The organism is Zooshikella ganghwensis, from assembly GCF_018263875.1.
GTDB lineage: Bacteria > Pseudomonadota > Gammaproteobacteria > Pseudomonadales > Zooshikellaceae > Zooshikella > Zooshikella ganghwensis.
Window position 1 is genome coordinate 115,344 of sequence record NZ_JAEVHG010000009.1, and the last position, 115,343, is coordinate 230,686.

General features: G+C 40.1%; 92 protein-coding genes and 1 tRNA gene (1 of these 93 only partly in view). 60 read left to right on the top strand and 33 right to left on the bottom strand.

Annotation, left to right across the window (positions count from 1 at the left end; genetic code table 11):
• A protein-coding gene (locus KHS79_RS13960) for a M4 family metallopeptidase (RefSeq protein WP_212719824.1) crosses the window boundary here: on the bottom strand, positions 1–1,898 show its 5' portion. The gene continues 61 nt to the left of window position 1, outside the view; the window shows 1,898 of its 1,959 coding nt (coding positions 1–1,898); it begins with the start codon at positions 1,896–1,898; the stop codon falls past the left edge of the window.
• Here KHS79_RS13960 and KHS79_RS26110 point away from each other — a divergent pair.
• From KHS79_RS26110 to KHS79_RS14050, 19 genes are all read left to right on the top strand, one after another.
• Positions 1,897–2,025 carry a hypothetical protein gene (locus KHS79_RS26110; protein WP_267910721.1) on the top strand — a complete coding sequence of 43 codons (129 nt, stop codon included), beginning with the start codon at positions 1,897–1,899 and terminating at the stop codon, positions 2,023–2,025. The two genes, KHS79_RS13960 and KHS79_RS26110, sit on opposite strands and share 2 nt — an antisense overlap.
• Before the next feature lie 385 nt (positions 2,026–2,410).
• Positions 2,411–3,025, top strand: a complete 615-nt coding sequence (locus tag KHS79_RS13965) for a flavin reductase family protein (RefSeq protein WP_212719825.1) — start codon at positions 2,411–2,413, stop codon at positions 3,023–3,025.
• 292 nt (positions 3,026–3,317) lie between these two features.
• Complete coding sequence (gene mnmG, locus KHS79_RS13970; RefSeq protein WP_212719826.1) at positions 3,318–5,207, top strand: tRNA uridine-5-carboxymethylaminomethyl(34) synthesis enzyme MnmG; 1,890 nt, start codon at positions 3,318–3,320, stop codon at positions 5,205–5,207.
• 145 nt (positions 5,208–5,352) lie between these two features.
• On the top strand, positions 5,353–5,991 hold the full coding sequence (rsmG, locus tag KHS79_RS13975; RefSeq protein ID WP_212719827.1) for a 16S rRNA (guanine(527)-N(7))-methyltransferase RsmG: 639 nt from the start codon (positions 5,353–5,355) through the stop codon (positions 5,989–5,991).
• Between the two features lie 26 nt (positions 5,992–6,017).
• The gene (locus KHS79_RS13980; protein WP_094789225.1) at positions 6,018–6,806 is read left to right on the top strand and encodes a ParA family protein; all 789 of its coding nucleotides are present in this window, start codon (positions 6,018–6,020) and stop codon (positions 6,804–6,806) included.
• A gap of 35 nt (positions 6,807–6,841) precedes the next feature.
• Positions 6,842–7,723 carry a ParB/RepB/Spo0J family partition protein gene (locus KHS79_RS13985; RefSeq protein ID WP_094789226.1) on the top strand — a complete coding sequence of 294 codons (882 nt, stop codon included), beginning with the start codon at positions 6,842–6,844 and terminating at the stop codon, positions 7,721–7,723.
• Positions 7,724–7,978: 255 nt separating this feature from the next.
• A complete protein-coding gene (locus KHS79_RS13990) occupies positions 7,979–8,353 on the top strand; it encodes a F0F1 ATP synthase subunit I (RefSeq protein WP_094789227.1) in 375 nt (124 codons plus the stop codon).
• Between the two features lie 27 nt (positions 8,354–8,380).
• Positions 8,381–9,259 carry a F0F1 ATP synthase subunit A gene (atpB, locus tag KHS79_RS13995; protein WP_027707516.1) on the top strand — a complete coding sequence of 293 codons (879 nt, stop codon included), beginning with the start codon at positions 8,381–8,383 and terminating at the stop codon, positions 9,257–9,259.
• Between the two features lie 61 nt (positions 9,260–9,320).
• The gene (gene atpE / locus KHS79_RS14000; protein ID WP_027707517.1) at positions 9,321–9,575 is read left to right on the top strand and encodes a F0F1 ATP synthase subunit C; all 255 of its coding nucleotides are present in this window, start codon (positions 9,321–9,323) and stop codon (positions 9,573–9,575) included.
• Between the two features lie 78 nt (positions 9,576–9,653).
• Positions 9,654–10,124, top strand: a complete 471-nt coding sequence (locus KHS79_RS14005) for a F0F1 ATP synthase subunit B (RefSeq protein WP_027707518.1) — start codon at positions 9,654–9,656, stop codon at positions 10,122–10,124.
• Between the two features lie 14 nt (positions 10,125–10,138).
• Positions 10,139–10,672 (top strand): F0F1 ATP synthase subunit delta, encoded by a 534-nt coding sequence (locus KHS79_RS14010; RefSeq protein WP_038290423.1) that lies wholly within the window; start codon positions 10,139–10,141, stop codon positions 10,670–10,672.
• 16 nt (positions 10,673–10,688) lie between these two features.
• Positions 10,689–12,233: a F0F1 ATP synthase subunit alpha gene (atpA, locus tag KHS79_RS14015; RefSeq protein ID WP_027707520.1), complete on the top strand. Its 1,545-nt coding sequence runs from the start codon at positions 10,689–10,691 to the stop codon at positions 12,231–12,233.
• Positions 12,234–12,322: 89 nt separating this feature from the next.
• Positions 12,323–13,183 carry a F0F1 ATP synthase subunit gamma gene (gene atpG, locus KHS79_RS14020; protein WP_027707521.1) on the top strand — a complete coding sequence of 287 codons (861 nt, stop codon included), beginning with the start codon at positions 12,323–12,325 and terminating at the stop codon, positions 13,181–13,183.
• Positions 13,184–13,225: 42 nt separating this feature from the next.
• The gene (gene atpD / locus KHS79_RS14025; protein WP_027707522.1) at positions 13,226–14,602 is read left to right on the top strand and encodes a F0F1 ATP synthase subunit beta; all 1,377 of its coding nucleotides are present in this window, start codon (positions 13,226–13,228) and stop codon (positions 14,600–14,602) included.
• 62 nt (positions 14,603–14,664) lie between these two features.
• Positions 14,665–15,084 carry a F0F1 ATP synthase subunit epsilon gene (locus KHS79_RS14030; protein WP_027707523.1) on the top strand — a complete coding sequence of 140 codons (420 nt, stop codon included), beginning with the start codon at positions 14,665–14,667 and terminating at the stop codon, positions 15,082–15,084.
• Between the two features lie 220 nt (positions 15,085–15,304).
• Positions 15,305–16,678, top strand: coding sequence for a bifunctional UDP-N-acetylglucosamine diphosphorylase/glucosamine-1-phosphate N-acetyltransferase GlmU (gene glmU, locus KHS79_RS14035; RefSeq protein ID WP_212719828.1), 1,374 nt, complete (start codon positions 15,305–15,307; stop codon positions 16,676–16,678).
• Positions 16,679–16,748: 70 nt separating this feature from the next.
• Entirely contained in the window at positions 16,749–18,581 is a 1,833-nt protein-coding gene (gene glmS / locus KHS79_RS14040) for a glutamine--fructose-6-phosphate transaminase (isomerizing) (RefSeq protein WP_212719829.1), read from the top strand.
• 424 nt (positions 18,582–19,005) lie between these two features.
• Positions 19,006–19,383, top strand: coding sequence for a PAS domain S-box protein (locus tag KHS79_RS14045; RefSeq protein ID WP_165773551.1), 378 nt, complete (start codon positions 19,006–19,008; stop codon positions 19,381–19,383).
• A gap of 213 nt (positions 19,384–19,596) precedes the next feature.
• Positions 19,597–20,370, top strand: a complete 774-nt coding sequence (locus KHS79_RS14050; protein WP_212719830.1) for a substrate-binding periplasmic protein — start codon at positions 19,597–19,599, stop codon at positions 20,368–20,370.
• A 77-nt stretch (positions 20,371–20,447) separates the two neighbouring features.
• Here the strand turns inward: KHS79_RS14050 and KHS79_RS14055 are convergent, their stop codons facing one another.
• From KHS79_RS14055 to KHS79_RS14075, 5 genes are all read right to left on the bottom strand, one after another.
• On the bottom strand, positions 20,448–21,713 hold the full coding sequence (locus tag KHS79_RS14055) for an MFS transporter (protein WP_094789241.1): 1,266 nt from the start codon (positions 21,711–21,713) through the stop codon (positions 20,448–20,450).
• 105 nt (positions 21,714–21,818) lie between these two features.
• On the bottom strand, positions 21,819–22,559 hold the full coding sequence (locus tag KHS79_RS14060; RefSeq protein WP_212719831.1) for a helix-turn-helix transcriptional regulator: 741 nt from the start codon (positions 22,557–22,559) through the stop codon (positions 21,819–21,821).
• 137 nt (positions 22,560–22,696) lie between these two features.
• On the bottom strand, positions 22,697–23,440 hold the full coding sequence (locus KHS79_RS14065) for an SDR family oxidoreductase (RefSeq protein ID WP_027710220.1): 744 nt from the start codon (positions 23,438–23,440) through the stop codon (positions 22,697–22,699).
• 129 nt (positions 23,441–23,569) lie between these two features.
• Entirely contained in the window at positions 23,570–24,748 is a 1,179-nt protein-coding gene (locus tag KHS79_RS14070; RefSeq protein ID WP_212719832.1) for an SGNH/GDSL hydrolase family protein, read from the bottom strand.
• A gap of 576 nt (positions 24,749–25,324) precedes the next feature.
• Positions 25,325–26,413 (bottom strand): SGNH/GDSL hydrolase family protein, encoded by a 1,089-nt coding sequence (locus KHS79_RS14075; protein ID WP_212719834.1) that lies wholly within the window; start codon positions 26,411–26,413, stop codon positions 25,325–25,327.
• Positions 26,414–27,156: 743 nt separating this feature from the next.
• On the opposite strand from KHS79_RS14075, the gene KHS79_RS14080 reads away from it, so the two are divergent.
• From KHS79_RS14080 to KHS79_RS14110, 7 genes are all read left to right on the top strand, one after another.
• Positions 27,157–27,789 (top strand): PEP-CTERM sorting domain-containing protein, encoded by a 633-nt coding sequence (locus KHS79_RS14080; protein ID WP_212719836.1) that lies wholly within the window; start codon positions 27,157–27,159, stop codon positions 27,787–27,789.
• Positions 27,790–28,364: 575 nt separating this feature from the next.
• Positions 28,365–29,099 (top strand): substrate-binding periplasmic protein, encoded by a 735-nt coding sequence (locus KHS79_RS14085; protein ID WP_094789246.1) that lies wholly within the window; start codon positions 28,365–28,367, stop codon positions 29,097–29,099.
• Positions 29,100–29,419: 320 nt separating this feature from the next.
• Positions 29,420–30,769, top strand: a complete 1,350-nt coding sequence (locus tag KHS79_RS14090; protein ID WP_094789509.1) for a sodium-dependent transporter — start codon at positions 29,420–29,422, stop codon at positions 30,767–30,769.
• A gap of 435 nt (positions 30,770–31,204) precedes the next feature.
• Positions 31,205–31,951, top strand: coding sequence for a tryptophan 2,3-dioxygenase family protein (locus KHS79_RS14095; protein WP_212719838.1), 747 nt, complete (start codon positions 31,205–31,207; stop codon positions 31,949–31,951).
• Positions 31,948–33,084 (top strand): aminotransferase class V-fold PLP-dependent enzyme, encoded by a 1,137-nt coding sequence (locus KHS79_RS14100; protein WP_212719840.1) that lies wholly within the window; start codon positions 31,948–31,950, stop codon positions 33,082–33,084. Before KHS79_RS14095 ends, KHS79_RS14100 begins: the two co-directional genes overlap by 4 nt.
• A gap of 83 nt (positions 33,085–33,167) precedes the next feature.
• Positions 33,168–33,965, top strand: coding sequence for a tRNA cyclic N6-threonylcarbamoyladenosine(37) synthase TcdA (gene tcdA / locus KHS79_RS14105; protein ID WP_212719842.1), 798 nt, complete (start codon positions 33,168–33,170; stop codon positions 33,963–33,965).
• A gap of 195 nt (positions 33,966–34,160) precedes the next feature.
• Complete coding sequence (locus tag KHS79_RS14110) at positions 34,161–34,442, top strand: hypothetical protein (RefSeq protein WP_212719844.1); 282 nt, start codon at positions 34,161–34,163, stop codon at positions 34,440–34,442.
• A gap of 189 nt (positions 34,443–34,631) precedes the next feature.
• Here KHS79_RS14110 and KHS79_RS14115 read toward each other — a convergent pair whose 3' ends face one another.
• The gene (locus KHS79_RS14115; RefSeq protein WP_212719846.1) at positions 34,632–35,357 is read right to left on the bottom strand and encodes a DUF4184 family protein; all 726 of its coding nucleotides are present in this window, start codon (positions 35,355–35,357) and stop codon (positions 34,632–34,634) included.
• 272 nt (positions 35,358–35,629) lie between these two features.
• Complete coding sequence (locus KHS79_RS14120; protein WP_212719848.1) at positions 35,630–37,336, bottom strand: SufS family cysteine desulfurase; 1,707 nt, start codon at positions 37,334–37,336, stop codon at positions 35,630–35,632.
• Between the two features lie 208 nt (positions 37,337–37,544).
• On the opposite strand from KHS79_RS14120, the gene KHS79_RS14125 reads away from it, so the two are divergent.
• Positions 37,545–37,991, top strand: a complete 447-nt coding sequence (locus KHS79_RS14125; RefSeq protein ID WP_212719850.1) for a VanZ family protein — start codon at positions 37,545–37,547, stop codon at positions 37,989–37,991.
• On the opposite strand, the gene ubiT is transcribed toward KHS79_RS14125, so the two are convergent.
• Entirely contained in the window at positions 37,988–38,470 is a 483-nt protein-coding gene (gene ubiT, locus KHS79_RS14130) for a ubiquinone anaerobic biosynthesis accessory factor UbiT (protein ID WP_051310984.1), read from the bottom strand. The two genes, KHS79_RS14125 and ubiT, sit on opposite strands and share 4 nt — an antisense overlap.
• Positions 38,471–38,613: 143 nt before the next feature.
• Between ubiT and ubiU the strand changes: the two genes are divergently transcribed.
• The 3 genes from ubiU to KHS79_RS14145 all read left to right on the top strand — a co-directional run bounded on the left by ubiU (position 38,614) and on the right by KHS79_RS14145 (position 42,011).
• On the top strand, positions 38,614–39,612 hold the full coding sequence (ubiU, locus tag KHS79_RS14135) for a ubiquinone anaerobic biosynthesis protein UbiU (RefSeq protein ID WP_212719852.1): 999 nt from the start codon (positions 38,614–38,616) through the stop codon (positions 39,610–39,612).
• Positions 39,603–40,508 carry a U32 family peptidase gene (locus KHS79_RS14140; protein ID WP_212719853.1) on the top strand — a complete coding sequence of 302 codons (906 nt, stop codon included), beginning with the start codon at positions 39,603–39,605 and terminating at the stop codon, positions 40,506–40,508. Before ubiU ends, KHS79_RS14140 begins: the two co-directional genes overlap by 10 nt.
• A 630-nt stretch (positions 40,509–41,138) precedes the next feature.
• Positions 41,139–42,011: a DUF4123 domain-containing protein gene (locus KHS79_RS14145; RefSeq protein ID WP_027707388.1), complete on the top strand. Its 873-nt coding sequence runs from the start codon at positions 41,139–41,141 to the stop codon at positions 42,009–42,011.
• 78 nt (positions 42,012–42,089) lie between these two features.
• Here the strand turns inward: KHS79_RS14145 and KHS79_RS14150 are convergent, their stop codons facing one another.
• Together KHS79_RS14150 and KHS79_RS14155 are read right to left on the bottom strand one after the other, a co-directional pair.
• Positions 42,090–42,272, bottom strand: coding sequence for a PA3496 family putative envelope integrity protein (locus tag KHS79_RS14150; protein WP_027707387.1), 183 nt, complete (start codon positions 42,270–42,272; stop codon positions 42,090–42,092).
• Positions 42,273–42,418: 146 nt separating this feature from the next.
• Positions 42,419–43,276 carry a MurR/RpiR family transcriptional regulator gene (locus KHS79_RS14155; RefSeq protein ID WP_038290326.1) on the bottom strand — a complete coding sequence of 286 codons (858 nt, stop codon included), beginning with the start codon at positions 43,274–43,276 and terminating at the stop codon, positions 42,419–42,421.
• A gap of 311 nt (positions 43,277–43,587) precedes the next feature.
• Between KHS79_RS14155 and uvrD the strand changes: the two genes are divergently transcribed.
• The 4 genes from uvrD (at position 43,588) to KHS79_RS14175 (ending at position 48,539) form a co-directional block, all read left to right on the top strand.
• Complete coding sequence (gene uvrD, locus KHS79_RS14160; protein ID WP_212719854.1) at positions 43,588–45,762, top strand: DNA helicase II; 2,175 nt, start codon at positions 43,588–43,590, stop codon at positions 45,760–45,762.
• Between the two features lie 492 nt (positions 45,763–46,254).
• The gene (locus KHS79_RS14165) at positions 46,255–47,364 is read left to right on the top strand and encodes a TRAP transporter substrate-binding protein (RefSeq protein ID WP_094789256.1); all 1,110 of its coding nucleotides are present in this window, start codon (positions 46,255–46,257) and stop codon (positions 47,362–47,364) included.
• Between the two features lie 116 nt (positions 47,365–47,480).
• A complete protein-coding gene (locus KHS79_RS14170) occupies positions 47,481–47,762 on the top strand; it encodes a polyhydroxyalkanoic acid system family protein (RefSeq protein ID WP_027707383.1) in 282 nt (93 codons plus the stop codon).
• A gap of 135 nt (positions 47,763–47,897) precedes the next feature.
• A complete protein-coding gene (locus KHS79_RS14175; RefSeq protein ID WP_212719855.1) occupies positions 47,898–48,539 on the top strand; it encodes a TetR/AcrR family transcriptional regulator in 642 nt (213 codons plus the stop codon).
• Between the two features lie 66 nt (positions 48,540–48,605).
• On the opposite strand, the gene KHS79_RS14180 is transcribed toward KHS79_RS14175, so the two are convergent.
• Positions 48,606–49,070: a phasin family protein gene (locus tag KHS79_RS14180; protein ID WP_212719856.1), complete on the bottom strand. Its 465-nt coding sequence runs from the start codon at positions 49,068–49,070 to the stop codon at positions 48,606–48,608.
• 388 nt (positions 49,071–49,458) lie between these two features.
• On the opposite strand from KHS79_RS14180, the gene KHS79_RS14185 reads away from it, so the two are divergent.
• Complete coding sequence (locus tag KHS79_RS14185) at positions 49,459–51,267, top strand: alpha/beta fold hydrolase (RefSeq protein WP_212719857.1); 1,809 nt, start codon at positions 49,459–49,461, stop codon at positions 51,265–51,267.
• A gap of 8 nt (positions 51,268–51,275) precedes the next feature.
• The gene (phaZ, locus tag KHS79_RS14190; RefSeq protein ID WP_212719858.1) at positions 51,276–52,181 is read left to right on the top strand and encodes a poly(3-hydroxyalkanoate) depolymerase; all 906 of its coding nucleotides are present in this window, start codon (positions 51,276–51,278) and stop codon (positions 52,179–52,181) included.
• Positions 52,182–52,239: 58 nt separating this feature from the next.
• Here the strand turns inward: phaZ and KHS79_RS14195 are convergent, their stop codons facing one another.
• Positions 52,240–52,719, bottom strand: a complete 480-nt coding sequence (locus KHS79_RS14195) for a MaoC family dehydratase (protein ID WP_212719860.1) — start codon at positions 52,717–52,719, stop codon at positions 52,240–52,242.
• Between the two features lie 340 nt (positions 52,720–53,059).
• Positions 53,060–53,133: transfer RNA gene (locus KHS79_RS14200), tRNA-Gly, on the bottom strand.
• Positions 53,134–53,274: 141 nt separating this feature from the next.
• On the opposite strand from KHS79_RS14200, the gene KHS79_RS14205 reads away from it, so the two are divergent.
• Entirely contained in the window at positions 53,275–53,799 is a 525-nt protein-coding gene (locus KHS79_RS14205; protein ID WP_212719862.1) for an RDD family protein, read from the top strand.
• A 271-nt stretch (positions 53,800–54,070) separates the two neighbouring features.
• Here the strand turns inward: KHS79_RS14205 and KHS79_RS14210 are convergent, their stop codons facing one another.
• Both KHS79_RS14210 and KHS79_RS14215 read right to left on the bottom strand, forming a co-directional pair.
• A complete protein-coding gene (locus KHS79_RS14210) occupies positions 54,071–56,587 on the bottom strand; it encodes a glycoside hydrolase family 15 protein (protein WP_212719863.1) in 2,517 nt (838 codons plus the stop codon).
• 771 nt (positions 56,588–57,358) lie between these two features.
• Entirely contained in the window at positions 57,359–58,609 is a 1,251-nt protein-coding gene (locus KHS79_RS14215) for an FAD-dependent monooxygenase (protein ID WP_233468437.1), read from the bottom strand.
• Positions 58,610–59,813: 1,204 nt separating this feature from the next.
• Between KHS79_RS14215 and KHS79_RS14220 the strand changes: the two genes are divergently transcribed.
• A complete protein-coding gene (locus KHS79_RS14220; RefSeq protein WP_027707378.1) occupies positions 59,814–60,104 on the top strand; it encodes a MarR family transcriptional regulator in 291 nt (96 codons plus the stop codon).
• 429 nt (positions 60,105–60,533) lie between these two features.
• On the opposite strand, the gene KHS79_RS14225 is transcribed toward KHS79_RS14220, so the two are convergent.
• Positions 60,534–61,490: an RsmB/NOP family class I SAM-dependent RNA methyltransferase gene (locus KHS79_RS14225; RefSeq protein WP_212719865.1), complete on the bottom strand. Its 957-nt coding sequence runs from the start codon at positions 61,488–61,490 to the stop codon at positions 60,534–60,536.
• Positions 61,491–61,806: 316 nt separating this feature from the next.
• Between KHS79_RS14225 and KHS79_RS14230 the strand changes: the two genes are divergently transcribed.
• The 4 genes from KHS79_RS14230 (at position 61,807) to KHS79_RS14245 (ending at position 66,887) form a co-directional block, all read left to right on the top strand.
• Positions 61,807–62,715, top strand: a complete 909-nt coding sequence (locus KHS79_RS14230; RefSeq protein ID WP_038290317.1) for an SdiA-regulated domain-containing protein — start codon at positions 61,807–61,809, stop codon at positions 62,713–62,715.
• A gap of 93 nt (positions 62,716–62,808) precedes the next feature.
• Positions 62,809–64,218: a carotenoid oxygenase family protein gene (locus KHS79_RS14235; protein WP_212719866.1), complete on the top strand. Its 1,410-nt coding sequence runs from the start codon at positions 62,809–62,811 to the stop codon at positions 64,216–64,218.
• Positions 64,219–64,366: 148 nt separating this feature from the next.
• The gene (murI, locus tag KHS79_RS14240; protein ID WP_157365387.1) at positions 64,367–65,215 is read left to right on the top strand and encodes a glutamate racemase; all 849 of its coding nucleotides are present in this window, start codon (positions 64,367–64,369) and stop codon (positions 65,213–65,215) included.
• 172 nt (positions 65,216–65,387) lie between these two features.
• Positions 65,388–66,887 carry an aldehyde dehydrogenase gene (locus KHS79_RS14245; RefSeq protein ID WP_212719867.1) on the top strand — a complete coding sequence of 500 codons (1,500 nt, stop codon included), beginning with the start codon at positions 65,388–65,390 and terminating at the stop codon, positions 66,885–66,887.
• 14 nt (positions 66,888–66,901) lie between these two features.
• Here KHS79_RS14245 and KHS79_RS14250 read toward each other — a convergent pair whose 3' ends face one another.
• The 3 genes from KHS79_RS14250 to alr form a co-directional block, all read right to left on the bottom strand.
• Positions 66,902–67,582, bottom strand: coding sequence for a TIGR00153 family protein (locus KHS79_RS14250; protein WP_027707374.1), 681 nt, complete (start codon positions 67,580–67,582; stop codon positions 66,902–66,904).
• Between the two features lie 151 nt (positions 67,583–67,733).
• Entirely contained in the window at positions 67,734–69,098 is a 1,365-nt protein-coding gene (locus KHS79_RS14255; RefSeq protein WP_212719868.1) for an NAD-dependent succinate-semialdehyde dehydrogenase, read from the bottom strand.
• A gap of 197 nt (positions 69,099–69,295) precedes the next feature.
• Entirely contained in the window at positions 69,296–70,381 is a 1,086-nt protein-coding gene (gene alr / locus KHS79_RS14260; RefSeq protein WP_212719869.1) for an alanine racemase, read from the bottom strand.
• A 299-nt stretch (positions 70,382–70,680) separates the two neighbouring features.
• Here alr and lrp point away from each other — a divergent pair, with 299 nt between their 5' ends.
• Positions 70,681–71,172, top strand: a complete 492-nt coding sequence (gene lrp, locus KHS79_RS14265; RefSeq protein ID WP_027707371.1) for a leucine-responsive transcriptional regulator Lrp — start codon at positions 70,681–70,683, stop codon at positions 71,170–71,172.
• Positions 71,173–71,266: 94 nt separating this feature from the next.
• On the opposite strand, the gene KHS79_RS14270 is transcribed toward lrp, so the two are convergent.
• The gene (locus KHS79_RS14270) at positions 71,267–71,599 is read right to left on the bottom strand and encodes a PilZ domain-containing protein (RefSeq protein WP_027707370.1); all 333 of its coding nucleotides are present in this window, start codon (positions 71,597–71,599) and stop codon (positions 71,267–71,269) included.
• A gap of 469 nt (positions 71,600–72,068) precedes the next feature.
• Between KHS79_RS14270 and pdhA the strand changes: the two genes are divergently transcribed.
• The 8 genes from pdhA to KHS79_RS14310 all read left to right on the top strand — a co-directional run bounded on the left by pdhA (position 72,069) and on the right by KHS79_RS14310 (position 82,513).
• Complete coding sequence (gene pdhA, locus KHS79_RS14275) at positions 72,069–73,172, top strand: pyruvate dehydrogenase (acetyl-transferring) E1 component subunit alpha (RefSeq protein WP_212719871.1); 1,104 nt, start codon at positions 72,069–72,071, stop codon at positions 73,170–73,172.
• A complete protein-coding gene (locus KHS79_RS14280) occupies positions 73,165–74,154 on the top strand; it encodes an alpha-ketoacid dehydrogenase subunit beta (protein WP_212719873.1) in 990 nt (329 codons plus the stop codon). Before pdhA ends, KHS79_RS14280 begins: the two co-directional genes overlap by 8 nt.
• Positions 74,151–75,257 carry a dihydrolipoamide acetyltransferase family protein gene (locus KHS79_RS14285; RefSeq protein WP_212719875.1) on the top strand — a complete coding sequence of 369 codons (1,107 nt, stop codon included), beginning with the start codon at positions 74,151–74,153 and terminating at the stop codon, positions 75,255–75,257. The genes KHS79_RS14280 and KHS79_RS14285 overlap by 4 nt, the downstream gene beginning before the upstream one ends.
• A 114-nt stretch (positions 75,258–75,371) precedes the next feature.
• Positions 75,372–77,294: a PrkA family serine protein kinase gene (locus tag KHS79_RS14290; RefSeq protein ID WP_027707366.1), complete on the top strand. Its 1,923-nt coding sequence runs from the start codon at positions 75,372–75,374 to the stop codon at positions 77,292–77,294.
• A 24-nt stretch (positions 77,295–77,318) separates the two neighbouring features.
• Positions 77,319–78,593 carry a YeaH/YhbH family protein gene (locus tag KHS79_RS14295; RefSeq protein ID WP_027707365.1) on the top strand — a complete coding sequence of 425 codons (1,275 nt, stop codon included), beginning with the start codon at positions 77,319–77,321 and terminating at the stop codon, positions 78,591–78,593.
• Positions 78,590–80,122, top strand: coding sequence for a SpoVR family protein (locus KHS79_RS14300; RefSeq protein WP_027707364.1), 1,533 nt, complete (start codon positions 78,590–78,592; stop codon positions 80,120–80,122). The genes KHS79_RS14295 and KHS79_RS14300 overlap by 4 nt, the downstream gene beginning before the upstream one ends.
• 357 nt (positions 80,123–80,479) lie before the next feature.
• Complete coding sequence (locus tag KHS79_RS14305; RefSeq protein ID WP_212719877.1) at positions 80,480–80,956, top strand: hypothetical protein; 477 nt, start codon at positions 80,480–80,482, stop codon at positions 80,954–80,956.
• A 546-nt stretch (positions 80,957–81,502) separates the two neighbouring features.
• On the top strand, positions 81,503–82,513 hold the full coding sequence (locus KHS79_RS14310; protein ID WP_212719879.1) for a tryptophan--tRNA ligase: 1,011 nt from the start codon (positions 81,503–81,505) through the stop codon (positions 82,511–82,513).
• 70 nt (positions 82,514–82,583) lie between these two features.
• Here the strand turns inward: KHS79_RS14310 and KHS79_RS14315 are convergent, their stop codons facing one another.
• From KHS79_RS14315 to KHS79_RS14330, 4 genes are all read right to left on the bottom strand, one after another.
• A complete protein-coding gene (locus KHS79_RS14315) occupies positions 82,584–84,374 on the bottom strand; it encodes an alkaline phosphatase D family protein (protein ID WP_212719882.1) in 1,791 nt (596 codons plus the stop codon).
• A 196-nt stretch (positions 84,375–84,570) separates the two neighbouring features.
• Positions 84,571–85,695: an ABC transporter permease gene (locus KHS79_RS14320; protein WP_212719884.1), complete on the bottom strand. Its 1,125-nt coding sequence runs from the start codon at positions 85,693–85,695 to the stop codon at positions 84,571–84,573.
• Position 85,696: 1 nt separating this feature from the next.
• Positions 85,697–88,432: a ribosome-associated ATPase/putative transporter RbbA gene (gene rbbA, locus KHS79_RS14325; protein WP_212719886.1), complete on the bottom strand. Its 2,736-nt coding sequence runs from the start codon at positions 88,430–88,432 to the stop codon at positions 85,697–85,699.
• Positions 88,433–88,653: 221 nt separating this feature from the next.
• A complete protein-coding gene (locus KHS79_RS14330) occupies positions 88,654–89,628 on the bottom strand; it encodes an HlyD family secretion protein (RefSeq protein ID WP_212719888.1) in 975 nt (324 codons plus the stop codon).
• A 141-nt stretch (positions 89,629–89,769) separates the two neighbouring features.
• On the opposite strand from KHS79_RS14330, the gene KHS79_RS14335 reads away from it, so the two are divergent.
• The 3 genes from KHS79_RS14335 (at position 89,770) to KHS79_RS14345 (ending at position 94,863) form a co-directional block, all read left to right on the top strand.
• The gene (locus tag KHS79_RS14335) at positions 89,770–90,387 is read left to right on the top strand and encodes a DUF924 family protein (protein WP_212719890.1); all 618 of its coding nucleotides are present in this window, start codon (positions 89,770–89,772) and stop codon (positions 90,385–90,387) included.
• Positions 90,388–90,582: 195 nt separating this feature from the next.
• Positions 90,583–91,620, top strand: coding sequence for an ABC transporter substrate-binding protein (locus KHS79_RS14340; RefSeq protein WP_212719892.1), 1,038 nt, complete (start codon positions 90,583–90,585; stop codon positions 91,618–91,620).
• A gap of 33 nt (positions 91,621–91,653) precedes the next feature.
• Complete coding sequence (locus KHS79_RS14345; protein ID WP_212719893.1) at positions 91,654–94,863, top strand: ATP-binding protein; 3,210 nt, start codon at positions 91,654–91,656, stop codon at positions 94,861–94,863.
• 101 nt (positions 94,864–94,964) lie between these two features.
• Here KHS79_RS14345 and KHS79_RS14350 read toward each other — a convergent pair whose 3' ends face one another.
• The 3 genes from KHS79_RS14350 to KHS79_RS14360 all read right to left on the bottom strand — a co-directional run bounded on the left by KHS79_RS14350 (position 94,965) and on the right by KHS79_RS14360 (position 100,061).
• Positions 94,965–96,605, bottom strand: coding sequence for a Vps62-related protein (locus KHS79_RS14350; RefSeq protein ID WP_212719894.1), 1,641 nt, complete (start codon positions 96,603–96,605; stop codon positions 94,965–94,967).
• Positions 96,606–96,836: 231 nt separating this feature from the next.
• Positions 96,837–98,153, bottom strand: a complete 1,317-nt coding sequence (locus tag KHS79_RS14355; protein ID WP_212719895.1) for a ComEC/Rec2 family competence protein — start codon at positions 98,151–98,153, stop codon at positions 96,837–96,839.
• A 129-nt stretch (positions 98,154–98,282) separates the two neighbouring features.
• Positions 98,283–100,061, bottom strand: a complete 1,779-nt coding sequence (locus KHS79_RS14360) for a choice-of-anchor I family protein (protein ID WP_212719896.1) — start codon at positions 100,059–100,061, stop codon at positions 98,283–98,285.
• A gap of 459 nt (positions 100,062–100,520) precedes the next feature.
• Here KHS79_RS14360 and KHS79_RS14365 point away from each other — a divergent pair, with 459 nt between their 5' ends.
• Positions 100,521–101,333, top strand: a complete 813-nt coding sequence (locus tag KHS79_RS14365; protein ID WP_212719897.1) for an NPP1 family protein — start codon at positions 100,521–100,523, stop codon at positions 101,331–101,333.
• A gap of 354 nt (positions 101,334–101,687) precedes the next feature.
• Here the strand turns inward: KHS79_RS14365 and KHS79_RS14370 are convergent, their stop codons facing one another.
• The 3 genes from KHS79_RS14370 to KHS79_RS14380 are packed head-to-tail and all read right to left on the bottom strand — an operon-like array spanning position 101,688 to position 106,630.
• Positions 101,688–102,599 (bottom strand): nucleotidyltransferase domain-containing protein, encoded by a 912-nt coding sequence (locus KHS79_RS14370; RefSeq protein ID WP_212719898.1) that lies wholly within the window; start codon positions 102,597–102,599, stop codon positions 101,688–101,690.
• A gap of 25 nt (positions 102,600–102,624) precedes the next feature.
• Positions 102,625–104,028 carry a 3' terminal RNA ribose 2'-O-methyltransferase Hen1 gene (locus KHS79_RS14375; RefSeq protein ID WP_212719899.1) on the bottom strand — a complete coding sequence of 468 codons (1,404 nt, stop codon included), beginning with the start codon at positions 104,026–104,028 and terminating at the stop codon, positions 102,625–102,627.
• A 19-nt stretch (positions 104,029–104,047) separates the two neighbouring features.
• Positions 104,048–106,630: a polynucleotide kinase-phosphatase gene (locus tag KHS79_RS14380; protein ID WP_212719900.1), complete on the bottom strand. Its 2,583-nt coding sequence runs from the start codon at positions 106,628–106,630 to the stop codon at positions 104,048–104,050.
• Positions 106,631–106,955: 325 nt separating this feature from the next.
• Here KHS79_RS14380 and KHS79_RS14385 point away from each other — a divergent pair, with 325 nt between their 5' ends.
• The gene (locus tag KHS79_RS14385) at positions 106,956–107,858 is read left to right on the top strand and encodes a TIGR01212 family radical SAM protein (RefSeq protein WP_212719901.1); all 903 of its coding nucleotides are present in this window, start codon (positions 106,956–106,958) and stop codon (positions 107,856–107,858) included.
• A 39-nt stretch (positions 107,859–107,897) separates the two neighbouring features.
• Here KHS79_RS14385 and KHS79_RS14390 read toward each other — a convergent pair whose 3' ends face one another.
• Together KHS79_RS14390 and KHS79_RS14395 are read right to left on the bottom strand one after the other, a co-directional pair.
• Positions 107,898–108,164, bottom strand: a complete 267-nt coding sequence (locus tag KHS79_RS14390; RefSeq protein WP_027708763.1) for a hypothetical protein — start codon at positions 108,162–108,164, stop codon at positions 107,898–107,900.
• Positions 108,165–108,357: 193 nt separating this feature from the next.
• The gene (locus tag KHS79_RS14395) at positions 108,358–108,729 is read right to left on the bottom strand and encodes a Mor transcription activator family protein (protein WP_051311526.1); all 372 of its coding nucleotides are present in this window, start codon (positions 108,727–108,729) and stop codon (positions 108,358–108,360) included.
• 793 nt (positions 108,730–109,522) lie between these two features.
• Between KHS79_RS14395 and KHS79_RS14400 the strand changes: the two genes are divergently transcribed.
• The 4 genes from KHS79_RS14400 to KHS79_RS14415 all read left to right on the top strand — a co-directional run bounded on the left by KHS79_RS14400 (position 109,523) and on the right by KHS79_RS14415 (position 115,160).
• Entirely contained in the window at positions 109,523–110,161 is a 639-nt protein-coding gene (locus KHS79_RS14400) for a LexA family protein (protein WP_212719902.1), read from the top strand.
• A gap of 451 nt (positions 110,162–110,612) precedes the next feature.
• Positions 110,613–112,241 (top strand): M12 family metallopeptidase, encoded by a 1,629-nt coding sequence (locus KHS79_RS14405; RefSeq protein ID WP_212719903.1) that lies wholly within the window; start codon positions 110,613–110,615, stop codon positions 112,239–112,241.
• A 223-nt stretch (positions 112,242–112,464) separates the two neighbouring features.
• Positions 112,465–113,811 carry a glutamine synthetase family protein gene (locus KHS79_RS14410; RefSeq protein ID WP_212719904.1) on the top strand — a complete coding sequence of 449 codons (1,347 nt, stop codon included), beginning with the start codon at positions 112,465–112,467 and terminating at the stop codon, positions 113,809–113,811.
• 233 nt (positions 113,812–114,044) lie between these two features.
• On the top strand, positions 114,045–115,160 hold the full coding sequence (locus tag KHS79_RS14415; RefSeq protein WP_212719906.1) for an extracellular solute-binding protein: 1,116 nt from the start codon (positions 114,045–114,047) through the stop codon (positions 115,158–115,160).
• Positions 115,161–115,343: the final 183 nt, after the last annotated feature.

A 115,343-nucleotide genomic window follows, 5' to 3' on the forward strand; every position in this document is an offset into this window, starting at 1 on the left:
CAATCTCCGTATTTTTCAAAGTGAGTGATAAATAATGTCGGGTAAGCTAAGTTTTTAATTTTTCCTGCAGATAATACCCAGCGTTGGTTGAGCTGTTTTGCATCACAGTTACCAATTTTTGCTTGGTTTTTACCACTATACCAAGAAGGCATTTGCAGGCATTTATCTGGTGCTGTTGAGGGATGAACAAGTCCTTTATCATCAATCAGCCATTTAGCGTTGCTTGAGCTACAGGACGGCGCCTTAACAATTGAGCTGCTTGCATTTAGACATGCACCCATAGCATTTGTAAGTACTTTGTAGTCAGTGCCTGGATTCGGGTTTGGATTCGGATTAGGATTAGGATTAGGGTTTGGGTTCGGATTGCTTGAGTCGTCAGGTTTATTTCCACCATCTGGTACATTACAGTTGCTACCTAAACCAACTATTTTAAAGGCTGCTTTTACATCGCCAACCGACCAGTTTTTATCTTTCGCAGCTCTCATGACATCACATGAGCCTTGCTCAAAGTTGGTGTTTGCTTTCCAGTACATCTTGTTAGCAATTAAAAAGATTTCAAAGGCATGTTTAATTGTCCAGCCTTTGGTTATAGCAAGATTATAAAAAGCTCGGTTATAAACCCCTGATGAGTGGTGAACATCCATACCTTGGCGGTATTCTCTTGCATGGTCAATAGAGCCGCGGTGATCGCTAGGTTTTTTAAAGTTCCTTATACCACGCTTATTTTTTGTGGCTTGGGCACCGATAATCCAATCGACTTTTTTGAAGTTATAAAACTCAGCTGTTTCTCCTGCCATATCGGAGAAGGCCTCATTAATCCCGCCAGACTGATTTCGATAGGCAAGATTTGAGTTATTTGAGGTGAAACCATGGCTTACTTCATGAGCGGAAACATCGAGTGTAGTAAGTGGATAGAATGTGCTCCCTCCATCACCAAATGTCATGGCGCGACCATCCCAGAAGGCGTTATCGTAATTACGTCCATAGTGGGCGCGCATCGTTAATTTGAAAGGTAACGGTTTTGTTTTATACCAATCTTGATACATACGAAATACAACATGTCCAAAGTGATGGGCATCATTCAGAGGAGAGTAACCACCATTTGATTCTCTTGCGGTATTTTCTGGACAGTTGAACTGATGTACACGACCACGACTTTGGCCATTGCCCATATCCTGGGTTTCGACATGCTCTGTACTCATACGACACTGACTATCTACCTCTAAATTTGGGTAGTCAGTACCATAATTGTATTTGCCAGTATTTGGGTTTCCTCCTGGGCCCGTTGCCTTTTGAAAGTTCAGGCCTTCCCACTGCTCAACGACTTCTCCAGTATGTGCGTCAATGATGTAAAAGGGACGTGTTGGTGCACCTGAGTTATGAGTAAAGTAGGAAATCTCATAGACTAAGCGAGGTTGTTCAGGGTTTTCTGCATAAACATACAGCTGGCTATCATGATGCTCAACGCGTGAGTTATCTTGACTAAATCCTTTGGCATTCAGAGCGATTTGTAATGCGTCTGTTGTGGATAAACTAGGTGTCGTATTAAGGTTATCGCTAGCAAGGCTTTGGACAATAAAGCCACTTAAATCACTATAAACTTCCCGCTTGTCTTTGGCTGCAACAAACGACTGTCCATATACTGGTACACCTTGATACAGCTGCTGATACTTGGTTTTAGTGACACCATTAGCCAGCTTCATGGTAGCAACTGATTTGATATCTTTTTCGGACTCAAGGTTTAAAACCTCATGCAGAGGGGCAATTGTACGAAATGCCTGAAACTCTGTTTCTTGTTCCAGATTTACAATTTGCGCAGCAAGAGTAGTCAAGGGAAATGCAGCAAGTGAGCTGATAGCACCAGCACACAACATTATTTTAAGGCTATTTCGGCTCATGTTTACTCCTCAGGTGTTTCAAGTCTATGCCAGCAAGCGCACCGTATTAACGGCTTTAGTTTTAAGAGAGTTTTTATTTCTACTTGAGGAGAAAATCCTATCTTTACTCCATCATTTAGATTTATAACCGCTGTAAGTATGCAAACTATTTGAAACAGCTTGGATAGTTTGCTGGCATAACACACAAATAAATTAAAACGTTATAAAAACCGTTTTCTTCTTTTCCAAACTCGAATGTATTTTTGTGATAAATAGCGAAAACTCGTTGAGGAGCCTCTAAAAATACACTTTTTTAGAGGTACCCTTGAGTCGCTGATTAAAAGTATTCGAGCTTTAATAATGACAAAAAATAAGACAGGAGATATTTACCTCGTCACATATTGGGTTAAGCTAGCGACTAATGTAGATATTTTTGACACCAGTTGTCTTTATGCTTTTTGGTTATTCACGGTTCAAAAGTGATGTAAAACAGTTGACGTAAAGAGAATGGTTTCGTAGAAGAGGGAGGGTACATGCAGATTGACTTTTCAAGCTTAACACCAACTCAAATTTATCATTGGATGACTCAAAGTATTGTGCCAAGACCCATAGCATGGGTTATCTCTGTGAATGAGATGGGGGGTTATAACCTGGCTCCTTTTTCTTACTTTAATGCTGTTTGTAGTGATCCACCACTAGTTATGCTATCCGTAGGTAAAAAGCCTGGTGGTGAATATAAGGATACTAGTGAGAACTTAATTGCCCGCAAAAACTGTGTGATTCACATTGCTAAAAGTAATTTGGCGCAATTGGTTACTGACTCATCCAGAACACTGCCAGCAGAAACCTCTGAAGTCGATGAGCTAGGGTTAGATCTAGTGCCGTTTGATGGGTTTGACGTTCCCAGATTAGCGTGTTGTGACATTGCAATGGCATGCAGTTTTAATCAAGTCCATGAGCTGGGTCGAAATAAACAAAGGGTTATCTATGCTGAAGTTCATCAGCTTTTTGTGAGTGATGAGGTGATTGCAGAAGATACAAAAGGGCGGAGTAAGATTGATGCGCTTCGAGTTGACCCTTTAGCTCGTTTAGGAAGTAGTGAGTATGCGGTGATGGGTAAAGTGATTAGCATTCCTCGACCCAAGTAAGCATTTATACGATGAAGATACTGCAAGCTTGGAAGAAGCTAGCAAAAGCTGATTAAGTCTTTTTAGCTTATAGCAAAAACATCATAGTGGTAGCGATAAAAGGTGTTTTCAGCACCAAATTTATAGTTATTTTTCTACGTTTTCCTTTTATAATTAGCAAATTTTGCAGCAAGCACTAGTTTGACTTTGTCTGTGTGTAAAGTGCCAGCCATATACAGAAGATTGCGAAGGAACTCAGTGCTATAAAGTTTTTGCTAGCAGTTGATGTTGCTAAAAGTCGAGGTTAGAAATAGTGGATTTTCCGACACGCTATGATGTGATTGTAGTGGGTGGTGGTCATGCAGGTACTGAAGCTGCATTGGCTGCGGCACGCATGGGCGTTAAAACATTACTGTTAACACATAATATTGAAACACTTGGACAAATGTCCTGTAACCCTGCTATTGGCGGAATTGGTAAAAGCCACTTGGTAAAAGAGGTTGATGCACTTGGTGGTGCAATGGCCCAAGCAACGGATCGTGCAGGGATTCAATTTCGTATTCTTAACTCTCGTAAAGGACCTGCGGTTCGGGCAACCCGTGCTCAAGCTGATCGGGTGCTTTACAAAGCGGCCATTAGGCATATGCTGGAAAATCAGCCCAATCTTGATATTTTTCAACAAGCAGTTGATGACCTGATTGTTCATCAAGAGAAGGTTGAAGGTGTTGTTACCCAAATGGGGCTGAAGTTTTATGCGCCCAGTGTCGTAATAACTGCAGGCACTTTTTTGGGGGGCGTTATTCACATTGGCTTGGAAAACCATTCTGGTGGTAGAGCAGGTGACCAGCCTTCTATTGCTCTGGCTAAACGTTTAAGAGAGTTACCCTTTCGTGTAGAGCGTCTAAAAACAGGGACGCCTCCTCGCATTGATGCACGTTCAGTCGACTTTTCTGTCATGACACCACAGCCAGGTGATACGCCATTGCCAGTCATGTCATTTTTAGGGTGTGTGGATGAACACCCACAACAGGTTAACTGCTTTATTGCCCATACAAATGAGCAAACCCATGAGATCATTCGTAAAGGTCTAGATCGCTCACCCATGTACACTGGAGCTATAGAGGGAGTTGGACCACGTTACTGTCCTTCGATTGAAGACAAAATAATGCGCTTTGCGGATAAGGCATCTCACCAAGTATTTGTGGAGCCTGAAGGTCTAACTACTCATGAGCTTTACCCTAATGGTATTTCAACCAGCTTACCGTTTGATGTACAGCTGGCCTTGGTTCGGTCTATTAAAGGTTTTGAGAATGCTCATATAATCCGGCCTGGTTACGCCATAGAGTATGACTTTTTTGATCCAAGAGATTTGCACAGCTCTCTGGAGACAAAATTTATCCAAGGACTGTTCTTTGCTGGGCAGATTAACGGTACCACAGGGTATGAAGAGGCGGCGGCTCAAGGTCTTTTAGCCGGCTTGAATGCTGCACGTAGAGCGCAAGAAAAAGAAGCATGGTGCCCGCGTCGGGATGAGGCTTATATTGGGGTGCTTGTGGATGACTTAATCACACATGGTACCCGTGAACCCTATCGAATGTTTACCAGCCGCGCTGAGTATCGACTCATTTTACGAGAAGATAATGCTGATTTACGGTTAACAGAAAAAGGACGTGAGCTAGGACTTGTCGATGATCATCGCTGGGAAGTTTTTTCTGCTAAGCAAGACGCCATTTCGAAAGAGCAGGAGCGACTAAAAACCTCATGGATTCAACCAGCCTCTGTCGAAGCTGAGCAGATCAATAAAGTGATTACCAGCCCAATTACCCATGAGTACAACTTACTTGAGTTGTTACGCCGGCCTGAAGTAGGGTATGAACACATTGCGAATCTTGTCGGTGAGCCTGTCTCCAGTGATGGCCAGGTAGCTGAGCAGGTTGAAATTCAAGTTAAGTATGAAGGGTATATAGCGCGCCAAGAAAACGAGATCATTAAGCTTCGCCGCCATGAAGAGACGCCCTTACCTGCGGACCTGGACTATGACAATATTCCTGGCCTGTCGAATGAAATAAAACAAAAGCTAATTACACATCAGCCCGAAACACTTGGACAGGCATCACGTATCTCTGGTGTTACCCCTGCTGCGGTTTCTCTACTGATTGTCCATCTGAAGAAGCGCTCATTGTTAAATGAGAAGTCAGCTTAATCTTCACTTCTAGCCGTAAGTCGACTTTCGTGAGTGGTTAAGACTGTTATCAATATTTTGGTAACAGTCTTAGTTTTAATTTTAATCCACTCAGTTTTTAGTTGCTGTATTATGTAAAACCCATTTCATGATAAGTAATAAAAGTATGGTGGAATCACAACGTTTACTCCTGGTCAACGGTATAAAACAGATGGGCTTGACGCTGACGACAGGTCAAGTAGATGCGTTGATGACGTATTTGGGCTTACTCGTCAAATGGAATCAGGCTTATAACCTCACAGCCATTAGAGATCCCAATACAATGGTTGAGCGACACTTGCTGGATAGCCTAAGTGTTACACCGTATATCGACAAAGATCACATTCTGGATGTTGGAACAGGTCCTGGTCTACCCGGCATACCGTTAGCCATTTTTTTTCCTGACAGGCATTTCACACTGCTAGATAGCAATGGTAAGAAAACCCGTTTTTTAACCCAGGTAAAAATTCAGTTAGAATTGGATAACGTTACTGTTGTGCAATCTAGAGCAGAAGAGTTTGAGGTGAAGCAGTCATTTGACATAATTGTGTCACGGGCTTTTGCGTCACTATGTGATATGTTACAAAATACGCATCATTTATGTGCTGATGAGGGTTATTTTTTAGCAATGAAAGGACTTTACCCTGAGGCAGAAATAGCACAACTCGATTCAAAAATGACAGAGCAAATTGAAGCTTATCAGTTATCTGTCCCTGGGTGTGATGCGCAGCGTCACCTCATTAAAATTAGTAATAAACCTGTTTAAATTAAGTGAACTGAGGGACATCCAAGGTGGCGAAAATACTTGCAGTGACCAACCAAAAAGGCGGGGTGGGTAAGACTACCACTTGCGTCAATCTGGCTGCATCTTTAGTAGCCACCAAGCGCCGTGTGCTTCTTGTTGATCTTGACCCGCAGGGCAATGCAACCATGGGGAGCGGTGTGAATAAGCAAGCGCTTTCAGCGTCTGTTTATGATGTGCTAACGGGACAAAAAGAGGCGGTGGATGCATTGGTAAAAAGTGAATCCGGTGGATTTGACTTGTTACCAGCCAATGGTGATTTGACTGCAGCTGAAGTACAACTATTGGAGTTACCTAATAAAGAAAAGCGGCTCAGTTATGCACTGGCTAAGACTGCATCTAAATATGACTATATTATTATTGACTGTCCTCCTTCTCTGAATATGTTAACCGTCAATGCACTGGCTGCAGCTAATGGTGTTATTATTCCAATGCAGTGCGAATATTATGCACTGGAGGGGTTAACCGCTTTACTTGATACCATTCAACGAATAAGTCGGGTTTTAAATGCCAACTTAAAAATAGAAGGCTTGTTACGTACTATGTATGACCCGCGCACCAGTTTAGCTAATGAAGTATCATCACAGCTGGTCAATCATTTTGGTGATAAGGTTTATCGGACGGTAATACCTCGAAATATTCGCCTGGCGGAAGCGCCTAGTTTTGGTATGCCTGCTCTGGCGTATGATAAAGCATCTCGTGGAGCGGTTGCTTATCTTGCCTTGGCTGGAGAAATGCTTCGACGCCAGGAAACACCGCTTAAACAAGAGTCTGCATAAGTATTCTAACCCTTGGACAAAGTTGATTATTTCCTATGGCAGCTAAAAAGCGTGGATTGGGCCGAGGCCTAGATGCTCTGCTAGGAGGCTCATCTTATAATGAGCCAGACTCTAATGAAGAGAGTGGCGAGCAAAAAGAGAAAGAGCTTGTACATCTTCCTGTTGAGTTTATTCAGCGGGGACGCTATCAGCCTCGGCGCGATATGCACCCTGATGCTTTAGAAGAGCTGGCTAACTCTATTAAAGCTCAAGGGGTTATGCAGCCCATCGTGGTAAGACCTATTGGTGCTGATCAGTATGAGATTATTGCTGGAGAACGACGCTGGCGTGCCAGTCAACTAGCTGGCTTGGATACCATTCCTGCAGTTGTTCGCGATGTGCCTGATGAAGCAGCTATAGCGATGGCACTGATCGAAAATATTCAGCGAGAGGACCTTAACCCGATTGAGGAAGCCATTGCTCTGCAGCGCCTTCAGCAAGAGTTTGGACTCACTCAGCAACAGGTTGCAGATGCAGTTGGCAAGTCGCGAGTGGCTATTACCAACTTGCTGCGCTTAATGACGTTAAGTGATGATGTCAAAACAATGCTGGAGCATGGTGACCTGGATATGGGACATGCTAAAGCGCTGTTAGGCTTGCCTAAGTCTATACAAACAGAAACAGCCAAAAGTGTTGTCGCGAAAGGGTTATCTGTCAGACAAACTGAGTCTTTAGTACGGCATATTCAGGCAGACAAAAAAGTAAAAGACAATAAAAGTACGCCTATTGATCCTGACATTAAAAAGCTGGAGCAGGACCTGGGTGAAAAGTTGGGAGCACCTGTCGCTATTCAACATACGGCTAAAGGAAAAGGCAAGCTTATCATTAAATACAACAGTCTTGATGAGCTAGACGGTGTATTAGATCATATTAAATAATACAGCTTTTTCAGTGGACTATCTCGACGCTTAGTGTATTTGACTAATGAGCCAGGTTCATTAAGCCCGGTGAGTGTTGAACACTCGAGCCATTCCCAATATACTTCAAGCCCCAAAAATTAACTGAATTATGTTTTGAGGTCTCGAGGGGGCCTTTGGTAAGCTCGAGGGGGCCTTATTGAACAGTTGTAGGCGAGTAGCGCACGTCAGTTGGTTGGAGGTGTTGTGTGTTTTTGCTGCTAAGGCATTAGCTGCATGACCGCACCCCATTTAAGAAAGCCGCCCATATACCGTGTAATAATTATACAACTCTTAATTACGGTATTGGTCGCACTAGCATTATGGCTACATAGCACAGTTGTAGCCTATTCAGCATTGCTGGGTGGGTTAGCCTCTCTGCTGCCCAATGCCTATTTAGTGAGCAAAGCGTTTGCGTACTCAGGTGCTCGTGCTGCACAAAAAATAGCCAGATCGTTTTACAAAGGTGAAGCTGGAAAGTTTATTTTGACCGCAATGATTTTTGCGTTGGTCTTTATTTTCATAAAGCCGCTTAATGTCTTCGCCTTGTTTGGGACCTTTATAGTTGTTCAGATGGTGAACTGGTTTACTGCCTGGATAATAAAGTTTTAGCTTATTGGATTACTGCGAGAGCATACCATGGCGACTGAAAACCAAACATCTGCTGAGTATATTCAGCACCATTTACAGAATTTGACATTTGGCCGACTGCCAGAAGGGTTTGAGCGGGTAGATCATCACGGTAAGGTGGTTGAAACGCTAACTGACTCTGCATGGACGATCGCACATAATGCTGCGGAAGCAAAAGCAATGGGCTTTTGGGCGCTTCATCTTGATACGCTTGGTTGGTCGATTTTTCTAGGGGTATTATTTTTATACCTGTTTCGAAAAGCTGCAATTTATGCAACAAGTGGTGTGCCTGGTGCATTGCAAAATTTCGTCGAGTTGATGGTGGAGTTTGTTGATACCAACGTTAAGGACACTTTCCACGGTCGAAATGCGTTGATTGCGCCGCTTGCATTGACCATTTTTGTCTGGGTCTTTTTAATGAACCTTATGGACTTGGTGCCTGTTGACTGGCTGCCACTCATAGCGACTCAGCTTGGCATTCCCTTCATGAAGGTGGTACCCACTACCGACCCCAATGCCACCATTGCGATGGCGCTGGCAGTGTTTGGGTTGATTATTTACTACAGCATCAAGGTTAAAGGTGTAGGTGGTTTTGTTGGTGAGTTAACACTTCACCCTTTCAACCACTGGTCACTGATTCCTTTTAACTTCTTGTTAGAGTTTGTTGGGTTACTGGCGAAACCAGTTTCTTTAGCCTTACGTCTCTTTGGCAACCTTTATGCTGGCGAGCTTATTTTTATTCTAATTGCGTTGATTCCTGTTTGGTGGGCGCAATGGTTCCTTTCAGTACCTTGGGCAATTTTCCATATTTTGATCATTGTACTGCAGGCGTTTATTTTCATGATGCTTACGATTGTTTACTTAAGTATGGCTCATGAAGACCATTAATCTATCGGTTTTTGTCATCACTTTTCTTTAACTAAAGACGACGACTGTCGGGAGGAAATAAATGGAAACTGTAGTTGGTTTAACAGCGATCGCAGTAGCTCTTTTAATTGGTATGGGTGCTTTAGGTACTGCGATTGGCTTTGGTTTGTTGGGTGGTAAATTTCTTGAAGGCGCTGCTCGTCAACCTGAAATGGTACCAATGCTACAAATTAAAATGTTCATCGTAGCGGGTCTATTGGACGCGGTTACAATGATCGGTGTGGGTATTGCATTGTTCTTCACTTTCGCTAACCCATTTGTTGGTTTAGTTAATTAGGTCATTTATGCAAATAACGGCTAGTGCCAGTCGTTTGTGCATTAGTTGTCCTATAAAAATACAGCGAGAGGTGTTGGCATGAATCTCAATGCGACCCTTATAGGACAGTCTCTGGCCTTCGCGATTTTCGTTATTTTCTGTATGAAGTATGTATGGCCTCCAGTCATGCAAGCACTCAAGCAGAGACAAAAGAAAATTGCCGATGGTTTAGAGGCTGCGGATCGCGCCAAGCGTGATTTAGAGTTGGCTCAAGATAAAGCCGGCAAACAATTACGTGAAGCAAAGCAACAGGCTGCTGAAATTATCGAGCAGGCAAATAAGCGTTCATCTCAGATTATTGAAGAAGCTAAAGAGCAAGCAAGAGTTGAAGGTGAACGGATGAAGGTTGCGGCTCAGGCAGAAATTGAACAAGAAGTTAACCGTGCACGCGAAACGCTTCGTGCTCAGGTAGCAACTTTAGCAATTGCCGGGGCTGAAAAAATTCTTGGTGAAGCGGTTAATGAGAAAGCGCAAAGCAAACTCGTAGACCAGCTTGCCGCTGAGCTATAACAGGGGTTAGCCAAATGGAACTGACCACCTTAGCTCGACCCTATGCAAGAGCAGCGTTTGAGTTTGCTGTGGCTAAAAAAAGCCTGTCAAACTGGTCAGCAATGTTAAATCTTGGTGCTGCAATTTCCATGCAGCCTAAGGTACAACAGTTGCTGTCCTCTCCTGATGTTAATGGAGCAACCCGGGCAGCCGTTTTTTTAGATATGTGTGGTGATGAAATTGATAGCCACGGAGCAAACTTCATTCACGCTTTAGCTAGCAATAAACGTTTAACCTTGCTGCCATACATCGCTGGCCTGTTTGAGCAGTTAAAGGCTGAAGAAGAGAAGAAAGTTGACGTACAAGTAACTTCAGCTTTTGAACTGACAGCTGAACAGCAGGATAAACTGGCAAAATCACTCAGCTCGCGTTTTGGTCGTGAAATTAATGTTGAGAATAAGGTTGATAAGAGCCTGTTAGGTGGTCTTATCATCAAAGCTGGCGATCTGGTAATTGATGGCAGTATCCGTGCCAAGCTTGATCAATTGGCCGACGCGATGAGATCCTGAGTTAAAGGGGCATAGCATGCAGCAACTGAATCCATCTGAAATCAGCGATATTATCAAGCAGCGAATTGAGAAGCTTGATATCGCAACAGAAGCCCGTAATGAGGGCACGATCGTCAGCGTATCTGATGGTATTGTTCGTATCCATGGACTGGCTGACGTAATGTACGGAGAGATGATTGAGTTCTCCGGTGGTGTATTTGGCATGGCACTGAACTTGGAGCGTGACTCAGTCGGTGCTGTTGTTTTGGGCGACTACAAAGGTTTGGCTGAAGGCCAAACAGCAAAATGTACTGGTCGTATTCTTGAAGTACCTGTTGGTGAGAAGCTTTTAGGCCGTGTTGTAGATGCATTGGGTAACCCTATTGATGGCAAGGGACCGATTGATGCTGAATTGACGGCGCCTGTTGAAAAAGTAGCACCAGGGGTAATTGCACGTAAGTCGGTAGATCAGCCAGTGCAGACAGGTTTGAAAGCGATTGACTCGATGATTCCAATTGGCCGTGGTCAGCGTGAGTTGATTATCGGTGACCGTCAGGTTGGTAAGTCTGCAGTAGCGATTGATACTATTATCAACCAGAAAGGTACAGGTATTAAATGTATCTACGTGGCAATTGGTCAAAAGCAGTCTTCGATTGCTAACGTAGTACGTAAGCTAGAAGAGCACGGCGCTATGGAGCACACCGTTGTGGTTGCTGCTGGTGCTGCAGATCCTGCACCCATGCAATTTTTGGCACCTTTCTCAGGTTGCTCAATGGGTGAGTATTTCCGTGATCGTGGTCAAGATGCACTCATCATTTATGATGACTTAACCAAACAGGCATGGGCTTACCGCCAAATTTCATTGTTATTGCGTCGCCCACCAGGCCGTGAGGCTTATCCTGGAGACGTATTCTATCTACACTCTCGTTTGCTAGAGCGTGCTGCTCGAGTAAATGCTGAATATGTAGAAGCGTTTACCAATGGTGAAGTTAAAGGCAAAACAGGCTCTCTGACAGCGTTGCCAATTATCGAGACGCAGGCGGGTGACGTTTCTGCATTCGTACCAACTAACGTAATTTCGATTACGGACGGTCAGATTTTCTTGGAAACAAGCTTGTTTAACTCTGGCATACGTCCAGCGATCAACCCAGGTATTTCGGTATCTCGGGTAGGTGGTGCCGCACAGACGAAAATTATGAAAAAGCTGTCGGGTGGTATCCGTACTGCTTTGGCTCAGTATCGTGAGTTGGCCGCTTTCTCGCAGTTTGCTTCAGATCTTGATGAAGCTACGCGTAAACAGTTGGAGCATGGCCAGCGTGTAACAGAGCTGATGAAACAGAAACAGTACTCGCCGCTGAGTGTGGCTGAAATGTCCGTCAGTATTTACGCAGCAGACAAAGGATATCTGGAAGACGTTGAGCTTAAGAAAATCGTTGATTTTGAAGCTGCACTCATTTCATTCATGAACAGTGAATTCGCTGAATTGATGAATAAAATTAATGAGTCTGGTGACTACAACGACGAAATTGAAGCAGGTATCAAGCAAGGTATTGAGAAGTTTAAAGCGACTCAAACCTGGTAAGTTAGGTATCAGTCAAAGGCGTTAGTCATTGGCTGATCCGCTGCTGCATTACTGGCATCAGTAATGTTTTCAACCTGAAAGGGTGCTACATGGCAGTCGGAAAAGAAATTCGCACGCAGATTGCGAGCATCAAAAACACACAAAAAATCACCAGCGCTATGCAGTTGGTGGCGGCGAGTAAAATGCGTAAGGCACAGGATCGTATGCAACACAGCCGTCCTTACGCCGAGCGCATTCGTGAGGTGGTTGGCCATATTGCCAACTCAACTCCGGAATATCGCCATACCTACATGACGGAAAGAGAAGTCAAGCGGGTTGGTTTTATCGTGGTGTCATCTGATCGCGGTCTGTGCGGCGGCTTGAACATTAACCTGTTCAAAAAAACCATTACTGAAATGAAACAGTGGGCTGACCAAGGTGCAGAGATTGATCTTTGCCTCGTGGGCAGCAAAGCTGGTGCCTTTTTCCGCCACTATGGTGGTAATGCGGTAGCAGCTATCAATGGTTTGGGTGATGAACCTTCCATTGCTGACCTAATTGGTGGCGTTAAGGTAATGCTTGATGCTTACGAAGAAGGTCGAATTGATCGCCTGTACCTGGTGTTTAACCGTTTTGTGAACACCATGACTCAGGAGCCTAACAGTGAGCAGTTGCTTCCTCTACAAGCCAGTGATGACAAAACTTTAAAACATCATTGGGATTACTTGTATGAGCCAGACGCTAAGCAATTATTAGATGGCTTGCTGGTTCGTTATGTTGAGTCTCAGGTTTATCAGGCCGTTGTTGAGAACAATGCCTGTGAGCAGGCTGCCCGAATGGTTGCGATGAAAAGCGCAACAGATAACGCGGGTAATCTGATTGATGAGCTACAGCTGGTTTATAACAAGGCCCGTCAGGCAGCAATCACTCAGGAAATTTCAGAAATCGTTGGCGGCGCTGCCGCTGTTTAATGGTTTGAACAGGTTCAGGTTATTGAATATGAGGAACCATCGATGAGTAGCGGACGTATCGTACAAATTATCGGTGCCGTGGTCGACGTAGAGTTTCCCCGCGATTCTGTACCCAAGGTTTATGATGCTCTGGTAGTTGAGAGCAAAGACTTAACCCTTGAAGTACAGCAACAGCTGGGTGATGGCGTGGTACGGTCAATCGCCATGGGTTCAACTGAAGGTGTGAGCCGTGGTTTAGATGTTAAGAATACCAACAACCCAATTAAAGTACCTGTGGGTAAAGAAACCCTGGGTCGTATCATGGACGTATTGGGTAATCCGATCGATGAAAAAGGGCCAATTGGTGAGCAAGAGCGCTCCTCAATTCACCGTGAAGCACCTTCTTTCGATGAGCAAGCAGCAGCTAACGAGCTGTTGGAAACCGGTATCAAAGTTATTGACTTAGTTTGTCCTTTTGCCAAAGGGGGTAAGGTAGGTCTGTTTGGTGGTGCTGGTGTGGGTAAGACCGTAAACATGATGGAGCTTATCCGTAACATCGCCATCGAGCACAGTGGTTATTCTGTATTTGCCGGTGTAGGTGAGCGGACTCGTGAAGGTAATGACTTTTATCACGAGATGCAGGAATCAAACGTACTAGACAAAGTATCACTAGTATATGGTCAGATGAATGAGCCGCCTGGAAACCGTTTGCGGGTGGCTTTGACTGGCTTGACCATGGCTGAGAAGTTCCGTGATGAAGGCCGTGACGTATTGTTGTTTGTCGACAACATTTATCGTTACACCCTGGCGGGAACTGAGGTGTCTGCGCTGCTAGGTCGTATGCCTTCAGCGGTAGGTTATCAGCCAACACTGGCTGAAGAGATGGGTGTGCTTCAAGAGCGTATTACATCGACGAAGACAGGTTCTATTACCTCGATTCAAGCTGTTTACGTTCCTGCCGATGACTTGACTGACCCATCACCAGCCACCACTTTCTCGCACTTGGATGCGACGGTTGTATTGTCCCGTGATATTGCGGCAAAAGGTATTTACCCTGCGGTAGATCCTCTGGACTCAACATCACGTCAGCTTGATCCACTGGTTATTGGTCAAGAGCATTATGACGTTGCCCGTGGTGTTCAGTCTGTTCTTCAGCGTTATAAAGAGTTGAAAGATATCATTGCCATTTTGGGTATGGATGAGCTTTCTGAGGAAGACAAGCAGGTTGTATCTCGTGCGCGTAAGATTGAGCGCTTCTTGTCACAGCCATTCTTCGTAGCGGAAGTCTTTACTGGCTCTTCAGGAAAATACGTATCACTTAAAGACACTATTAGTGGCTTTAAAGGTATTCTGGAAGGTGAGTACGACGACTTACCTGAGCAGGCCTTCTATATGGTGGGTAGTATTGACGAGGCTGTTGAAAAGGCCAAGAAACTTTAATGCGCCTGCAGCCGGTAGCAAATTAGCAGTTACCGGCTTAGGCCGTAGCGAGGCATACCGCGATGGCAATTACAGTACATTGTGACATCGTCAGCGCTGAGCAGGAGATTTACTCAGGCTTGGTTGAGATGGTTATTGCAACAGGTAATCTGGGTGACCTGGGTATTGCCCCTGGCCATGCTCCCCTGTTGACTGACCTTAAGCCTGGCCCTGTTCGAATCGTAAAACAAGGTGGCAAAGAAGAAATCTTTTATGTTTCTGGTGGCTTCCTTGAAGTCCAACCAAACTCCATCACGGTGCTTGCAGATACAGCACTGCGTGCAGGCGACGTTGATGAGGCTGCAGCAGTTCGTGCTAAGCAAGAGGCTGAGCATGCTTTAGCTAACCAAAGTGGTGAGTTTGACTATTCTCGTGCCGCTAGCCAGCTAGCAGAAGCCGCTGCAAAACTGCGTACTTTGCAACATATTCGGCACAAGCGTTGATCAGATAACCAGCCGGTTTAAAAAAGGGTAGCTATGCTACCCTTTTTTTATGATTGAACTCTCGCTAAAGACGCTTTTTTAATTTTGGCGATGGTGTAGGATTTGCAAAGCATACATTGCCATCTAAATAGTTCGTTTTAATTGTACGGTTTTTCAAAAAATTGGGGCTGTCACAAGCCCCTGTCTGTAAAAATTACCAACAAGTACCTCACGACTAATCATGAATGTTGATATTGTCATCTTGGCTGCGGGCCAAGGCACTCGAATGAAATCTAAGTTGCCAAAGGTCATTCATTCTTTGGCGGGTAAGCCTATGTTAGAGCACGTCATGCTAACGGCTCAACAAGCTATGCAGCAGCAGGATAAACGACAATTACATGTTGTCGTAGGCCATGGAGGAGATACTGTAAAACATCACCTCAATCACTATGCGGTAAATTGGATAACCCAAGCGCAACAGTTAGGTACTGGGCATGCTGTTGCTCAAGCCATTTCCCATATTGATGAATCCGATATTGTGCTGATTTTATATGGCGATGTGCCGCTTATTCAGGCAGATACGCTGCATAACTTATTGACGTCAGCTAAGCAAAGTGGGTTTGCACTACTCACCGTTGAGTTAGCTGATGCGACAGGTTATGGGCGTATTGTACGCAATGCTCAACAACAGGTTACGGCTATTGTTGAGCATAAAGATGCGACACCTGAGCAACTGGCCATCAAAGAAATTAATACCGGTATCATGGCGGTAAAAACAGAAAAACTAAAACACTGGCTGCCTAAGCTGAGCAATGATAATGCACAAGGGGAGTATTACTTAACCGATATTGTGGCAATGGCTGTTGCTGAAGGGTTGACTGTTAATGCAGTTCATCCAAGCTGTGAACAGGAAGTTCAAGGGGTTAACAACCGTGTTCAGCTAGCAGAACTAGAGCGATGGTTTCAGTTTGAGCAGGCAAAAAAATTAATGCTGGCAGGCGCAACTGTTGCTGATCCATACCGCTTGGATGTGCGGGGCGATGTGAATGTTGGGCAAGATGTGTTTATTGATGTCAATGTTGTGTTTGAAGGTGCGGTGACGATTGGCAATAACGTTGTGATAGGCCCTAACTGTGTTATTAGTGATAGTGTTATAGCTGATAATGCCGTTATAAAAGCAAACTCTATATTGGAATCAGCAGAGGTAGGTCAAGAATCTGAAGTGGGACCTTTTGCCCGTCTACGTCCTGCAACAGTGCTGGCCAAAAAAGCTAAAGTGGGTAACTTTGTAGAAACGAAAAAGGTCAATGTTGGTATTGGCAGTAAAATAAACCATCTGACTTATGTAGGCGATGCTGAGATTGGCGCTGATGTAAATATTGGGGCCGGTACCATCACCTGTAACTATGATGGCGTAAATAAACACAAAACAGTCATCGAAGATAATGTATTCATAGGCTCTAACAGCTCACTGGTTGCCCCGCTAACCATTGCTCAAGGTGCTACAGTGGGAGCTGGCTCAACCATTACTCGAGTCGTTTCAGCTGAACAGCTTGCGGTTGCTCGTGGAAAACAGATGAACATTGATGGTTGGCAACGACCAAAAAAGAAATAGCTAGATAATACAGCACGTAAAAATAAGACGTGTTACCTGTAGCTGGTTTTTAAGTATAAGGAACGTGGTTATGTGTGGAATTGTGGGGGCTGTTGCTCAACGGGATGTTGCTGAGATACTGCTGGAAGGGCTTCGTCGTCTAGAATATCGCGGGTATGATTCAGCGGGTATGGCTATTGTCAATCAGGCAAGTGAGCTGAATAGATTACGTCGTTTAGGCAAAGTGGCAGAGTTGGCAGATGCATTAAAGCTTGAGCCTTTGGCAGGTGGTACCGGAATAGCCCATACCCGTTGGGCAACACATGGTGAGCCTAGTGAGCGGAATGCTCACCCACATGTTTCCAATGGCGATATTGCCGTTGTCCATAATGGCATTATTGAAAACCACGAATTTCTAAGGGAAAAACTCAAAAAGCAGGGATACGAGTTTATTTCTGAAACAGATACGGAAGTAATTGTTCACCTGATTCACTCAGTGCGACAGCACACAAGTAGTTTACTGGAAGCCGTTCAACAGACAGTAAAACAGTTGGAAGGAGCATATGGAATGGTTGCGATGGATCGTCGTGATCCAAGCCGACTGATAGGTGCACGTTCTGGCAGTCCATTGGTAATAGGAGTAGGTATTGGTGAACGCTTCTTTGCTTCAGACCAACTGGCTTTATTACCCGTGACACGTCGCTTTATTTACCTTGAAGAAGGTGATGTCGCAGAGATTACCCGTGACAAGATTGATATCTATGATCAATCAGGAAAGCCTGTGCAACGTGAAGAATCAGAAAGCACAGTAACGCATGATGCGAGTGATAAAGGTAAATTCCGTCACTACATGTTGAAGGAAATTTATGAGCAACCCGATGCTATTATCAATACGCTTGAAGGGCGGCTGACGGATAAACAAGTGATCGAAGCCAGCTTTGGCCATGAAGCTCATGATATTTTTAGCAACGTAGAATCAATTCAGATTATTGCCTGTGGTACCAGTTATCATGCAGGGCTTGTTGCCCGCTACTGGTTTGAAAGCATTGCGGGGGTGCAATGTAATGTGGAAATTGCCTCAGAATTTCGCTACCGCAAATCAGTTGTTCCGAAAAACTGTTTGTTCGTGACTATTTCTCAGTCAGGTGAAACAGCAGATACCTTAGCAGCGTTGCGCTTGGCAAAAGAACAGGGTTATATGGCTTCCTTGGCTATTTGTAACGTACCTGGTTCTTCTCTGGTGCGTGAGTCAGATCTGGCTTTTATGACCCGAGCGGGCGCTGAAATTGGGGTTGCTTCAACAAAAGCATTCACTACACAACTAGTATCATTTTTAATGCTGGTAGCAGCAATTGGCCGTTATCAGGGTATGTCTGCTGAAATGGAAGCCGAAATTGTTAAAGCATTAAAAGAGCTACCTAATCACCTTAATCATGTTTTACAGTTGGCTGATGATATTGAGCAGCTTGCTGAAGATTTTTCAGAAAAACACCATAGCTTATTTTTAGGTCGTGGTAATCAGTACCCAATTGCTATGGAAGGTGCGCTGAAACTAAAAGAGATTTCATACATCCATGCTGAAGCTTATGCAGCGGGTGAGTTAAAGCATGGACCTCTGGCATTGATTGATACTGATATGCCAGTTGTTGTTGTTGCGCCTAATAATGATTTATTGGAAAAGCTTAAGTCAAACATGGAAGAAGTACGTGCTCGGGGTGGTCAGCTTTATGTGTTTGCAGATCAGGCAACCCAGCTTAAAGGGGGAGAGGGTGTCAAGGTCATGTATATTGAACATGTACATGAAGTGGTTGCACCGATTATTTTTACCGTCCCACTCCAATTGCTGTCTTATTATGTGGCCATTATTAAGGGAACCGATGTTGATCAGCCACGTAACTTGGCGAAGTCAGTTACGGTTGAATAGGTCGCAGACCAATAGTTGGTAATACAATAAAGTATTATCCTGCTCCAAATAATTCTCTCTTTAGCTACTCGGAGTTATGCCAACAATGTTGGCATAACTTCGTTGTTGTCTAATGAACCCATTTCTGGAGCCTTCCCTAAAGCTCCTAAACCCAATAGGCTGAAGTGGTTTAAAGAATTTTCTGCTGTCAGATGAGGCCCCTATACCCTTCACGAATGATTTCTAGGTTTTGTTATCTTCACTCCTCACCCCAATCACCTATTAATATAGGCTCATGGGGCTTCGTCACTCGATGGCCGCACCTAAAAACCATCCGTATTGGGTATAGATTAAAAAAGGTTTAGTGTAGATCGTTTGTTAGGAAAAGAGTGCTAGTCTAATAGCTGACTAGATTATAAACCTCCCAAAGGAAACCAAGCTAAAATTGGGTATTGACCAGTTAGATTTTTTAATAGAGCAACTGAGTGATCCTGTTGTCGCAGTTGACAGGCAGCTTATTATTGTTTCTTACAATAAAGCAGCCGAAGCCTGTTTCCAATACACAAAAGATGAGGTGATAGGAAAGCATCTTAACATGCTAATGCCTGATAATTTTCATACAAACCATAATCAGCTTGCAGAAAAATATATGAAGGATAACGAGCCTCCTCGTTCAATGAATAACAGAAAAACACTTATTTATGCTAAGCGAAAAGATGGTTATGAGTTTCTTATAAAAGTAGCGATCTCAAACTGGCATATGTCTGGTCAGCAGTATGCTCTTGCTATCATTAATAGTTTTGAAAGTATCGCTAAAAAATAACTAACCTCTTATAGCCTCCCTTTTATTATTAGTTTTTTTATTTTTAAAGAGTACTCATTTCAATCTACCTATTTATTGGTAGTTAATAGGTTAACGAATTTACCTCCTTAAATTGGCTTTATTCTGATATTTATAGTTTGCTGGAAGGGTGTACTGACCAGTGCTAGTGTTAAGTTAGCCTTTTAGTTAAATTACTGTATTGATGAATTGTTCATGGCAACTAAATTAAACAGCACATTATTAATTAAGTTATTTTTTATAATGTTTTGCTCGGTGGCTACATTACCACCTGTGCTATGTAAAGAGCTTAAGTTTGCTGCTACAGAATGGCCACCATATAGTGGCGCGAACTTAAAAGGCAATGGCTTTTCACCTCAACTTATAAGAAAAATTTTCAGTGATAATAATGTTGAAGTTCAGGTCTTTATATTGCCTTGGGCAAGAGCGCTTAAAGGAACAATAGAAGGGAGTTTTGATGGGTTGCTTGATGTTTGGTATTCTGAAGAACGAGCAAAAAATTTACATTTTACTGATCCTTATATGTTTAACCGCATTAAGTTTATTAAGCGAAGTAACAGTAATATCTCGTTTAACGAGCTTGCCGATTTAAAACCGTATAAAATTGGCATTGTTCGTGATTATGCTTATAACGAAGCATTTGATTCTTCTAAGGAAATAGCCAAAATTTCTGAAAGAACCTTTATCATTAATTTTTATAAACTGCTTCATCATCGAATAGATTTAACATTAGAGGATGAGCTTGTAGCTCGGCATGAAATAAAAAAAATATCACCTTTACTACTTAAAGAGGTAGAGTTTTTGCCTAAAGTGTTATCTGAAAATAAATTGCATGTGGCTTTTAGTAAAGATAATGAGTCGCTAACTGAAGTATTTAATAAAAAGCTTGAGAAAATGCAAAAAGATGGCTCCATGTTGCAACTAATGCTAGAGCATGATTTTTTTGTTGAGATTAAACCTTCACAGTAATGATATGAGTAATTGATATAAAGCTTAAAGCCGAACACATGTCGGCTTTTTTTATACTTATAGTCTGCAGTAACATCCTAAGCTCGCTGTAACTGCTGTGTATATGTTTGAGGGCTAAAGCGAGTAATACAGAGCAGTGAAATAAGAGATACTACAGAAACATAAACTCCTGGCATAACAGGGTTATAACTGTTCAGCATAAGATTGATAGTGGGAGTAAATCCTCCAAAGAGTACTAGACATAAATTATAGCTAATGGCTAACACAGTCGTACGGGTACTCACTTCTGTGCTATCAACAAGTGAAATGGGAACACAAGAGAGAATAAGTGCTGCGATCACAGCCCATAACAGCTGTGCGGAGAGTAACGCGACCAAGCTTGGTTGCTGCATAATATAGTAGATTGGGGTTCCTGCAATGATGGCTAAAATAAAGCCACTGCCCATCACTTTTTGCCAGCCTAGACGGTCAATTAATAGACCACAAACTGGCATAAGACCTGTTAGAAGAATGGCGTTGAAGACGGGTAACCATAGTTTAACTTCATCTGAAACGGGTAGCCGTTTAACTAACATTTGTCCTGATATATTGTATGTATAAAAAACAACCGCAGGAGCCATGATCATAATAAAGATAAATAGGATTGTACGATAATGTTGCGTAAAAGCTTCTTTAACAGGGGCTTTTTTAAAGTGAGTTAACTTTTGGCGCGCAGCTTGAAATTCTGGCGTTTCAAGTAATTTAAATCGATAGTAAAGGCATATTAGTAACGTGATAAAGCCAATTCCAAAAGGTAAACGCCAACCCCAGCTAAGAATTTGTTCGCTAGTTAACCAGCTATTTAATCCCATCATCACTAAGGTTGCCAGCAGTACGCCACCTGTAGTTGATATTTGAGCAAAAGTACCATAAAAGCCTCGCTTATTGGCTGGGCTTGACTCAATTAAGTAGGTAACAAGTGCTGGGTACTCGCCACCTATGGCAATGGATTGTATTACACGCACTAAGAGTAAAATAATGGGAGCAGCAACACCCAGTGTTTCATAGGTTGGCATTAATGCTATGGCAATTGAAGTGAATGCTAAAACACCTCCAGATGTATACAGTGCAAGACGTCTTCCATAAGCATCACCTAAATGGCCAAATATGAGTCCACCAATAGGTCGTGCCAAGAATGACATTGAAAAAATGGCTAATGTCATTAGTAGACCTGAGTTGAAATCAGTATTGGGAAAGAAAAGCTTGGTAAGCACACTGGATAGGCTTGCATAGACTACAAAGTCTAGCCATTCAAAAGCATTTCCTGCAACAACCAGAGCTATTTGTTTTTTTGAAATTGACATATACTTCTTATCCTTCCTTGTCCACAGCTTTAAAAGTTAAAACTTATTCATTCGTTAAAACTCAGTATAAACATCAGCCAAATGTAGCTTTTACAATCTTAAAACCTAAGCTTTCATTAAACCAATAGATTGACTTTTTTCCTTAAACTGAAAATAAGCAGGATGGTCTTCTTTTAACTTTGCGTTAATACGATAAATGATTGCTTTAATGCCTATTTCACTTAAGCCCAAAGAGTTTGCCATTTCTTTGGTAGAGCATTTTAAGTTGAGTAGTTCTAAGCACTGTTTTTCGATATGGGTAAGATTTAAGCTGTCAGGTTGTTGCTGAAAGTCGCTGGTAATCGTCAGTTGTTCACGCAATGAAATATCAGGTTCCAAGTAGATTTTAGAGCCTGTTTCATTAATAACACTATGTAGACTGTTGGCAAGAGATTGTAGTTTTTCTTGAAATAAGTTGTAGTTACTCAAGATGTTATCCAATACTACTTGAGCCGGCATAATGCTACCAATACTAAACAATTGGCAATAATCCTCATGTTGGATGACAATATCAAGCTTGTATTTTAGTCCACTTTTATGAGCGAGTCTGGTTTCGGCACGAAGGTGATTATTGAGTGCCCAGCTATGAAATCCAGGTTTTAGCCTGCCAATCACTCTATTTTGTAGTCCACACTCCCAATATGTTCTAAACCAGTCAATATCTGTACCAAAGCTAGCAATACCATGATCATAATGTACATAGTTGTAAACTATTTGATTAATGGGTAACCAGCTAAAATGACGTATTTGCCACTGAGGCATGTATTTCGATGCCTTAATAAGTGGATGGTTGTTTTTAATAATCACAAGTGATCCCTCTTTCCATAGAGTGGATTAATTAGCTCCCTTAAGTATATTGTCTGGCATTTTCAGCTTGTTATCGTATTCACTAATATAGTTATATTGATAATTATTCAGCACAGCTGGCTGCTTAGCTCTTTCAATCACAGGCCCCCTGTTAAGTTCAGGAAACTACCTACACAGTAAGAAGCTTTTTCCGATATAAGCCATAAAATAGCTTCAGCTATTTCTTCTGTATTTCCGCATCTGCCTAGCGGAATGATTTTATCTGCATTGTTAAAGCGTTCTGTGTTACCTGTATCTGCGTGAATGTCTGTACTAATAAAACCAGGACGTACTGCATTGACTCGAATACCTTCCTGGGCAACCTCTTTGGCTAATCCTCTGGTGAAAACATCAAGTGCGCCTTTGCTTGCAGCATAGTCAACATAAACATTGGGACTGCCAGTGATTACTGAACTTGAGCTGACATTGATGATACTACCTCCAGTACCTCCATGACGAGTAGACATTCGTCTTATAGCTTGTTGAGCACATAACATCGCACCAATTACGTTGGTGTTAAATATGCGTTGCAAGCGCTCAGGCTTAACATCAACAAATGAGGTTTGTAAGTCTACAACACCTGCGTTATTCACCAATGCCTTCAGTATACCTAATGAATCAATTTCATTAAACATATGAATAACTTGCTCAGGGCAACTTATATCAGCTTGGATAGTCCATGCATTGCCACCGCAATTACGGATTTGCTCTGTTAAATGGATAGCTTTATCTTTTTGGGATTTATAGTTGACTATTACACTGTAGCCCTGTGAGGCAGCAAGTAATGCCGTTGCTGCTCCTATACCACGACTGGCCCCTGTGATTAAAATGAGCTTATGCATGTTCTTCCTTAGAGTTACTGATGTAAGTGATACTGACTAAAGGAAGCTGCTACTATAGCTTGATTCTGTCGAAGTGACTAACAGTAAAAATCCTTCGTATTGGCTATGGGGTAGCCTATAGTTGTATACTTAATATGAGCTGTAGTAGTCCACATAGCGCTGTTGGATAAACCTAAAAATTTTATCTGCTAATATTTTATGGGCTGCTGATGTTGGGTGGACTTTATCCCAAAATAAATAACCTTCACAATCTTCGGGTTTGTTACCTGCTAATTCAAGGCTTTGTTCTATACGTCTATTGTGAGAATAAGCCTGCTGAGAGGGAAACGCATCTCGCATCATCGGGTTATTTGCTAGAGAGGAGCTCATAAGTACCTGGTACACTTCTTTTGCATTAAGTTCATCAAGTGATCTTGGTTGGTTATTTTCTGAAGGGAACGTTATCTCTTCTGCCATCATTTGTTGCGATGTGTAATGATTTCTTAGAAATGGTCGCCAAATGTAACCTTTTTTATAACAAGCTTGATCTATATGATGAAAACCATAATAGGTGGTTGTTTTCATTATATTTGAAAATTCATAAGCAATATCATACAGTCTGACATGTTTGTAGCTTCTTGTTTTAATAAGCCGACGAAGCTTTTTGTTGTGTTCTTCAGTGATTTCTTTTAGTTCATTAAGCTTTTCTGGTTCATGATGAATGGCAAAGGGTGTTGTACTTAACAAGGGTAGGTTAAAAACTAATACATTATTGGCACCCGCTAATAAGACTTTAGTGATGAGCTGATCGATTGCAAGCATAACGCTACCACTATCACGCCAGCCATTAGTCATATAATCATTTGCGCCAGCCCATATTATTACCAAGTCATTAGACCTGAACTGATTTTCTTTCGTATACTGATTAAACTCAAAATCGAGATTGTTAATAACTTGATAAGTTGGGTTCCATGATTCTTTTTCATAAGCAGCAGCAGTAGCTCCACCTTCAGCCTCATTGATGATTGTTACTTGGCTACTATACTTTTCCTTTATTTTCTCTTTTAAAAAGTCAACCCAGATAGGGCCATCAGAAAATCTACCTTCATGATAGGGTGGACTAGAAGGCAACCAACCTTTCGACTTTTGATACATTTTTCCTGTATCACTTAAACTATCGCCAAATATGATGATACGTTCAATCGATAATCCAGCTTGAGTGGAGTAACTTATCAGGAGTAAAAAACATCCAAGCAGGTATTTAATGAGCTTAATGTTATTTTTAAAAGAACATGTAAAGAGTGTCATGATGCTTTTTTTTATAGTCATGAGTAACGCTTACTTTAAAGAGTTGGTTAAAGCGCTTAACGATGCTTTACTTAAATATACCCATAATGAATCATTTTTAGGTGTCAAAATAAAGTGGTATATACTCACAGTGAAGGGTTATTTAGGCGAGGCCACCGAGCGATGAAGCCCCAGGAGTTTAGATAAACTAAATGACTGGGGTGAAGAGCGATGGTAACAAAGCCTAAAAATCATTCGCGAAGAGTATATCAGCACCGTCTGTTAATGAAGAGTATGAACAGGACGAAAGACTAATTTAATTAACAATAGAAAAGAATAACTAAATTTATTAGAATTTATAAAACTAAATCTACTTCAACAAACGTAAAGTAAATCCTTTATTTAGTCTTGCTGCTTTTTAAATTGATGAAGGGGGTTGTAGAAATATATAAATATACTTGTTACTATTAAAAGTTCAATTTATATAATAAGATTAGTTTTCACTAATTTGGCGCTTCATCTTGAAGCAAACCCATACAGCTAGGTTTGCAAGTGGAGGATAATGCTTGAGGAGTAATATCAGCATCTTTTGAAAGAAACTGCTTTGCCTCATAAATTTTACAGCATGGAGCGCTCAAACAAATAAGTGTAAAACTTACTTGCTAGCTCTTTATGTGTTGCTGTCGTTGGATGAATTTTATCCCAAAACAAATAGCCATCACAACTTTCTGGTGCATCACCTGCAGGTTCAATTCGCTGGGGGCCAGATTTTTTAGTCTGTATCTGTGGTAAAGCATCCTGAAGCATCGGGTTATTTGTGAATGCTGGGTTTTGAAACAGTAGTGCTAGCTCTTCGGCTGACATTTGATCCATTGGTTTCAAGGATAAATAGTCTGAATGATAATCGTCAATATAAGGCATTGTGTTTTTACCTTTAATAAAAGGTCTCCACACATATCCTTTTGTATAACAGGCTTGTGTTGTATTTGTTAATGCATATTGTTCAGGGTTGCTCATCATATGATCTAATAATGACTCAATATCAAATACTTTAACCTTTTCATTGTCATATTTTTTTATGAGTTGAAGTAAGCGGTTATTATGCTCTCTTGTAATCTTGGCAAGTTCACTTAACTTTCCAGGAAGTTTTTTGTGAGCATGTGGTGTAGTATCTAATCGAGGTAGGTTAAATGCTATGACCTGGCTAGCATTACTATTTATGGCGTGATTGAGCAAGTTATCTATAGCGGATAAAACTGTATCGACACTTTCTTGTTTCTGATTTAAGTAGTCATTACCACCTGCCCAAACTATGACCAAATCACCAGTTCTAAAGTAATCTTTGCTAAGAAATTGTGAGAGCTCATTACTGAGTGTATTTATGAAAAGTGTTACAGGACTATCTGTAATGTCATATGTGGCTGCTGTTGCCCCCCCTTCTGCCTCATTGATAATGGATATTGGGATATTATCTTGCATTAATTGACTTTTCAGGTAGTCAACCCAGACTGGTCCATCAGAAAAACGACCATCATAATAGGGTGGGCTAGAAGGTATCCATTTTAAGGATTTTTGATACATTTTCCCGGTATCACTTAAACTGTCACCAAAAACAACAATACGGCTAATTGTTGGTTGTGCTGCAAAAGCGGAGTTCAGAAGTGTAGCTGCGGTAATAATAAGCAGGAAGTGTATTAGTTTTTTCATATTGTTAAATTTATGTAGTTATTGTTAGTTATGAAAATAGGTTAGTTTCTAAGGTACGCTTCTAATTGCGTTTAAAATATAAGCTGCTGGGTAAAAAAGACTCCGTAAGTTATTACCTCCTTTGTAATTGATTAGTAAATGTCTTGTTCTTCCATGACTAAGATGTGGGTTTTTGATATACCCTCATGACAAATTACATTAAATGAGAACTATTAACAAATTATTGATTATTTATGTAAGTGTCTTATAGCGTTATTCTAAGTATTAGAGAATATGCCTGAATAGGATTAAAGAGTGTAATCCTTGTTTAAGATAAATGTTGATATTTTTTACAAGTGAAAAAGCTGCATATTGATTAAAAAACATTCAGAAACATGGTATTTCGTTAATAAAGAAAGCTTTTTGTGATCAATATGGCAAAAATGAACTACTTATATTAGTTTTTATTTGGGTACTGATTTTACAGTTTTAATACATCTAACAGCTATCTATTCAACCCTTAGGCAGTTTGGGTAGCTATTATCTAAATAAGGTAATTAATAAGAGAAAAATTTTTGCTTTAATACCAATGGCTTGTATGCATATCTAAGATTATTCCTTTTAGTTAACTCTTTTTTTAGCCAATGTTCCTGAATGTGGCATCTAGATTGCTTATCAGAAATCGCAATGAAAAATATGCTGATTATTTGGTTAACTAATAAACAGTAGATTAAGTCGTTTTAAGCAGTAAACAAGGAATAATCATGAAAAGAATCGTGAGTGCAGTTGCTTTAGCCGTATGCTGCATTGGAAGTGCACATGCAGGCTTACTTTCTGTTGAAGGTGGGGTGACAACGCGTCTACCAGGTAGTCATAATCCTAATACTGGTGAAACCAGACCTGGAATGTCCGTTATTCAAGGGGCTAATTTAAAAGCAACTGCAGCAGTGAAACTGACTTACACGTACCTAGGCTATGAAGCCTCGTGGCGTAATTTATTTGGCTCTATTGGTGGGCAGTTTGTAAATAAATCTACAGCAAAGGGTACGCAAATTACTGAAGTATTGTCTGATGCTGGGTGGTTGAATTTCAATTTCAGAACACCGAAGGGAACAGTTAAAAATGGTTCCAATAACAGCGCAGGTTCATTTAAACCATCTTTCTTTGTTGCCTATGCAGGGCAGAATAGCTACTACATAGGTTTGAATGATGATGGTGGCAGTATTGATCGTGACTATGATGACATGATTCTGAAGGTAACAGCTGTTGCCTATAATACGCCCAAACCGCCAAAGCCTCCTAAACCACCCAAGCCACCTAAACCTGTACCAGCGCCTGCACCTATAGTGCTTTTAGGACTAGGATTACTAGGCCTTACCCTTAGGAAAAAGAAGTAATTCCTGAGGCGCTGTATATACCGCAGAGATGATGTTGCATAAAAAACCCGCTTAACGGCGGGTTTTTTTGTTATAGAGACAGTGAGTCATAATAGAATTAAGGTGGGATAATTTTTTCGCTAAGTATACAAGTGGTATTAGCAAAGGCTTGGTGCACTAAAGTTATTGATATCGTCTTTATTGCCAATTGCTATATAAAATCAAATATAGTTGTGATGTTTGTCACATTTATTGGTTTTCCTGCGTGGTTAACCATTTTCATTTCGGAAATTACATAATTAAATCACGGGCCTTGCTCATTTAAATGTGAACTGTTTCCGGTAAAAATAGGCGCCAGCAAAATGAGTAGCAAATTTCATCAGCTTTGCTGGTTTAAAAGTATAGATGTCGGTGAAGCTCTCTACCCTTAAATAAAGGGTATCCACCTTATTAATTGTCATTTGAACATAAGATGCTTACGTGGTAATTGCGGTTAATGAGTATCTTATGGGCAATGATGAATGGGTTTTAAGTTTTGATAAGCAGGTACTTATCAAATTTAAGGTTGTTAGTACGCTAGCATGTGGGACTAAGATATGCGATCTAAAGTAATAGCACTGAGTTTTCTGTTTTTATTGAGTGGGATAGCTAATGCCCAGACTATTCAATTGGTGACAGAACCATTTCCTCCACTCAATATGACAGTTACCTACAGTACGTTTGGTAAGAACGATAAAGTAACAGGCTTTGCCACTGAGATTGTTCGTGAAATGTTCAATCGTGCCAATGTAGATATGGAGCTGACTTTATATTCAAGCTGGGATCGTGGTTATCAAAAAGCAGTCAAGAAAACAAACTATGGAATTTATTCTGCTTTTCGTACCCCAGAAAGGGAAAAAGATTTTAAATGGGTTGGTCCTTTATTTAAAGAAGAATGGATCTTATTAGCCCCTAAAGGATCTAGTATCAAAGTAACTAGCTTACAGGATATGAAAAAATACCGTATTGGTAGCTATGAAAATGATGCTATTTCTGAATTTTTAGAAAAGAAAGGCATTAAAGTAGAAAAGGCTCAAAATGATGTAGTCAATGCTACTAAAATTAAGCTGAACAAGATTGATGCTTGGGCAACCAGTTCATTGTCAGGTCCATTTATTGCGAAGCGCCATAAATTAGAAGATTTGGTTGTTGTTTATACATTTAATAGTAGTGGTCTTTGGTTAGCCATGAATAAATTTACTGACGATGACACAATTAATCAATTAAATACTTCCTTAAAGCGCATGGAGCAAAATGGAAGCATCGAAAAAATAATCAACAGCTACTTATAACTGTTATTCCTTCCTAAAAAAGTAGCAATGATTCTCCCTCTTATAGTTTTAAGGATGTAAGAGGGAGCGTTTTTTCCTTCTCGTAAAATGTATATTCACTTGATATTGAGAGACCCTTTGTTGAGGGGGGGCTTATATCGTGCTGTGGATAACCTGTATAAAAAGCTGTGAATAACTTCGCTCACCTGATGCTTTGCTCATACCTTTAAGCTGACATCTATAAACGTATGTCATTGCATTTTGTTTGTTACATGGTAACTTGCCACGTCTTTAGTGGTTAATTGTTAGCAAATGCTTTCATTGCAAATAGGGTTGAAGTTGTGGGTGAAGTGCGCGAACAGTTTAAAAGCCGGTTCGGGTTTGTCATGTCTGCAGCAGGCGCAGCAGTCGGCTTAGGTAATATCTGGGGATTTCCAACTCGGGCTGCTGAAAATGGTGGAGCCGCTTTTTTATTAGCGTATATCGTACTGATAGCGTTACTTGCCTATCCCATGCTGGTTGTAGAAATTACGATTGGGCGTTTTGGCCGTTCCAACCCGTGGGATAGCTTACGCATGTTAGACCGCCGTCGTGTCAGCTTATGGCTATCAAGTATAGCGGGTTTAGGCACTATTCTTGTGCCAACCTTGGTTATGACATTTTACTGCATCGTGGCGGGCTGGTTTTTATGTTATATGCTGGCACCCATCGCGAACATACTGCAGCTAACCTCACTTGCTGAGTGGCTTACCGACTTTAGCACTTCACGTAACCTTACAGCGGCGGCCGTCTTTTATATTTTGACCATTGCCATTGTGCAAAGTGGTGTACGTGACGGTGTTGAAAAGTGGTCTCAACGGCTGATGCCAGCATTATTTATACTGTTTGCTGCGCTTATTGCATATTTGCTGACATTACCGGGAGCCTCTCAAGGGCTGGCTATGTATCTCATTCCTGATATGGATAAACTTTGGGATTCTGAGCTGTTAATCAGTGCCATGGGTCAGGCTTTTTTCTCGCTCACCATAGGGGGTGGCTCCATGATGGTTTATGGCTCTTACCTTGCCAAAAAAGAGCATATTCCGAAAATGGCTATGCAAGTCACTGCTATTGATACTTCTGTAGCCTTTATTGCTGGTTTATTGATTCTGCCAGCGATGTTTGTAGCCATGAATCATGGTGTTCAGATTTATGGCGAAAACGGTGAGTTATTGAGCTCAGATACACTGGTTTTTGCCGTACTTCCTTCATTGTTTGAAACAATGGGCAGCATAGGCAGTATATTAGCAGTAGCGTTCTTCTTGCTAATGACCCTAGCGGCGTTAACCTCATCGATATCAATGCTTGAAGTACCCGTTGCCCTGCTTCAAGAGAAAACAAAGCAAAAGCGGAGCCTTATCACCTGGGGACTGGGCTTGTTGGCGCTATTGATCAGCACCCTTATCATTTTTAACTTTCAGCAGTTATTTGGTTTGGTGATTGCTGTATCAACGGAGTATATGCAGCCACTGACGGCTTTGGTGACCTGTATTTTGGGCGCTTGGCTGTGGAATAGACAACAAGTGATTGCAGAGTTGAAGCAGGGGTATCCGGAATTAATGACAGGAGTATTCTGGAAAATATGGCCATGGTATGTCCGTGTAGTATGTCCACTACTCATTATTCTGGTAATCGTAAATACCTTATTTTAATTGAAAGGTAAGGATATCCTGCAGCCTGCTCATCTAAGCTTTTGATAGGTCTTCTCAGTTTGTGTTACTGCGGAGTTGGAAAGGTTGGGCAGGCCCCACTCATCAATAATAAAACATGACTTTTGCTACTGTCTTATTTGCATGCCCGGGGCTTTTTATCTAAAGTGTTTTCCTGACTGAAGATAATAATAAAAAGCATCTCATGATGAGTCCCTTATGATCGTAACACACGGTTATATACATGCTGAGGCAAGTAACCAAAGCCTTTTGCCTAATACATCCTCGCTATGGGTGACCATTGATCCTGCGTTAGTGCTTTTTTTTCCTTAATTTCCCTCCTGATCTTTTGTGACACCCTCTACCACTGGGTAATCACTTACTTACCTAAATCGCAACTGATAAATATTTCAAAACAAAGGATTTGGAGGTTTGCGTATGGATCGTCAGCATTACTACCAATTAATGCAAGGGGAAGGAGAACTAGATTATGAGGTCTACTTACAGACCCAGCGTCTACTGACATGCCAAAAGCCCTATGATGAGTTTTGTAACCGAGATGAGTTGATGTTTCAGGTTGTACATCAGGTTCAAGAGCTATGGATGAAGCTTATTGGTTTTACACTATTGGATATTGATGACTATCTTGTGCAGAAACATACCAACCGAGTGATAACACTGTTTGGGCGAGTGCATAAATTACAACAACAAATGACTAATGGTTTATCTATTTTAGAGACGATGTCGCCCAAGGAGTATCAGGCTATCCGATTACAATTAGGTAATGGCAGTGGACAAGAATCACCCGGCTTCCGTAGTTTATTGAAAATGGCGCCACAATTGTGGAAAAGCTATGAGCAGAGCTATTTAAAACCATCTGAACTATCCATTGAGCAAGTTTATGACTCAACCTACAGCCATGACGATGCTTATGTTATTGCAGAAGCTCTTGCAGAGTTTGATGAACAGTTTAGGTTATTTCGTTTTCGACACTTATTACTGATTGAGCGAAGTATTGGCTTAGGCGCAAAGTCTCTAAAAGGACGCTCTGTTGGCTTGCTGGAAAAAGGTGTCCAACACTATTTTTATCCTACGCTATGGGAAATTCGCAACCAAATGACCGACTCATGGGGTGGCGAGTATGGAGTGAAGCGGCCTTCAATAAACGATGGTGAAAATCAATGAGCTATCGAAAGTCATTTTATGTGCCTGAAGGTCTCTATTTTCTAAATCATTCTGTAGGGGCAAAAACTAAAGCGAGCGACTTAGCAGAACATGAATTCAGCCAACAATGGCGAGATTTAGGCAATGGTGCATGGGACTCATGGCTGACTAGCTTGCAAGGGTTTTGTAAAGCAGTAGCTGACCTGTTTAATTGTGAGCCCCATGAGGTTTGTCCACAGCCTAATGTAAGTGCTGGACTGAGTAAGTTAATTGGTGCTTTGCCTCAACGTGCTGGACGCAATATTTTACTGCTTTCTGAGCTGGACTTTCCTTCAATGGGTTTCGTTGCCAAGCAAGCGGCTGCATTGGGCTACGCTGTGCAGCTGGTACCTGCCAAAGATGGTGTGGTATCTCTCGAAGACTGGCAGCAACATATGAATGAATATGTACAGTTAGCCTTATTTACTCATGTTTTTTATGGTAACAGTTATCAACAGCCCATAGCGCAACTAACAAAGCTTGCGCAAGAACGAGACATTTGGTCGGTGGTAGATGTTGCACAGTCTGCAGGTGTCGTGCCCATTGACTTTAAGCAGTGGCAGTCTGATGCAGTGATTGGCTCTTGTGTAAAATGGTTATGCGGAGGACCTGGATGTGGTTACTTAATCATTAAAGGTGACCGTTTACCATTACTTGAACCAACCGATGTAGGTTGGTTTTCCCATCAGGACCCATTTGAGTTTGATATTACGCATTTTGCTTATGCTAATGATGCACTGCGTTTTATGGGGGGAACACCAAGCATTCAATCGTTTGCTGTTGCAGCATCTGCAATACGTCAGTTAACGAATATTGGTCTATTAAACATAAGGGCGCATAACCTGCATTTAGGCGATGTGCTCATGGAGGCCATGCAGGCAAACAGCTTTAAAGTAATAACGCCAAAACCTAAGGAGCAGCGTGGGGGAACTATTTGTATTGCTATGGCGCAACCTGACGTCGCGATTGCCTGTTTAAAGAAGAAAAATATAGCTGTGGATTATCGACCACGATTTGGAGTGAGGGCTTCCCCTCACATCTATAATACGGGTGAAGAACTAGAGCAGCTAATTACTGCCATTCTACAGCTTGATCCTGCAGTAACAGGAAGATGACTGTGGGTATCAATCGTTAGGGATGACGGTATAATCAGTAGCTAGATAGTTAGCACATAATGCATCACGACCAAAGCTGTATCATGAATAAAGACGTATTTAATCAAAGGTTTTCTGGAATAACTCGCTTATATGGCGAGCAGGCAACGAACATCATTGCTAATGCACATATTTGTGTAATAGGGATCGGTGGGGTTGGTTCTTGGGCCGCAGAATCATTAGCACGCACCGGGGTTGGCAAGTTAACCTTAATCGACTTAGACGATATTTGTGTTACAAATACCAACCGTCAGGTACATACCCTGCAGGAAACAATTGGCCACAGCAAAGTGGCTGTTATGGCAGAAAGAATACGTCAGATCAATCCTGCATGTCAGGTTGAAGAAGTGGATGACTTTATTACAGAGGAAACACTTGAAGAGTATATATCAACGGATTTCTCTGTCGTGATTGATGCCATTGACAGTGTAAAAGCCAAAGCTGCACTCATCGCGTTTTGCAAAAGACGTAAAATTCCAATCATTGTTACTGGAGGCGCTGGAGGGCAAAAAGACCCAACTCAAATTACCTATGGTGATTTAAGTAAAACATACAATGATCCTCTTTCTGCAAAAGTGCGCTCTCTACTACGAAGAAAGTATAATTTTACTCAAAATCCAAAACGTCGTTTTAGTGTAGAATGTGTTTATTCCTCAGAGCAACTCGTTTATCCACAGGCAGATGGCTCTGTTTGTCAACAAAAGTCATTACAAGAAGGCAGTACACGGCTCGACTGTGCCAGTGGCTTTGGTGCTGTGACTATGGTAACGGCAGCATTTGGTCTGACTGCTGCCGCACGTGCAATAGAAAAAATCTTAAAAAAAGCATCGCTTGCTCATTGAGCGCATTGCTATTAGCTCAGTACTTTAACCTGAAGCACTAAAAAAATATGGCTGTTATTGTTAAACAGACAGTAGCTGCCTGGAGCTTATGGATATTTTAATTTTTAATATACTTTTCATACTCTAGTATATTATGCCAGAGAGACGTTCATTAATAGTTATGTTTAATCGCAGTATCAAAATTAGGGTTTGAGCTTGAATAATGAAAAAGTTGTTGCTTGGTGTTACTTCTCAACAGCTTGCATGATATTACTATTAGCAGTGTTTAGTGCGTATATAGATCGATCAGATCCGTCACTTGGTGGAGGGAAAGGTTTATTAATTATGAGCTTAGCTACTGCAGTTGGTGACTTAGTCAAACCACTCTTTGGCTCTTATTCCACTGCTGTGATATTTCTTATTTTATCTGTACCATTTATCTGGATATGGAAAAAGAAATTAAGTGAATATCAGGAAAAACATAACAAAGCCAGTTAGCCTTAGCACACAAAACAAGTGGCTAAGGCGTCTAACACTTTGTTTTGTCAGTTTAATTTAAATTAACCCTAAGATCAGTATGATGATAATTTCTAGCCAAAACACGGTGAATAAAATAGAAATTAGTAAAGGCTTGACTCCCTTTATATAAACTGAATTCATTGATTAATGCACTTAAATCTTAACAGATTAGGGAGTATTTGTTCGTTTCTTCAAATTGACCACGAGCGCATAAATACACATGCCGACAAAACAACCAGTGATGGCCCCGTTAGCAGAACGAACAGCGTAATCTGTAAGCGTACTGGAGCCATGGATAACATTTGCCAGTACTATAAAAAATATGGTGCATGTTCCATAGATGGTGAGACCCAAGGTTAACTTGCCTTGATATTTAGCTTGGTGATTACTAGCCACAGTATATAAATACCAAGAGGACAACGCTATCAGGCCCAGGATACCACTGCCGTATTGATTCCATTTATACAGTGGGAGGGAAAAAAACGCTTTGTTCCAGAACTCACTGTTGATAACAAATGCTCCATCAGCATGGCTTGTTGCATCCCACAACACATGACTGTATGCACCAATTAGCACTCCAAATACAATCATAAAAAAAGGCATTACCCCGAATGACTGTGACTCTTTTGGCAATCGCAACAGGTCCAATGTAGGGCCTGCTAACCAGAGGTACCATGCAAGTAACATCAAAAGAGAAGGTATAAGACAATGGGTGAATACTCCGAGCACAGAATGCCCCGGGGCTTCTGTTGGAGTAAGTGCTAACAGATACGGAAAATCTGGTGAAACGCTACCAACAACTAATGCTGCAAGCGGAATCTTTCCTCGCGTCATTACTGATACAGGAAGGCTGATTATTGCATGTGAAAGTGTGTACGGCATTGCTTTATTCAACTATTAATAAACGTTACGCTTGAGGCAGTTCTAAAAATAATAGAGGTCACATATATACACCAAGGAAAGCACTAATAGCAATTGCGACTGCATGATAAGACATCAGGTTTAGTAAGTAAGAGATAAAAGTGCAGTTTAGTTTAAATATTGTTTAGGAATACACCGATCAGCCTATCCGCGAATAGACTGTGTCACTCTCAGTGAACATGCCTGAAAGCAAATATTTAATTCGCACGCTAGTCAAGGAAAAATTCTGCTTCACACTTTATTACTTAAATTTCGCTAACATAGTCTCGTGCTATTTGTTGAATAGTATGTACGATACTATTTAAGCCATTGCTTCTTGAGGGACTTAAATGGTGAGCTAAATCGAGTGTGGAAAATAACGCTTGTAAGTCAGTTGTTAGAATATCTTCAGGGGTTTTATTATTAACATAGCTTATGACTAGTGTTAGTAATCCTCTTAAAATACGTGCATTACTGTCAGCCCAAAATTGAAGCGTTTTACTTTGTTCATCAAAGCTTGAAACCAGCCACACCTCACTTTCACACCCTGATATTCGGTTCGCTTCAGTTTTATATTCTGTAGGCAATGGCGGTAATAGTTTGCTATTTTGCATAATAAGTCGATAGCGGCTTTCCCAGTTTTTCTGCTGTAGAAGTTTTGAGGTTATTTGTTGGCTATCGAGTACAAAAAACTGTAAGCCTTTAGGCGGGGTGTTTGGACAATAAATCAGCTTATCCTCTGCATGTTCTAAAATGTTATGCAGTGACTCAATTAGCCAATCAATTTCTTGTTGGGTGTTATAAAATGAAAGTGAAACTCTCAGCGTTCCCGAAACACCTAAATATTCCATAAGTGGCATAGTACAGTGATGGCCCACTCTAACCGCTATGCCTTTTTGATCAAGTAACAGGCCAATGTCTTGAATATGTGCATGAGAAAATGTCAGAGCTGCAATGGGTATTTTATCTGGTTGCTCTACTTGCTTTGAAGACCCGATGACATGTATATCAGAAAAGGTGTTTAATGAATTCTGCAGGTAATTCATTAATTGGTGTTCATAATTTATCAACTGTGCTCTATCATGTTTTTGTAAGTAATCTATGGCGGCTCCTAAACCAACAGCACCTGCGATATTGGGGGTGCCGGGTTCAAACTTGAAGGGAAGTTGGTTATAGGTTGTTTTATCAAAACTGACTTGCTGGATCATTTCACCACCTGTTTGCCAGGGGGGCATAGCTTCAAGCAAGTCAAAGCGACCATAAAGCACTCCTATACCTGTTGGACCATACATTTTATGACCTGAGAAAACGTAAAAATCACACCCTAGCTGTTGTACATCAATGGGAAAGTGCCCGACAGCTTGTGCACCATCTACGATTGTTATGATGTTATGTTGTTTGGCGAGTTTACAAAGAGCAGCAACATCATTGATGACTCCTAGTGCATTGGATACATGCGTCAGGATAAGTAATCGTGTTTTTTTAGAAATGTGTTGTTGTACTATCTGAGTATCAATGTGTAGTGCATTATTAAGTGGCAAAACTTTAAGCTGAGCGCCGGTTTGTTGAGTAACTATTTGCCAGGGAACAATATTCGCATGATGTTCGAGCGGTGATATGAGTATTTCATCGTTTTTTTGTAAGGTGGATAAAGCATAACTTTGTGCAATCAAATTTAAGCTTTCAGTTGCACCTTTAGTCCAGATAATCTCTTCGGGTCGACTGGCATTAATAAAGTGTTGTACTTTATGACGGGCATTTTCAAAGCGCTGGGTAGCGATACTACTTAGGTAGTGGCTGGCACGATGAACGTTGGCATTACACTGTTGATAAACATCCATCTCAGCCTTTATAACATTCGTTGGCTTATGGGTTGTAGCGGCATTATCAAAATAAACTAAAGGGTGTCCATGCACTGTATGGTGAAGTCCTGAAAAGTCTTGCCGTACTGTGTTAACGTCAAATAAGCTCATAAAGTCTGTCTGTTATTTTCCCTATGGGTTGAAAGGGGGATTAGGTGTTACTTTAATGTGTAGTTGTTGTTTTTGAAAGTATAATCTTTGTTATGAGTAATAATTAAGCAGTAATTTAATTGTTATTTCTATGGTGCGAATCTACTCTTCTGAAATATGCACATCAAAATATTTTTTCGTACCGAAATACATTCAATAATAAATATTCATGATTAAGTTTGGTTTTTTTGTACTTTCTTGCCTAATTGTTTGGATTATTTATTGTGCGGAACAAGGCGCTCTGCCTTATGTTCTGTATCGAGTTTATAGGTTTCCTGGGGGGGATAAATTAGGTCATTTTTTAGCAATGGGGTTTATTGTTTTAACGCTGGGTATTAATATTTTGAGTGTTTTAAGAAAGTGGCGTATTTTTAGTGTTTGTTTAGTTGCAGTTATAACGGCAATTTACGCAACATATGCGGAGTTTTCCCAACAGTATATTTTTTATAGAACGTTTTCTTACTATGATTTAGTGAGCGGCTATTTGGGTATTGTATTCTTGGGAATGATACCAAGTATATTGGTAGCCCAGGCACGTTATGGTAATGAGTGGGCTACGGTGTTTTATTGGCTTAATTTAAGAGTAAAGCTGGCTTTTATTAAGTTGGAGAATTAAGTCTGTGGTTGAGGGAAGGCTCTAGACAGCAACTGAATACCGTGGCTAAGTGGAAAGCCAAGTTGGTCAAGCTCAACAGTGTCGAGTATATTTTTGAAGCCATGACTTAGCGCTGTATTGCCTTCCAGTAAAAGTCGCCGTTGAAAGAATAATGTGTCAGGGTCAACCTGTTGTGTTATCAGTAAGATGGCATCAGTTAATTTGCAGCTGATGCTGGCGTCTGCTGCTCCTTTATCTTGCACAAGACAACGTTGAGCTTGTGAGTTATAGCCTAAAAAATAGCTTAAATCGCAATCTAGCAGCTTAAGTTCAATCCACTGATCTTCAAGAAAGTCGAGCTCCCCTTCATCAATAACTGAACTCAATAAATGGTTGAGAAGCTTCTCCAATACATGTGTTTGTATCATTGTGGGGCATAAGTGCACAGGTTTTGTTAAGAGTGCTGCATGCTTCTCAAGAGCTGTAAACAGTAAGTTCATGGTAAGTAATGGTTATCTTCGTTGTCATCAATAGTGCTTCAATCTAGAAAACCCGTAAAAGAATTGCGTTGATATCAATCAACTGTAGTGTGGGCAGACTATGTTACTTTGCTGAACATTTTCCTGCTGCTTGAGGTATGTATATGTTAGAGCTTGTGTGTCCAGCGGGTAATTTGCCTGCCCTAAAAGCAGCAGTTACTCATGGAGCCGATGCCGTTTATGTTGGCTTTCGTGACCAAACCAATGCACGTCACTTTCCGGGTTTGAACTTTTCCACAGGAAAGTTGGAGGAAGGTATTCAGTTTGCTAAACAACAAGGTACTAAAGTCTTTCTGGCATTGAATACTTATCCACAAGGGGCACAAATTGCACCATGGTTGCAGGCTATTGATAAAGCAGCATCACTGAATGTTGATGCATTAATCATTGCTGATATAGGGCTTATGGCATATGCACATCAGCACTACCCTCACTTACCATTACATTTATCAGTGCAGGGCTCAGCAACGCATCCTCAAGCATTAAGCTTTTATCAGGAGACATTTGCTGTTAAACGAGCTGTTTTGCCCAGAGTACTGTCTGCCAAGCAGGTTGCCCAAGTGGTAGCCAACTCACCTGTTGATATTGAGGTATTTGCATTTGGTAGCTTATGTATTATGGCTGAAGGACGTTGTCACTTGTCGTCTTATTTAACGGGAGAGTCACCTAATAAAAATGGCGCTTGTTCACCTGCCCATCATGTGCGTTGGGAGCCTCAGGAGCAACACCTTGATGTTCGCCTAAATGGTGTTCTTATCGATCGTTATCAACCGGATGAGCCAGCAGGCTATCCCACTTTGTGTAAGGGACGCTTTCAAGTCAATCAGGAAACCTTTCATGTGCTAGAAGAGCCAACCAGCTTGAATACACTGAGTTTGTTGCCTGAGCTTTATCAAATGGGTGTGAAAGCAGTAAAAATCGAAGGGCGCCAACGCAGCCCTGCTTATGTGGCCAATGTTGTGCGCATTTGGCGCGAAGCCATTGATCAGCTTAATGCTAACCCTGAAAAGTTTTTAGTACAGGAGCAGTGGGCTCAACAGCTATGTAAGCTGTCTGAGGGTGTACAAACAACACTAGGAGCTTACTCTCGGCCATGGCAGTAAGAAATAATATGAAACTATCTTTGTCTGCAATACCTTTTTACTGGGCAAAAGAAAAGGTCATCCATTTTTATGAGCAAATAGCGCCAAGTGCCGTAGACGATATTTATCTTGGCGAGACGGTATGTGCTAAGCGTAATGAGCTGTCACTAGAGGATTGGCTGGCTATTGGAAAAAACTTACAAGCTGCAGGGAAGCAGGTTTATTTATCCAGTTTGGCATTAGTCTGTGCAAATAGTGACTATAAATTGATTGAGCGAGTCTGCAATGCGGGGATAACGGTTGAGGCGAATGATATGTCTGCCGTTGCTTTGCTCGCACGAATGCAAGTTCCTTTTGTGATAGGTAGCAGTATCAATATTTATAACCATCTAAGCTTGTCTGTATTATTGGATAAAGGGCTGACTCGTTGGGTACCACCAGTTGAAATGTCCGGGCAACAGATTAAAGAGACATTGCTTGAGCTTGATAAGACGCAGCAGGCACGCCCTGAAGTCGAAGTTTTTAGTTATGGATGGTTACCATTGGCATTTTCTGCCAGGTGTTTTTCTTCAAGAGCGAAAGGTGTACAAAAAGACAATTGTCAGCGTAATTGCTTGGATGATCCGGAAGGGCTGAGCGTTCAAACCAGAGAAAAAGACCAGTTATTTACACTCAATGGTATTCAAACGTTATCAGGTAAAAAGTGTAATTTGTTACCATTAATAAATACTTTGGCTGACGTTGGGGTTGATATCGTTAGGGTTTCACCTCAACTCGAAGGTACGTTAGAAGTGATAAATGCTGCGCAACAAGCTTTAAATGGTCGTTTTGATAGTACTGAGACTTTAAGTAATTTGGCTGAAGATGAATGCAATGGTTATTGGTATGGGGAGCCGGGACTGATTGTAACTGGATAAAATATTTCCAATAATTTATACATTGCATGAGTGTAATCGCTAACCATCACACACATATTTTATGTGCAATTCCTTTAGGGTATTCAATTACCTTATTCTTCTAGCAGGCTTTTAAATAAATCATAGGACGCCAAAATAAAACATTCGTTTTATTTTGGCGTTGAAGAATCAGCGAGTAATGTGTCCAAGCCTGGAGTAGTCTAATAGCTTACTTTTATATTGCTTAATCCAGTGTATTCTACCACTTATCTGAGTAGTATGTTTTTTATAATATACGTATAATGTCTTATATATTAAATTTAGCTATGCTTGTGCGAGGTCGTATAAAATTTTTTAAATAAAATAGTGGTAAATATAGGTATTGTGTATCAGTGATGAGTAACCTTGATTCTCGTAGAGAGTAGGGTGAGCTGATACCATATAGCTTTTGAAAGTGGATTTAGATTCACTACTTGACATGGCGTAGTTTATAAGTTGTGCTAGGCTAAGGTGATGATCGTACGAAGTACGTTATGGCTAGTATATAAGTAAAGATCAATAAGAAAAGTAAAAAGGATCAAACCAAATTCTGTTTGCGGATAATATGATCAAATAAAAGCAAACACGCATAAAATGCCAACGGAGGGAGTAATGCTGCTCGTAGCCTATCGGGATAAGATGTCTGCAGCAATAAAAGAAGAGGGGGCAGATAACCTGTATTTTGTATTAGACTCAGCTTGCGAAGCTGAATTACCTGACAAAATATGGGAGCTTGATGATAACTTCAACCCTCAGTGTGAATCTTTATTCAGAGGGACACCTGCAGAAGATTTGTTTGCACAAGCACCTTACCTGATTAAACTGGAGCCAGATAGCACATTATATGAGTGGCTTCTTAATAAGTCATGTCTGGAACCGCTAGGTTTTTTTGCTTTTTGTACAGAAGATATTGCAGCTTATTTTGTACACTTACAACGTGTATTGGAATTTATTTTACCTAATAAGCATTGGATACATATCCGGTATTATAACCCAACTTTATTAAGGTTATTGAGTCGTACATTGGCATGCTACCAGTTTAATCAACTCATTGGTCCTGCCTCTCGGCTCATTGGTGCAGACTTGATGACTAATGAGCTGTTTGATTTGGCTAAGGAAGGTGATAATGCGGATATTTATGAAACAAGAACTTCATTAATTATTAGCCGGCAGCAGTTTTCAATATTAATCAACCAGGCTTTAGCTTATGCTTTAACCCAGTCGATACAAAATAATTTATTGGATGAGCTGGATGGACTGAATGAGGGAAAATCCAGCAAGACAATAAAACTTTTTAATAAATTAAAAAGAGCTGCCACGACGATTGATGCTCAGTCGCTAATTGAGTTTGGTTATATTAATAGTTTAGTAGACTTTTTGACACCTATTAGTGCAGAAGGCACTATTTTGAGTCAGGCAATTTTGAATTACTGGGAAAAAGTCAGTACGAAGGACAGAGGTGTTTTACTCAATAGTGTTGCTTAATAAATATGCGTAACAATAGTTGCCTGTAGGCATCTATTGTTACTAGCTCAGTTTGCGTACTATGGCTAATGTTAGTTTTTAATTACTCTTTCCCCAGTAGTCATCACCAATGAGCGAATTTAATCGTTTGTTTTCAAAGTAGTCTTCAATAGCCCTCCGCGCTAATAAAGAACGCTGAGAAGATTTCTCTCGGTTAGATTTAACAGGGTGTTGCGTTGAAAATTGATTATTATTGTTAGTTTCTGCTGTTTCAATACGCATAGCCGCACCTTTCTGTTGTATCGTTATTGGTAAGATGCAATATTCAAATGACGAAATTATGAAATTAAAGTGACAACCTCAAGAAGAAAAGTGGTAAATATCAATGTTTAATACTACTTCCTATGAAACTATTTTAATAGTGTGAATTATTTCTCTTTTTTATTTAATCGTAGCTTTCTTAAGTTTTCTTTAATTTGCTTGAGTTGGTTATTAATGCCTGGTTCTTTAGTCAATGCAACTCCCATTGCTAGCATATCTATGACGACTAAGTGGGCAATACGTGATAACAAAGGTGTATAGCGATCAGTATCTTCTTGAATACCAATATCTAATACCCAGTCAGCCAAGAGTGCTAAAGGACTTTGTTCCGGGCACAAACCAATCACTTTGGCTGATGCTTGTTTTACTAACTGTGTCGTTTGTAGTAATGCGTCAGTTCTCCCCGTTTGTGAAATAACCACCACGGTATCATCGGGTCCCAGTGTGGCTGCAGACATTGCCTGCATATGGGGGTCTGTATATGCCGCACAATGTTTAATTAAACGAAAGAGCTTATGTTGGGCATCTTGGGCAACAATTCCTGATGCACCAAAACCGTAAAACTCAACCCGTTCACTGTTTGCCAGCCTGATAATAGCCTGTTCAGCTATAGCGGCAGAAACTGTATTTTTAGCCTTTAATAGGCTTTCAATGGTGTTATCGAAAACGGTTTCTAATGTAGCGGGTGTGTAAGTTTGCTGAATGCGATAGGCACCAAAATTACTGTTTTGAGCCAGATTTTGGGCTAGCTGTAGCTTAAAATCCTGAAACCCTTTACAACCTATCGCTCTACAGAAACGTACAACAGTAGGCTCACTCACTTCTGTGGCTAATGCGAGATCAGCAATACTCAAATGGATCGCTTCAGATGGATGTTTTAGCACATAGCTAGCGACTTTTTGCTCAGACTTTCTTAATGCCGCAAACTGTTGTCTGATTTGATTGAGTAGGCTGTTCGACTGCATTATCAAACTCATTCCTATTAACAATGTATATACCCTTCACGAATCATTTTTAGGGTTTGTTGTCAGCGCTCTTCACCCCAGTCACTTATTAATATAAGCTCCGGGGGCTTCATCGCTTGACGGCCGCCCCTAAAAACCCTTCGTTTTGGGTATAGTAATACTACAAAATTCTTGTATTAAACGACAATTATCACGCTATAGGTCATGCTGCACTCTTTACATAAGAAACTGGTCAATGTGAGTAAAAGAGGCCAAAATAGGCTGATTTCTGGCGATTCAAGCTAAGTAGCTAAAGGTTTTCTCCACCGCTTATGGATATTTCACACATACTGAATGACTTAAACGACGCACAACGTGAAGCTGTAACAACGACAGCAGATACCGCATTGGTGTTAGCAGGTGCTGGGAGTGGCAAGACTCGTGTATTGGTACACCGAATTGCTTGGCTGGTGCAAGCTGTTGGCATTTCTGCCCACAGCGTGTTAGCGGTGACTTTCACAAATAAAGCAGCAGCCGAAATGCGTTCACGTATTGAGTCGTTACTGAATATTCCAGCAAGAGGCATGTGGGTTGGTACTTTCCATGGTATTGCACACCGTTTATTGCGAGCACACTGGCAGCTAGCAGGTTTACCTGAGCAATTCCAGATTATGGACAGTGATGATCAACTTCGCTTGATAAAGCGACTGATGAAAGAAATGGGGTTAGATGACAGCAAATGGCCCCCGCGACAGGTGCAGTGGTTTATTAATAGCAAAAAAGACGACGGTCTGCGTCCAGAAAATATTGAGGACTATGGTGATCTGCAAACCCGTACCTGGTTGAAAGTGTATACAGCTTATGAAGCTGCATGCCAAGCCGGTGGGCTGGTGGATTTTGCTGAGTTGTTGTTACGTTCCCATGAGTTATGGTTAAAGCAGCCGGAATTGCTTAAGCATTATCAGCAGCGTTTTTCCCATATTCTTGTTGATGAGTTTCAGGATACCAATGCGGTGCAGTATGCATGGCTTAGAGTATTAGCGGGCCAGCAAGCCAGTGTGATGGCTGTGGGTGATGATGACCAGTCAATTTATGGGTGGCGTGGCGCGAAAATTGAAAACATCCGACAGTTTAGTAATGATTTTCCAAGCGCTGTTACCATTCGTCTGGAGCAAAACTATCGTTCTACCAATACTATTTTGAAAGCAGCGAATGCATTGATTGCCAATAATAATGATCGCCTGGGTAAGGAGCTTTGGACGGCAGGTGATGATGGTGACAAGATTAATGTATATGCTGCCTATAATGAGGTTGATGAAGCACGCTTTATTAGTGAGCAGATTCAAGCCTGGGTTGATGAGCATGGTAGTTATAAAGACATCGCAATTTTATACCGCTCTAATGCTCAATCGCGGGTTTTGGAAGAGGCAATGCTTCGTTCCAGTATTCCTTACCGAATATACGGTGGCCAGCGTTTCTTTGAACGAGCTGAAATTAAAAATGCCCTTGCATATCTTCGATTGCTGAGTAACCCTGCTGATGATACAGCTATTGAGCGGGTTATTAATGTTCCTGCTCGGGGCATTGGGGAAAAAACAGTCCAACTCCTTCGCGACTTAGCCCGAGAGCAGCAAATACCTTTATGGCAGTCAGGGCAAGAGGTTATTACACGAAAGTTGTTGCCAGCCCGTGCACTCAATGCACTCCAGCAGTTTTATTCGCTGATTCAAACAATGCAGCAGGCAACAAGGGGCTTGCCATTACATGAGTTAACAGATCATGTGATTGCTGTTAGTGGGCTTATTGAACACCACCGGAAAGAAAAAGGTGAGAAGGGTCGAGCTAGAATTGAAAACTTAGAGGAGCTGGTGACTGCAACCCGAGAGTTTGATCCTGTAGAAGCTATACCGGATAGTGAAGATGAGTTAAGTCCCCTTGCTCTTTTTCTTGATCATGCGGCATTAGAAGCAGGGGAAACTCAGGCTGCACAATATGAAGACAGTGTGCAAATGATGACCTTTCACTCTGCCAAGGGGCTTGAGTTTCCATTAGTGTTTATGGCAGGTTTAGAACAAGGTCTTTTCCCCCACGCTATGTCACTAGAAACAGCTGATGGAATGGAGGAAGAGCGACGGTTGTGCTATGTCGGCATTACGCGAGCAATGAAACAACTGTATCTTACCTATGCCGAGACTCGTCGTCTGCATGGTACTGAAAACTTGAATCGACCCTCACGTTTCCTGAAAGAAATTCCAAAAGACTTACTACAAGAAGTACGCCTGGCGACTAAGATTTCTCGTCCTGTTTCTTTAACAAGCAAAACAATGAAAGGTGCAGTGCCCAATACAGAGCTATCCCTTGGACAACGAGTGGAGCATAGTATTTTTGGTGAAGGTGTTATTTTGAACTACGAAGGCCAAGGGGCACAGGCTCGTGTACAAGTAAACTTTGATCGTGAAGGGGTTAAGTGGTTGGTGGTTTCATACGCAAAACTACAGGTGATTTAGGGCCTGTTTACACTATTTGAATTACTACTGCCGTAGGCTATTTTTTCGCCTAGCAAGTTACATTTTTAGCCTATCAAAGCAGAATGAATGCCGGGTAGTCATTCTACATAAATGACTTGTAACACGGCTAGGTGGAAACATAATCACGGCCCGAAGGGTTATGATGGTGATATTCAAATAGTATTAACAGACCCTAGCAAGCTATCTTTCGATATACCCAGTACATTGGGTATATCCTTCAGGAAGTTGAAATGTGTACTTCCTGTTTTGTTTTGAGCAAGGTAAATTAATATGAAGTGACGCCAAGGGATAGGAGTCTCGTAGGTTAAAAGTACTTGCAGGTTAGTAATGCCTGTAGATCAATAATAAAAGTAACAGTGCTGACTAAATAGCAAAAAAACGCAAAAATAAAACTGAGTACCCTCACAGCTATAACAATAACTCATCATTCAGCTAAGGGTACAAATGAGCAGAGTATAGGGAGTCATAAAAATGAAACGTCGTGATTTTATGACTGCAGCCAGTTTAGGTGCAGTTGGGGTTGCTGTTGCGGGCTGTTCTCAGCAGTCTGAAAAAGAGTGCACCCAAGTAGTTAAGCCCGAAGAAAAAAGCACGATACACTGGAAAATGGTAACAACCTGGCCAAAAAACTTCCCAGGCTTGGGCACTGCACCTGAGCGATTTGCAAAAAATGTCAAAATTATGAGCAATGGGCGCCTGGAAATTAAGGTATATGGGGCTGGTGAACTAGTACCTGCACTAGAAGTATTTGATGCTGTTTCAAATGGTACTGCAGAAATGGGACATGGCGCTGCCTATTACTGGAAAGGGAAAGCTGAAGCAGCACAATTTTTTGCAGCTGTGCCGTTTGGCTTTAACGCTCAGGAGATGAATAGCTGGCTACATTATGGAGGTGGGCAGGAGCTATGGGATGAGGTGTATGCGCCGTTCAATCTTAAGCCTTTTGCTGGAGGTAATACTGGGGTACAAATGGCGGGTTGGTTTAATAAAAAAATTGAGTCAACAGCAGACTTGAAAGGCTTGAAAATGCGTATACCGGGCCTTGGTGGAGAAGTATTAAAACGACTAGGGGGGGTGCCTGTTAATATCCCTGGAGGGGAGTTATTTACTGCACTACAAACGGGTGCAATTGATGCAACAGAATGGGTAGGTCCTTATAATGACCTGGCATTTGGCTTATATAAAGCCGCTAAATATTATTACTATCCAGGCTGGCATGAGCCAGGTACTACGCTAGAAGTCATTCTCAATAAAAAGGCACTTGAGGCATTACCTGCTGATTTGCAGGAAATTGTCAAACAAGCTGTGCGAGCTTCTAATCAAGACATGCTTGATGAATACACGGCTAGGAATAATAGTGCATTAGAACAGTTAGTAAGCAAGTATAATGTTACCCTGTTGCGATTGCCTGATGATGTACTGAAAAAGCTAAAAGAGACGTCGGAAGTGGTTGTTAGTGAGATAGCTGAAGCTAATGATTACACAAAACGCATTTATACATCATTCACCCAGTTTGCTAAACAGGTAAAGGATTATCATAAAATTTCTGAGCAAGCATACTACGAAACACGAGCGCTATAGTTGAATCATGAATTAGCCTTGTATATTCTTTGCTGTAGATATTCATCAATAGTGAAGGATATACCCTTCGAATGATGCAAAGTGGTTAATGTTGTATTTGAGGATCTAATTGGTCGATGGCTAATATTGAAATAAAACGCACTCATGGCACAACTATTGAGAAAGCGAAACAAGCTGTTCAGCAAATTGCCGATGAAATGCAGTCGTCTATGGGATTAACCTGCCAATGGGATAGTGATTATCACTTAACCTTTAAGCAAACAGGTGTTCAGGGTTCAATTAAGGTGACTGAAGAACGTGTAGAGATTGATGTAAAGCTCAATGCTATTATGAAAGCATTTAAAGGAACAATTGAGCAGCAGATAAATCAACGTCTGGATAAATTGATAAAATCATAGCTCATTTAGCGCTTCTACATTATATATGCTTACCGTTATCTAGGATATTGTATAAGGAAATACTAACGGTAAGTTGTACCCTTCATGAATTGAAATCTATTTGCTCTGATTTCTTAACTTAACAAGGCCGTCTACATGAAAACCAGGGAGCGGATTTTAGTCACTAGCTTAGCGTTATTTAATCATCATGGTGAACCCAATATAACAACAATCGATATATCCAATGAAATGGATATTAGCCCTGGTAATCTTTATTATCATTTTCAGGGAAAAGAAGAAATCATCACTGAGCTTTATCTTAGATATGAGAGTGAAATTCTAGAGCTCTTAGACTCTCCAAGTAGACACTCATTAGCCATTGATGATTACTGGTTATATTTGCATTTAATTTTTGAAACTATACATAATTATCGATTTCTATATAGAGACTTATTAGATCTACTAGCTAAAAATCAAAAAATAAAACCACGGTTTACGCGTGTCTTAAGTAAGAAAAGAAAAACATTTACAGAGATTTGTGAGTACTTGAGAGATGCATCATATTTAGTAGCAACGGATGATGAGATTGGGGTATTAGCTGATAATGCAACAGTAGTTGCAACTTTTTGGCTGAATTACGAGGTTATGCGTACTAAGAAAGGATACGACACTCGTTATATCAACCAGGGAATTTATCAAGTTATTTGTTTAGTTAAGCCTTATATGACTGATGATCAACAAGAAATTTTAGAAAAAAGAAGTCAAATTTATAAGTCAACAGTAAACTTTCCGATCTAAAGCCAACCTTTTACCCTTCGTGAAATACTATACTGCACGAAGGGTTTATTATAAGATGTTTTTACACTATACAGCAGCAGGTTTTTTAGCTGTTGATGTGGTTGAGCTCTTGGATGTAGATCCGGTGCTGCTGGATGTAGCTGAGCTTTTGCTACCCACAGTGCGGTCAGAACTTAGAGCTTTAACAGCTTGACTTAATTCTTCGATCTGGTGACTTAGCTCTTTGAGCTCATCACGAGACCCACTTGAAAGTTTATCCCGCAACTGTTTTATTCTGCTTTCCAGGCGGTCAGTTGTTTTAGATTTTATTTTTTCCTTTACTTCGTCTACTTTATGCTGGGTTCGAGCTTGTACTTCTTCACCATCTTTTACCAGATTTTCAAATAAACGAATACCTTCCTGGCCAAGCTTTTCATACTGAGCATAAGCGCCAAGCCCTGCTAGCCAGATTTTATGGGCAGAATCACGAATGCCTGTAAGTAAAGATTTTTCTTTATCAGTTGATTTATCAGTTTTTTTTGTGTCTGACATGGTAGCGTCCTCGTTGCTTGGGTAGGGTAACCCTTTGCGATGTGTTTCGGGGGTATAATAAAACTTCTACTGTTTATCATTCATCAATAGCTCGACTATAGCAATGAAAATTAGAATGAACATACTAAATTTGCCAATTACAATAGTCAGAAAGGAACATTAAATTCACTCTTAATTGCTCTTTTGCAGTCATTATTATAAGTCTTCTATAAGTAGTGAATGTGTTGTGTTAGTTTGATATACGCCATATAAATCACTTGATTTATATAGTTAAAGTTTATAAAACCATTATTCTGTCATCAAAATTTGATACTTTTGAGATGATTGGCTTTAACAAAAATGTAATAAAGCCATGGTTGGTAAACACAGCACAGGGAAATATATATTCATGAAAAATGAAGCTGCGATAAATGACATTAGCCAACGTATAGAAGTATTAAGAGAGACTATTCAGCGGTTAGAGAAAACAGATCGAAGAGCAGCTGAACGGTTGAAAAAAGCATTGCAGAGAGAGTTAGGGGCCGAGCATCAGCCCAGCAAGACGAATGGGCGGTCGAATCCTGATAGTGCTGCAATGGGAACTCCCATTGTAAGGTTACATAGTAAAGATTTATTTTCTACAGCAGGGACGATTGTCAAACAAGCTGTTTCTCATCCAACGGCTGGATTTAAGCAGTTATTTGAATTTGGTAAAGATATGTCTCAAGTGATATTGGGTACCTCAGAGTTTTTACCAAAACGAAATGATCGTCGTTTTAGTGACCCTACCTGGTTTGAAAACCCAATTTACCGTCGTTATATGCAGGCCTATTTTGCATGGCATAAACACCTTAACGACTGGGTTGACGATGCAGAGTTTGATAATGATGATAGTCGTCGAGCTAAATTTATTATTTCTTTATTTGCTGAAGCTGTTGCCCCTTCAAATACATTAGTAAATCCAGCTGTCATTAAGCGCTTTTTTGAAACGGGAGGGATGAGCCTGGAAAAAGGCTTGTTACACTTACTTGATGACATTCGTCATAATGGGGGGATGCCAGCACAGGTTGATAAGTCGGCATTTTCAGTCGGAAAAAATATAGCGACTTCAGAAGGAAATGTGGTTTTTAGGTGTGATATTTTAGAGCTTATTCAGTATAAGCCGACAACAGAAAAAGTGTTTAAAATTCCTCTGTTTATAATACCACCACAAATCAATAAGTTTTATGCTTTTGATTTAAGTCCAGAAAAAAGCTTTATTCGGTTCTGTACCTCCATTGGTCTACAGGTATTTATTGTTAGCTGGCGAAATCCAACTCCAGAGCATAGGAACTGGGGACTAGACCAATATATACTTGGATTAAGTGAGGCAGTTCATGTTATTCACGATATTGCAGAAGTTGATAATATTAACATTTTAGGTGCATGTTCAGGGGGATTAACTTCAGTACTGCTGTCCAGCTATTTGCAAAGTCTGGATAAGCCAATAATAAACTCAATTACCCAGTTGGTGAGTATAATTGATACACAGGTTAATTCTGATATAGCGCTCTTTGTTACTGAAAAAACACTAGAAACAGCTAAGCAAACTTCTGCTGCAAAAGGTGTGTTGGAAGGCCGAGATATGGCTCGTGCGTTTGCTTGGATGAGACCGACTGATTTAATTTGGAATTACTGGGTTAATAATTATTTACTAGGGAAAGAACCCCCAGCATTTGATATTTTATATTGGAATAATGACACCACTAGACTTCCTGCTAAACTCCATGCAGAATTTATTGATATTTATAAAGAAAATAGCTTGATGCATCCTAACACCTTAAAAATTGCTGGCCAGCCAGTTGATGCTAAAGCCTTGAAACAAGATGTATTTGCGGTTGCCGGATTAACTGACCATATTACGCTGTGGGATGCTTGTTATCGGTCTACACTGTTATTGGGAGGTCAGTGTGAGTTTATTTTGAGTAACAGTGGACATATCCAAAGTATTCTTAATCCTCCAGGGAATCCAAAGGCACACTTTTTTACAAATAAAGCACATGTAGAAGATCCAAGTGAGTGGTATCAGGGTGCAACACGCAATAATGGTAGCTGGTGGGAACACTGGCAAAAATGGATCATTGCTCATTCTGGTGAAGAAAAAGAAGCACCAGTGAGTTTGGGTAATGAACAACATCCTCCTCTAGAACCAGCACCTGGTTTATATGTACATGATTAGGTGATCCATTGGAAACAACATTTTCAACCAATATTCGCGAACCCATGCGGGTTCGCTTTAAAACACTGAATATTAACGGCCAGGTAATACGTGCAGCTATTAGGCCTGGTAATGAACCAATATTGCCATTATTAGTTTTCAATGGTATTGGAGCTAATCTTGAGCTTATAAAGCCCTTTGCTGATGAATTGCAAGGTGTTGAGATTATTGCATTCGACGCTCCTGGTACGGGTGGATCATCTACACCAACTTTACCCTATCGTTTCTCTGGGCTATCTCGGCTTATTGGGAAAATGTTAGATGAACTGAATTATGGACAAGTTAATGTTTTAGGCGTTTCCTGGGGAGGTGCGCTTGCACAACAGTTTGCCTATGATCACCCATACCGATGCCGGCGTCTTATTTTGGCTGCAACCTCTATGGGCTCAGTTGCAGTGCCTGCGAAACTCTCCGTGCTTTTAAAGTTGGCAAGTCCAAGGCGATATGTGCAACCAAGTTATATGCAGCGTATTGCAGCTTCTATTTATGGTGGTGCGTTTCGACGAAATGATAATTTAATTAAAAAGCACTCATTAAAAATCCGTTCGCCTAGTGGGCTAGGTTATTATTATCAGCTATTAGCGGGAGCGGGTTGGACTAGTTTTCACTGGCTTCATAATATTCAACAACCTACGTTGATTTTAGCCGGAGATGATGATCCTATTATTCCAATCGCTAATGCCAAACTTATGGCAAAACGAATTCCTAATGCTGAACTTCGCGTAATACGGTGCGGGCACTTATTCTTGTTGACAAAAACTAAAGAGATTGCGCCTATTGTCAGAGACTTTTTAACGGACAATAAACGGCGATTAACCAGTCCTCTTCCGTTGGAAACGGTTTCTCTTGATTTGAGTAATGAAGTTATTGAGTAAACTGTTGAGGCCACACTCCATTTTCATAATGTGAAATGTGACCTTTGATACTTTTTTCTTAGTAGATTAAGCGCACTAAAACTTCAGCAACACAGGCAGGTTTGGATTGGCCTTCAATTTCAACGGTTACTAACTGTTTTATTTGTAGTGTACGTTCATCTTTTAGCTCAGCTTCCAGTAAGGATCTTTGAGCTCGAATTTTAGCGTTTACGGGCACTGGATTCATAAATCGAAGCTTGTCCAACCCATAATTAACCATCATTTTTAAATTTTTGAATGCTTCTTGGTAAGGTGCTGTAATTGATTCCGTCAAGTGTGGTATTAATGACAGTGTCAAGTAACCATGAGCGATAGTTGTTTTAAAGGGGGAAAGCTTAGCCGCTTTTTCTGGATCAGTATGAATAAACTGGTGGTCTAATGTTGCATCAGCAAACTGATTGATTCTTTCTTGATCAATAGTTAACCACTTGCCTGTTCCTTCTGGCTGATTAAGATATCCTTTTAGTATTTCCAGTGCTAACTCTGCATTATTTGCCATATTGATTAACCATCCTAGTTATCGTTTTGGTGTACTAAGAATACTTATACCCTTGATTCTGTGTGTATAAAGACAATTATATTATGCTATGAATAACCTCTGTGTAATGGGTCAAGTTACACAGTGTCTGTTTGTCATAATATAATCTTGAATCGGCTATGTAACAAAAAGATGACAGGGCAGTGGAAAACAAAGAAATGAATAACGGCTTTTATACTCAATACGAATGGTTTTTAGGTGCGGCCATCGAGTGACGAAGCCCCATGAGCCTATATTAATAGGTGAATGGGGTGAGGAGTGAAGATAACAAAACCTAGAGATCATTCGTGAAGGGTATATTTGGAGCGGGTGATGGGAATCGAACCCACGTATTCAGCTTGGGAAGCTGATGTTCTACCATTGAACTACACCCGCTGTATGCTTCGCCTACTATTATAGTAACTATAAATACGTAAGAGCAATAGATACAGTTCGTGTTCACTGTATTGTAAAATACATAAAATATGGCGCTAAAATCAATTTTATTATTTATGAGCGTTTAAGGTGAATAGTAGTATGTCAGATAGTCATAATGTATATCAAACACCCTCTTCAGATTTGGCAGCAGCAACGCCTATGCCAGAAGATGGTGAACTTGCAAGTCGTTGGAGTCGATTGGGAGCTTCGCTCATTGATGCGTTTATTCTAAATATAATCAGTATGCCTGTGTTGCATGCTGCCGGTTATTTTGATGGAGCATTGAGTGGGCAACAACCTAGCTTTACGAGTCAGTCAATGGCGATGCTATTCAGCCTCGTGCTTTTTATTATTTTGCATGGGTACTTTCTAGCAAAAAGTGGTCAAACAATAGGGAAAAAAATTCTTGGAATTTCAATCGTATCATATAGAAATAACACGATTCTAGGCTTAGGTAATGTGTTAGCGCTACGCTATTTACCGCTATGGATTGTCTTAATGATACCTTACGTTGGCATGATTGCTGCGTTTATCAATCCACTTTTTATTTTTAATAAAGAAAAGCGTTGTCTCCATGATTTTATTGCAGGTACAAAAGTCATAAAAGTAGGTAAAAAAGCTTAATCTTAAAGTAAACAACCCAACTTTAGTTGGGTTGTGTCGATAAAAAATGAGCACTATGCTGTACCCATTTTTAGGTGTTAAAATAAAGTGGTATATACTCACAGCGAAGGGTTATTTAGGCGAGGCTACCGATCGATGAAACCCCAGGAGTTTAGATAAACTAAATGACTGGGGTGGCAGTTAAATGCTCCTGCATAAACTGCATTCCCACCATCCTTAGTGGTCAAAAGCGATGGTAACAAAGCCTAAAAAATCATTCGCGAAGAGTATATTAAAAACGTGGCCAAAAATGGTTGTCTTTACAGGGTTTAACCGTAAAGTTTTCTTGCTTCTGCCAAGTCTTATCGTTAATTAATGCTTTCATTTTAAATGATGATGTTTGCTGTGGCAGTGTTAAGCGCCATACATTGCCCTCAGTCCAGCGAGCTGGTGCGCCTTCTTTCCAGTTTAGCAATTCTGCTTCACCCCTAATGGCTATAGAGTTTCCCCAACCAGCGTCATAATGTACATTAACTGTTGTCATACAACCTTGATAACGTTCTGCAACAATATCTGGTGTATCAATAATGCGTTGCTCACGTTTTGATTTTAACAGTTTTATATACTCAGCATGTGACCAAGCCAGTGGTGTAGCACCACCTGTGCCTTCACCAAATTGGTATGGCCCTTCAGCTTTATCCCAGACTTGTTCTGGAAGCATATTGCCTTCATTTGCAAATTTTTCCATAGCGTGAATATAACGATCAATATTCTGTTTTTTCGCTATTTCCAGGTGTGCGCGTTCACCTGTTAGTAGTGGCCATAAACGCCCTTTTCCTTGTCCGGTATAATCACTACCACCTAGCTTTTCTCCATAACCATCATGATTGTATCGGTAAAAACCAGGGCCATTTGGTGTCTCAACCTTGATTGCTTGCTCGTAGTTTTCAAGTGTTTTGGTTATCGACGTATCGAAAGGACTTTTGACGCCAAAGCGCACAAGTTCAATAAAGCCGCCATCCATTACATTACGCTCTAAGTGCTGACCACCACCATTAGCGATATATAAGATACTATCATCATCAGGGTTATAACTTGAGTGACAATACTCAGCACCTTCAGTGCGTTGATAGTACTGACCATCACCTAATTCACCTTGGTGAGTAAATGACCAGTCTGCAATGCCATCAGCCCATAAGTCTGCTTTTAAACGATAGGAACGGGCTGCTTCTTTATCACCTTGGTGGTCAGCAAAATCAGCGGCTGCGATTAAACCTGCAATTGCTGCAGAGATGGTTGAAGGCGATATGCCACTTGCTTCTTCCCATCTTTCTTGATCTGTCCATGGACCCACTTTGGCGACAAAGTCGGCTGCAGGTTTTACAAATGAGCTGTAATAACTTGCTGGACTTATCACCCCTTCTTTCCATAAACGCCAAGCTAAGACAATGGGCATTGCAGTTTCATCGAGCTGCATACCTTGCCAGTGAGCTTGCCCAGAAAGCCAGAAATTTTGTGGGAACGAGCCTTTTTTGCTGACGGAGTTGCCACATAGTTGCCAGTTACCATCTTCGGCTTTGAATTGAACTTCTTTTAAGTAACTAAGTGCTTCTTTTGCCGTATGTTGATCTCCTGCTGCAAGAAAAGCGGTGGCAACCTGATATAAATCTCTGGGCCAAACGACATGATAGCCAATAGGACCATCTTTATATCCGTCAGCACTAGAGCCGGGCAGGATACCTCGTTGATCTCCGGAATCTTTATCAAACTGGCTTTGACCCCAAGGCACGCTTAAAGACGCGATCATTGCACCATTGTAGGTTTTATCCTCATGAGCTTTAAGTACCATGGCTGAAGCATAATAGAGCGCGCCATTATCAAAGGACTCTGAGCTTAAGTCCTCTAAACCATTACAATAGTTATTCCATTGTTGATTATAGAGAGAAAGTGCAGTATCAAACGATTTTTTGAGGCTATTATTGGCTGTTTGTTGGGCCTTAGCTTTATCTTCGGCAAACCCGATCGCAATAGTAAAGGTATATTCACCTGCTTTTGAAGGTAAATCAAGTTGCCCTGTTAGGGCTACATTGCCATTGTTTGCATACCGGTAATTCCAATCCATACGATAATTGTCGTTTAAATCCTGCCAGCCATCACTTTTGCCAACAAAACCTGCGGATGTACGTTTGAAGGGAATACTTGCTGTTAGAGCCTGGTATTGAGCAACATGATTGGTGCCATTATCATATTTTGCTCGATCATCCCAGGCAAATAAAGTATCTTTTGTGGCTTCAGCATAATCATATAAACCAGTATTACTCACTGCGGGGTTGAGTAAAATAAATAAGCCCAGGTTATCCTCATAGGCTTTAAAGGTTACTTTTAATAATAAGCTATTTGTTGTAGGGTCTGTAACTATTTTTTTACTAATTTCGTACTTTCTTTCTCGATCAATATTGACTTGTTCAAAAGCAAGCGTTTTTTTGTTCAAGGAGCGTATTTCATGCTCCGTATGTTTCTTTTCTTCATCAAAAAAAGTCTTACCATCACTTACCATAAATTGTAAGTCTGTAATTTGAGCCATATCGATTTGTGGCCAGTACACTTCAGAAACAATACCATCCACTAAACTAAACCAGACTTTGGACTGCTTACTATTGGCTGTTCCTATTCCTGTTTTACTGGCAGAACTCCAGTGATGATCAATACCTGGGGCTCCTGGTGCAACACCGCTGTTACTCCAGGCAAGACTAGTCGTAATACTTGCAATAACAAGTGTTAACGCCTTTTTTTTAAGGCTTTTCATCATTTATTCCTCTCAAATTGCCATCTTTGTTTTTATAACAATAATTTTATAGGTATAGTTATTATTATACTTTGTATCGTTTTTCGGGACTGCTTAGTATTGAGTTGTTTAAAATATATTTTTTACATTATGCGATAATTTTATTATTTTTTGTGATAAATATTTTTTAATAGCATCTTCCTTTATGTATTAACTATACACTGTGATCTTTGGTGTGGCGCTTTTTTGTTTATACAAAAAACACTATTTTTTAGAGGTGGCCATATACTTATAGCAAAGTATATTAATCAAAAAATAATTGGCCAGATTAATATTAAACGAGTTTGAGTGTATAGAAAAACATTACCACTGCACTCTAGCTAGTACACTAAGTTAAGGGAAAGATTGTTAATTAAGCAGTAGTATTATGGTGGAGTATTGTAGATTAACTTCATATTTATGACTTCTTTTTTTGTTAGGATAAATAGCCATCAGTATAATTATATATTTTGTAACTGGTTGAACCTTGATGCAAGTCATTTATGTAAACTAAACAGGTTTTAATACAAAAGTAATAGTTGGTTACATTGTGAATTGTTTTTTAACAAAATATTTTTTCAAGGGTAAGGCAATTACAAACCGGTTTTTTTACAGTCTTCTGATAGTGCTTAAATAAACAATAACGATAATTCAGATCTGCTAAGCAATGGTTTGAGAATTAATGTTGATGAGTTTGTCTCACCCAGAAACTATCCGCATTGGCTATAGATCAACAAGCTTAGGTGGTCAGTGCTCTTATTGGAAGCTTGCAGGCAGCTGGTGGGATAAGCCAGACGCATATTTGATAACCGGTTTGTGGAACGGCCTTGCTAGGTTGGCAAGGGTCAGTCCTGTATTTCGTATTAATTTAAGAGGTGTTTTATTATTGCTAAATAGATAATAGAACATATCCATTATATGCATCATTCGTGTGTTATCTGGACGTCGGCGCTTTTCGTATATAGATAGTAGCCTTGATATACTTGTTGTCGTAAAGTTAAATTGTTCATTTATAATACTATCCGCTAACACCGCAGCGTCCATAAACCCTAAGTTTGCCCCTTGTCCGGCTAAAGGGTTAATGGTGTGGGCTGCATCCCCGATAAGAACAGTATTATGTGAAGAATAGGTTCGAGTATGTCTTTTTGTTAACGGAAAGCTGCCAGTCGCGACTATTTGTTCAAGTGCAGGCAGTTCTTCGGGAAAAGACTGTTGTATTGTTCGTAGCAACTGGTTTGAATTTAGCTGTTTAAGTTGCTCAATGGTTTCAGGGTGGTTATACCAAACAAGTGACGCATAATTTTTACCATTCACTCTGGGTAATGGTAGAAATGCTAAAGGTCCTGTGGGTGTGAATGCTTGCCAGGTAATATGTTGTTGGGGACCATCTTGCAGGGCTACTGTGATTACAAATGCATGTTGCTCATAATCACTTTGAACAATACCTATATTAGCAGCTTGACGAACAGCGGAAGAAGCACCGTCAGCACCTACAAGCAGATTGGCGGTTAGCTGAGTTTGATCGCTGAGCTGCACTATTGGATTCTGCTTTTCTAATATAAATTGCTCAATATGAGCGGGGCAAAATAAGTCAAGTGTAGTTTGTTTTTGTACTACTAAGTGAAGTGCACGTTGAATAATATAGTTTTCAATAATGTATCCAAGCTCTGATAACTTGGCTTGTTTTGCTGAGAATAACGTTTTATTCAAGCGGTTACCACTGATACTCAGTTTATGACCAGCCAATTGCTCCCAAACAGCCATTTCATTGTAAGGGCATGCTCTCATCGCAAGAATATGAGGCCATGCACCAACATGCTTTAGGATGCGAATACTTGCTTGGCTAAGGGCCGATACCCGCAGATCTGGTGTAGATAGAGGGTCAAATTCGGGGTAGGGTTGTTTTTCGACCAGTGCGAGGCGGAATCCTTTGCTGCTTAAGGCGAGTGCCAGTGTTGTACCGACCATGCCAGCGCCAATAATGATAATGTCGTATTGTTGTTGCATCACCTACTGTAATCCTCACATCAACTGCAATTGTTCTGTCATTATACCCTAGTTATGAGTAGTATAGAGCGAGATATATTACCATCGTTAAAATCATTCGTATTGGTATGTCTGAAAGAAATCAACTGTTGTCTATATTCTCAGTGGATATTTTTACTAAAAATAGTTGTTGCTAATTCTCGTTTTACCAGCTCAGACTAGCTCACCTACAAAACCTTTGTTTAGGTATGACTACCATTTACTCTCGCACTCATTCAAATTTTGATCTGTCAATCATTGTTCTCTTGTTGTGGATATACCTAAATATGGTAGTGACTTTAATTGATAGAACAGCGCCGCTGGCGACTATATTAATTAGTGACTGGAATATACCCTTCTTGGTGGTCAAGATCGTTGGTCTCGATGCCCTTTAGAGTTCAACAACCCCTACTAATGTGTCAGGAATACATTAGCACAGCTGCACTGGCTCGTTAAGGTAAGCGCTATTGATTGTGTGCAAAGGATATAAAACCTTGAGTCTTGTAAAAAAGACTTATAACGCTCAATATGGGTGTATTATTCATAATTTGTATATTTGCATATTGTTTAAATAAATAGCTAAATATGAATAGTTGATAAAGAAAATGTTAACAAATGAATTTAGAGGGATAGAGAATTAATAGGCTGCTTTGGTGTGGCATTTTTTATATCAACGCAATATAGCTTCCAATATTTACTAATTACTCTTTTATAAAGCTATACATAAACTGATTTCTAATAAATAATTTGATATATAAGTAACTTATTGATATAAAAGATAAAAGGTATGATCAATTATCACTGTAAAACTAAACATGTTGCACGAACTGAGGGCAAGGTGGCTTTCTAAATGGTTGGTTTAACAGGCTGTTTAAGTGATAGATAAAGTTAGAAAAGATCAGGTTTTGCTATATAGCCTGGTATTATCTATTTCAATAGGGCCTTAAACTCTGGTGGAAAGGATGAAAGCCACAGTTTAGGTGTTTAGAATAACAACTGATTTCATGATTTTAATCTGAAGTACATTTAATACATTGCAAAAATATACATACTAGACCTTGTCATTAGACTATAATAATTATGTTATTGCTACTGGCATGGACTGTTGTACGTCTAAACCGCGTACATTTCTCCAACGAAGCATTACCTAGTAATACAACATTGACCAATTAGCTGATAGACCACTATGAACACTAAAAAGTTGATTAATCTGTCCAATCAGTACCCACGGCTAACCGTGCGTACGCTGGCGACACTCATGGCTATCGGAGAAAATGAAGGTTGCTCCGTGTCAGAGCTTTCGCACTATATGGGTGTCAATGAAAAAAATGTTGCCACCACCATAAGGCGTTTAGAGGAGGGTCGTGCAGGTAACCCGGGTGATAAGTTAATTCGGGTTAAGCAATATCCTGATGATAAACGCTATAAGTTAATTCATTTAACAGCAAAAGCAAAACGAATTTTAGCTAAACTCTAATAGCTAATAATGCAGGTGATGTAGATCCCCTGCATTTTTTCGCCCACTAATATTCATGATATTTATTTTTACTTGTTGCAGATATTGTTATTAATGATTTTGGGTAAATTATTGACTATTAAGTTTGCCTATATTTACTGAAGCTATTTTACCTTGAAAGATTTCATCGCTGACTTCCACCACTTCAATACAACGTTCACTAATGGACCACTAGATAATTTTTATTAGAAAGTAACAGCGTCTAATGGTTTTATTCTTCGCGATTCATTTTTATTTGAATAGACGTATATCCAAAACGGAAGCTATAAGTGGCACTTATCTATCTCTCTTCAGCAACCTTCAGTGAGTCAAACTGTCACCGTTTGACTCATTAACCATTGACAGTACTTTTAATACAGAACATATACCAACAGCGAGGAATATAAATTATCAAGCAGCTTGTTTCCTTAGCTGACAAATGAAAAAGCCATCCATTATTTCGTTAGGTAGTATTCTTCGGCATTGTGTTAATGCATCATCATATGTCTTTTTTTGCCAATGGGTGATACCTGCCATAGTATTTGAAAATGGTAGGTCAATTGACTCAATACTGACACATGAGCCGTACTTTTTGAGGAGATGATTCACTACATGCTCATTTTCTTCAGGTGAAAATGAACATGTGCAATAAATCATAACACCTCCTACTTTTAAACTAGTAAAAGCTGACTGCAGCAAGCGCTTTTGCTTGCGAGCGACCTCGGACACTTTTCGCGTAGACCAATGTTCCCAGCTTGAAGGATCAAGTAGTGAAAATCTGGCCTCAGAGGAGCATGGGGCATCCAGTAACACACGATCAAACATTTCAGGACACTTGTTGCCAACAGAGCGCCCATCAGTCAAGTAGGTTTTCACCATAGTAGCGCCTTGTTGATCAAGGTTTGCTTTGAGCTTAAAAAAGCGATTTTTGACAGCTTCTACAGCAGATAATCGTCCTTGGTTTTCCATCATTGCTGCTATTTGAAGCGTCTTTCCGCCAGGAGCTGCTGCCAGGTCAAGTACAGTCTCTCCAGGTTGAGGGGCTAATAAGAAAGGTGCAACCATACTGGATAAATTTTGGATATAAATACGTCCTTGGTAAAACGCATCTGTTTCTGTCAGTGCTCTTCGCTGTTCTGGTGGTATATGAAATGCGCTAGGTAGCCAGGGCACGGGGGTGAGGTTGAACTGTGCTGCACAGAGTTCAGCAGTGGTATCCTGAATGCTTCCTTTTAAGGTGTTGATACGAAAAGTAGTGGGTTTTTCTCTACTAAAGCTATTCAATACTTGCTCAAGTTGAACTTCATCTAACAACAAGGAGAGCTTGTCCAAAAAGGCTCGTGGTAATTCTGGGGTCGGACTATGCATTGATTATCCAGTCTGTCAAAAGTGTATCAGTTACAGCCTCAGTTAACTGAGTAAGCATCTAGGCTCCTTTGCATTTAAAGAAAAACGGCCAATGAATCAGCTAGAGCTAGTTAACACTATTGAGACTGTAGAGTGCTCAAGTGTGGAATTATCTGATTAGCCCAATCTCTAAGCAAGCATAGTGAATTGCTACAAAGTTTTCTTTTGAAGTAAAACAAAAGTTGTGCCTGCCATGAAATAGTACTCTGCAACCAGAGAGTAAAGCTTTCAGTGTGTAAGCACATTTTGCTGGGGCAGTTGTCAGCTGGAATAAGACATGATGCGGTTGTTAAAGCGAAGTATTGTTGTGCTATTAGCATTGTTTTTATGTTGGACTGGAGAATATGTATTTGGTTGGGGGTCAAGGCTGCAATCAATCATGTTATCTCTGACGACTTCAGAGCAACAGAAACAGCAAAGTATATGGCTGCCCAGTTATAGCGTGGATATAGAAGCACTGCCACTGAGTGGTGTGGATAATAATGTTTCGGGTATTACATACTCACCCAAACAAGACAGCTTATTTGTCATTGTTAACCAGCCACCAACAGTGCTTGAGCTGGATAAGCATGGAGGCGTTGTCAGGAAGATAGCCCTAGAAGGATTTCATGATACAGAGGCGATAGCCTATATTGGTGGTGATCAGTTTGCGATTGCGGAAGAGCGTGAGCAGCGTATTACATTGGTGGAAATCACTAAAGATACAGACAAGATTAAGCGTGACAGTCAGCCACAAATCCAACTCGTATTTGGACCTAAGACCAATAAAGGTTTTGAGGGGATTGCTGCAGACCAGACAGCCAACAGGATTATTGTAGTTAAGGAGCGGTCACCATTAAAAATATACGAAATCTTCCGTCTCAAGCATGAAGAAACAGGTAACTTCAGCTTACGTGTTGAAATGCCAGACAGCTTGCGTTGGTCTTCTTTGTTTATGGCTGACTTATCAGGTTTGCACTTTGATCATAAAACACGCAACTTACTGTTGCTCAGCGATGAGTCCAAGCGTGTGACTGAAGTGAATGCATCAGGTGAGACAGTGAGCATGCTAGAGCTACGCCATGGCTATGGTGGACTGGCACGCCATATACCTCAAGCCGAGGGGGTGACACTGGATGATGAGAATAATCTGTATGTTGTCAGTGAGCCTAACCTGCTGTACCGATTTCGTAAAGTTGTTCAGTGAGAATTAAACCTGAGGTATCAATAAGCTTTATTTAACGACGGGGTAATGGGTAGTTAGTCACCCACGTTATTGCAATGAATGGGGAAATAAAACATGGATCGTTTTACTTTCGCTGGTCATGATGATAATCCTTTTTTACAGGGACCATATGCTCCTACTGTTACAGAGCGTGTCATCACCGATTTTAAAATATTTGGCCAAATTCCTGATGACTTAGCAGGAGTTTATTTACGTAATGGACCTAATCCAAAATTCAACCCAGCGGGCACTTATCACTGGTTTGATGGTGATGGTATGGTACATGGCTTTTATTTTCAGAATGGGAAGCTAACGTATCGAAATCGTTGGATAAAAACTCAGGGGCTTATTCAGGAGGAGGGGCAAGGTAAAAGCTCTTTACCGGGTGTATTCTCGCTCGTTAATCCCGCAGAGACCAAAGATACTGCGAATACGGATATCATCGTCTTTAATAAGCGGGCCTATGGACTTTGGTATAGAAGTGGAATGCCTTATGCCTTGGATCCAATAACACTTGAAACGCTGGGTATAGATAGCTTTTCAGACACACTCCAATCACCTATTTCAGCTCACGCTAAGGTTGACCCTGTGCACAATGAGTTGAGAGTATTCTGTGTCAGCATGAAACAACCCTATTTGTCTTATGGGGTCATTAATGAAGAACATAAAGTCAGGCATTGGACGCCTATTGAGCTACCAGGCTTACGTCTTCCTCATGATATGGCTATTACGACAAACTACTCCATTGTTATGGACTTGCCACTGTACTATGTCCATTCCCCCAATGGATTACGCAGTTACTTTGATCATACATTACCTGCCCGGTTTGGCATTCTCCCTCGTTTAGGTAATGAACAACATATTCAGTGGCTTGAAGCTGAGCCTTGCTATATTTATCACGTTATTAATGCATGGGAGCGAGAGCATAAAATTGAAATGTTGGTGTGTCGGGTGACAGATCCTGTGCCACCACTCAAAGATAAAGCTCATGATCCACTGCTTAACATGGTTAACTTTCTTGGTAAAACTTTAAAAACAGCGCAGTATTACTACTACTGCTTTGACTTAAAGAGCCGTACTGTAGAAGAACAGCCCTTGGATAGTCGTAATAGTGAATTCCCTGTCATAAACCAACGTTATATGGGGCAACCAAGTCGCTACTCTTATCATGTACTATTGGATGAAGTTGACCTCCCCTTGTTTTCAGGCCTGATTAAGTATGATTACTTAGGCAAGCACACAGAGGCAGTGACGTGGCCAAAGCCTTATGTAGGGAATGAGCCTGTATTTGCACCTAAGGCTAAAGCAAGTAGTGAAGATGATGGCTATATATTGACCATATTAACAAGCTGTCATCAAGATCAAAGCCGGTTGCTCATTCTTGATGCTAAGCATATAACTGCACCCCCATTAGCAACCATTGATATACCTGCTCATATACCTATAGGGTTTCATGGTTGTTGGGCGGAAATGAGTCAAATTTAGTCAGTATAAGAGAATCAACCCATTGGTATCAGCAATCACTCACGCTAAAATGCTTGCTTAAAAAAAAGCAGGAGGCACATGAGTGGCTAATCACTCAAGTATGTGACTTCAGGCATCTAGTTCATCTTTGTTAGGGTCAGTTGTATCTGTGGCTAAAGTTGTAATTTTTGATTCAGGTGTTGGTGGACTCAGTATTTTCAGTGAGCTTGTACGATTAATGCCTGAAGTCTCTGTTGTTTATGCTTCAGATAATGCTGCTTATCCTTATGGGGATAAAAGCGAGCGCTATTTGAAAACCCGCGTAAAAGCATGTTTGGATACCCTTGTTCAATATCATCAGCCAGATATGGTTGTTGTTGCCTGTAATACCGCAAGTACAGTGGTATTACCTGTGCTTCGTGCTCATTTCTCAATACCTGTCGTAGGGGTTGTACCTGCCATTAAAACGGCTGCTCAGGTGACTAACAATGGTGTGATTGGGCTGCTGGCAACACCTGGTACCGTGACCAGAGTCTACACTGATGACTTAATTATTCGTTTTGCTAAACACTGCGATGTTATTAAAGTTGGCTCCCGTGTATTGGTTGATTTAGCAGAAGCCAAGTTGCGGAGCCAAACAGTTGATTTGAGTCGTCTCAAACAGGAATTGTTACCATTCGAACAAGCACCTGTTCGTCCTGATACAATTGTATTGGGTTGCACTCACTTCCCACTATTATTGAGTGAATTACAACAAATTTCTCCATCTATTCATTGGGTTGATTCAGGCTCAGCCATCGCGCGTCGTGTCAGAACACTACTGGAACAGCAAAAAAAGCTTAAGCCAGAACACGCGGGTATTTATCAGGCAATGTTTACTGCTAATACCACATCAGTGACTCAATTAAAGCCTTATTTATTTCAACTTGGATTTAGTGCTTTAAGTATTTTACCTATTGATGAAGCATTTACGGTTTTTTCTGAGCCTATGGCGATAAATGCGGTAACTGTCTCCTAGGGCCTGTTAACACTATATGAATATCACTGTTATAACGGTAAAAGCGCTAATCTAGGCCCTAAGCAGTGATGTTGAGTCTTTGCCAACAGCGCTTTTTTCTTCCATATAGTAAAAATATCTCCTTTATTGTGATGTTATGGTTGCAGGAGATATTTTTATAAGGAGAAGACCGATGGAATTGGGTACAAAAGCAATGTGGGAGCAGGCTGTTGAGCAACTGAGTATTCCTAATCAAGCTTATATTGGTGGTGAATTTGTTTGCTCCCAAAGTAAGCAAACTTTTTCCTGTATAAACCCTGCGAATAACCAGCTATTGTCTGAAGTAGCATTATGTGATGTGGCTGATGTACATAATGCGGTAACCAGTGCATCTAAAGTATTTCAACAAGGAGACTGGAGCCGTCAATCACCACAGCAACGTAAAAAGAGCTTATTAAAACTCGCTGACTTAATTGATAAACATGCTGATACATTAGCGTTGCTTGAAACGCTTGATATGGGTAAGCCGATAAAAGATAGCCGACTGCTGGATATTCCTTCTGCTGCAAACTGTATTCGTTGGTATGCAGAAGCTATTGATAAAATATATGGTGAAATTGCACCAACTGCAGAAAATCAGTTAGGTCTTATTACCCGTGAACCTATAGGCGTAGTCACCGCAATTGTTCCCTGGAATTTTCCATTGCTTATGGCCTGTTGGAAAATAGCCCCTGCTTTAGCAGCAGGCAATAGTGTTATTTTAAAACCTTCTGAAAAGTCGCCTCTTACAGCACTTAAACTGGCAGAGTTAGTTGCCGAAGCTGATTTCCCGCCAGGCGTATTTCATGTATTGCCTGGTTATGGACATACAGTGGGAAAGGCACTGGCTCTTCATCCTCATGTTGATGCTCTAGCATTCACAGGGTCCACCACGGTAGCCAAACAGCTATTAATGTATGCTGGGCAGTCAAATATGAAAAGAGTATGGTTAGAAGCTGGTGGTAAAAGCCCCAATATTGTATTTGCTGATGCGCCAGATTTAGCCTACGCCGCTGAGGCTGCAGCGAGTGCTATTTGTTTTAATCAAGGAGAAGTATGCACCGCAGGTTCAAGGCTATTTGTGGAAAAATCTATAACCAAAGAGTTTTTGTCGCTTGTTAGAAAGGCAATGAATAAATGGCAACCAGGTAATCCACTTGATCCTGAAGTAACACTTGGCGCTATTGTTGATGCCCAGCAGCTGAAAAAAATTCAACAATATATTGAATTAGGCGAAAAAGAAGGCGCTGAACTTTTACAAGGTGGTCAAAGAGTACGACAAGAGTTGGGTGGTTTTTTTATACAGCCAGCGCTGTTTGGTAATGTTGAAAACACAATGCGTGTAGCGCAAGATGAAATATTTGGACCGGTGTTAGCGGCAATAACATTTACAGACAGTAATGAGGCGGTCAACCAGGCTAACGATAGCCAGTATGGTCTAGCAGCAGGCATATGGACTAGTGATTTAAATAAAGCGCATCTTGTTGCTAAACAATTAAAGGTTGGTTCAGTTTGGATTAATCATTATTTTGGTGGCGATATGACAGCACCTTTTGGTGGGTATAAACAGTCTGGAATTGGCCGAGATAAATCTTTACATGCGTTTGATAAATATACTGAAATAAAAACCACATGGTTTTCATTCCAGGGATAATATCTTTTTTAAGTCTATAACTTAACTAACATGACCTCCAAACACATGGCGATATTTCTGGCAGTGCGGGCTAACTCGTCTAGTCGGTCAATCATTTGATATAAAGTAATAGCATCTAACGCTGAAAGCTCATGTTCTAAGTTGTGAGTCATACGACGTGAGCTTCTAACTTGTGAGCGAATTTTATCTTCATGTGTCTCTAATGAATCAATGATTTTTTGGACAAGTATCGATTCCTTGCCTCGAAATCCAAGCTCTAATAGTTCATCTAATTCTGACACACTTTGGTGGGTTAGTTTGACGGCTTCAATACACAAATTCAGCAGGCTTGTTATTGAGGGTTGTAATGTACTGGGGATATTCACTTGCCTGGCCGTTATACGGCCAACAATATCGTCCGCTGTGTTCGCGGCAGCATCTTGTTGATAAATAAGATTGCATAAAATCTCTCGAGGAACGGGGGTTAAAATACCTGAGGGCAAACGCGATAAAATTTCTCGCTTTAAGAGGTCCGCTTCGTGCTCCAGGTTAATCATTTGCTGCTCGAAGCTTTCGGCTTTTTCCCAGTCTCTTGCCATTACGCTCTGGAAAAATGGCGTGAGTAAATTAACGCAGGACAATACAATGTCCATATGCTGTTGCATAGGGCCAAATGGGGACTTGGCAAACAGCTCTGAAATGACGCTTTTAAACATAAGCGCTAATCTCCATAAAACGCTTTTTTATGAGATTAGCAGTAATCAAGGACTTTCACTTATGTCGTGTTATTTAGTTTGAGGTGTTAGCGTTTAATATGCTGATTTTAAACAGCTAACACTTTGCTAATGAGCCAGATTTTTAGTGATATTATTGAACCCAAACGGTTTTGATATTGGTAAACGCTTGTATGCCTGGTACACCTAGCTCTCGTCCATAACCTGAGTTTTTGATACCGCCAAAGGGCAGTGCACAGTGGCTTTTTACAAAGCTATTAATAAAACATGAGCCTGCTTCTATCTGTAAAGCTATCTCTTCCGCTTTATTAATGTCTTTGCTCCAAATACTTGCCCCTAATCCATAGTGACTTTGATTCGCAAGCCGAATGGCTTCATCAGTATTTCTTACCCGAATAATACTGGCTACAGGCCCAAAAAGTTCCTCCTGAAATGCACCCATATCAGGGCTGACGTTATCCAGTATTGAAGGCAAATAAAAGTTTCCATCGCGGTCAGGAATGTGACAACCAATGATATTTTTTGCACCTTGATCGAGGGCGCAGAGCACCTGGTTGTGCAGATCATTCCTTAGATCAGTTCTAGCCAAGGGGGCTAAGGTTGTCTGATCATCATTTGGGTCACCAATCATCAGCATTTGCATACGGTTGATGAGACCTTGGATGAAGTCATCTGCTATGGCCGGTGTTACAAAAAAGCGCTTGGCAGCAATACAGGTTTGACCAGCATTCATACAGCGAGAGGTCACTGCGGCTTCAACAGTTTGTTGTAAATTAGCATCATCACAAACTATAAATGGATCTGACCCTCCTAGCTCAAGCACAGATTGCTTTAAGTACTGGCCTGCGAGTGAGCCAACACTTCTCCCAGCAAATTCACTTCCAGTTAATGTGACGCCTCGTATGCGTTGATCTGTAATTAATTCGTTGGCTGCTTTTGCGTCTATGAGTAGTGATTGTAAACAGCCATCAGGAAAACCGGCTTCCTGCACAAGATGCTCAATGGCCTGAGAGCACTGAGGGACATTGGAGGCGTGCTTTAACAATAGTGTATTACCTGCCATCAAATTAGGTGCTAGGGCACGAAATACCTGCCAAAAAGGATAGTTCCAGGGCATGATGGCCAATAGGGGACCTAACGGTTGATAGCAAATATAACTACGCTTGGCTTCTGTAGTAATGACTTGTGGTGTAAGGTAACTTTCAGCATGATCAGCATAGTGCTCGCATACCCAGGCACACTTCTCCACTTCGGCCAGTGCTTCATGGTGCAACTTGCCCATTTCCTCTGTAATCATGGTAGCCAGCGTTTTTTTACGGTGCTTGAGTTGTTCACATAGCGCACGCATTGGTGTGGCACGTTGGCAGAGGCTTCGTTTTGACCATAAGCGAAAGGTCTGTTCTGCCAATTGCAGCTTTGTTTCCAGCTCATTAGGTTGCAGCAATGGGTATGTAGCGATGACTTCGTTAGAGAAAGGATTAACGGTTTGTATGCTCATAAGAATCTATTTGCTGATGTGTATGTGTACCCTTATTAGGGGAATATTTTATGATTTTTGTTCTCTACAGCAGTTTCCATCTCATGCTGCACCCCTTGCTGAGTTATGAGTCAGAAGCTGCAAAGGATACGCTTCACTATAGCTCTACATGAACATTAATGTATTGGTTGCTGGTGTTTTGCTTACACTATTTTTGGCTACCAAATATAGTGGCGGGGTACTCGTTGAGTAATCTTTGTTAGTAGCTCATAACTGATTGTGTTTGCATATGTGGCGACTTCATTCACCGATAATTGATTTCCCCATAACTCAACTGAGTCACCAATGCGCGCTTGTGGATAGCTACTGAGATCAACCGTGATCATATCCATGGAGACACGCCCGACAATGGGGCAACGTATGCCACTAATGACCACAGGTGTACCTTCACTAATATAACGAGGATAACCATCGCCATAGCCAATACTCACAACTCCCATCAGTAAAGGCTTGCTAACGTCATATGTTGCTCCATAGCCAATAGTTTCGCCTGCAGCTAAATGTTTAATCGCAATCAACTCCGCAGTGAGTGTCATAACTGGCTTGAGGGCAGCGGCCTGGTTGTGGTTATGTGCAAAAGGTGATGAGCCATACAACATAATACCTGGTCTTAACCATTGGTAGTGACTTTCAGGCATAGCCAGTATGGCGGGTGAGTTAGCTAAGCTGGCGGGTGGATTATCTAATGTTTTTAGCGTTTGAGAAAAACAGTCAAGCTGTTTTTTATTCAGGGGGTGATCAGGCTCATCTGCACACGCAAAATGTGATGTACAAATGACTTGTTCAATATAAGGCAGCTGTGTGAGTTCTGAATAACGTGCAATGAATTGATCAGGTGAAAACCCTAAACGGTGCATACCTGTATCGAGTTTTAGCCATACTGTAAATGGCGTTTTTGGGGGGTGTTTGCGCAGTATTTCAATTTGCTTATTAGAGTGGATTAATGGCTGCAAGTCATGGTGATTAATAGCATCAAGCTCTTCAGCAGAAAAAAAGCCTTCTAGCAGGACAACGGGCGCTTTTATGTTAGCTTGTCGTAATTGGAGTGCTTCTTCAATGCAGGCCACGGCAAAACCATCAGCTTCTTCTTCCAAAGCTTTTGCTGTTGCAATCGCACCATGCCCATAAGCATCAGCCTTAACCACAGCAAGTGCCTGAGCGTTATAGCCCGACATCTGTTTTGCATAAAGGTAATTAGCTTTCAAAGCATTAAGGTCTATAGTGGCGCGGATTGGGCGAGTCATGCTACTTCACTGTTTTACAGGTTAAAGGCAATACATTAATCGGTTTTGTGTTGATAGGAAACCCTATGGGAGGTATTAGTCACTATAAATGTGTAGCTGTTGTAATGGCCTGCCATAAGGCTTCAACAAACATCAGTTCAAACCTTTTGTTATGAGTATAATAGGGTCCAGTGATGGTAGCTTCCCAGCTTTTGCGACACCCTCTTTAAGAGACGGGAAGTGAGTCATCGCGTGATGAGCTGAGCAAATTAACTTTGGAGGCGACTGTCTCCTTCCTGTTGAGTGAAAGTTAAAAAAGAATGCGTAACAAGAAAGAAACAACAAAACAGATCGATCGCATTGATAGAAAAATACTTAAAATATTGCAACAAGATGGACGCATTTCTTATGTTGACCTGGCTGAACAGGTTGGCTTAAGTACAACACCTTGTATGGAAAGAGTGAAGCGTTTAGAACGAGAAGGCTTTATTCAAGGGTATGCTGCTAAAGTAAATCCCCAGCTGTTACAAGCAGGGCTACTGGTCTTTGTTGAGATTAGTCTTTACTCAAAATCGGCTGATATATTTGATGAATTTCGACGGGCTGTAGTCAAGTTGCCCCATGTTTTAGAGTGTCATTTAGTTTCAGGTGATTACGATTACTTAATTAAAGCCAGAATTTCAGAAATGGCATCGTATCGTAAACTGCTGGGTGATATTTTATTGAAGTTACCTGGTGTGAGGGAGTCTAAAAGCTACATTGTCATGGAAGAAGTAAAAGAAACCTTAATAATACCTGTTTATGATGATTAGGTGATGCGTTAAGAGGTAAATTTCCAAGATTAAAGCTGAATCAGTCTTGTTAAAACCATATTAAATCTATGGGATTGGAACTCATACACTTTAGCTAGTAGCCGTTGATATAACTATCCAGTGTTTTTGAGTTTTGATCATCAATCTGCTCAATGTGAAAGCCGGCGCCAAATTTACTGGCAAAATTTGAATTTTGGCACCACATGCACTCTGCCTTTAAGCTGACTGTATCATGTGAAAGTGTGGGTTCAGGAATGTGAAGAATCAGATTTATCGTTTGTTTGGGCTGTAATTGGTGATCAGTCAAAACCATAAAGTGGTCAATGTTTAAGTCTAGAATTCTGCCTAAATACTCTCCAGTGTCAGCATTCTCAACTGTGACTGGGTGTCCTTCTCGACGATGTCTTTGTGAGTGGGTAAGAGCCATATAACGAAAATCCTGTCATCAGTATTATAAAAATAGTTCATCAAAATTTAACTTTAACTTTTTCTTTTCAAAATTCTATCCTTAACCAAACATTCTTTCCAAAAAATAATCTAAAACATTAAGCTCCTAGTCAAAAATAGCAATATAGAATTAACATATCTTTATTATTTATTTTACTTATTACGTAGGTGGATTATCCCGACGATAGTTGTAACTTTCGTGTGTTTAGAGTCTTCGAGTTTATATTTTGGTAGGTGTAATTGATTAAAGTAAAGTTGCAACTAAGTTATTTACTTTGAATAGCTATAAATTTAATTTTTTTATGAAATCAAAGTTTAATAATTGTATCGCAGCTATTAATAAACAGCATATACCCAAGAGTAATTTACCCGTTTGCTCAATGGGCTGAAGGCTAATGGTCCGTTACCCACTGATCGTTAGCTCCTAATTATAACAAGAGGGCTGGCTTATGAAGCGAAACCCGGCATGTGCCATTGAATATGTGCAGTACTTAAATGACAAAGGCGAGTTAACACAGCCTTTACCTCAGTGGGCAGAACAGCCTAAACAGCTTCTGCACTACTATCGTGAAATGGTAATGGCTCGTCACGCAGACCAAAAGGCAATTAGTTTACAAAGGACCGGTAAGTTAGGTACTTATCCTTCAATATTGGGCCAGGAAGCTATTAACGTGGTTATTGGTTCAGTACTTAACAAAGAAGATGTCTTTGTTCCTTACTACCGTGATCATAATGCAATGGTTATGCGTGGAATGAAACAGGCAGATGTTTATCGATATTGGGGGGGGGATGAACGAGGCAGCGCTAATCCTGAGGTAGGTAAAGACTTACCTTACTGTGTGCCTATAGCGACACAGGTTTCTCATGCTGCAGGTGTGGCTGCGGCAATTAAAATTCGAGGTGAACAGCGTGCTGTGCTTTGTACCTGTGGAGATGGTGCTACTTCAAAAGGTGACTTTCTTGAAGCCATCAACTTAGCAGGAGTATGGCAGTTACCCGTGGTGTTTCTTATCAATAACAACCAGTGGGCAATATCGGTTCCCCGAAAGATACAGTGTGGAGCACCAACTCTTGCTCAAAAAGGAATAGGTGCAGGTATTCCTGCTCTGCAAGTGGATGGCAACGATGTTATTGCACTTCACGAAGTGATATCTGAGGCCTTGCTGAAAGCAAGACTTCATAAAGGTGCTACAGTCATAGAGGCAATAAGCTATCGATTGAGTGATCATACTACGGCAGATGATGCAACACGTTATAGAACAAATGAAGAGCTGCGAGAGGCCTGGCAGAGAGAGCCCATTAAGCGCCTGCAGCACTATCTTCATCAGCGGGGGGAGTGGGATGAAAGCAAAGAGCAGCGCTTGCAGGCCCAAGCGGCTGACCAAGTACAGCAAGCGGTTGATGAGTACTTGCAAACCCCACAACAGTCCTTAGATGACCTCTTCTTTTACCACTATGAACAACTCCCTGTGGATTTAGCAGAACAGCTCAGTGATGCTGATATGGCAAATCAATTACAAGGAAAGGCAGTACAGGGGGCGAAACATGACTGAGCAGAATCGCATAACGTTGGTAGAAGCTGTAAATCAAGCACTTCATTTCGCCATGAGCAAAGATGAAGATGTGGTGGTGTTAGGAGAAGATGTTGCGGTTAATGGGGGCGTATTTCGGGCAACAGTTGGCTTGAGAGAGCGTTTTGGTATTAAACGTGTAATGGATACCCCCTTAGCTGAAGCATTGATTGCAGGTGTCAGCATTGGCATGGCAACACAAGGTTTAAAGCCTGTTGCTGAAATTCAGTTTCTTGGCTTTATCTACGCAGCTATGGAACAGTTGGTATCTCATGCTGCCAGAATGCGCAACCGCACCCGCGGTCGATTAACCTGCCCGTTGGTGGTGAGAGTTCCCTTTGGTGGTGGCATTCATGCGCCCGAACATCACTCTGAGAGTACAGAAGCACTGTTTGCTCATATACCTGGTTTAAGGGTGGTGATTCCCTCTTCGCCACGTCGAGCTTATGGCTTACTGTTAGCGGCTATAGAAAATCCCGACCCGGTTATTTTTATGGAGCCAAAACGGATTTATCGGGCAACAAAGCAAGTGGTGCCTGATGATGGTCAGTCTTTACCTCTGGACACCTGCTTTACCTTGCGTCAGGGAACCGACATAACCTTAGTTAGTTGGGGAGCCTCAATATTAGAAACCATGCAGGCGGCTAAGCAGCTAGCTGAAAAGGATATTTCTGCTGAGGTGATTGATGTGGCCTGCATTAAGCCGTTGGATATCGAGACTATTCTTTACTCGGTCAAAAAAACAGGTCGTTGTGTTGTTATTCATGAGGCCGCTAGAAGCTTTGGGGTGGGTGCTGAGATTGTTTCGCAACTCCATGAACAGGCTTTTTTTGACTTACTTGGGCCTGTTAAGCGTGTGACAGGTTACGACATCACAATGCCCTACTACCAAATGGAAAAGCATTACATTCCAACGACTGAGCGCATTATTTCTGCTGTTGAACAAAGCATGGAGCAAGCATGAAATTTTTTAAACTACCAGATTTAGGAGAGGGTATTCCTGAAGCTGAGATTGTCACCTGGCATGTTAAGCCTGGTGACACAGTTGAGGAGGACCAGCCACTTGTATCAGTAGAAACTGCCAAAGCTATTGTTGAGGTACCCTCGCCACAAACGGGGCAAATTGCAAAACTCTTTGCAAAAGAAGGGGATGTGGTTCATACAGGAGAACCTTTGGTTGAGTTCGCCAACGTAGAAGACGAGGACACAGGCACAGTCGTTGGTAAAATAGAACAAGCCAGTAAACAAGATGATGAGGAAGAACAGTTTTTTATTGGTGCTCCGCCCGAGTCTCGCGCTGAACAAAGCCCAAAGGCTGCCCCTGCTATTCGCGCATTAGCCAAAAAAATGGGGGTGGATTTACGCCAAGTAACCGGCACAGGGCCAAATCAGCAAATTCTTTCTGCGGATGTTGAGGCAGCAGCAGCTTCAACCGCTATTGGTGGCGAGCCAGTGCGTGGTGTTAGGCGGCAGATGGCTATTAATATGGCCAAAGCAGACCAAGAGGTTGTACCTGTCACAATTTTTGACGATGCCGACATTGAACATTGGCAAGAAAAGGAAGATATAACCATTCGTTTGGTTTCAGCAATTGGTCATGCATGTGAGGCTGAACCTGGCTTAAATGCTTGGTTTGATGGGGTTCGGATGACTCGTGTACTCCATAAACATATTGATTTAGGTGTGGCTGTAGACACTGAAAAAGGACTTTTTGTACCAGTGTTAAGGAATATTACAGGTCGGTCCCGTGAAGACTTACGAGAAGGTTTAAATCGATTGCGTGCTGATGTTAAAGCAAGAACAATCCCTCCATCTGAGCTACAAGGTGCTACACTAACTCTTAGCAACTTTGGCACCATTGCAGGACGGTATGCAAGTCCTATAGTTGTTCCTCCAACCGTGTGTATTTTGGGAACAGGTAAAATTCGGCGTGAGCCTATTGTTGTAGCCGATCAAGTTAGTATTCATAAAATTATACCCCTTTCCTTAACATTCGATCACCGCGCAGTTACTGGGGGAGAAGCGGCGCGATTTCTGCATGCAATTAAAATGCATCTTGAGTCCTGAAAAATCGAAAAACATATATACTTAATTTAAAAACAACATTTCTTTAAAAAACTAGTCTAACGGGTTGAGAAGCTAGGTCATTTCTAATCAGTAGGGTTTCAGTGGGTGAGTGCAATGGATATTTTTGATACTGTAAAAAGCAGGTATATCAATACCCAGCAGGAAGAGATCTCATTACATGAATATCTCGAACTTTGTAAAAAGGATCCAATGGCGTATGCAAATGCTGCCGAACGTATGTTAAATGCGATTGGAGAACCTGAATTAGTTGATACGTCATTTGATTCAAGGTTAAGTCGAATTTTTTCTAATAAGTTAATAAAAAAATACCCTGCCTTTGAAGAGTTTTATGGCATGGAAGAATCTATTGAACAAATAGTTTCTTATTTTAAACATGCTGCGCAAGGCTTGGAAGAAAAGAAACAGATTTTATATTTATTAGGTCCTGTCGGTGGTGGTAAGTCATCACTTGCAGAAAAACTCAAACGTTTAATGGAAAAAGTACCTTTTTATGCCATTAAAGGTTCACCAGTATTTGAATCACCTTTGGGTCTATTTAATCCTGATGAAGATGGAGAAATATTAGAAGAAGAGTATGGTATTCCAAAGCGCTATATAAAAGGAACTATGTCCCCATGGGCTGTTAAACGTTTGAAAGAATATGGCGGAGATATTTCTAAATTCAGAGTGATAAGGCTTTATCCATCTTTAGCACACCAAGTCGCTATTGCAAAAACAGAACCTGGTGATGAAAATAACCAGGATATTTCAAGCCTTGTCGGGAAAGTCGATATTCGACAGTTAGAAGAATACGCACAAAATGATCCTGATGCATATAGCTTCTCAGGTGGGTTATGTCGGTCTAACCAAGGCTTGCTAGAATTCGTGGAAATGTTTAAGGCACCAATTAAAGTGCTTCACCCTTTACTCACTGCAACCCAAGAGGGAAATTATAATAGTACAGAAGGTATGGGTAGTATTCCTTTCGAAGGAATAATACTTGCGCACTCGAACGAGTCAGAGTGGCAAAGTTTTAAAAACAATAAGACGAATGAGGCATTTATCGACCGGGTGTATATCGTTAAAGTACCTTATTGTTTACGCGTCAAAGAAGAAATCAAAATTTACGAAAAATTATTACTACACAGTTCTCTGCGTGAAGCGCCTTGTGCACCTGATACACTAAGGATGCTTGCACAATTTTCTGTATTGTCTCGTCTAAAAGAACCAGAAAATTCGAATATTTTCTCTAAAATGCGGGTTTATGATGGGCAAAATTTAAAAGACACTGACCCTAATGCGAAGTCGTTGCAAGAATATAAAGATGCAGCGGGTGTTGATGAAGGTATGGAAGGGTTATCAACACGTTTTGCATTTAAAATATTGTCCAAAGTCTTTAACTTTGATCCTAGTGAAGTTGCCGCTAACCCAGTACACCTGTTGTATGTATTAGAACAGCAGATTGAACAGCAGCAATATCCACCTGAGGTGCATGAACGTTACTTACGTTTTATTAAAGAGTTCCTGGCACCTAAATATATTGATTTCCTCAGTAAAGAAATCCAGACCGCCTATCTTGAGTCTTACAGTGAATATGGTCAAAACATCTTTGATCGCTATGTAACTTATGCGGACTTCTGGATTCAGGACCAAGAATATCGTGACCCAGAAACTGGCGATATTTTGGATCGGGGTGCTATCAATGACGAACTAGAGAAAATTGAAAAACCTGCGAGTATTGCTAACCCGAAAGATTTTCGTAATGAAATTGTCAACTTTGTGCTTCGTGCTAGAGCGAATAACAAAGGTAAAAATCCTTCATGGCTTAGCTATGAAAAAATGCGTACTGTTATTGAGAAAAAGATGTTCTCAAATACAGAAGACCTACTACCTGTTATTTCTTTCAATGCGAAAGCATCTAATGAAGACCAGCGTAAACATGGAGAGTTTGTCAAGCGTATGATTGAGCGTGGTTATACTGAGAAGCAAGTAAGGCTGTTGTGTGAGTGGTATATCCGGGTAAGGAAATCACAATAAAATTAGACCATTACGGGTGCCGCCATGACTCATATTATTGACAGACGTTTAAATGGAAAAAATAAAAGTACGGTAAACCGACAGCGTTTTTTAAGGCGTTACAAAAAGCATATCAAACGTGCAGTAGCAGATGCTGTCAACAAGCGCAGTATTACTGATATCGAAAGCGGTAGTCAGATTACCATTCCTAATAAAGATCTGTCAGAGCCAAACTTTCAACATGGTCGTGGTGGTTTTAACAATATTGTTCACCCTGGTAATAAAGAGTTTGTAAAGGGTGACAAGATTAGACGTCCAGAAGCTGGAGCAGGTCAGGGTCCTGGGAGTGGTAAAGCCAGTAACCAAGGTGAAGGCATGGATGAATTCACCTTTCAGATCAATCATGAAGAGTTTCTTGAGTATATGTTCGAAGACCTCGAGCTTCCGAATTTAGTCAAGAAGCAGTTAAAAGAGACGATTGCATACAAATTCAGACTGGCAGGTTTTTCAAGTAAAGGCACGCCTGAAAAATTAAACATTATTCGTTCTTTGCGTAGTGCTCATGCTAGACGAATTGCACTTAGTGGCTCTGAACGCAGAGAAATCAGGCAGTTAAAACGTGAACTCAGAGAAATGGAAGTCAGTCCGGAAGAAGCAGATCAAGAGCGAGTTGAGTTTTTAAGGGAGCGAATTAAAGAACTCAATGCAAAGCTGAAGCGTTTGCCTTTTATTGATGAGTTTGACTTGAAGTATAATAACTTTATTAAAACACCTGTTCCTAGCACAAAAGCGGTTATGTTTTGTGTAATGGATGTTTCTGGCTCAATGACTCAAGAAATAAAAGATATCGCTAAGCGCTTTTTTATTTTGTTGTATTTGTTCTTGTGTAGAACCTATAAAGAGATTGAAGTAGTTTTTATCCGACATCATACATCAGCAAAAGAAGTTGATGAAAATGACTTTTTTTATTCAAGGGAAACTGGTGGGACGATTGTTTCCAGTGCGCTTGAATTGTCAAGAGATATCATTCGGGAGCGCTATTCTCCTGCTCAGTGGAATATTTATATAGCCCAGGCATCTGATGGTGATAATTGGGAGGGTGACTCAAGTATATGCAGTAATATTCTCGTTAATGGAATTATGCCTTTAGTGCAGTATTTCGCTTATGTAGAAATAACTGATAGACACCATCAAAACTTATGGCGAGAGTATGAAGCAGTTTATGAAGCCTTTCACGAAACGTTTGCTATGCAGCAAATTAAGACGGTCAGTGATATTTATCCTGTCTTCCGTCGATTATTTGAAAGGAAGGAAGCATGAAAAAAAAGCAGCCTATTTCTACAGGGTCAGAATGGACGTTTGAACAAATTGAGCTGTATGACAAAGAAATTGGCAGGGTTGCTGAGCATTATGGTTTAGACACTTACCCAAACCAAATTGAGATCATTAGCTCTGAGCAAATGATGGATGCTTATGCTTCTACAGGTATGCCTCTGATGTACTCTCACTGGTCTTTTGGTAAACATTTCTTACATACACTACAAAACTACCAGCGTGGGCACATGGGGTTGGCTTATGAAATAGTTATAAATTCAAGTCCATGTATTGCCTACCTGATGGAAGAAAATACTATGACGATGCAAGCGTTAGTAATTGCTCACGCTTGTTATGGTCATAATTCATTTTTCAAGGGAAATTATTTATTTAAAACCTGGACGGATGCGACATCAATTGTCGATTATCTGCTCTTTGCTAAAAATTATATTGCACAGTGTGAGGAAAAATACGGTATAGATGCGGTAGAAGACTTATTAGATTCATGCCATGCATTGATGAATTATGGTGTTAACCGTTATAAAAGACCCGCACCTATATCCACTGAAGAAGAAAAAGCACGACAAATTGAGCGGGAAGAATATCGTCAAAGACAAATTAATGAGCTATGGAATACTATCCCAAAAAATTTAGATAAAGATAAAAGCATAGAAGAAAAGAAATTCCCTGAAGATCCTGAAGAAAATATTTTATACTTTTTTGAAAAGAATGCACCTTTGCTGGAAACCTGGCAACGGGAAATGATTCGTATTGTTCGTAAAGTAGCCCAGTACTTTTATCCACAGCGTCAAACACAAGTTATGAATGAAGGATGGGCCTGCTTTTGGCACTATACTTTGCTCAACCATCTGTACGATGAAGGTCTCGTAACAGATGGTTTTATCATGGAGATGTTGCACTCACACTCAAATGTTGTCTTCCAGCCAGCGTTTGATGATCCTCGTTATAGTGGTATTAACCCATATACACTGGGTTTTCATATGATGATGGATATTAAGCGTATTTGCGAAAACCCAACCAAAGAAGATAAACGCTGGTTTCCTGATATTGCCGGATCAAACTGGTTAGAGACTTTGAAGTTTGCCATGGAGAATTTCAAAGACGAAAGCTTTATTCTGCAATTTTTATCACCAAAAATTATGCGTGATTTGAAGCTATTTGCCATTACTGATGATGAAAACCTGCCTTACCTTGAAGTTTCAGCTATTCATGATGATGAGGGTTATCGCTTGGTTCGTGAAGCTATGGCATCACAGTATAATATTGGTAATCGCGAGCCCAATATCCAAGTTTATAATGTAAATGTAAGAGGAGACCGTTCTCTAACATTAAGGCATTATCAGCACCATCATCGTCCTTTGGGCAAAACAACGGCGGAAATGCTGAAGCATGTACATAACTTGTGGGGGTTTGATGTTCATTTAGAATCCATTCGAGATGATAAAGTCCATAGTAGCTTCCATTGCCCCCCAAAAGAGGTTGAAGAAGAGCGCAGTTTAATAGAGCTTACCTAGCTTTTTACTCAACATCGGGCATCCAGTAAGTTGGTTGGGTCGATATAAGTTAGTTGAGTCGATAGAGGCTGCTTGTAATGTGAGTGTTGTGTACAAAGTGGCCTATTTAGGTACTAGTTTTGATAAAACTACTTCAAGAGAGTGCTCTCCTCCTCATTTACACTTGATTGTCGACCATAGTCGAGCATAAGCTGTTGCTTTGTGACAAACTATGTAATTAGTGGTCTATGTTTTTAGTACCTTTCTTTTTTAGTTATACCCGAAGTGAAGGGTATACACCCAGTGATTGCTGAATTTTGAACAGCTATGGGTGGGAAACGTGTTGGGTATTTTGACCATGTTTGGGGAATCAATGTTATGAAACTGAGTTATGCCATCTATACTGCTGTCATTACAGTGTTGTTGGCAGGTTGTCAGACTGGCACTCAAGTAAAGCCTAAAGATAATGCTGAGACAGCAACAAACCAGCCTGAGGCTGTAGACCAGGTACAAGATATTTGGAGTTATGATCGAACGCACATTGTTAAATGGACCCTATGGAGTTATGACAGCGAGATTGATCTAACCACAATATCGAAACTTGAAGAGCAAAGTATTCAAGATGCCTTTAATAGCTTCAAGGATGGTGAATACCGACAATGGAAAAATGAGAGCCAGGGAACCATGGGATTTACTGCTGGGAGCAAATACCAAAATAGTGAAGGACTTAACTGTCGTAATTACAGCATCACTGTTGAAACGATAGGTGATACTGGCCAGGTTCAGCAGTTACAGCGACCAGCTATTGCTTGTTTTAATGAGGGTGCGTGGGAATTTGATCGTTCAATATTATAAGTCTGAGAAACTGATACTGATCAGCTTCAATGTTTAGTGAAGTTGATCACTTTATTAAGTTAAAGAATATTTCTGATAAGCTTTAACTAATTTATTGATAATTTTTAGAAAATAGTGTTAATTTACAATTAGTTAGAAACTGGACTGGTTGGTTAGATTGGCGAGAAGAAGAAAAAAGACTAGACCTGCCAGGGAATTGTAGTTATAGTTCGCGAATATAAAAAAACAGCCCTGACCGATTTGGAGGGGATCAGGGCAATGAAAGTGTACCAATTAGGAGTCAAGCGAGTAACTTAACTGGGTATAAGTATAGATAATCAAGTCAAACAACAAATTCGTACATGTACCCAATTGTTTGTGGAAACTACCTATCGCACGTAAATAATGATTAAAATCCCTTTCTTTTGGTGGCCTTGAGGCCATTTACACTTCTAAGAAATCTACGAGTTTTCATTGTAGACCTCATATATCTTTTCTAGTTTAGGTATAATTTCCCACCTGAATAAAAGAATTATTTCCAGCAGGTTTCAGCAAAAAGAATATGTTATGAAAAAGACCCGTGTTTTAACTGGTATTACGACCTCAGGGACACCACATTTGGGTAATTATGTGGGAGCGATTCGTCCTGCAATAGAAGATAGCCGTAAAGAAAATGTAGAGTCATTTTTCTTCTTAGCGGACTATCACTCGATTATTAAAACCCGAGATCCCATCAGAGTTCATCAGTCTACTCGTGAAATTGCAGCTACTTGGCTGGCACTGGGTCTAGATGTTGATCGCGTTACTTTTTACCGGCAGTCTGACATCCCAGAAATCACTGAGTTGTGCTGGATCTTGAACTGCATGACAGCAAAGGGTCTGATGAACAGAGCGCATGCCTATAAAGCCGCTGTTCAACAAAACATCGATGATGAAGAAGCTGATCCTGATAAAGGAATCACAATGGGGTTATTCTCTTATCCTGTACTGATGGCGGCGGATATTTTGATGTTCAATGCGCACAAAGTACCTGTTGGTAGAGACCAGATTCAGCATTTGGAAATGGCACGGGATATTGCCGCACGTATGAACCATCATTATAAGGTGAAGTTTGCCTTGCCTGAGGCCGTTGTCGATGAAAATACGGCTGTATTAAATGGGCTGGATGGACGAAAAATGAGTAAGAGTTACGATAATGTGATTCCTCTTTTCGCTCCAGAGAAAAAGTTGCGTAAGCTCATAATGAAAATTAAAACGAACTGTCTGGAGCCTGGTGAACCAAAAGACCCAGACACCTGTACACTGTTTCAGATTTTTTCTGCATTTGCGGCACCCAGTGAAATTGAAGAAAAGCGGCAGCAGTATTATAACGGTTCTGGATGGGGTGAGTTAAAACAAGCGTTATTTGAATACCTCAATGAACAATTACAAGGGCCAAGAGAGCGCTATGATGCACTTATGGAAGACCCTCAGTATGTAGAAACAATACTAAAAGCTGGTGCAGAAAAAGCACGAGCTGAAGCGAAGCCGTTTTTACAAAAAATTCGTCATGGTATTGGTATTAGACCCATAGAATAAAAGTCTGATTGATAGTTAAATTAAAAAGGCTGCTACTGGCAGCCTTTTTTATGGTTAAACAAAAGCTAAATTAGTTGATATTCCGAGTGGATTTTTTGAATAGCCAAGGTAGCTCAGTATATTTATGCACATGTGAAATAGGGCGTTTAGTTAAACCATGTCCAGAGGTTTCCTTGCTAACACCATATACAACCCACTCACAATGATCATGGAAAAACTCTAATGTCGCATAACCATGATCATTCGCATTAAAAGTTTTAATATGTGGATTATTGATACGTACTGCACCTTCGCTAAACAAACGAAGTAATTCTGGTTTTTTAACTTTATACTTAAGATGTTGCTCTATACCATCTAAAAATGTTGTCGATGTGACAGATGGTGTCATGAACTCAACACCTACGAGATTATTATCTAATCCCGTATTAAGCGATTTTTCATAATCAACTTTTAAATATGAAGATATATTACAGTGTAAGTCTCCTGTGAGTACAACGAAATTATCAACATTATAATTTCGAATAAACTCTGCTAATTGTCGGCGCTCATATTGAAAACCATCCCATGAATCAACTGTAAGTAAAGCTAGCTCCTGCCCAAGTAGTGTTGCTGCCAGTCGCCCCATATAAGTCTGGTTACCCAAAACATTCCACACTGTTTTAGAACTGCTCAAATTATTAAATAGCCATTCTTTTTGTTGATACCCCAACATAGAGTTTTCAGCATCATATTGATCTGTGCAGCCAATTGGAAAGTAGCGTTCAAATACACGACGATCACCACACGGTGGGGCTGTTCGATAGGTGCGTGTATCCAGCATGTTTATAGTGACTAAGTCCCCGAATGTAAAATGACGATAAATACGTAAAAACTGGTGAGGATGTGTTTTATCATAAGTCAAAGCAGCGCGTGTCGGGGTATATTCAAACCAGGCTTGTTGTGCTGACAGCTTGAGTGACCGTAATAAATCCTCATTATTTCCAAACTCACTGTCTTTGGTATATGGGTGGTCTGGTGCACCTAGTGTATCTCGGGCATAATCCCAATAACAATCATTAGCGGTTTCATGGTCATCTGTAGTCATTATCCAAGTGTGGCTTTCTAAGCAGGTGGTAAGATATTCATCTTGCCTATATCGACGATAAATATGTCGATAATCATCTAAATTAGACGCATAGCCAGACTCACTAGGTAACTTTATTTTTCTATCATCGTATTTATTTGCTTGAAAACTTTTATCGCCTGTACTTTCATAAACAAAGTCACCTAGGTGTACAACAAAATCAATTGAACTATCTTTTGCAATAAAGTCATAAACACCATAGTAACCATTGGTAAAATCCTGGCAAGTTAAAACCGCTATTTTAAGACTTTTTAGCGTGCTATGGTTTGAAGAAGTTGTTCTACAGCGCCCAATTTTACTTGACGTATTTTTATAAATAAAACGATAGTAGTACGTTAGATTTGGTTCAAGCTGGCCATCTAAATCAATTTTTACAGTATAATCTAATAAAGAACTTAATTGTTCAGGGTGGACTTCACCTTGCAAATAGAGTGACTCGCAACGATTGTCTAGGCAAACTTGAAAAATTAAAGGCTCATATTCACTATACTTTACAGGATTAACCCTTGTCCAAAGAATGACCCCACTATCCGTTGGGTCACCCGAGGCAACTGACTGAGGAAATATTTCATTTGCGCTATCAATATTTATTAAACTATTATCTGGCAGTGGATAATCATTGTTATTAGAAACTAAGTTTGGCTGTAAGGTTTTTGCTTGAGTGGAACTAATTATATAAGGTGAAGCTAATCCAGCACTCATTAGGCCTATAAACTTTCGACGGTTTAGGGCTGACATACTTTTTCCTTTATTATTGTCATTTTGCTTGGTGACCGAAAAGGAAAGTAGCAGCTAAATGTTAATGTTTCTTTAAATAAATATGATTCTTATGTATGGACTTGCTGCCAAATAAATTGCAATTTGCTTTCAGTAAAAGACTAATTTGTTCGTATATTATGTATTGGTAATAAAAGTAGGCTGATAAAGGGTATATTTACGATAAATTTTTGCCAACTGTTTTTCTAAGTCGTTGTAGTGATACTGAAAAGAAAACTATTCCAATAGCAATAATAGTAAGTAAGGGCTGCCAAACAATCGCTAAATCTGCTTGACGAAATAGTACGGCACTACTGAGTTCAACAAAGTGAGTAGATGGAAATATTTTCATAAGGTACTGAATGGCAGATGGCATGTTGTCTAAAGGCGTTATTCCTCCTGATAAAACATTCATCACTACGACTATAGGCAGAAAAAGTAGTCCAAGCTGTGGCATTGAATTAGCTACTGTACCTAAGAAGATACCAAGTGAAGTTACTGCAAATAAGTAACTGCATGTGCCAATAATAAATAATCCTATTTCTCCTCGAACAGGAATTGCTAATGCTTCGCCAATAACTAGCTTTAAAGAAAGCAATGATGCCAAAACTATGACTAGCCCATTCGACCAAATTTTAGCGAGCATTATTTCTGCAGGCGTTAAAGGCATTACTAATAAATGTTCAATTGTTCCATGCTCTCGTTCTCTAATTAAAGCTGCACCTGTCAGAACTATAGCAAGCATACCAATAACATTAATATACTGATTTACTGCCATGAACCAGCTGCTGTATAGGTTTTCATTGAATCTAATTCTAATATTTAAGTTAATAAGAGGATTTGCTGAATCTTCTTGATTAAAGAACTGCGTAACTTCGTTGGTTATTATATTTTGAATATAATCTAAACCAATAACAGCCTGACTCATAGCGGTTGCATCAATATAAACTTGTACACTTTCTTCAAGCCCATGGGCTAGCTTTTGTGAAAATTTGCTTGGAATAAGCAAAACAAAGGTATAAATACCTTGATTCATCGTTTTATCAATATCATTAAACGTAATGAAATGTGGGTTTTGAAAGTATGGAGGAAGAAGTGAAGAAATTATTTGACGTGATAATGGTGAATTATCTTCATCTACAACTGCAACAGCTGCATTTCGCATTTCCAAACCAGTCTCTTTTGCAGGGACATAAATAAAAACAGTAAATGCAAATGTCATCAGAAAAAGCATGACTTTATCTTGACGTAGGCTGGCTATTTCTTTTAAACCCAGCCAAAAAACAGATTGCAGAAACTTCATATTACCGTTCCTGTTTGGGTAAAAAGAGTACGCTAAGTAGCGTAAAGGTGACAAAGAAACCAATAACTGCTGCAAAATTTAGTTTGAGGTCAGCCCAAGAAGTAGCTTTTGTAAAAATACCTACAGTGATATCTAGGTAATAAGCGGCAGGGAAATAGGTTGACATAATTGAAGCCCCACCAGAAAGAGATGCAACAGGACTAATTAAACCAGAAAAATTAATAGATGGAATGATGGTAATAATTAAAGTACCGAATAAAGCAGCCACTTGAGTTGTGGTGAAGGTTGAAATCAGTAATCCCAAAGCAGTGGTTGCTATAACATACAAACAAGAACCAACAAATAATAGCGAAAAGCTACCTTTGATTGGAACCCCAAAAAATAACCAAGTTACAAGAAAAAGCGACATGAAATTAATAATAGACAATGCAATATAAGGTAGCTGTTTACCCCATAAAAACTCAAGGTGGGTGGTTGGGGTTGCATAATAATTGGTGATAGAACCTAACTCTTTTTCTCGCACGACGGCAACAGCCATAAGCATGGCTGGGATAAACGTTAGTAGGGTAGCCATAACTCCAGGCACAATAGCATAGATGCTTTCAATGCTCTGATTATAGCGAAAGCGCGGTTCAATTTTTAACTGTTGAGGCGTTGCATGAGCGTTGGTTTTGGCTAACTGCTGTAGATGGTTTTGATGAACACCTTGTACATAACCACGAATAGTTTCGGCCCGAAAAGGCATTGCCCCATCAATCCATATTCCTACTTCAGGAGATTCTCCTTTTAGCATTTGCCGTCCGAATTGAGGTGGAACTTCAATGACTAGCTCGACTTCGCCCCTGACAAGGGCAAGTTCAGCTCGTTGGTCGTTGCTTATCACAAGCTGCTGTTGAAAATACTTAGAGCCTTCAAATGCTTCTAGGTAGTGGCGACTATATTGGGTTTGATCGCGATCGAGTACAGCGTATTTCATGTGTTTCACATCCATAGAAATGCCATACCCCATAACTATCAATAAAAAGATAGGACCCAATAACGCAAATAAAAAACGTATGGGATCACGTTGGATTTCCATCGCTTCGCGCTGTGCATAAGCCCATAAACGTTGCCAGGATAGTGAACGAGTTTTAATGGGGTTTTTTGGGGATGCAATGGCTTTTTGGGGCGGCTGTACTGTTGAGTCTTGGTTTTTTTGAAGCTCTTCAGTCTGCTTGCTTTCTTGTAGGTATCGAATAAATGCAGCTTCTAAATTCGTCGCTTGCTTTTCACTGATAAGCACTTCAGCTGTACCTGCAGCTAAAACTTTTCCGGCGTGCATCAGCGAAATTCTGTCACAACGTTCAGCCTCATTCATAAAATGGGTGGAAATAAAAATAGTTACGTTCTCATTGCGGGAAAGCTCCACCAGTAATTGCCAAAACTGGTCCCTGGCGATTGGGTCTACACCTGAAGTAGGTTCGTCCAGAATCAGAATTTTAGGACGATGAATAATAGCTACAGCTAATGACAAACGTTGTTTAATACCAAGCGGTAAGTCTGCAGTTTGCTCATCAGCTACATTTGTTAATGACATACGAGAGAGTAATTCATTAATCCGATGATTTGCTTCGGTACTTGGCAGCTGAAACAGACGAGCATGTAATAAAAGATTTTGTTTCACTGTAAGTTCTTGGTAAAGTGAAAAGCTTTGCGACATAAAGCCAATATTTTTACGATGAGAAAGACTTCTGCTATTCATAGGTTCACCAAATAATGTTGCTTTACCTTCAGTTGGAGGTAATAAACCCGTTAGCATTTTCATCGTAGTGGTTTTTCCACAACCATTGGAGCCTAAAAAACCAAATATCTCACCTTGGTAAATTTGGAAGTTAACCTGATCAACCGCAGTAAAGTCACCAAAGCGCTTTGTTAACTGTGCAGCCTCAATAGCAACTGGTTTACTATTTTGCTGATAAGGTGGAATGATTAAATTAGCTTGTGGTGTGCATTCAGGCTGTAGTGCCTTAAAGGCTTCATCAAGGCTTGTTGTTTGTGTTTGCTCACAAAGTACTTTAGGGCTTCCTGTGGCTAAAAGTCTTCCTCCATAAAGAGCTGCAAGCCAGTCATAGCGCTCTGCTTCTTCCATGTAAGCAGTAGCGACCAAAATGGTCATATCTGGGGTGCGAGACTTTATACGCGTAATCAACTCCCAGAATTGCATACGTGATAATGGATCAACACCCGTCGTGGGTTCATCCAAAATCAGTAAATCAGGATCATGAATCAGTGCACAGCAAAGCCCAAGTTTTTGTTTCATGCCCCCAGATAATTTACCTGCAGGTCGTTTGGCAAAGGGTGCTAAACCAGTAGCTAACAACAACTCTTCTATATGTTGTTTACATTGCTGTTGGTTTTGACCAAAAAGCTGGCTAAAAAACCGTAAGTTTTCATAAACTGACAATGTTGCATAAAGGTTTTTACCAAGCCCTTGCGGCATATAAGCTATACGATGGCACAACTGATTTCTGACAGCACTTAGCTGGATGTTTTGAGAAAATAAATGAACTTCACCATGTTGTATTTTTTTTACCCCAGCGACCAAACCTAATAATGTAGACTTACCAACTCCATCAGGTCCTATTAGGCCAGCGATGGTTCCTTTAGTAATGCTGAGTGTAATATTGGATAGGGCTATCTGTTGCTTATAATAATGAGTGACTTGATCAACAATTACGACTTCACTTGGCCTATTCATGAGAATGCCTTTATTGCATCGTGATAAACAGCAGCGCTAAATCGTACTTATTACAGAAATTACATTTATACCCTTCGCGAATCGATTTAATGCGCGCTAATCATATTGTCCTAGCACTTTTAAGACAGTTGTGGTTGCTATCGCTAGCCTTAACAGAGCTGGCTAGTCTCTCTAAAATCCTTCGTTGTGGGTATATAAATGATCACTTTATAAAGCTGTGCTTAAAGAATATCAGACCACTCTGCTTCAGGATTAAGCTTTATGTAAGCCATACCAGGCATGCCAGGTTTAATTAAATCAATATGGTCTTGTAAAAACGCGTTGTTTACACTGACTTTTACTCTAAAACGTAACTTACTGCGTTCTTCTCGGGTTTCTACAACCTTAGGTGTAAATTGCGCAAGAGGAGAGATAAAACTGACTTCAGCAGGAATGGGTAACTCAGGTACAGCATCCAGAATAATCCGTGTACTACTTCCCATGGAAATTTTACCTGCATCCATCTCACTTAAAAAGATGGTCATATAAACATCTGAAAGATCAATTATAGTTAAAATTTTACTACCACTAGCCACAATTTCGCCTGGCTCAGCAATGCGATAAAGTACTCTGCCTGATATGGGTGAAGTAATGCTACTGTCTTCTAAATCGGCCTTAAGACGTTCTACAGATGCTTGGGCTGCCTGTATTGAAGCCTCCGCTACCTCAACCATAGCTTCTGCTGCGGCACAGGCAGCTTGTGTCGTTTCCACTTTCAATTGTGCAGTATCTAAATCATCTTCAGAGGCAAAATTTCTTTGGATTAAGTCTTGTGTACGCTGTAGCTGTTTTTTTGCGTATTTACACTCGCTGTTTCGTTCTTCAACAATAGCCATTGCCCGTTGACGTTCGACTTTGGCTTTTAATACTTGTGACTCTGCTTGCTTAAGTTGAGCCTCAAGTGTTTTGGTGTCCATTTTAACAACCAGTTGGCTTTTTATAACCTGATCACCTTCCTTGACGGTAACCTGTTCTATGCGTCCTGGAAGCTTGCTGGCAATGTGAACATCATTAGCTTCCAAGCGACCATTTCCAATTGCAAAGTAGACAGGGGCACTTGCATAGTAGAACGTGTAATAGATGGCGCTTAGCACTGCAGCCAGTACTAACAAGCCAAAAATCCAATATAAAACAGGTGATTTTTTGGTCGTATTCATCAACTTGACCACCTAATAGTCCGTTATAGCACTCTAACGATTATATGATTTACTCTGTATATCTATTATTGATGTTAATCTTGTATAGAGCTTATTAATACCAAACAAGTCGTCTATATACTACTACCTGGAGCAACAAGTATGGAAGAAAAGCAACCTGAAAAAGTAATTACTGCCTGGTTTGGAGAGTTAGACTCTGAAGGTAATGTGTCTGTCGAAATACGTAACAAATGGTTTAATGCGACAGCTGATCATGATAGTGAGTTACGTATTACATTTGAATCATGGGTTTTTGCTGCTGAGAATGGCGCTCTCAAGCATTGGGAGGAAAGCGCAGAAGGACGGCTAGCGCTAATCATTTTGTTAGACCAGATTCCAAGGAATATTTACCGATCAACAGCCTGTGCCTATAAATATGATGCAGCAGCGCTACATCATGCTAAACAAGCTTTACTGAAAGGGCAGCACAAACAGCTCCCGTACTTAATGCGTATATTCTGTTATATGCCTTTTGAACACGCTGAATGTCTTTTAGAGCAAGAACAAGCAGTAAGGTTATTTAAAGAAGTAACAAGTGAAGTTGAAGCTTCATCACCACTTTACTCTCAACTGTATGCTTTTTATGACTATGCAGTTCAACATCAGAAAATCATAAGGCAGTTTGGTCGTTTTCCTCATCGAAATAGAACATTGGGACGTATCTCCACTCCAGAAGAAACAATATACTTAGAGGAGAAAGGTACAAATTTTGGACAATAATTCTATAGAATTCTCAGTTACACCTATATTGGATAAATATCAATGACATCTAATGTTAAGTTAATAAAATAGTGATTTTCAAGATGATATATACCAACTAAAGTGTGGTTAGCATAGAAATTAAGCAGTTGTATACATTTAAACTAGTGGTAAGGAGATAAAGCAAAATTATGATATATATCAGGCTAGCTGTTTATGTCAGTTAAAAGCCAGCAACTGAATAGTATAGTGAGTAGAATAAATTGCATTTGGTTGCTTTGCTTGCTAATTATTTATGCTGGGTTAATAAGTGCTAAAGAAAGGAAAAGTCACGTTGTTGTTTATTCTGTTACGAGTTTTAGCAATGAGGTAAGTAAAGCGTTTAGAAAAGCTACAGGAATTAAAGCACATATATATAGAATGAATGGTAGTGGAGCAACGTTAGCAAGATTAGAAGGTGAGCGTGATCAACCGAAGGGCGATGTCTGGATAGGCGGGAGCATTGGTGCACATGCACAAGCTGCTTATGAAGGGTTGATTCAGCCTTATCGTCCAACTAATTTTGATGAACTTGATCCAACATTTCGTAATCCACTTGGTAATAACAGCGTAACAGGGCTTTATACTGGAGTGCTAGGATTTATTGTCAATAATGATATTTTAAAAGCAAATAATCTTCCTGTGCCTCATAGTTGGCAGTCATTAGTAGAAAGTAAGTACCATGGTCTTATAGGCATGAAAAGCCCCATGGTCTCAGGAACAGCCTACACGACAGTAGCGACACTTGTTCAAATGATGGGAGAAGAAGCTGCATTTAATTATCTCGATAAACTTCATAATAATCTTGCAGGATATTTAAATTCGCACTCACGACTCACTTCTCAAGGACGCTTAGCAATCACAATAACATTTCTACATGAATGGGTTGAAGAAAAAAATAGATTTCCTGAAAAAAATATAGATATTATTGTACCTGAGGAAGGAACAGGACATGAAATAGGTGGGCTTAGCTTAATCAAAAATGGACCGAATCCAGCAGCAGCCAAAAAACTAATAGACTTTATTCTCTCTGAGAAAGGACAAAGGCTGTTTATTCAGTCAAACTACCAAAATCCTGTCCTGGTAAAAATGCAGAGATTATCGAGAGCACCAAAAGTTAATAGAAGTCAGTTAATTGATTATGATTTCACCTGGGCAGGACAAAATCGGCATAGGCTGATTGAGCTTTATAAAAAAAGAGTATTAAAAAACTGAGTTATTCACTTTATATTCATAAGTTTTATAAATATGTTGCGTCGATTATTTAATAACTTAAGTTTAAAAAATAAGCTTACTTTTACCTACTTGGTAATTAGTATAGTACCATTTGTTACTATTTCATTTTTAATGTTGAGCTATTTTACAAAAAATCTAGAGCAACAAGCATTTAATCAACTATCTTCTTTGAGGGATATCAAGAAATCAAACTTGGATGAATACTTTAAGCAAGTTCATGACCAAATACAATATCTTGTAGGTAATGTAGATAGTAAGTTCGCTAATACAAGTAATACTTATATACTGAAGTACCTATCAAGCTTTAAAGAAGATATAAAACCTTTAGCAAAAACGGATAAGGGTGCTTTGACAATTCTACAAAAATTATTTGTGGTAGGAACAGAAGCTGAAAAAACTAATATAAATGCTAACAGGGATTACTATGATTATAGTCATGAAGAGATACATCCTTTTTTAAAAAAAATTATTGATCAGTTTAGTTTTGATAACTTATACTTGGTTACCAATAACGGAGATATTGTTTACTCTGTTATTAAAGAAAAAAGCTTTGGTCAAAATTTAGTGAACGGAGATTATGCTAACACGGGACTAGGAAAAGCGTTCAAGGTTGCTGAACAGGCAGCAAGCAAAAATAATATAATATTCACAAGTTTTGATAAAATTGATTATAAAATATCGTCATTTATTTCTGTTCCGCTTTATGAATATGGTAAATTTCAGGGCGTAATTATTTTTCAGATACCTTTTGCAAAAATTGATAAAGTTATGTCAACTAGAGCTGGATTAGGCAGTACTGGCGAAACTTATCTTGTTGGTTCCGATCATTTCATGCGATCAAATGGTTACAGAGCTCCTGATAGATATTCAATTGAAGCTACATTTAAAAAAACAAGTACTTCTTCAATATCAACACTGGCTGTCAATGAAGCACTTGATGGCAAAGCAAATATCTTAGTGACAACATCCTATCTGGGTGATGAAGTATTGAGTGCTTATACGCCGATTACAGTGTTTAACGAACGTTGGGCACTTATTGCTGAAGTCACAACGCAAGAAGCATTTGCAACGATTACAGAATTACAAAAACTAGCTATTATAATCGCAATTATCGTAATTGGATTGATTATATTAATTGGGTATTTGACTGCGAGTACAATTGCGAGACCTATTCTTGCTCTGACAAATATCGCAGAAAAAATTGCAGGTGGGAATTTATCTCAAGCTATCAATATCCACAGGAATGATGAAATTGGCAGGTTGGCGAATAGTTTTGGTACTATGCGAAAGGCAATCGCTGATAAAATACATAAGATTGAGCAGCAAAATATCGACCTGAAAAAGCTTGATGAGTTTAAAAATGACTTGCTTGCCAATACAACCCATGAGCTAAAAACACCTTTAAATGGTATTATTGGTCTGGCGGAATCACTAGTGGGTCGTGTTCCTGATCGATATACTAAAACTTTAACTAATATCATTAATAGTGGTCGGAGATTATCGAATTTAGTTAATGATATCCTCGATGCGGCTAAACTCAAACAAAAGCAAATTCGATTAAAAAAACAATCACTGAATCTTCGCCAAATTGTTGACTTAGATATTTCTATTTCTGCTTCGTTAATCAATAAAAAACCAGTCGTATTGGTAAATTTAGTACCCAATGATATTTGTGTGCATGCAGATCAATATCGCTTACAGCAAATATTTCAAAATCTAATTGGTAATGCGATTAAATTTACTGATGTAGGAGAGATTCAGATTCTTGCTAAAGTTAAAGAAAATAATGTAGAAGTGATAGTCAGTGACTCTGGAATTGGCATCAATCCAGAAGATCAAGCACGTATTTTTGATGCATTTAAACAAACAGATTCAGGTGCTAATCGTAGTTATGGTGGTACTGGTTTAGGTTTGTCTATAACCAAACAGCTTGTAGAGCTTCATGGTGGAAGTATTAAAGTAGAATCTATACTTTCAAAAGGCACACGTTTTATTTTTACTCTTCCTGTCAGTGATGAGTTACCATCAGTAGATAATGAGTTGTTACAATATTCTGCATCAGCTCTAGAGATACCTGTTGAGTTTAGTGACATACTAGAAGCACCACAAATAACAGAAGGTCAAGTTAAAGATTTTGTAATTTTAGCTGTGGATGATGAACCAATTAATTTAGATATTATTTTAAATCATTTAAATGAGAGTAACATCAAAGTTATTACTGCCTATTCTGGTGAAGATGCTTTAAATTATATTAACAAAAATAAACCAGACCTTATTTTATTAGATATTATGATGCCTGAAATGGATGGCTATGAAGTTTGTAAAATATTACGTGAAGAGTTTACAAGCTATGATTTACCGATTGTCTTTTTGACGGCCCGTAATCAGTTGAGGGATCTAGTGCATGGTTTTAATGTAGGTGGTAATGACTACTTAACTAAACCATTCTTTAAAGATGAGCTATTGGCTAGGGTTAAAATTCAGTTAGAGTTACTCATTCATCGTAAGCGTATGAGTCAGCTGCATCAATTTTCAAATAATATTTGTGAGTTTAAATCTCATGAAGAAATGATTTTAGCAACTTATGAGTTACTGGCTAATGATCCCTTAATAGATGCTGCAGCTACATTTTTTGAAGGAAAAACAATCAGTCATAGCGAATCAGCTGATAAACTACTTAATAGTTACCCTTCATTCCTGGAAAAAGATAACGAATTGATTGAGACTCATAATAAATCAGTAGCAATGTTTGTGAAAATATCTAGTTACTATACATTGGCAGCATCTTTTCCAAAATCTTCGTCAGAGGAGTGGGTACGTAACATAGTGCTACAGACCCAGAGAAGCGTTGAGCAAATACGCCGAATAAGCGCAAACCCAGACAATGCGCTTATTCAAAGTCATATTACGCCAATATTGCAAAGTATTCTCTTTATCAAGGTTGAAAAAAACTACTGTATTGTTGTTAAGTTAGTTAATGATAGTATTAAGGAAGAAATTATCCGTATTCCACTTAAGAAAATTTTATTTTTTATTGAAAGTGAATACTTATTTCAGGTTCACCGTTCCTATGTGGTTAACCCTTTTAGAGTACAGTCAGTAAGTAGCAGCCAGTTGATCATCTATCTGGAATATGATCAGCAAGTGCCACTGGCAAAAAAGTATTTATCTGAACTTAAGAAGCACTATCCTGAAAAATTTAAAGGTGCTCTGGTTGTCTAGTAGCATATGGTAAGAAAACACTTAGCCCCCTTAGTTAGCAAGTAACTAAGAGGGCTCATGAAAGGCAGATTCAACTATTTTATAGTACTTAATTGAGTCATTTAAAACTCATTATTACTCCAATCGCCTTTGGTTCCAATGTTAGTTGGACCACCTTGATTCTCTTTATAAAATTTAGAGAACAACGCTGCACCAATTGAAGCTGCAGGAGATCCACCTATGAAAGGTCCAAAGAAGTCTCTTGCTACTTTTTCAGCCTGTTCAATAGTCATATGAACATCTTTGACAGGTCCCCATCTAAACTCCATTTCAGCCCAATTAGTAGGTGTATAGTTTACAATATGGTATTTACCATCTTCATATGTATTAAAGCGGTTACCTTTGGCGGTATAGTTTTTAAGGTCTACATCTAGGTGTCCAACACAGTGGCCGAAGATTTCCTGGATACACTTGTGTAGTACTCTATGATCATTATCACTTTGCGAAGCATAGCTGGCATGGCCATTTTTTGAAGAATAAATAACGACATGGCTACCATCCCACTCAAGTTGATTTGGTGCTCTTTGTTCACCATAGCTATGCTGAGATAGGTATACGGAGGTTAGCGACTTATTGCTATTATCAAAACGAAGTGTTACGTGCTCCCAATCACCAGTATGCTCGCCAAATGGTTTTAATTCACCAGTATGGTTATAGATTTCTCCAAATCTCACTTTGGCAGTGCCTGGTCCATTGTATGCGTAAAAGTACCAGAATTGAATGTCGGTATAACCTGGTATGGTATCTTTGATGTGCACAATGGCTTTAGCGGCATTTAAGTCTCCGGGTCTTGATGCATCGCCATTAGCCGGCTCTAACCAGATGTTATCTTTAACATTGCTATTAATGTTACCTGCTGCTTTTATGTAGTCATAGTTGGCTTTAAAGGTATCAGTTGAAGTCTTTATTTTATTACCTTTAGAGTTAACCAGATATGCTTGATTGATGTATCTAAAAGGAGAGTCCAGCTTATACCTTTCATCTGGGTGCAGGTATAAAATCGGTCCATGTTTTTTAATCAAATTTGTTACTTCAGCCTGTGATAATTTTGCTGCTAATATTGAAGCCTTTTTAAGTACGTAAAATAATGGACTGCTGCCAGGTGCAGAGTGACTATTATTACCTACAAATGAATTAACACTGATGCCATTTGCATCATTAGCCACAATTTTCCAGGAGCCAAAGTCATCATCTGCCCCCGTATCACTATCATCCCAAATCCAACCACCTAGCTTACCTGAAACGACAAGATCACTTTTAACACAGCGTACTTCATCTAGAGAAGGCTGACCATGGTGTCGACTAACAACGGTACCTAAGCATTTGTAGCCATTGGGTGGATTTGGTTGCCAAAAAGAGCCGTCCCAATCTGCCCCTGAACCAGAGTCTTTCCATATTCTAGAATAGCTGACGGGTCTCTCTAACAAGCCTGGCTTCAACGCTTTAACGACAACAGATGCTTCAGTAGGATGACCATATCCGCCATGTCCATAATGACCTAGCCGGTAATAACCAGCCGGTGGTTTAGGGCTGTAATAGCTGCCATCATGATCCCCCCCAGAGCCTTTGTCCCACCATACTAAGTCATATTCGTTGACGTACTTTATTTCTAAGGAGTTAGCTGTTGGGTCATTATTGGCGTAACCTGTGGCTGCTGCACTAATACAGGCGACAAGAGCAGTAAACGTAAGTATTTTGTTCATAAAATTTATCCCTATTTTATGAGGTCCGATAATTAAACTGAAAATGAAGCTTACTATAGAAAAACGTTATTATCGCTTTTCGATATGTTTACCACTCTATCCTGCGGACTAGGGTAAATCTAATAGTTTGGGATTAAGTCATTGGTTTTGGGATAAAACAAAAGCTTGCTGGGATAACGAATGAGTCTACTGGGATAAGACTGGCAGGGTATCGTTATCACAGTCAGCAAATTATCTCGACTCAAATGGTCCAAACACTGCAGTTACTTTCCGTTCAATTGTTGAATCATCTAATAGAATAACTTGGTATTTTGTTCCTGCTTCATAGACTCTAACAACAATATGTCCTTGGGTTGAACTGTAAGCTTTGCTTACTTTAGAACCAATGACATTCTTCGTTGCGGCTAACAAGTTGTTTGCAAAAATATAACGCTTTCCAGGATAAAGTGATGTTGATGAGATACGGCTTAATACTTCATCGCTGGGGTGATCAGATGACCAGCTTTGCTGAATCCAGACTTTAGGGCGAATAGTCCGAACAAAGAAGGTACTTTGAGAGTCACTATTACCATGATGATTGAGCGTAGCAACATCGACGGGACCGATAACTGGAGCTACTTTGGCTTCTTCACTGGAAAAGTTAGGAGAGCCGTAGTCATCATTACCTGAAATATCACCTCCAGTATAATAGTCAAACTGCCCATAACTTATACGAATGCCTATACTTAGATTGTTTTCTCCTGGTATTTTTCCATCATCAAACAGTGAAAATGTTGTATTGTTCCATCCTGTCCATGCTTTTCCATTACCATGAATATTAGTCACTGAGAATTCAGGGTATTTATTAGGGTGATTTTTCAGCTTGATTTGCTGTTTTGAGCCGACATCAATACTTTGTATCTGCATACCTTGTTTCTTATGACAAGCAATAAAATGCCAATAAGCTTCCATGGTTTTCATAAAAGATTGATCATCAAGGTCTTGAGAATAATACATTTTGTTCTTATAGGCTTCAGATAGCATAGGTTCTGGTAATGAATAACCAGGATAGGCTCTATCAATCAAAGTAACTATGGGAATAGACTCAGCAATTTCTGTTATACCAGTAACCTGAAAGTCACCAAGCTTTGACTGCTTAGAGGTTTCATCAATTTCACCCATATGATCTTCGTGAAAATGTGTGATCAAAGCATAATCTAAGTTGGCTGTCTCCTTTTTTGGATGAAACTGACGTATGTAGTCAATAATCCACTCTCCAGCTGTCTTTGAATCATCTGGTACAAGCGTTGCGTTTCTTGCTGTTAAGGTTCGAGGTCGAGACTCAGAGATATCCCCTGCATCAATTAATAATGTCGTACTGTCAGGAAAAACAATAAACGCTGCATCGCCACGCCCTGTATTAATATGATGAATATCTAAATACCCTGATTGCCATTTTGGTAAATCTTTACCTACTAAGTTTGAATTTACGGTTTTAGCTATTATGGCGGGTGAAAAAATAGCCAGAATGCTGCTGATAATATAAAGAAAATTACGTGCACAAGTCATTTTAAAATACTTCTTATCCCTAGCAAGGGCTCTGTTATCCCAAATAGGTTATTATGGGGGAAAATAATATTATTTCTCCCATTTTTTTGTGTATTAATTATTTCTTATTCAAAAAAGACTAAAATAAAACTAAAGATTAATTTGGTAAACAGAGGTAGTACCGCTTACTTCATTACCAACGGCAAGAAAATGTTGCCCATTGCGCTGGAAGTATTCTATTGATTCTGGACCAAGATCTCCGGCTTTAGGGTTATAAATGCCGTTATCGCATTCGCCATCATCAACTTTTGTACAAACACTTTCTTGGTAGTTACGATTATTAACATAAGTAATAAATTTGGCCATTGCAGGGTTAGAAATATCGTAAATCATGATGCCTCCTTGCCGTTCTAAACCAATAAATGCGTAGTGGCGACCATTAATATAAGCGACTTCAATAGCTTCGGGTTCGACACCTTTATCATCACTACGGTCATCACCGCTATCATTGTTGTCATTAGTGCTATTAAAGTGCTGTTTTTCGCTGGTTAGAACAATTTTTGCGAAGTCATCTCCACTATCATAAACAAGCTGACCATGTTCATCCCAAATGGAAAAAGAACGAGCACCAAATAATTCTATTGGTTTGCTTGCAGGAATTTTTTTATTGGATTTAACAAGCTTGAGTCGGCTGAGTTTTTTCTTATCTTTAAGTGCTTTGGCTAAAGGGTGGTCTTTCGCGATATTCAGTTCTTTGCCACGTATTTCATCAGAGTGAGCAATACAAAAACCTTCTTTAGTGGTGTAATCATCTGTGCCATTGAAATCCTCACTATCCCAGGAATAGCTTAATTGATCACATACGTGTTGAGTGGTGGTAAAACCATACTCTCGTCCATCACCTTCATTGGCTGTTACAATGTATGTTTTGCCATTAACCGTATAACTGGCAATACTGTCAGGCATATATAGGCTTTCAAGCTGTGGGTAATATTTAAGATGGCCTGCGACATTATCTTTATTAGATGCATCTAACCCATAGGATGCCCATGATTTACGACCCAAACCTAAAATAGCATCGATCTGAGCTGATTCTACATCAATTTTAGCCAGTGCATTATTTTCTTGTAATGAAACGAAAAGCTTTCCGTTATCAGTAAATGTTAAATACTCTGGTTCAAGGTCTTGAGCAACAGAAGCATTGGGGCCAGAAATACGAACAGTGTTTGGTAGCTCATGATTACGAGAGTTAGCTTTATTAAATGCTTTAAAGTTAATTTGTTTTATTTCCGCATTCAGTGGTCCATGGATTAAATCGACTAGCGTAATACTCCCTTCTGGATCTACTTGATAGTTTGAGCTTGGTTCCCCTTCATTGGCAGTAGCAATATAGCGACCATCTTTTGAAAAACTGACCATATCAGGCAGTGCACCAGCAGGAAATGTATTAATCAATGCTAGAGTATCTGAGCGATATAAACCTATAATGCCATGTGCCTGTTTATTTGCATTTTCAATAGCAACAGCAATCAGCCCTTGATGCGTTGCAACGCTATTTGCAGCACCAATTTTAATGCCAGCATGCTTACCTGCTGATTGTAGATTTATCACGCCTGTAGAATAAGGCTTGCCTTGATCATTTAAGCTTATGATATCTACTTGCTCGGCTTGGGCATTGACTACATAAAGTTTATCTGTACAGCTATCATAGCTGACAATCTCTGCTGCTGAGGTGGCAAAATCAGCATCAGCGATTGATGTTCCTATTAACGTTAAACCACTAACAGGTGCTTTGCTTTGTGCTGAAGGTTGAGATGTACGACAGTCAATTTCTAGTTTTTTGATGGGTTGTGAGTCATTTGAAGCGCATGAACTAATATATGTAGTTGTTAAACATATTGCTAGTATGGACTGTAGTTGTGTTTTCACAAAAGCGGTTTCCTTGTAACGAAGGTGATAAAAGAATAATGCTATTTTGTAATTAAATTGTTACATGTTGACGATAATTTGTTGGTGTTATTTTCTTTTTTACTTGTTTGCTTTGATCAAGTAATTAGTTGTAATCATTTTTGTTGCTTTAATTCGTTTACAATAACTATGTAAATGGTAAAAAAGTAATGATTTCCATTTTAGCTTAATGAGGCTGTAAATGTATTTGTGCTATTACAATAAAAGTGGCTACATAGGTGTTGAATGAATAAACTATAAAATAATATACATCTTGATACTCTTTATATCTTGTTTGTAAATGTGCCTATAATGTAGTTTGGTCATGGATGCGATAATATAATTTGCGTCTGCAAACTTAGTATTAAATTTATTTTTATAATAAGAATAATAACTACAGCCTTTGAATTATAGCTCATCGTTTACAAAGGAACCTTTTAAATGAGGATTAAAGCTGCATCGTATATTCCTGTTGCAATAAGTGTGTTGTTAGTGACAATGACGCATGCGGATGACTTTAATAAGCTTGATCAAGCAGTTCCTGCTAATAATATTATAAACACTCAAGAGCCTGTTTTTGACTTTGATACCGATGGTTGCCTTCCTGCAGCAGGTATAAGTCGAGATGGACGAAAAAACCCAGGTTTAAAAAATTCGGGTGGACTAGCCGAAGGTTGTGATGACAATAATTTTCTAAATACTTCAAATACACTTCATCGATATGCTTGCACCACTTCAGGCAAGGATCAGTTTTGTGGTCATTTTTACGCATTATATTTTGAAAAAGATCAGGTAGCCGCGTGGATAGATGTTTTTGGTCATCGTCATGATTGGGAGCATGTCGCTATTTGGACGACCAACGGTAAAATCACCCATGCAAGTTACAGTGCACATGGAAAATTATATACAAAGCCAGCTTCAAACGCACCTTTTGAAGGGACTCATGTGAAGTTTGTTTATCATAAAGATGGTATTTCTACACATGCAATGCGTTTTGCAAAGTCGAATGAAATTGCTGAAAACCCTTATGGTCAATTTGTGACACCCACTATAGTGAGTTGGTACGAATTGGTGGGGGATGGTATTGTTAATCGAGAAATGCGCAATAAATTAAATAGCTTTGATTATGGAAAAGCGACCATTCCTTTAAAAGATAGTAACTTCAGAACAAGGTTAAATGATAATCGACCTGATGGGTATCCACTTTTCTCAGAACAGGATATTGAAGCGTCTAATCCAAATCATAAAGGATAACCTTTTAATATATTAATACCCTAAAATTTGCGGCAGCCTTTTAGCTAACCCCTCCCCAACCCTCCCCTTGTAAGGGGAGGGGGCAGGTCGTGCAAGCAGCAGACAACTTTTGTTTCGGGTAAAGCACCATCAGTTCCTCCCCTTTCAAAGGGGGAGGTTAGGAGGGGGTTAAAAAGCTAGCGGGCAAATAAGATGCTTGCAGTATAAAACCACAAACCTCACCCCAACCCTCCCCTTACCAAGGAGAGGGAGGAGATCGTGCAAGCATAAGGCATCTTTGGTTTCAGGTAAGCCCAATTAGTTCCTCTCCTTTTCAAAGGGGGAGGCTAGGAGGGGGGTAAAAAGCTAGCAGACTTATTTTATTCGCTGCTGATACTGATTTATAAGCAGTTGTATTTGGTCCAGCGTGGCTTCGGCTAAACCCGGCTGTCTGATACACTCACTAAGGCTGCCGTAATGCATTTCTAGACATTCTAGTAATAGTTGTCGAATAGCACTTTGATCAGCTTTAAAGGGTAACTTACTTTGTTCGTAACATTGTTCTAAATGCTGTTCTTTTTTAATAAAAAACTCTTCGACTTGTTGTATATCCCACTCGCCACGCCGAATTGCTTTTAATTGTTCTTTATGAAGGGTTAAGTCCATGTCTTGTTCAATAAGAAGCTGTTCTACTTCTAAGAGTAAGCGGACAACGTGATAGGCGAATTTAACGTCGTAACCATATTGTTCAACCATTTTGGCGCGTTTGCCTTCAGGTTGTTTAGTTTTCATTTTATGCATTTGGGCATAAGCGTAACCTTTAAATTTTGCCCAACACCCTTTGTGTAAAAACAGTTTGCGTTGTTCCCGAACTCGTTCGCCCACGGCTGTACTATGTAAAATACAGTTTCTTGGAACATACAAGCTATCCACTATATTTGGGTTGTTATCCATAAGTAAGCGGAAATATTTAGCAATAGAATAGATGGTCAGATCGTATTCTCGACCACGTCCACCTAATGCGGATGAATCATAAATATGGTGTTGCTGATACTGTTGAAACTTTGGTTGTGCTAGGTCAAAGCCTGGAATTTCGCCGCGTAAATGAGGAAATATGTCTGATTTAGGTGGGATCGCAAATCCATATACATCCATATCGGAACTATCATTTGAAACACCATAGGCCATGGAGCCCATGATGACTTCGTAATGTACTGCGTCACTTAAAAATGGAGGAATACCCGGCAGCAGGTTTTTTTTCATTAATTGCTGGGTTGTACTGCTCATAAGCTGACTCTTCGCTATGGGTAAATTATGTACTGCGTGTAAATACGGCCATTTGTGTTGGATAACCGTAGCTTTGGTCATTGGCTCCAATGCCTTCAAGCATTACCTGATAATCATAGTTATCCACAATGCACTGACACCATGTTGTGAATTCTGTTCGTGTCCACTCAAAGCGATGATCACTATGTCTTCGTTGGTTTTCAGATAAACCAAATACTACATTATATTCCTGGTTAGGAGTGGTGATGATGATCAGTTTGGGTTGTGCAATGTTAAAGACATTTTCAATAAATGCTTCGAGTCGGTCTTCATCCATATGCTCAATCATTTCTATACAGCAAATGGCCTCAAATGAAGTCCAGCGGGAATCACTGTAGAATGCAGAGCCATGCCAAAGCTGTATACGATGCTGTTGTCTTTCGGACCAATGTTCTAGGCGAAGTCGGCTACTGGCACGATCTAAAGCTTGGGATGAAACATCAACACCAACGATAGATTTAAATTGCGCATGGCTTGCCAGTAACTTCATTAATTTACCTTCGCCACAACCTAAATCAAGAATGGATTGGACCTGATGGGCAAGTAAGGTATCAATTACTTTTTGCTGTCGTTGTTGATTTAGTGTCAGTGGTTTTTCAAGTTCGGCTTCAGCTTGATCGGCTTTTTCCTCTGCATCAATTTGTTCTGGTGCCAATGCAGCCAAAGCAATTTGAGCATAGTGCTTTTTATGCTTTAAATAACGTAATGATATAAATTCTTTAGCGGGATGTTGCGCTAACCAATCACCCCCGCGTAATAATAATTTTTCAATTTCGTCGGCACTTACCCAGTAGTGTTTGTCGTTATCAAGCACGGGCATTAAAACATATAAATGAGAAAGTAAATCGACTAAACGACATTTGTTTTTTAATGTGACCTGATAATAATGACTATGACCCCATTCTGAAAATTGATTATCGAGGGCAATAGGTTCTGCAGAAATTTCATAACCAAGTGGAGAAAACAACTTTTCTAAAACAGGTTGTCCTCCTCGACAGGGTAATACCGGGATATGAACTGTTAATGGAAGTTTGCTGTCCACTAGTGCTTCACGCTCTTTACTGCGACCTCCCATGGCAGAACGAAAGGCTCTTGCCAAGGCCACACTCATAAAAGAATTAGCTGTATAGGGGCGATCATTTAAATAGTGAGTAAGTTGTTTGGATGACATTGGTCCTCGAAAGGTCCGGACTAAGCCAATAGCATCCACCTCAAGTAAAAGAGCGACCTGGCATTGGTCCTCATCATACTGAGGATAGAAGACATGCGCAGTATTGTGACTTAATGAAAAGCTGTGGATACGATCTGGACTTTTATGTAATAGGTAGCTCAAGTCTGTCGCTTTAATATTGTTTTCAGGATCACTTTGTAAGGATAAGGTTAATAACATTGTAAACGCTCCAACAGGCTTATAAACGTGGATCAACTGGTTCTGCAGACAGTGCAATCACACCTAAAATACATTCATGCACACGCCGTAAAGGCTCTTGACCTACAAAGCGCTGTAAGGCTGCTAGTCCTAATGAAAACTCTTTAATTGCAAGACGACGTTTTTTACCTAATCCTCGTTTCTTTAAGCGAACCAAATTTTCAGGGGCATCATAGTTGGGACCGTAAATTAAACGCAGATACTCTTTGCCACGTACTTTTAATGCAGGTTGAGCCAAGCCCACATTGGTGTGACAGACAAAGTCCATGGGTTTGATCACAATGCCTTCTGATCCCTTTTCGAGTAGGCTCTGCCACCATTGGGTGACTGCTTGGCACTCATGTTCTTCTGCAGGATGAATAATGCGATAATCAGTCGCTTGAATAAGGCCTTTACTGGCTTTAGCCAGATCACTGATATGCGCCATATGCCATTGGTGATTTTTATCGGTATGCATTGCACCTTCACTGGCCATAATATGAAAAGGCGCTAGTTTTAGCTGATTCACTTCAGTTACTGACCAGCAATATTGTTGATAAGCTTGTCTAAAGCCACTGATATGCTGATGGTGTGTTGCAATGCGTTGGTTTAAGCCATTTAAATCAACACCCCTTAATGCTGCTTGCTCAAGGAGCAGATTGGCGACAGGTAAAACATTATTTCCTGCACAACCTACAGCGGCATATTGCTGGCGGATTAATTCTGATGCTTTAAATGACCAGGGCATCAGTTCGCAATCAAGGGTCAACCAGTCAGTCTTGAGTGTATCCCACAGGCCTGCGTTTGTGACGGCTTGTTGAACCTCAAGTAAAAATGTTTGCTCTAATGTGTCATCATTAAAAAATCGCCGTCCTGTCCGTGTATAACAACAACCAATAGCTTCACTTTGAATACCAAATACCCGACGAGAGACATCGGGTGTTTTACAAATTTGCACAATCGCACGCGATCCCATGTGCTTTTCCTGGCAAATTACAGTTTCCACTTCCATCTGTTGGAAATAATCCAACGCTTGTTGTGGATCCTCTAATAAGTCAGCTTCTTCACTCGCATGTGCTGGTGACATGGTAGGGGGTAGGTAGTTTATCCACTTCGGGTTAACGGTAAAGCGGCTAAGGGTTTCCAGCGCGGCAGCCGCGTACTGCTCTTCAATACAAATTTTGTTACGCAGAGGGGTGGTAATAAAACGCTTACCCTGTACATCACTGATGTTCAGTACATCATCATGACGATGTTGCAGGGAGCGTGTATCTTGCTCTTCAAATAAAGGGCGAGAAGGTTCGTAATAAACCTGTGACGCTGGAACACTGACAAGCTCTCGTTCTGGATAACGAAGCGCTGTTAGCTTGCCACCAAAAACACATCCGGTATCAATACAGATTGTATTATTGAAGAACTCAGGCTCAATAGTGGGGGTGTGTCCATAGACGACAAGTGCTTTACCCCGGTAGTCATTTGCCCACTCATAACGAACAGGTAACCCATATTCATCGGTCTCTCCAGTGGTTTCACCGTAGAGAGTAAAAGCGCGTACAGTCCCAGAGGCTCGGCCTTGATAGTGTTCTTTCATGCCTGCGTGAGCAGTAACTAAACGACCATTGTCCAGAACGTAGTGGCTTATTAAGCCATCTAAAAAGCTGGAAACCTGTTGTATAAATGCTTCTGGCTCGCTTTCTAATTGGGCCAGTGTTTGCTCTAAGCCATGATTTACTTTTACTTGCCGGCCTTCCAGCTTACGCTTGAGCTTGTCATCATGGTTACCACTTACACACAGCGCATGTCCTTGGTGAACCATTGACATGACTAAGCGCAAAACCTCAGGGTTTTTCGGGCCACGATCAACAAGATCTCCGACAAAAATAGCTTTGCGTTGAGAGGGGGGAGTAATTGAATAAGGATAAGCAGAATCTGCAGTATTTTGATCTACATGATATCCCAGCTTTGTTAATAGCGTGACTAACTCATCAAAGCAACCGTGGATATCACCAATAATGTCAAAGGGACCTGTCTCGTTTCTTTTATTGGTCCACAGCGGAATGCGCTTGAAACTAACCTGATTGATCTCTTCTTCGCTTTTTAAAATATGGACCTGTGAAAAACCTTCTCGTTTGAGTTGGCGCATTGAACGCTTCAACTGACGGGCTTGATTACGAATGACATGAGGACCAAAATCACGGTCTGGACGTGTTTTGTTGCGTTCTAGACAAGTGGATTCAGCAATATCCAAAACAATAGCCTGGGCTAAACAATGCTGTTTGCGAGCGACTCGAAGTAAAGAACGTCGTGCTGATTCTTGAACGTTTGTAGCATCGACTACCGTCAGCAGTCCACGACGTAATCTACGCTCTGCAATGAGGTGAAGTACATCAAAGGCATCTGCCGAGGCATCTTGTGCATTTTCGTCATCAGAGACGAGGCCTCGGCAAACATCTGAGGATACTATTTCTGTCGATAAAAAATGTTTGCGAGCAAAGGTGCTTTTTCCTGCACCTGAAGTACCTACCAGTAAAATTAATGCAACTTCAGGTATTTGTATTTCTTTTTCTGTCATTATTGTGGTCATTAGCGAATTATCATTTATTAAACATCTTGAGCAGGGCCTAACCCACTCTGTGAGCGTTAGGTGCTACTACTAACTGTGTAAAAGTATTGTCGCCAGTTAAAAGTGTAAGCACGATTTTGCTAATTCTATGCCATGTTTATAACTTATTGATATTGAATGAGTTATTGGTTTGGAAGCCTCTTTGAAATAAACATGATTCTATCTAAATAAATAGAATAATAACTATTTAGATAGTCTAATCAAAGTGTCTTAGGTCAAACTAAATTTTTCGGTTCTCTGTATCATAGCGTGTTTTTATTTAGCGATAACCTCTTTGGAAAACTACATGCAGTTAGATCAGTACGTTTATACGTTTGGCCAGTATCTACGCCAGCGTTTTAATGAGAAGGTTCATAAACTGTCAATTCATGCTGGATTTACCTGCCCAAATCGTGATGGAACCCTGGGCATTGGTGGTTGCACATTTTGTAATAATGCTTCATTTAATAGTGAAGTAAAGACAAATAAAAATATAAGCGAGCAGTTAAGCTCTGCAAAAGAAAATGTGCGAGCTAAAAAATATTTAGCCTATTTTCAAGCTTATACGAATACCTATGCTGAAGTGTCAGCTCTGCGACAAATGTACGAAGAGGCATTACAGAGCAACAATATTGTTGGTTTATGTGTTGGGACACGTCCTGATTGTCTTCCTGAAAGTGTTTTGTCATTACTTTCAAGTTATCAACAACAAGGTTATGAAGTTTGGTTAGAGCTTGGCTTACAAACTGCAAACGATATGACATTGCAGCGTATTAACCGAGGGCATAATTTTGCAGCCTATGTTGATGCCGTTAAACGAATACAACAGTATGAGCTTAATATTTGTACGCATTTGATTGTAGGTTTGCCTGGTGAAACTGCTCAAGAGAGCTTTGACACATTGGCAAAAGTAATTGACTTAGGTTGTGAAGGGTTAAAGTTACATCCCTTAATGATTGTTAAGGGGAGTCAAATGGCTAAGCAGTGGAAAAATGGATTGTTATCAATACTGACTGCTGATGAGTATGCAGAGATTGCTGCAGAAATGATCCGCCATACGCCTAAAGAAATAGTTTTTCATCGAGTATCAGCAACGGCAAAACGGCCAACATTATTAGCACCTGAGTGGTGTAATAATCGCTGGCCAGTCATTAATCAAATTGTTAAACATCTTAATGAAAAAGGAGGTCAAGGCAGTGGATTAACTTAATATTATTTCATTTTTGAAAACACAAGTTGGCGAATTAAGTTATGGTCGAATGAGTCGATCGGTTTTATCATTTAATGACCGTATATCATTTTTAATATCTTCTGTGATTTCATTCACCCTGTTTTTTTCAAGCGCAATAAGTTCAGTAATATGTTGTATATTTTGGCTGTTTTGGTCAATTCGCTTGTCAATTGTTCCCCCCCAAACAAATAATGAAATAATAACGGTCACAGTGCTGATTATGTGAGTCATATTGACTGTTTTATCAAGCTGCCAGTGTCCATGCGGTATTGTATGTGGCTGCATGTTGCTCTCCAAATAGTCTTACATTTTTGCTTACACCTCAAAACTGTGTACTAAGGGTGTAGTCATTAGTAGAGTAGTGAATAGTAGAAGAGGCTGGTAGGTGAAAAATTTCAATTTTTTTTGTAAGAGAAATGAAAAACGAATACTGTCAGCCAAATTTTGACTGACAGCCTTTATATAAAGTTAGGAGAGGTTAGTGCTTCTTATAGTTCTCGAACAAAATATTGTAAACATGACGTCGTGTAATACCAAATGTTAATGCTAATCTATCAATTGAGTAGCCGTCGCCATGATACTTTTTAATCAGAGCATTGCGTGATCGTATAAAAATGGATTTGCGAGGTAGTTCAACGGTTTCCCCTGAAAAATGTTCACAGAGAAGCTTTGCACTTTCATGGCCTATAGCCAGTGAAAGAGGATGGTCAGGTCTTGCATCATGGGGAATGTAAACCCTGGCACCGCCTAAGCGTTGTGCTAACGTAAGGGTGGCATCTAATCCTATGATATTGGCAGCGTTTTTTAGAAATCCTGGTAACTCTGTTTCGTATAAAGTTTGTGTGTTCATTTGTTATTCCTAGTAAGATAGTCTTTTGTAAACTCGCAAAGAATATTTATAAGTTGTTCTTTGTTTCGCTACGCCTTTTCAGCGGAGAGCCAGTCATTATTTGCGAGAATGGATTCCTCTAAGGGAAAGAAGTACGCCATCTTTTGAACTCTTCATTGTATAATATTCAATAGGTCATTTTGTTTGTGAAGAGCCCTGCATGGCTTAATAAACTCTTATAGGGAAAAAACATACCTAATACTGCAGGCAAAAGCGTTTTAAGTCACATCTTTGTGTGTTATCACGCGTTATATGTACAAACTAGGTATTACTATTAGGTCAAAATTTTTTATAGTTCAATTCATTTGTATTACTTTAGGTATACTCATTGAGTACTGTTTTATACGTAAATTTAAAACAAGATTATCCCTCCTACGTTTTAAACAATTATTAAAGAGCGTATTGATAGTTGTTACTGTCTAAAAGTTAAACGTTTGCACTCCTTATCTGGTTAGTATTCATCTTTGAGGGTATAGTCAGGTTTTGGGTATGCTCCATACCCGTAATTTTCTCACCTCCTTGAGCTTCATTGTAAGTCTTCAATTTTACAACTAAAAGTTGTTATAATCAACTGGAAGTTGTTTACTATGATTGTCACAAAATGGACATGTGGTGTAGTATGCGCGCACCCTGATAACTGCTTGGCTGTGGGTATCTCTGGCTATGGGATATATAGTACCGTGACTTAGAAATAACACGGATACAGAAAGAGATCGTACAAGCATGTGTTGAATATTTTTTAGGCAGCATAACTATGATTGGCGAAAGAGTGAAATTAGCGCGGGAGCATTTTTCCCTGACACAGGATGAGTTAGCTTGTGCTATCAACATCTCTCAGACGGCTATTTACAAGATTGAAGATGGTTTAACGCAAAACCCTCGCTGTCTAGGGAAACTTGCAGAAGTGTTGAAGGTCTCTCCTGAGTGGCTGCAATTTGGCATCAATCCACCTGGCTGGCTTAAGCATTCGCAGCGAACAACACAGGCGGTAAACTCTATAGAGGATGGGTATCCCTTATTGAGCTGGGTCCAGGCGGGGGCATGGCAGCCCATTGATGAGGTCGAGCTTTACGAAGCAAAGCGGCTGTGTTGCCCTGTTAAGTGCAGTGCCGATACCTTTGTGCTTAGAGTTCAAGGGGTCAGTATGGAACCTATGTTTCATGAAGATGATTTAATTTTTGTTGACCCTAATGTCGATTGCCGTAGTGGCTCGTTTATCATTGCTCGGTTAGATGACCATAATGAGGCGACGTTTAAACAGCTCATTATTGAAGGTGGACAGCGTTATTTGAAGCCACTGAATCCTGACTGGCCTGAGAAGATTATTCCCTTTAAAGGAGAGTCGTGTTCTGTTGTGGGTACCATCGTTTTTGCTGGGCGAGTGTTTACTTAAAACTATAAGTTGTTTTTGGTTGTACCTTATCGACTTTATAAGGCCTCTTTTCGGTCATCATAATGCTACCTTAATTGTTTTATTTATGGTTTTATACCCTAATATTTTTATAGCAATATTAAGAGCCTATTACTTAAATAATTAAAAGATAATTTTTAACTAATAGAAATATAAAATTAACTAAGTCTAAAAACTATGCCACAAAGATATAACTATTTGCTTTAGTTTTCTTACCTTCAATTACAACATAAAAATTTTACTCAATTAAATCCTATCTATACTGATACCTGTTGAACAAAAAAATCGACGTTATAAAAGTGCATATTAAAGCTGATTGTGATTATCGAAATAAGTTATTCAGATATATAAGCTTTATAGAGGTGATACTGAAACTCAAAAAACTATTCAAGTAAAATAGGGTTAAGGATTTAATGAAACAGGGAGACAGTTTATGCTTCATATGACATTGAAATGCTATATGCGTTTTATTCTTCCAGTTATTATCACTTTATTTTCTACGTCACTTTACTCTTTTGAGCGAAATGAGCTAGTTCTGCTGAATGCACCTACTGCAACTTCGTTTATAAGGGGTACAGATGAAAGAGTAACCTATCATATTGTTGATGGCTTAGCTATTTATGGTGGTGATATTATCCTTGGTGAACACAAGGATATTCAAAAAAATGGTATTGCTCCGTGGACGGTTAAATCTTGGTCGAGCAGTGAAGATGTTCAGTCTGGTGCACCTTCAACGAATACTAGGCTTCGCTGGCCGAATGGTATTTTATATTATTCGTTTAATAGCAGTTATCCCTCTCAATACCGTCAAAGGGTAAGGGATGCATTAAAGTATGTTGAGGGTATGACCAATGTTAAGTTTGTTGAAGATAGCCGACAGCGAAACAGAGTTGTTGTCGAAAATGGATCAGGTTGTTGGTCTTACGTGGGTATGCTTGGTGGAACGCAAAGACTGTCGCTAAGTACCAATGGTTGTGTAATTCGTGCGATAGTAGGACATGAGTTTATGCATGCTTTGGGGATTTATCACGAGCAATCACGTAAAGATAGAGATAAGTATGTCACCATTCATTGGAATAATATTCAAAGTGGTATGGAAGGTAACTTCCAAAAACAGTCTGATACTGATACGACTGCCACATCATATGATTATTATTCTGTTATGCATTACCATGCTTGGGCATTTGCCAAAAATAGAAACCAGCCAACAATTTCACCTAAAGACCCTAATATACCTTTAGATGATTTAGGTAATTATGACGGCTTAACGAAGAGTGATGCTAAAACAATTAATTGGATGTATCCAAGTGAGACCAACGAAAAACCAAAAATTGAAATGAAAGTCAGTAGTGCAGAAATTAAGAAAAATCAGGTTTATGATTTAGTGGTAGATTTTTACGATGATGGCGGTGTAGAAAAGCTTAAAATTGGAGCACAGTCAGATAATCTTGCTTTGCTACCTGATAGTAATATTTTAATTGAGAAAGGTGATACTCCAAGCCAGCGTTTAATTGTAATGGCGCCTGCCAAAGATATGACAGGTGTTGCTAAGGTAACCATCAGAGCCGCTGATGAACAGGGAGAGGAAACTAGTGCAGTTTTCAAATTAACAGTGAAAGATAATGATCCTGGGCCTGATAAAAAATACACAATGATTGTTTCGGCCTTAGGTGCTTGCGTAACACTAGAAAAATCTGATGATGGAAAAATATTTCCAGTGAAGCCCGTATACTGTCAGGCAGATAAAAACCAGTTATGGTCTGTTGAAACTAATGGCTTTATACGCTCAAAAGTTGATAAGGAAGTTTGTTTACAAGTATCAGAAGTAAGCCGTGGACAGATTGTTTTTGCTGCAAAATGTGTAGATGATGACAATAACCGTTGGGCAGTAGAAAAAGAATTTATTCGAAATCTTGCAAATAGAGATTTAGTGTTGGATTACTATATTAGCTCCCTGAAATTTGGTTTATGGGATTTTCACGGTGGCAATAATCAAAAATGGTTTTTTGTTAAGAAAGAGCAGCTTTATAGTTTACCGTTGTTGTTACCAGGCGTGTTCTAAGATGGGTATCTTACTTTGTAATCTCGATACTGTGTAATGAAGCTGCAATAAGTATTAGTAAGGAAATCTAAACCAGCCTTATAAGGCTGGTTTTTTATAAGTTGTTGTTGCTACAGTGAAGGGTACAGTCAGCATTTCTGCTTACGACGGTTGCTTTCTGCATCGAGTAGAAGAATAAGCTAAGTTATTAATGATATGTACTCTAATCAAATAGGCTTGAAGTATGGAATCGGTCGTTCAATGGTTAAAGAAAAATAAAATAACGGAAGTTGAGTGTCTTATATCTGATTTTACTGGTATTGCCCGCGGCAAAATTATGCCAGCAGATAAATTCTGTAAAGAAAAGGGAGTCCGACTACCTGAAAGTGTGCTGATCCAAACGGTAACAGGTGATTACCTTGATGAAGAACCGTACTACGATGTCATTGACCCTGCAGAAGTAGATGTAAGGCTGCGGCCTGATGAGACTGCTATCTACCTTGTACCATGGGCGCTAGAGCCTACAGCGCAAATTATCCATGATGTTTATGATAAAAAAGGTAATCTTATTGAGCTATCACCGCGTAACTTACTAAAAAAAGTACTTAAACTGTATTCCGGCAAAGGCTGGCAGCCAATCGTTGCGCCAGAGCTGGAGTTTTATTTGACTCAAATGAATGTTAATCCAGATCACCCATTGGAACCTCCTGTTGGTCGCTCGGGTCGTCAGGAAACCGGTAGACAGTCCTACAGTATTGATGCAGTGAATGAGTTTGATCCACTGTTTGAAGATATCTATGACTACTGTGAAGCACAACAGTTAGATGTGGATACTCTTATCCACGAAGAGGGGACAGCCCAGATGGAAATAAACTTCCGTCATGGTAGTCCGCTTGAGCTAGCAGATCAGGTTTTTTTATTTAAGCGCACTGTGCGAGAAGTTGCCTTAAAGCACAATATGACAGCGACGTTTATGGCTAAGCCTATATCCGATGAACCTGGTAGTGCTATGCATGTGCATCAAAGTATTCATGAGCAGAAAACGTTACGTAATATCTTCACTGGAGATAATGGGGAAAATACAGATTTTTTTTACGGCTATATTGCAGGCTTGCAAAAGTATATGCCTTCAGCAATGCCTTTATTTGCCCCCAATGTAAATTCTTACCGGCGTTTTTTACCAGGGGAGTCCGCGCCTGTGAATGTTGAATGGGGCGTGGATAATCGCACAGTTGCACTCCGTGTTCCTGACTCAGAAGGGGAAAATAAGCGTGTTGAAAATCGTCTACCAGGGGCTGATGCAAACCCTTATCTTGCCATCGCTGGTTCTTTACTGTGTGGTTACATGGGCATGAGTGAAGGGTTATACCCTACTGCGCCTTTTGAGGGTAGTGCATACGACTCAGAAAGTATGCGTTTACCTCTAAGTCTTGAACATGCACTTATGATGCTTGAAGACTGCCAGCCATTATGTGAAATGTTAGGTAAAAAGTTTGTCAGGGCTTATATAGCGGTTAAAGAAGCTGAAAGTGAAAACTTTAAGCGGATTATAAGTTCTTGGGAACGAAAGTACTTACTGATGACAGTTTAAGTATTTGTTTAATGTATGTTAACCAACCCTGATGAAATGTTATGCTGTGGCGATGCTCTTTACACACATCTCTGAGGGTGAGTTGCGTCAGTAACTTAGCATTAACAATTAAAAGCAGTGAGTCTTTTCATACTCTACACTGAGATTACAAAGCGAAGCGAGCCTTCCCAACATGGTGTGCTACGAGTAAACACTTAGAGGTTTGTGTTCATTCAACCAGATAAGGACGGCTAATGATCAAGAAGTTAGTGTCATGGGGAGTGATTTGTACCGTAACAGTATTACAAAGCGTTAGTCTTTTAGCTGAGGAGCAACAAAAGGCGAGGTTACATGTATACAACTGGAATGATTATATAGCGCAAAGCACGATTCCTGTCTTCGAAGAGCGAACGGGAATAAAAATTGTCTATGATGTCTATGACAGCAACGAGGTTTTGGAGGCTAAAGTATTAGCGGGTAGTTCAGGTTTTGATATTGTTGTGCCTTCAGACAACCCGTTTTTTGCTAATCAAATCAAAGCATCTGCTTATCAGCCTTTAGACAAGTCAAAGCTTCCTAATTTGGATAAGTTAGATCCTGCTTTATTAGCTAAAGTGTCTGCAAGTGCTGATCCTGGCAACAAATATGGAATTCCTTATTTGTGGGGCACAACGGGCATTGGCTATAACCTAAAAAAAGTCCAGGAAGTGCTTGGCGCAGATGTACCATTAGATAGCTGGGATCTAGTGTTTAATTCCAAAAATATGGAAAAGCTGGCGCGCTGTGGTGTAAGTTTTTTAGATGCACCTTTAGAAATCATTCCTACTGCATTAAAATACCTCGGCCTTGATCCCAACAGTACCAATAAGGCTGATTACCTCAAGGCAACTGAACTCCTTCTGGCTGTTCGTCCCTATGTAACCTACTTTCACTCATCCAAGTATATTGCTGATTTAGCAAATGGTGACATCTGTGTGGCTATAGGTTTTTCTGGCGATATTTTGCAAGCACGGGATCGAGCAGAGGAAGCTAACAATGGGATAGCTATTCAGTATGTTATCCCCAAAGAGGGGGCACAGTTGTGGTTTGATATGCTCGCAATCCCAGCAGATGCCAAGCATGTAGACGAAGCCTATGCTTTTTTGAATTACTTGCTTGAGCCTGAAACTATTGCTCAAATCACCAACTATGTGTCTTATGCCAACCCCAATTTGGTGGCGAATGAATACGTAGATGAAGAAATTAAGAATGACCCTGGGATATACCCTCCTCCCGATATCAGAAAAAACTTATATAAGACGGCCGTATTACCCAAAAAAATCAACCGTATCATTACTCGGTCTTGGACGAGAGTGAAATCGGGACGCTGATGTGTCACCTGTTTAATAGCAATTAAGCTAAGGTTACACACGTATAGGGGGAGAGCCAGTAAAGCTCTCCTTTCTTAGTTTTGGATGTATACCCTTCGCGAATGCGTTTTAGGCTTTTATCTTCGTTATTCACCCCAGGCACTTATTATTTATAAGCTCCTGGGGCTACATTACTCGATGGGC

Excerpts from the sequence above, each read along its gene's own strand:
- rbbA (WP_212719886.1), bottom strand. The coding sequence starts at position 88,432 with ATGAATAGGCCAAGTGAAGTCGTAATTGTTGATCAAGTCACTCATTAT.
- KHS79_RS14290 (WP_027707366.1), top strand. The coding sequence starts at position 75,372 with ATGGATATTTTTGATACTGTAAAAAGCAGGTATATCAATACCCAGCAG.
- KHS79_RS14175 (WP_212719855.1), top strand. The coding sequence starts at position 47,898 with ATGAAAACCAGGGAGCGGATTTTAGTCACTAGCTTAGCGTTATTTAAT.
- KHS79_RS14010 (WP_038290423.1), top strand. The coding sequence starts at position 10,139 with ATGGAACTGACCACCTTAGCTCGACCCTATGCAAGAGCAGCGTTTGAG.
- KHS79_RS14320 (WP_212719884.1), bottom strand. The coding sequence starts at position 85,695 with ATGAAGTTTCTGCAATCTGTTTTTTGGCTGGGTTTAAAAGAAATAGCC.
- KHS79_RS14410 (WP_212719904.1), top strand. The coding sequence starts at position 112,465 with ATGGAATCGGTCGTTCAATGGTTAAAGAAAAATAAAATAACGGAAGTT.
- KHS79_RS14030 (WP_027707523.1), top strand. The coding sequence starts at position 14,665 with ATGGCAATTACAGTACATTGTGACATCGTCAGCGCTGAGCAGGAGATT.
- glmS (WP_212719829.1), top strand. The coding sequence starts at position 16,749 with ATGTGTGGAATTGTGGGGGCTGTTGCTCAACGGGATGTTGCTGAGATA.
- KHS79_RS14235 (WP_212719866.1), top strand. The coding sequence starts at position 62,809 with ATGGATCGTTTTACTTTCGCTGGTCATGATGATAATCCTTTTTTACAG.
- KHS79_RS14305 (WP_212719877.1), top strand. The coding sequence starts at position 80,480 with ATGAAACTGAGTTATGCCATCTATACTGCTGTCATTACAGTGTTGTTG.
- KHS79_RS14155 (WP_038290326.1), bottom strand. The coding sequence starts at position 43,276 with ATGCAGTCGAACAGCCTACTCAATCAAATCAGACAACAGTTTGCGGCA.
- atpE (WP_027707517.1), top strand. The coding sequence starts at position 9,321 with ATGGAAACTGTAGTTGGTTTAACAGCGATCGCAGTAGCTCTTTTAATT.
- KHS79_RS14185 (WP_212719857.1), top strand. The coding sequence starts at position 49,459 with ATGAAAAATGAAGCTGCGATAAATGACATTAGCCAACGTATAGAAGTA.
- KHS79_RS14355 (WP_212719895.1), bottom strand. The coding sequence starts at position 98,153 with ATGACTTGTGCACGTAATTTTCTTTATATTATCAGCAGCATTCTGGCT.
- KHS79_RS13985 (WP_094789226.1), top strand. The coding sequence starts at position 6,842 with ATGGCAGCTAAAAAGCGTGGATTGGGCCGAGGCCTAGATGCTCTGCTA.
- KHS79_RS14195 (WP_212719860.1), bottom strand. The coding sequence starts at position 52,719 with ATGGCAAATAATGCAGAGTTAGCACTGGAAATACTAAAAGGATATCTT.
- KHS79_RS14085 (WP_094789246.1), top strand. The coding sequence starts at position 28,365 with ATGCGATCTAAAGTAATAGCACTGAGTTTTCTGTTTTTATTGAGTGGG.
- KHS79_RS14295 (WP_027707365.1), top strand. The coding sequence starts at position 77,319 with ATGACTCATATTATTGACAGACGTTTAAATGGAAAAAATAAAAGTACG.
- KHS79_RS26110 (WP_267910721.1), top strand. The coding sequence starts at position 1,897 with ATGTTTACTCCTCAGGTGTTTCAAGTCTATGCCAGCAAGCGCACCGTA.
- lrp (WP_027707371.1), top strand. The coding sequence starts at position 70,681 with ATGCGTAACAAGAAAGAAACAACAAAACAGATCGATCGCATTGATAGA.
- KHS79_RS14400 (WP_212719902.1), top strand. The coding sequence starts at position 109,523 with ATGATTGGCGAAAGAGTGAAATTAGCGCGGGAGCATTTTTCCCTGACA.
- alr (WP_212719869.1), bottom strand. The coding sequence starts at position 70,381 with ATGACTCGCCCAATCCGCGCCACTATAGACCTTAATGCTTTGAAAGCT.
- KHS79_RS14315 (WP_212719882.1), bottom strand. The coding sequence starts at position 84,374 with ATGTCAGCCCTAAACCGTCGAAAGTTTATAGGCCTAATGAGTGCTGGA.
- KHS79_RS14280 (WP_212719873.1), top strand. The coding sequence starts at position 73,165 with ATGACTGAGCAGAATCGCATAACGTTGGTAGAAGCTGTAAATCAAGCA.
- KHS79_RS14075 (WP_212719834.1), bottom strand. The coding sequence starts at position 26,413 with ATGAAAAAACTAATACACTTCCTGCTTATTATTACCGCAGCTACACTT.
- KHS79_RS14205 (WP_212719862.1), top strand. The coding sequence starts at position 53,275 with ATGTCAGATAGTCATAATGTATATCAAACACCCTCTTCAGATTTGGCA.
- KHS79_RS14165 (WP_094789256.1), top strand. The coding sequence starts at position 46,255 with ATGAAACGTCGTGATTTTATGACTGCAGCCAGTTTAGGTGCAGTTGGG.
- ubiU (WP_212719852.1), top strand. The coding sequence starts at position 38,614 with ATGTTAGAGCTTGTGTGTCCAGCGGGTAATTTGCCTGCCCTAAAAGCA.
- KHS79_RS14250 (WP_027707374.1), bottom strand. The coding sequence starts at position 67,582 with ATGTTTAAAAGCGTCATTTCAGAGCTGTTTGCCAAGTCCCCATTTGGC.
- KHS79_RS14370 (WP_212719898.1), bottom strand. The coding sequence starts at position 102,599 with ATGAGCAGTACAACCCAGCAATTAATGAAAAAAAACCTGCTGCCGGGT.
- KHS79_RS14245 (WP_212719867.1), top strand. The coding sequence starts at position 65,388 with ATGGAATTGGGTACAAAAGCAATGTGGGAGCAGGCTGTTGAGCAACTG.
- KHS79_RS14335 (WP_212719890.1), top strand. The coding sequence starts at position 89,770 with ATGGAAGAAAAGCAACCTGAAAAAGTAATTACTGCCTGGTTTGGAGAG.
- KHS79_RS14125 (WP_212719850.1), top strand. The coding sequence starts at position 37,545 with ATGATTAAGTTTGGTTTTTTTGTACTTTCTTGCCTAATTGTTTGGATT.
- KHS79_RS14170 (WP_027707383.1), top strand. The coding sequence starts at position 47,481 with ATGGCTAATATTGAAATAAAACGCACTCATGGCACAACTATTGAGAAA.
- KHS79_RS14150 (WP_027707387.1), bottom strand. The coding sequence starts at position 42,272 with ATGCGTATTGAAACAGCAGAAACTAACAATAATAATCAATTTTCAACG.
- KHS79_RS13965 (WP_212719825.1), top strand. The coding sequence starts at position 2,411 with ATGCAGATTGACTTTTCAAGCTTAACACCAACTCAAATTTATCATTGG.
- KHS79_RS14080 (WP_212719836.1), top strand. The coding sequence starts at position 27,157 with ATGAAAAGAATCGTGAGTGCAGTTGCTTTAGCCGTATGCTGCATTGGA.
- KHS79_RS14095 (WP_212719838.1), top strand. The coding sequence starts at position 31,205 with ATGGATCGTCAGCATTACTACCAATTAATGCAAGGGGAAGGAGAACTA.
- atpA (WP_027707520.1), top strand. The coding sequence starts at position 10,689 with ATGCAGCAACTGAATCCATCTGAAATCAGCGATATTATCAAGCAGCGA.
- KHS79_RS14270 (WP_027707370.1), bottom strand. The coding sequence starts at position 71,599 with ATGGCTCTTACCCACTCACAAAGACATCGTCGAGAAGGACACCCAGTC.
- KHS79_RS14255 (WP_212719868.1), bottom strand. The coding sequence starts at position 69,098 with ATGAGCATACAAACCGTTAATCCTTTCTCTAACGAAGTCATCGCTACA.
- KHS79_RS14330 (WP_212719888.1), bottom strand. The coding sequence starts at position 89,628 with ATGAATACGACCAAAAAATCACCTGTTTTATATTGGATTTTTGGCTTG.
- atpG (WP_027707521.1), top strand. The coding sequence starts at position 12,323 with ATGGCAGTCGGAAAAGAAATTCGCACGCAGATTGCGAGCATCAAAAAC.
- KHS79_RS14005 (WP_027707518.1), top strand. The coding sequence starts at position 9,654 with ATGAATCTCAATGCGACCCTTATAGGACAGTCTCTGGCCTTCGCGATT.
- KHS79_RS14225 (WP_212719865.1), bottom strand. The coding sequence starts at position 61,490 with ATGCATAGTCCGACCCCAGAATTACCACGAGCCTTTTTGGACAAGCTC.
- KHS79_RS14050 (WP_212719830.1), top strand. The coding sequence starts at position 19,597 with ATGGCAACTAAATTAAACAGCACATTATTAATTAAGTTATTTTTTATA.
- KHS79_RS14380 (WP_212719900.1), bottom strand. The coding sequence starts at position 106,630 with ATGACCACAATAATGACAGAAAAAGAAATACAAATACCTGAAGTTGCA.
- KHS79_RS14340 (WP_212719892.1), top strand. The coding sequence starts at position 90,583 with ATGTCAGTTAAAAGCCAGCAACTGAATAGTATAGTGAGTAGAATAAAT.
- KHS79_RS14120 (WP_212719848.1), bottom strand. The coding sequence starts at position 37,336 with ATGAGCTTATTTGACGTTAACACAGTACGGCAAGACTTTTCAGGACTT.
- KHS79_RS14395 (WP_051311526.1), bottom strand. The coding sequence starts at position 108,729 with ATGAACACACAAACTTTATACGAAACAGAGTTACCAGGATTTCTAAAA.
- KHS79_RS14375 (WP_212719899.1), bottom strand. The coding sequence starts at position 104,028 with ATGTTATTAACCTTATCCTTACAAAGTGATCCTGAAAACAATATTAAA.
- ubiT (WP_051310984.1), bottom strand. The coding sequence starts at position 38,470 with ATGAACTTACTGTTTACAGCTCTTGAGAAGCATGCAGCACTCTTAACA.
- KHS79_RS14390 (WP_027708763.1), bottom strand. The coding sequence starts at position 108,164 with ATGCAGCCACATACAATACCGCATGGACACTGGCAGCTTGATAAAACA.
- KHS79_RS14210 (WP_212719863.1), bottom strand. The coding sequence starts at position 56,587 with ATGATGAAAAGCCTTAAAAAAAAGGCGTTAACACTTGTTATTGCAAGT.
- KHS79_RS14350 (WP_212719894.1), bottom strand. The coding sequence starts at position 96,605 with ATGAACAAAATACTTACGTTTACTGCTCTTGTCGCCTGTATTAGTGCA.
- rsmG (WP_212719827.1), top strand. The coding sequence starts at position 5,353 with ATGGTGGAATCACAACGTTTACTCCTGGTCAACGGTATAAAACAGATG.
- KHS79_RS14230 (WP_038290317.1), top strand. The coding sequence starts at position 61,807 with ATGATGCGGTTGTTAAAGCGAAGTATTGTTGTGCTATTAGCATTGTTT.
- KHS79_RS14285 (WP_212719875.1), top strand. The coding sequence starts at position 74,151 with ATGAAATTTTTTAAACTACCAGATTTAGGAGAGGGTATTCCTGAAGCT.
- KHS79_RS14385 (WP_212719901.1), top strand. The coding sequence starts at position 106,956 with ATGCAGTTAGATCAGTACGTTTATACGTTTGGCCAGTATCTACGCCAG.
- KHS79_RS14415 (WP_212719906.1), top strand. The coding sequence starts at position 114,045 with ATGATCAAGAAGTTAGTGTCATGGGGAGTGATTTGTACCGTAACAGTA.
- KHS79_RS14365 (WP_212719897.1), top strand. The coding sequence starts at position 100,521 with ATGAGGATTAAAGCTGCATCGTATATTCCTGTTGCAATAAGTGTGTTG.
- KHS79_RS14140 (WP_212719853.1), top strand. The coding sequence starts at position 39,603 with ATGGCAGTAAGAAATAATATGAAACTATCTTTGTCTGCAATACCTTTT.
- KHS79_RS14220 (WP_027707378.1), top strand. The coding sequence starts at position 59,814 with ATGAACACTAAAAAGTTGATTAATCTGTCCAATCAGTACCCACGGCTA.
- tcdA (WP_212719842.1), top strand. The coding sequence starts at position 33,168 with ATGAATAAAGACGTATTTAATCAAAGGTTTTCTGGAATAACTCGCTTA.
- KHS79_RS13990 (WP_094789227.1), top strand. The coding sequence starts at position 7,979 with ATGACCGCACCCCATTTAAGAAAGCCGCCCATATACCGTGTAATAATT.
- atpD (WP_027707522.1), top strand. The coding sequence starts at position 13,226 with ATGAGTAGCGGACGTATCGTACAAATTATCGGTGCCGTGGTCGACGTA.
- KHS79_RS14180 (WP_212719856.1), bottom strand. The coding sequence starts at position 49,070 with ATGTCAGACACAAAAAAAACTGATAAATCAACTGATAAAGAAAAATCT.
- KHS79_RS14310 (WP_212719879.1), top strand. The coding sequence starts at position 81,503 with ATGAAAAAGACCCGTGTTTTAACTGGTATTACGACCTCAGGGACACCA.
- KHS79_RS14065 (WP_027710220.1), bottom strand. The coding sequence starts at position 23,440 with ATGCATAAGCTCATTTTAATCACAGGGGCCAGTCGTGGTATAGGAGCA.
- pdhA (WP_212719871.1), top strand. The coding sequence starts at position 72,069 with ATGAAGCGAAACCCGGCATGTGCCATTGAATATGTGCAGTACTTAAAT.
- KHS79_RS14300 (WP_027707364.1), top strand. The coding sequence starts at position 78,590 with ATGAAAAAAAAGCAGCCTATTTCTACAGGGTCAGAATGGACGTTTGAA.
- uvrD (WP_212719854.1), top strand. The coding sequence starts at position 43,588 with ATGGATATTTCACACATACTGAATGACTTAAACGACGCACAACGTGAA.
- glmU (WP_212719828.1), top strand. The coding sequence starts at position 15,305 with ATGAATGTTGATATTGTCATCTTGGCTGCGGGCCAAGGCACTCGAATG.
- KHS79_RS14345 (WP_212719893.1), top strand. The coding sequence starts at position 91,654 with ATGTTGCGTCGATTATTTAATAACTTAAGTTTAAAAAATAAGCTTACT.
- atpB (WP_027707516.1), top strand. The coding sequence starts at position 8,381 with ATGGCGACTGAAAACCAAACATCTGCTGAGTATATTCAGCACCATTTA.
- KHS79_RS14215 (WP_233468437.1), bottom strand. The coding sequence starts at position 58,609 with ATGCAACAACAATACGACATTATCATTATTGGCGCTGGCATGGTCGGT.
- KHS79_RS14145 (WP_027707388.1), top strand. The coding sequence starts at position 41,139 with ATGCTGCTCGTAGCCTATCGGGATAAGATGTCTGCAGCAATAAAAGAA.
- KHS79_RS14405 (WP_212719903.1), top strand. The coding sequence starts at position 110,613 with ATGCTTCATATGACATTGAAATGCTATATGCGTTTTATTCTTCCAGTT.
- KHS79_RS14070 (WP_212719832.1), bottom strand. The coding sequence starts at position 24,748 with ATGACTATAAAAAAAAGCATCATGACACTCTTTACATGTTCTTTTAAA.
- KHS79_RS14055 (WP_094789241.1), bottom strand. The coding sequence starts at position 21,713 with ATGTCAATTTCAAAAAAACAAATAGCTCTGGTTGTTGCAGGAAATGCT.
- KHS79_RS14100 (WP_212719840.1), top strand. The coding sequence starts at position 31,948 with ATGAGCTATCGAAAGTCATTTTATGTGCCTGAAGGTCTCTATTTTCTA.